The organism is Streptomyces lasiicapitis, from assembly GCF_014646335.1.
GTDB lineage: Bacteria > Actinomycetota > Actinomycetes > Streptomycetales > Streptomycetaceae > Streptomyces > Streptomyces lasiicapitis.
In genome coordinates this window covers 566,574-662,150 of record NZ_BMNG01000003.1, presented here as the reverse complement: position 1 = coordinate 662,150, position 95,577 = coordinate 566,574, and the positions used below count along the sequence as shown (strand labels likewise).

The following is a 95,577-nucleotide window of genomic DNA, read 5'->3' as shown; positions in this document are numbered from 1 at the left end:
CCGATAGCGGGGTCCAGGGGCGGCAGCCCCTGGTTACGGGAAGGGGTGGGCCTGGGGCGCTCCCCGCGAGGGCCCCAGGCCCACCCCCTCACCCCTCCCGCAACACCTTCGCCACCGCCCCCTCCCCAACCACCACGATCCGCCCGCCCCGCACACCCTCGGCAAAGCTCAGCTCACCTCGGCTCACCGCAACGGCCGTCCCCGCGTCCAACGTCACCCACGCATCAACCTCACCCGGCGCAGGCCCATCCCCATAGGAGACCTCCCCACCACCCCGCACCCACACATGGAACTCCCCCTCGTCCAGGCGGACTTCAAGCAGCCCCTCCTCCGAAGAAGAACCCAACGCCCCGAGCAACGGCAGCGCGAACCAGTGCGCACGCACCGCGTCGGTGGGCCGCCGCTCGGCGAGCTCGGGGGCGCCCCACGCGGCAAGCGCCCGCAGCACGGGCAGCAACTCCCGCCCACGGTCGGTGAGTTCGTAGACGTACGAAGAAGCGGGCGGCGCAAGCCGACGCCGGCTCGCGAGCCCCACCTGCTCCATGTCCTTGAGCCGGGAGGCGAGCACATCCGTGCTGACCCCGGGCAGATCGGCGTGCAGATCGGTGTACCGCCGGGGCCCGGCAAGCAGCTCGCGGACGATCAGCAGGGTCCAGCGATCGCCGACGGCGTCGAGCGCGCGGGCGGCGGCGCAGTACTGGTCGTAGCTTCGGCGCTGTCGAGGTGGCATGCGTCGCAGTCTAGACAACTTGTTGGACTTTCCAAGCGGCGACTTGGTAAAACCAAGTAACGCACGCCACGGGAGGCACACCGCATGGAGTTCCGGCAGTCGAGCAAGCTCAGCGAGGTCTGTTACGAGATCCGGGGCCCGGTCATCGAGCACGCCAACGCCCTGGAGGAGGCGGGCCACAGCGTCCTGCGCCTGAACACCGGCAACCCCGCGCTCTTCGGTTTCGAGGCGCCCGAGGAGATCGTCCAGGACATGATCCGGATGCTGCCGGGCGCGCACGGGTACACGGACTCGCGCGGTGTCCTCTCCGCGCGCCGCGCCGTGGTCCAGCGCTATCAGGCGCTCGGCCTCGACGACATCGACGTGGACGACGTCTTCCTCGGCAACGGCGTGTCCGAGCTGGTCACGATGGCCGTACAGGCGCTGCTCGAAGACGGCGACGAAGTCCTCATCCCCGCACCGGACTTCCCTCTCTGGACGGCCGTGACGACCCTCTCCGGCGGCAAGGCCGTGCACTACCTGTGCGACGAGCAGGCCGACTGGTACCCGGACCTCGACGACCTGGCGTCGAAGATCACCGACCGCACCAAGGCACTGGTGATCATCAACCCGAACAACCCGACGGGCGCGGTCTATCCGCGCGAGATCCTCGAAGGCATGCTCGATCTGGCGCGCCGCCACGGCCTGATGGTGTTCGCCGACGAGATCTACGACCGGATCCTGTACGACGACGCGGTGCACCACAGCGTCGCGGCCCTGGCCCCCGACCTGGTGGTCCTGACCTTCTGCGGCCTGTCGAAGACGTACCGCGTCGCGGGCTTCCGCTCCGGCTGGCTGGTGGTGACGGGACCCAAGCAGCACGCGCGGAGCTATCTGGAGGGCCTGACGATGCTGGCCTCCATGCGCCTGTGCCCCAACGCCCCCGCCCAGTACGCGATCCAGGCCGCGCTCGGCGGCCGCCAGTCCATCCACGAACTGACCGCGCCCGGCGGCCGCCTGTACGAACAGCGCGACCGCGCCTGGCAGAAGCTCAACGAGATCCCCGGCGTCTCGTGCGTGAAGCCGCGCGGCGCGCTGTACGCGTTCGCGCGCCTGGACCCCAAGGTGCACAAGATCCACGACGACGAGAAGTTCGTCCTCGACCTGCTCCTCCAGGAGAAGATCCAAGTCGTCCAGGGCACCGGCTTCAACTGGCCGCGCCCCGACCACTTCCGCATCCTTACCCTCCCGTACGCTGACGATCTGGACGCGGCGATCAGCCGCATCGGCCGCTTCCTGAGCGGCTACCGCCAGTAGCGAGGAGCGTGTCGGTGACCCTCTGCACCACCTGCGGGACCCCTTCCCTCACCCAGTTCGCCTCGCCGGACCTCGTCGCGAAGATCGTGTACGAGGGTCATGACCGCGCGGACGACCCGGCCTGGCGGGAGTCGGGCGCGGCGACGCTGGAGGACTACGCGCGCTGGTGCGCCCACCTGTGCGGGATCGCGTGTTTCCGGATGGCGCTCGGCCCGGACGCGCCGTCGCTTTTCGAGTTGCGTGACGGCGCGTTGAAGTACGGGGCGTACACGGAGGACACAGAGGGCGTGATCCACGGGCTGATCTACGCCCCCTTCGCCGAGTACGCACGCGACGTGCACGGCGTGGAGGCGACCGTGCACCGGCACCTCGCGCTCGACGAGATCCTCCAACTCCTCGACGAGGGGCGGACGGTGATGACTTCCGTGCACTTCGAGATCCGCCGCCCGGAGCGGCCCGCGCCGGGCCGGGGCGGGCATCTGGTGCTGCTCACGGGGCGCACGCCGGACGGCTTGCTGCACCTCCACAACCCGTCGGGCATCGACGCGCGCTCCCGCACGGCCGAGCTGTCCCCGGAAGCCTTCGAACCGTTCTTCGCGGGCCGCGGAGTGTCCATGGTCACCCGTATGGGCGTGTCGGCCACGCGCTGAATCGCGCTCATGACAGAACGTCATCTTGCCTGCCAGGATGGCGTGATGATGCATTCAGGCAGGGTCGCCGTCGTGGGCGGCAGCGTCGCGGGGTGCGCCATGGCGCTGGCGGCGCACCGTGGCGGCGCGGACGAGATCACGGTGTACGAGCGGGCCGCGGGCCGGCTCGCGGAGCGGGGCGTGGGCCTCGCGGTGCACAACTCCCGTTACGCGGAACTGGAGTCGGCCGGTTACATGGACGCCGACATGCCCTGGGTGCAGATCGTCAGACGCCGCTGGTACGTGCGGGACGAGCGGGCGTCGGGCCCCCTCGGGCAGCAGATCGGCACCATGCCGTTCCCGTTCCGCACCTACAACTGGGGCCCGCTCTGGGGCGAGCTGCGGCGCCGGGTGCCCGAGTCCGTGGAGTTCCGCACCGGCACGTCGGTGGAGGCCGTGCGTTCCTCGCCGGTGGGCGCGGAGGTGGACGCCGACGGCGGCACGGAGCGGTTCGACGTCGTCATCGGCGCGGACGGCTACCGCTCGGTGGTCCGCGACGCCGCCCACCCGGGCCTGCGCGCCGAGTACGCGGGCTATCTGGCCTGGCGCGGCGCCTACCCCGAGACGCGTCTCGCCGATCCGCACCTGTGGGCCGAGGAGGACTGCGTGTACGTCGTCTTCGACGGCGGGCACGTGATCGTCTACCGCATCCCGGACGGCGCGGGCGGCCACCGCGTCAACTGGGTCCTGTACACGGCGCCACCCCCGGGCCTGGACTCCCGGCTCGGCTTCACCAGCCCCACCAGCCTGCCGCCCGGCGGTCTCACCGACACCCTGGGCGCCCATCTCGCGTACGTCGCCGACGAGTTGCTGCCGCCCTACTGGGGCGCCCTGGTCCGCGCGACCGAGCCCGACGAGCTGTTCCTCCAGCCCATGTACGACTTCACGGCGCCCCGCTACGCCCGCGACCGGGTGCTCCTCGCGGGCGACGCGGCGACGGTCGCGCGCCCGCACACCGGCGCGGGCGCGGTGAAGGCCCTCCAGGACGCCACGGTCCTGGAGTCCGCCATCGCCACGGCGACGACGTGGCCGGAGGCCTTGGAGTCGTACGACACCGACCGCACCGTCGCGGGCCGCACGATGGTCGACCTGGGGCGGCGGCTCGGCCGGGCCCTGGTGGAGGAGACCCCGCGCTGGCGGGACCTGGACCAGCCTGGCCTGGAGGCGTGGTGGCGGCGGGCGGACGGGTCGGGGGCGTTCGGCGGACGTGAGCTGCGCTCGCGCTGAGCGTCGAAGCACGGCCGGAACCCGGAACATGGGACTGACCCGGAGCCCGCGTGGGCCGGAGCACCGGGGCCTGTCGGCGCTGCCCCGCTGCTCCGGTGCTCCGGCCTCCTGTCAGGCGCCGTCGCCGCGCCGGTAGTGCAGGATGCCCCACGTGATGTGCCCGTCCCCGCCGGCGTCGACCCAGCGGGCGAGGCCTTTCTTCATCTGCGTGAGGTAGTCGTGGCTGACCTGGCCAGCCAGTCCGTCCGCCTCCTGCCGTCGGGTCTCCTCCAGGACGCGCGCGTAGTGCGTGACCAACTGCTCGCGGTGCTCCTCGAATCCGCCGCGTCCGCCGGGTCCTGCGGGCCCTCCGCCCTGGGGCACGAACCCGAGCCGCGCCAGCTCACTCGCGTAGAAGCCGGGTGAGCCCATGTTGTCGAGGTGGATGCGGTCGAGGATCGGCTGCAGCACTCCGGGCGGGCAGTCGTCGACGGCCATGGGGTCGGTGAAGATGAGCTGCCCGCCGGGCCGCAGCACCCGGGAGACCTCCTCCAGGACGCGGGCGCGGTTGCCGCTGTGCAGGAAGGCGTCCTGCGACCACACGACGTCGACCACGTCGTCCGGGTAGGGGATGTCCTCGAAGGACCCGTCGACGACCTCGATGAGACCGGAGAGACCGCGGGCGTGGTTCAGCTCCTTGTGGCGCTGGTTCTCCACCTCGCTGAGGTTGAGCGCGAGGACCCGGCAGCCGTACGTCGATGCCAGATAGCGCGCCGAACCGCCGTAGCCGGAGCCCAGGTCGAGGACGACGGAGTCCCGGGTGAGGCCCAGCTTTCCGGCCATCCGCTCGACGGTGCGGCGGCTGGCGTCGGCGATGGGCTCGTCGATGCCTTCGTAGAGGCCGATGTGGATGTCCTCGCCGCCCCACACCTTGGCGTAGAAGGTGTCGGCGTCGGAGGAGTTGTAGTAGTTGCGGGCGACCCCTACCGCCCCGGTGTAGCGCTCGTCCTCCTCGTCGTCCGTCCGGTACTCCTTCTCCGCGACGTGCACGAAGAAGTCGGGCTGTTCGCCCCGGTAGGTGTGCTGGAAGTCGCCGTAGGTCTCGACGTTCTGGAAGCCCACCTCCGACATCAGTCTGCGGGTGTAGTCCTTGCGCAGCGGAAACATGTTGAGGTGGTAGACGGAGTCGTCCGGGAAGCTGTAACGCATCCGCACGAGCCCCTCGTCCACGTACTCGGGCTCCACGGAGACGTCTTCGCCGCAGTAGTAGTACTTGTGCTTGCTGGTGTAGCCGTCGTCGAGGATCGCGTCGTAGTTGCGCTGGTCCAGGACGAGGATGCCGTCGTGTTTCAGCATCGCGTAGAACTCGGCGAGCGCGCGGCGGCGGTCGCGCTCGGAGAACAGGTGGGTGAAGGAGTTGCCGAGGCAGACGATGGCGTCGTACTCGCCGTGCACGTCGCGGTTGAGCCAGCGCCAGTCCGCCTGCACGACCCGCATGACGTGGCCGTCCTTCATGCCGTTGGCGAAGGCCGCCGCCAGCATGTCGGCGCTGCCGTCCGCGCTGACGGTGTCGAACCCGGCGGCGAGCAGCCGCACCGAGTGGAACCCGGTGCCCGTCGCCACGTCGAGGACGCTCTTCACGCCCCGCTTGCGCAGCAGGTCCATGAAGAAGTCGCCTTCACTGCCCGCCCTTCGCTCCCAGTCTATGAGCGAGTCCCACTTCTCGACGAAGCTTGGTACGTATTCCTCCGTGTAGTGGCCGGTTTCTCGTACTTCGACAGGGTTGTCGCCGAATTTCTGAGCCGGATGCACGATGAATGCCCTTCGACTTCAATGGGGGATGGCCTGGGCACATCGCTATCCCGAGGTGGGTACCCCTAAGCGTCCGGGCTTCGTATACATACGCGGAGCTGACATTCCGCCGACCAGAACAGGACCGTTCACACCATGGGTGATCTTCTCCTCGTCCGGCACGGTGAGACCGAGTGGTCCCGGTCGGGACGGCATACGAGCTGGTCGGACGTGCCGCTCACCGACAACGGACGCGCCCAGGCGCGGGCGCTCGCCCCGCTCATCGGGAAGTACCGCGTGGACGCGGCATTCACGTCCCCGCGCGTGCGCGCGCGTGAGACGGCGGAGTTGGCCGGCTTTGGGCAGGCTCGTGTCGATCCGGACATGGCGGAGTGGGACTACGGCGCGTACGAAGGCATCACAACGGTAGAAATCCACCGAACCCACCCCGACTGGTTCCTCTTCACCGACGGCGCCGCCCCCGGTCCCCCGGAGCACCCCGGCGAATCCCCCGACGACGTCGGCGCCCGCGCGGACCGCATGCTCGCCAAGGTCGACGCCGCCCTCGCCAACACCGAGGGCAGCGTCGCCCTCTTCGCCCACGGCCACTACCTCCGCGTCCTCACTGCCCGCCGCCTGGGCCTGCCCCCGTCGGCGGGCGCCCTCTTCCAGCTCGCCACCGGGACGGTGAGCCGCCTGAGCTATGAACACGGGCGGCCGGTGCTGGCGACGTGGAATGTGCGGCCGTGAGGGTGGGTGGGGGGTGGGCCCTACCGGGGGCTCCCCACTGCGTCCAATAGCGCGCTCCGCGCGCGGGCGCCCCTTCCCGTAACCAGGGGCTGCCGCCCCTGGACCCCGCAATCGCCGCTTCGCGGCTCGTCCTCAAACGCCGGACGGGCTGTCTATAGCCCCTCCGGCGTTTGAGGAGCGGGGGTCTGGGGGCAGAGCCCCCAGTTTCGGGAAGGGGCGGGACTGGGGCGCCCCGCGAAGGCACCAACCCCCGCCCCACCCCCCGGCCTTGATCACCGGTCGGTCCCGGGACGATCGGGAGCCGTTTGTCAGTGGCACGAGGCACCATCGGATGCATGGCCAAACCGACGACGCCCGCGCAGCGGCGGATCATCGCGGCGGCGGACCCGGTCACGGGCCGCCTGACCGGGACGGAGGCGCAACTCACCGCCCTGGTGCGGTTGCAGCTCGCGTTCCGGCACCCGCGCCCGCCGCACGCGTATTTCCTGACGCCGGCGGGCCACCGCGTCCGGGACGAGCCGGTGGGGACGGCGCCGGAGACGGCACCGGTGGAGCCGGTCGCAGGGGTGTTCGCGGCTCGTACGGGGACGGAGGAGGCGCCGGACGAGGACGGTCCCTCCCGGGCCCGTGAGGTGCGCGGCGCGTGGCTGGGCCTGGTCGAGATGCGCCGGATGACGAATCCGGACGGGGACAAGGAGAGGCCGTGCGAGTGGGAGCGCGCGCATCTGCCGCAGGCGGCCGCGATAGCCCTGGAGGCAGCGGGCCGCGTACCCGCCCGACCGAGCCGCGCCCCCGCCCGCCCCGGCCGCGAGGGCTACCGCGTGACCGCGACGGAACAGCCGGACGCCGTCGCGGTGCGCGAGCCCACCGCCGAGGGCGTGCGCGCGTGCGCGACGGCCCTGGAGCGGGCGGGCTGGCAGGTCAGCGAGCACGGGGAGGCCCGTACGGGGCGGCGGTACGTACTGGCGTCACCGCGGCGGGCGTGAGGCGGGGGCCACCGGGAGGCCGGAATGCCGTGGATCGACCCGCCGTTGAGAGTTGCACCGAACCGAAGGGGAAGTCGTGTCCGAGCAGTTTGCCGTGAGCGTCACCGTCCGTGGGTACGAGACGGACTCGCAGGGCCACCTCAACCAGTCCGTGTACTTGCAGTACGCGGAGCACGCGCGCTGGTCGATCCTGCGGGCGGCGGGCATCGACCAGCAGGACCTCATCGACAAGGGCGTCGGCCCCGTCGCCCTGGAGAACACGGTGCGGTACCGCAGCGAGCTGCGCGCGGGCGACGAGGTCCGGGTGGACTGCGTGTTCGTGTGGAGCGAGGGCAAGACGTTCAAGGTCGAGCAGACCATCACGAAGGCGGACGGCACGGTGGCCGCGACGGTCTCCGGCCTCGGCGGCCTGCTCGACCTCAAGGAGCGCAGGATGGTGCCGGCCCCCGGGGAGTACTTCAGGGCGCTTGCGTCGGACCCGCGCGTCCTCGGCCTCTGAGAAGCCCCACGAAGTCAGGCGGAACCCAGCTCCGCGAGGTCGGCCGCGTCCAGGCGCAGCGCGGCCGCCGCGATGTTCTCCTCCAGGTGGGCGAGGGAGGACGTGCCGGGGATGGCGAGGACGGTCGGGGACACGGAGAGGGACCAGGCGAGGCCGACCTGCGCGGCCGTCGCGCCGTGCCGGTCGGCCACCCGCCGCAGGCCCTCGATGTGCGGGGCACCGGTCCCGCCCAGCGGGTAGAACGGCACGAAGGCGATGTCCTGCCCGGCGCACAGCTCGACCATGGCCTTCGCGTCGGCGCCCCGGTCGACGGGGCTGAACTTGTTCTGTACGGCGGCGACGGGCGCGACGGACTGGGCCTCGGCGAGCTGTTCCGGCGTGGCGTTGCTGACGCCGAGGTGCCGGATCAGGCCCTGCTCGCGCAGTTCGGCGAGGGCCTCGAAGCGGCCGTTGCCCGGCCCCTCCTCACCGTGGAAGCGCAGGTAGACGAGGTCGAGCTGCTCGCGGCCGAGCTGCCGCAGGTTCCGGTGCACGTCGGCCTTGAGCTTCGCCGGGTCCGCGGGCGTGAGCCAGTTGTGGTCCCGGTCGCGGTCGGGGCCGACCTTGGTGGCGATGACGAGATTGTCCGGGTACGGGTGGAGGGCCTCGCGGATGAAATCGTTGGCGGCCAGGTCCTTGTAGAAGTAGAAGGCGGCCGTGTCGATGTGGTCGACGCCGAGCTCGACGGCGCGGCGCAGCACGGCGCGGGCGTTGTCCGGGTCGTGCGGAGGCCCGTCCCAGGTGCGGCTCGGCAGCCGCATGGCGCCGAAGCCCATGCGCTGTACGGGCAGGTCACCGCCGATGAGCAGATGGCCGGCGGCGGATGCGTGGATGTCGTTCACGTTCGGCATGGCCATATCCTGCGGGCGGGGCGGGCTGAGCGGGCGCGGGTGGCACGTTGTTGCCAGTACGGCCGAGGCGTACGGAAACGGGGAGGCGGGACCGGGACATGGAGCACGGCGGAGCGGCGGCGGCGATCGTCACCTTGCGCGGCGAGGCCGAGCTGGTGCGGCGGGCCGGGGACCTCATCGCGTCGGCGCGCACGGAGTACCTGTGCGGCGCCACGGATCTCGTGACCTGGTCCGCCGGGACGAACGCCGTCTTCAACGAGGGGCGGCGGCCCCGCCTGCGGCCGGGCCCCGACGGCCTCGCGATGCGCAAGGTGTACACGCGCGCGGCCCTCGGCGACCCCGAGTCCGAGCGGCGCCTCGCCCGTATCGCCGCGTCCGGCGCGCACGTACGGATCTCTTCGGCGCCGCTCGCCCGCGAGGCGATCGTCATCGACGGCCGCGTGGCGATCCTCGCGGGCTCCGAGGCGCGCGGCGCCCGCACGTACACGGTGATCCGCGAGCCGGACGTCGTCGAGGGCGTCCGCTCCCTGCTGTACGCGACGTGGGAGGCGGCGGACGACCTCGCGGACTGCCTTGGCCCGGCCGCCTCGGCCTCCGCCCGCCCTCCCGTCCTCGACGAGGAGTCCCGCGCGGTGCTCGCCGCCCTGGCGGACGGGCTGACCGACGAGACCGCCGCGCGCCGCCTCGGCATGTCCCTGCGGACGTACCGGCGGCGGGTGGCCGCGCTGATGGCCGACCTCGGCGCGACGTCGCGCTTCCAGGCCGGGGTACTCAGCCGTCGGGCGGGCTGACCAGCGCCCACACCGTCTTGCCGACGGGCCTGGCGTCCACGCCCCACCGTGCGGCGAGGGCCTCGACCAGGACGAGTCCGCGGCCCGACTCGGCCTCCCCGTCCGGGAGTTGAGGGCTTCCCGGCGGCCCGCACTCACCGCGCGTATCCGTCATTTCGATGCGTACGGCGTCCGCCTGGAGGAACAGTCTCAGCTCGATGTCCCGGCCCGGGACCCTGCCGTGCGTCGCCGCGTTCGCCGCGAGTTCCGCGACCACTTGGGCCACGGCGCGTGACCATTCGCTTTCGTACGGGATGCCCCACTGGTCGAGCCGGTGCCGCGCGATCCGTCTCGCCAGACGGGCACCTCTGGGCGTCGCACTGAGTCGCTGTGTGAACGCGTGTACGGGGACGGGCGTCTGTGCTTGGGCTGGCATGCGCCCAAGGTGGCGGGCGGGACGTCCTCCCGGGGAGGTGCGGAACTCGTACGCTCCGTAAGTGTACGGGTGCGAAGTGTGGACAGTACGGGTAACTGTCCGTGAGCATGGGCGCGTTGGCGGGGAACGGTACGCAAGCGTCTGGGGAGACCCGTGATGTCGTCAAGCACGCCTGGCACGAATGAGCCCGAGCCGACCGATGGCCTGAAGGCCTTCGGCGCGGCCCTGAAGAGCTTTCGCAAGCGGGCCGGGTACACGCAGGAGTCGCTGGCTCCGGAGATCGGGTACTCGGCGCATTTCATTGCGTCCATTGAGCAGGGGAGGCGGTTTCCGCCGCCTCGGTTCGTGGACCAGACGGAGGTGACGCTCGACGCGTTCGGGACGCTGCGGTTGGTCGCCCATCAGCTTTCGCGGCAGCGGGGGTTGGCGTCGTGGTTCAAGCGGTGGGCCCAGCTGGAGCAGGAGGCACTCACCCTCTACACGTACGAGTGCCGGATGGTTCCGGGCCTGTTGCAGACTCCCGCGTACGCACATGCCCTGTTCGCGGACCAACTCCCGCCGCTGAACGACGAGCAGATCGAAGCGCAGCTCACAGCGCTCCTGGAGCGACAGACGTTGCTCACGGAGCGGCCGAACACCGCGTACAGCTTCATCCTCGAAGAGCACCTGTTCCACCGCCGAATGGGAGGCGCTGCGGTCACCCTCGAACTCATCGACCACATCCTCGGCTTGGCCGAGAGGCGCAACATCGAGATCCAGGTCATGCCACTGGTCAGCGAGAGCCACGCCGGACTGGCGGGCCCCATGCAGCTCTTGGAGACTCCGGACAACAAGTGGTTCGCGTACTGCGAAGGGCAGCGGTCCGGCCAGCTCATCTCCGACCCAAAAGAGATCAGCGTGCTCCAGACTCGATATGCCAGGATGCGCTCACAGGCCCTCTCCCTCAAGGCCTCGATGAGCCTGCTGCAGCGGATGCGAGGAGCGCAATGAGCACCACCGAACTGACCTGGTTCAAGAGCAGCTACAGCAGCAGCGGTGACGGCGACTGCGTCGAAGTCGCCACATGCCCCGGCGCCATACACGTACGCGACTCCAAGAACCCCCGCGGCCCCCAACTCTCCCTGGAACCCACCGCCTGGGCCGACTTCCTCACGTACGCCTCCGCGCAGGAAGCAGCAGGCTGCGCCGCTCCTCGTCCGTGAGGTCGCGGAAGACGCGTGAACGGGCCCGCTCCAGCAGGGGGTTCAGGTCCGTCGTCGGGTTCCAGATGCGGACCGTACGGTCACGGGAGACCGTGGCCAAGCGCGTGCCGTCCGGCGACCAGGCCAGCCCGTTGACCTGGTCGTCGTGTACGCCGATGACCGCGAGCTCGCGGCCTTCGTCGGGGTCCCACAGGCGGACCGTGCGGTCCCAGGACGCGGTGGCCAGGCGCGTGCCGTCCGGGGACCAGCCGATGCCCTGCACCCGGTCCGTGTGGCCGGTCATCTTGCGCAACTCCGTGCCCTCGAAGGGGTCCCAGAGGCGGACGGTACGGTCCCGCGAGCCGGTAGCGATGCGGCGGCCGTCGGGCGACCAGGCGATGCGCCACACGTAGTCGGTGTGGCCCTCGATGGTCGCCACGGGCTCGCCCCGCTCTACGTCCCAGACGCGGAACGCCTTGTCGGTGGCGGACGTGGCGAGGTAGCGGCCGTCGGGGGACCACGCGGCGCCGCCGAGCCAGTACCTTCCGGGGGCGTTCAGGGTCATGAGTTCGCGGCCGTCGCTCGCGTCCCAGATGCGGCTGGTGCCGTCACGGGACGTGGTGGCGATGCGGGTGCCGTCCGGGGACCAGGCGAGGGAGGTGACGGCCTCGCGGTGGCCGTCCAGGAAGGTGTCTGCCGTCACCTCGGGCGGTCGCCAGAGGAACGCGTGGCCGCTGTGGTCGGCGACCGCGATGCGGGTGCCGTCGGGCGAGAAGGCGGCGCCGCCCACCTCTTGGCCGCTGTGCGTCGTCGCCGACACGCGTCCTTGCGCCACGTCCCAGATGTTGACGGTCCCGTCGGCGCTACCAGTAACGAGATGGGTGCCCGACCTGGACCAGCCGACGCTCGTCACGCAGCCTTGGTGGCCCCGCAGGGTGGCGAGTTGACCGCCGGGCGCGTGGACATCCCACAGGGCCAGGGTCCGGTCCCGGGACACGGAGGCGATGCGGTCAGCGTGCCAGGCGACGGAGTTGACGCTATCGCCGTGGCCGAGGAGTGCCAGCTCCTCACGCGTGTCCAGGGTCCACATGCGTATGGTGCGGTCGTCGCCCACAGCGATGCGTTCGCCGTCCGAGGACCACGCGACGCAGCTCAGCGGCTCCAAGGTCTCGAACGTATACGCCGGGCCCATTCCCTCCGCCTGCCAATACCGGCCCATGTTCCAAACGCGGGCGGTCCGGTCCTCCGACACCGACGCGAGTCGGCACCCGTCGGGCGACCAGGCCAGAGCCGCCACGGCACCGTCGTGCCCGGCGAGCGCGCGTAGGGCTCGCCGAGCCGGGGCCCACACGGCAACAGTGCCGTCGGCGGACGAACCCGCAATCCAGCGGCCGTCGGGCGACCACGCCACGTTCCACCCCAGCCGTTCGCCGTTCGTCGACGCGGCTGTCTCCGCGTACGTCCCGGCGTTCCAGAAGTGAACAACGTGGTCGGTGCCCGCACTGACCAACCGGCCACCGTCCGGCGCCCAGGACACACTGCCGACCGGCGCGCCATGCCCGACGAACAGACCCAGCTCGGCGCGCGTCCTCACCTTCCACACGGTGATCGTCCGGTCCCGCGACCCGGCCGCGATCTTCCTGCCGTCCGGCGACCACGCAAGCACCTGCATCCGGTCCCCGCCGCCCGCCCGCGTGAGGACGACGGGCTCAACACGCCCCTCCGGGTCCCACACCCGCACGGTCCCGTCGTCCGAAGCCGTCGCAAGCCACGCCCCACCGGGCGACCAGGCCACGCAGTTGATGTCCTGCTCGTGCCCCCGGAAGACCGCGCACCGCCGCGCCACATTGAGCGCGGCGTGCAGCGCCTGCCGCGCCAAGGAAGTAGGCGCGCACTCCTCGACCGCCGCGATCGCTGCGAGCACCGCCAACTCCGGGTCCCGCGAGGCAACTTCGATGGCCCGCCGCGCCACGGCGTCGGCCATGCGCTCCAGCGCGGCCGAGTCGTGCAGTTCGGAAACGTCAAGGAAGTCGATGACCACCGACACCCCCGCGAACACCTCAGGCGCCTCCCCCACCCACTCCCGCGCGACAGCCAACCTCTCCCCGCTCAACAAATACGCGTCCCGCCACCCCGCACTCACCCAGTCCCGCGCGGCCCGCTCCAACTCCGTACGCCGCCGCAACACCTCCGCCCCGGCCGCGACGGCGTCCCGCAGCGGCGCCCACCGCCGGAACAGCGCCTCGTGCGCCACATCGAGGACATCCCCGTCCCCGGTGAGCAACCGCCCGGCAACAAACGCCTCCACGACGGCCCGCTCCCCCGCAGCGAGGTCACCCCGCGCCACCCGCCGCCGCGTGGGCTCCCCGTGCTCCAGGGACACGAACTTCAGCAGCGTGGGCAGCACCGCCGCCCCCGCGTCCGCCACGCACAGCTCCGCGTGGATCCGATCGGCCTGATCGGACAACGCCCCAGCCACGCCGCCGAGTTGGCGGTAGTCATCCTCCGTGACGACGTCGGCCGACCGGCCCCGCGCCCGCAGGAACAGCGCCTGCAACGTGTACGCCAACAGCGGTAGCGCGTCGCCACCACCCGTGTCGTCGACCATCCGCGCCACCAACGCGGGTGGAAACGCAAGCCCGGCCCGCTCCCCCGGCTTCTCGATCACGTCGAACAACTCGGCACGTCCAAGTGTCCCGATGAGTACGGGCTGTTGGACGAGCACCGCGTGCCCCGTCTCCAAGAACTCCGTCAGGAAGTCCGACCGCAGCGTGGCCACCACCCACAGGTGCGGATCGGCCTCCAAGGCCTGCGCCACCCGCCCCAAGAACGCCTCACGCTCCCGCTCCCCCGCCAGCGTGAGCAGCTCCTCAAGCTGGTCGACGACCAGCAGAGCCGGAGCGGTACGTCCGCCACGTACCGTACGAGAACCCCGCAGCCGCCCCACCTCCGCGAGGCCGGACGCCAGCCCCGCCACCGGATCCGCCCCCGGCGAGAACGGCGGCACGACCACCCACCGCCCCCGCCGCGCGGCCAGCGCGGGCAGCAGCCCGGCCCGCACAAGGGACGACTTCCCGCTGCCGGACGGCCCGATGACGGCGACGCAGCGGCGCGCGGCGGCGACCGCAGAGACGGGGTGCAGCCGGGCCACCAGCTCCGCGATCTCCCGGTCCCGCCCGAAGAACACCCCCGCGTCGTCCTCGGTGAACGCCTCAAGTCCCGGATAGGGAGGCTGACTTGCATCCCAGGCCGGTCGGCCGGGAGCAGGCCGTTCGAGCAGATGCAGCCACACCTGCCCGGCCACGAGCAGCAGCACCGCGAGGCCGAGCAGCGGCAACGACCAATCCCGCAACACCCGCAGAACCCACGGCACTTGGTCCGTCCGGCTGGTCGCGTAGTTCGCCGCGAGCCCCATGAGCGCGGCGACGAGCACCAGCAGTACATCCACACAGAGCTTCAGCCGGCGCCGGTCCACCCGGACAGCCTAGGCGGCACGATGCGACGGACAGCTGCGCCGCCGTCCTAGATCCGGCCCACCAAATCATAGAAGGCGAGGGCCCTGTCGCCGAAGTGCGGGCTGTGGCTGAACCCTTGGCCGGTCTTGGCGGTCTGGCCGCCGAGGTACCAGATGACGGGGAACCCGGGAATCGGTCGGACTCCCCAGTACCACGGGCCACCACTGGCCCCTGGTACGAAATCGCACATCATCGACCGTTCCCTGCCGGTCCCGGGCTGTGTGCTGTCGAGGATCGTCGTCCTGCCGGCGCAGTACCACTGCTGGATCGCGAACCCGAAGCGGCCGTCTACGGGGTATCCGACGGCGCTCATGAAGATGTTGCCCCGGTTGTGCGCGACGACGAATGCGCCGAGGACGTCCTCGATCCCGCGGCCGGCGGGGTCGCGGGTCACGATGGCGGCGCCGAGGTCCCATCCCGCGTGGTGCGGATTGTCCTGCCACTCATTCATCACGGTGAGGACGCGGGGAGTCCATACGCCAAGGGGAGCGGTGCCGTTGTAGGCGGCCGGGACGAAGACGAAGTTGCGGACCAGGTCGCCATGGCCGCCGTCCGGGTCCACGCAGTGCGCGGCGGTGGACACCAAGGACCGGTTCGGCGCGCTCACCACGGAGCCGCTGCACGCGCTGTCCCTGCCGTCGGGGAGGGTGAAGAAGACCTTCCCGATGAACCTGTTCGGTTTCCCCGTCGAGTAAGGGCCGAACACCGGGACGGCCCGAGACACGCTGGGAGGGTCCACGGCCACGCTCACGGCAGACGCGCGGGTGCCGGTGCCGGCCTTCTTCATTCGGGCGGATGTCCAGTAGGCGCGCAGCGCCTCCCCCGGCGTGCGCCCCAGACGGGCGGCCTCCGCGGTCAAGCGCGGCTTGGCGGCGGCGACTTCACCGCTGATCCGCGGCGTTGCCGGGTCGGCGCTTTCGTTTGCGTACCCCGGTGCCGCAGCGAGCGGAAGGATCATCCCCGCCACGAGCAGGAGACTTGCGGCAGCCCCTCGTGAGCGACGCATGGCCTTGCGAGTGCGGCGTTCGGATATGAGTCCGGGTCGGCCCGGCGCTGCTGACATGGCAGCTCCTCATCGGCGATGGAGAGGTTCTGGTGCGAACCGTCGGTGCATCGTCGTCCGGGTCCCGAAGCCCGGTAAGGGCGCGCGCCCCCGGCGCACGGAGGCCCCGCAGGGCCTCGTGCAACGTGGGTACGTCGTTTTGAATCGGTCGCTTCAGAACATGCTAACGTCCGCGTTATGAAGCAATCGATCCAAAACATCGATCCCGCACGCCCCGGCCCGGCGGACACCCGGCAGGGCAGCCGAATGCCCCTCGCCGTCTACGTCTTGGCGCTCGGCATCTTCACCCAAGGAACCTCCGAGTTCATGCTGTCGGGGCTGCTGCCCGGCATGGCCGACGACCTCGGGGTTTCGATTCCCGACGCCGGGCTGCTCATCTCCGCGTTCGCGATCGGCATGGTCGTGGGCGCCCCGCTGCTTGCCGTCGCCACCCTGAGCTGGCCACGCCGCACGGCGCTTGTCGGCCTGCAGGCCGTGTTCATCGCGGGGCATGTGGTCGGCGCGCTCGCGCCTGGGTACGCCGTGCTGTTCGTGACCCGGGTCGTCAGCGCGCTCGCCTACGCCGGGTTCTGGGGCGTGGCCGTGGCCACCGCCGTCGCGCTCGTGCCGAGTGCCGCCAAGAGCAAGGCCGTCGCGCTCGTCGCGGGCGGGCTGACCATGGCGACCATCGTCGGCGTACCGGCGGGCACCGTGCTCAGCCAGTCGTCGAGCTGGCGGGCCGCGTTCTGGGCCGTCGCCGCCGCGACCGCCGTCAGCCTGGCCGCCACCGCGTTCGCGATACCGGCCGGTGGCGGCGAGGGCGAGGAGCCGCGCTCCGTGCGCGCCGAGCTGCGCGGCATGGCGCGGCCGCAGCTCTGGCTCTCGTACGCCATCACCGCCTTCGCCTTCGGCGCCGTCATCGTCACCTTCAGCTATCTCGCGCCTTTCCTGACGGACGAGAGCGGGCTCGGCGAGGGCGGGGTGCCCGCCGTGCTCGCGCTGTTCGGCGCGGGCGGGATGCTGGGGCTGATCATCGGCGGGCGCACCGCCCAGTCGCACGCCGTCGGCACCCTCGCCGTGGGGCTCGGCGCGCTCGCCGTCGTCTCGGCGGCCCTCGCGCTCACCGCGCATACGACGCTTGTCGTCGTGATCGGGCTGACCTTCCTGCTCGGCCTCGCCGGATACGTCACCAACCCGGCGCTCCAGTCACGCGTCTTCACCCTCGCCCCGGACGCGCCCACCCTCGTCGGCGCCACCAACACCGCCGCGTTCAATGTCGGCAATACGTTGGCGCCGATGCTCGGCGGTCTCACCATCGGAGCTGGGTACGGCTACACGTCCGTCGCCTGGCTCGGTGCCGGGCTCGCGGCGCTGGGGTGCGTGGGCGCGCTGTGGGCGGCACGGCTTGAGCGGACGGCTCGGCGGCAGGCGGCACGCACGTCACAGACAGGTGCCGACGCGGGTTTTGAAAAGATGTTCCAAAACGTTTAGTGTGGGTCCATGGCCAGGCCACGACAGTTCGACGAGGACCGCGTCATCACCGCGGCCATGGACACCTTCTGGCGTCATGGGTACGAGGGGACGTCCACCCGCGACCTGTGCGACAGCACCGGACTGGGCCCCTCCAGCCTCTACAACACCTTCGGCGGCAAGCGCGAGCTGTATCTGCGCACGCTGGAGCGCTACTACGAGACGGTCACCGCCGAGCAGATCGCGCGCCTGAACGAGCCCGGCTCCGCGAAGGAGCGGCTGCGCGCCATGATGCTGCACTCCCTCGACAGCGACCTCGACGACACCGACGGGCGGCGCGGCTGCTTCGCCATGAACGCCGCCGCCGAGGCCGCCGCCTCCGACCCGGACGTCAAGCGCGCCGTGCGGCGCTGCTTCGACCGGGTCGAGGACGAGCTGTGCGCGGTCGTGGGCGCGGGCCAGGGTGCGGGCGAGATCGCGTCGGAACGCGACGCCCGCACCCTGGCCCGCCTCGTGCAGAGCACGTACTACGGGCTTCGCGTGCTGAGCCGGGTCCAGGACGACCGGAAGGCTCTCCTGGCCACCGTCGACAGCACTCTCGCGGACCTCTAGACCAACTCCCGCTCTAAAAAGAACGTTCTACCGCGCGAACAGTTGTGTCCTGGGAACGACCTGCTGCGGTTGGTTCGGGCTCGACCAGAGCAGCTTCATGTGCGCCTCGCCCGTGTTCTCCGCGTAGTCGACGCGGATGCTGTGCCGCTTCCCGGACGTCAGCGCCACCTGCGCCTTGTCGATCTTCGGCTCGTGCGGGTTCCACGAGTCGATGACGAGCTTGCCGTCGATCCAGACGCGCACGACGTCGTCCGAGACGGTCGTGAGGGTGTACGTCTCGGTGTGGCGCGGCTCGACGGAGCCCGACCAGCGGACGCCGAAGCGGTCCGAGGGGATCGAGGCGTCCGGTGAACCCTCGAACTTCCAGGCGTGGTTGACCGTCGGGTCGGTGCGGGTGATCTTCGGGGAGCCGGACAGGTCGGCGTTGTCGAAGATCTCCTGCTTGAGGCCCTTGCCGGAGCCGGGGCGGGCCGTGCGGCCGGGGTCCACGGTCAGTTCGATGACGGTGGCGGTGGGGTTGGTCGCGGCGCCGGAGGGGGTGATGTCGTAGCCGTCGCCGGACTTGGTGACCGTCACCTTCTGCGAACTGCCCAGGACCCGGGCCGACTTGACGGCGAACTGCGTGCGCGCCGTGAGGTGCAGGGCCTGACCGGCCGCCGGCCACTGGGTGACCGCCGCGTACAGCTTGTCGCCCTTGCGGCTCACCGCGCCCCACTTGGGCTCCGCGACGAGACCGCCGTAGCGCGCGCCGTACACCGCGTCGCCCTGACCCGCCGTACGCAGCCAAGTACCCATCTCCTTGAGGCGGTCGACGGACGGCTGCGGGATGCGGCCGCGCGCGTCGGGGCCCACGTTCAGGAGGTAGTTGCCGCTGCGGGACGTGGTGGCCAGCAGGTTGCGTACGAGCGTCTGGCTCGACTTCCAGTTCTGGTCGTAACGGGCGAAGCCCCAGTGGTCGTTGAGGGTCATGCAGGACTCCCAGAGCTGGCCGTCGACCGGCGCGTCGGGGATCTCCTGCTCGGGGGTGCCGTAGTCGCCGTCGACCACGCGGCGCTTGCCGACGCGGTTGTTGATGACCAGGTCGGGGTTCAGTCCGCGCAGGTACGACTCCAGGCGCTCGCCGTCCCGCGACGTCCACGGGTTGTGCGGGTCCTCGGTGTCCCACTCGCCGTCGAACCAGAGCAGCGCCGGGTCGTAGTTGTCGACCAGCTCCTTGAGCTGCGCGTACATGCGCTTCTCGTACTTCGGGAACGTCGCCGGGTCCGAGAAGTCCGGGTCGTGCCAGTCCCAGATCGAGTAGTAGAAGCCGAGCTTGATGCCCGCGTCGTCGGAGGCCTTCTTCAGCTCGGCGAGGATGTCGCGCTTCTTGTCGAACGACGAATGGTCGCGCAGGTTGTACGAGTTGACCTTCGTGGGCCACATCGCGTAGCCCTCGTGGTGCTTGGACGTGATGACGATGTACTTCATCCCCGCGTCCTTGGCCGCCTTCACCACGGCCTTGGCGTCGAAGTCGGCCGGGTTGAAGCCCTGCGCCTGCTTCTCGTACTCGGCCGCGGGGATCTTGCACTCGCGCTTGATCCACTCGGCGTTGCGGCAGACCGTGCCGTCGGGGCGCTTGTACTCGCCCTCCAGGTTCGAGTACGCGCCGAAGTGGATGAACATGCCGAAGCGGTCCTGGCGGAACCAGTTCGCGCGGTCGGCGGTGAAGGGGTCGTCGGTGGCGTGGTCGGTGCCGGGGCCCGCGGCCTGCCGGGGCGGGGTGGGGGTGGGCTGCGCGGGTGTCGCGGCCGCGAGGGGTACGGCTGCGGCCGTGAGGGCGGCGCAGAGGAGCAGAGTGAGTCCGATGACTCTTCGTGGCATGAGCGGCTCCTGTTCATTGACGGAACGCTCGGGAACGTAGGAGCGGATACATCGGATGTCAATGGGGGGAACGGTGGCTTCCCCAGGGTCACTTCGGGCGTACGACACCATCTGGTCCGATGAATCCTGATAGCCGACGGTGCACCCGAACTAATCTCCGGAACATGTTTGGTGACCCTGGATCTCGCGATCAGCGTTGTGGCAGGCTCCTCCAAGTCCCCCCACCAGAACCGGAATTCAGGACATCTCTGTGCGCCGTAGTCGAAGCCGAAGCCGAATTTCCACCGTTGCCACCTGCGCCGTCGCCGTGCTCTCCCTCGCGCTGACCGGATGCGGAGGTGACGACGACTCCGGCGACGAGGGCGCGGCGAAGTCCACGGGGTCCGTGAAGTCGCCCGTGAAGGACGACGGCGAGAAGGCCGACGCAAAGAAGGACGCCAAGAAGTCCGCGTCGCCGACCCCGAGTCGTACGAAGAAGCCGAAGGCGACCGTGTCGCCGACCCCGGCGCGCACCAGCACCCCGACCGCCGCCGCCACCCCCACCCGGCCCCGCGCCAGCGCCCCCGCCGTGCCCCCGAAGAAGACCACGCGCCCCGCCACCGGGCCGCAGTCGGTGCAGGGCACCTGGTACCACGTGACGCGCGGCTCGGGCGGGCGGCTCATCGTCCTGACCGTCAACGGCACCTCGATGGACATGCGCTCCGGCGGCAAGTCCTGCCCGGGGACCATCACTTCCGCCATGGTCATCCGCGCGACCTGCATGGGCGAGGTCGGCAGCGGAACGGCCACACTCAGCGGCGGACAGCTCACGTTCAAGTGGCCCGGCCAGGGCGGCAACGACTACTTCCGGCGGACGCAGCCGCCGGCCTGAGCGAACCGGGACGCTGCGGCGAACGGCGTCCGGCCGGAGCATGAAGGGGCAGCCAACCTCCGGCCCGAGGGTTACGGAACGGGGCCGCGGCGGGCAAGAGTCACCTCGGTACGACACGAGTCACCGGTACTCTCCCGCGCCCGCCCCGACCCCCGGAGCCCCGTATGCCGCACCCGCCCCGCCGCCGCACCATACTGACCGCGTTCGCCGGAACGGCCGGTGCCGCCGTGGCCTGTTCGCCCGCGTCGTCGCAGGGTTCACCGGGCCCGGCGCCGGGGACGGCCGTTCGCACGCGCACCGGGACCGGGCCCGCGGCGGCGGCCACCGCGGCGGCCCGGCGGCTGCTCCCCCGCCACTGGGAGCAGATCACCTTCAGGACCGTGGCGGGCGAGCCGGGTGCCGGGGACACATTCCGGGTGTCCGGAAAGCGCGGTCACGTCGTCGTGTCCGGGCCCACCGCCGCCGTCCAGCTCACCGGCCTGAACCACTATCTGAAGCACACCGCGCACGCGTCGATCACCTGGGCGGGCGACCAGACCGACCTCCCGGCCACGCTGCCCGCCCCGGGCGCCCCCGTCACCAGACGCGCGAACGTGCCGCACCGCTTCGTCCTCAACGACACCAACGACGGCTATACGAACGCCTACGCCGACTGGCAGTACTGGGAGCACGAACTCGACGTACTCGCTCTGCACGGCTACAACGAAGTGCTTGTGTACGCGGGCGCCGACGCCGTCTACCACCGGCTGTTCCAGGAATTCGGTTACGGGGACGAGGAGTTGCGGTCCTGGGTGCCGGGCCCGGCGCACCAGCCGTGGTGGCTGCTGCAGAACATGTCGTCCTTCCCGCACCCCGTGTCACGGCAGTTGCTCGCCAAGCGCGCCCGCCTGGGGCGGCGCATTGCCGACCGGGCACGTGAGCTGGGCATGACACCTGTGCTGCCCGGTTACTTCGGCACCGTCCCCGCCGGGTTCGCCGACCGCAATCCGGGGGCGCGGACCGTACCGCAGGGCGACTGGGTCGGTTTCACGAGACCGGACTGGCTGGATCCGCGCACCGACGCGTTCGCGCGGGTCGCCGCGGCCTTCTACCGGACGCAGGACGAGCTGTTCGGTCCTTCGACGCTGTACAAAATGGACCTCCTTCACGAGGGCGGCAAGCCCGGCGACGTGCCGGTCGGGGACGCCGCGAAGGGCGTGGAGAAGGCCCTTCAGGCGGCGCATCCGGGCGCGGTCTGGGTGATCCTGGGCTGGCAGCACAACCCGCCGAAGGCCATCACCGACGCCGTCGACAGGTCCCACATGCTCGTCGTCGACGGGCTCTCCGACCGCTTCCCCACCGTCACCGACCGCGAGTCCGACTGGGGCTCCACGCCCTACACCTTCGGCTCCATCTGGAACTTCGGCGGGCACACCGTCCTCGGCGCGAACACCCCGGACTGGGCGGAGCTGTACGAGAAGTGGCGCACCAAGGACGGCAGTACCCTGCGCGGCATCGCGCTGATGCCGGAGGCCGCCGACAACAACCCCGCCGCCTTCGCCCTCTTCTCCGAACTGCCTTGGCGTGACACCGAGTTGGACGGCGAGCTGGATCTGAAGCGGTGGTTCGACGCGTGGTCGGTGAGCCGCTACGGAGCGGCCGACCCGCACGCCAGGGCCGCCTGGGACGTGCTGCGCCGCACCGCGTACGGCACGACGCGCGCCGACAAGTGGGCCGAGGGCGCCGACGGCCTTTTCGGGGCGCGGCCGGGGCTCGCGGTGACGTCGGCGGCGTCCTGGTCACCGAAGGCACTGCGGTACGAGGCGGCGGACTTCGAGCCCGCCCTCGATGAACTGCTGCTTGTGCGGCGGGAGTTGCGGAGGTCGTCCGCGTACCGCCGCGATCTGCTCGATGTGGCGCGCCAGGCCCTTTCCAACCGCAGCCGGGTGCTGCTGCCGCGCATCAAGTCGGCGTACGACGAGGGCGACACCGCCCGCTTCGACGCGCTCACCCGCACCTGGCTCGGGCTGCTCGACCTCCTCGACCGCCTCGTGGCGACCGACGCGCGGCATCTGCTCGGCCGCTGGGTGGCCGACGCCCGCGACTGGGGTGCGGACGCCCGCGAACGGGACCAACTCGCCTACGACCAGCTGTCGTTGGTGACGGTGTGGGGCACCCGCGCCGGGGCCGACGAGGGCCTGAAGGACTACGCGAACCGGGAGTGGGCGGGCCTGGTCGGCGGGCTCTACCGGCTGCGCTGGAAGACGTACTTCACCGAGCTGCGCGCGGCACTCGACGAGGGCCGCGACCCGAAGAACCCCAAGGAAACCGACTGGTTCGCCCTGGAGGACCGCTGGGCCCGCGACCCGGGGCGCCTCGCGGTCCGGCCCACCGGGGACACGTACGCGATCGCGAAGCTCGTACGCGACGAACTCGCCAAGTCCGACTGACACCGACAAGGCGCCGCACTCGCGGCGAGGGGAGTGATGCCGCGCCCGCGGACGGCTCGCGCACAAGTGCGCCGCGGGCGCGACCCCCTCACCGGAATCGAGTCAGTGCCTCACCGACGGTCGGTCAGTTCGGGCACTCCTTCCACTTCACGCGGTAGATGGTGCTGATGTCCCCGTCGGTGGAGTCCATCGTCATGAAGCTGGTCTTGGTGCGGTCCGAGGTGCCGAGGTCGACGCGCAGCTCGGTGTTGATGTTGAAGTTGCGCAGCTTGCCGCAGGGCGCCCAGACCAGCTGGGTGACCTCGGTCTCGTCGGTGGCCTGCCAGTTGTCGGCGACCGGGCCGTTGAAGGCGTGCGTCTTGGTCCCCGTGTCCGGGGAGCCCTGGAAGTAGTACGACGCCTTCTCGGTGCCCTTGGCACCCCTCTCCAGTGAGGCGAAGCCGCGGTAGTCGGCGCTCGCAATCGCGTAGGTGAAGCCGTGCGGGACGTGCACGATCAGGCTGAGCTGGCAGTTCTTGCGGAACGCCGTGGGCGCGGAGGTGCCGCCCGCCTGGGCGAGGTAGTCGCTGTAGGTGACGGTGAAGGCGGTGTTGTCCTCCGAGACGGCCACGGCCGCGGTGCCTCTGGGGCATCCTGAGCCGTTCACGGTGGCAACGTCGATCACGATCTTGTCCGGTGGCGGGTCACTGAACCCCGACGGGTCGGCGGCGGGCAGGCCCGCGCCGAGCAGGGCGGCAAGCGCGCCGCCGGCGAGTAGTGCAGCGGACATGGTTCTCCCATTCATTGCTTCGGCTCACGTCGGCAGGCGCGCGGAGCGGGCCGCCGTGAGGAGGGGGGTTGGAGCTGTGCTGGGAGGAACTGACTCAGCCCTCGCGCGGGAGCCGAGCGGCCTGCGCGCGATGAGCGGAGGCTGAGGGTGTTGGGATAGTACGGACCAGCGTGAGGCAGCGCCTAGGGCGATGTCCGGCCATGTACGGGGTCCGCCACGCGGCTCGTGGGACCGCAGGGGAGAAACGCTTCGCCGAACCGATCGGCGCTTGACGGGTATACGTCATCCTCAAACTCTGGTAGGAAACCTTCCTAACAGACAGCGGAACGCTGAACTCCCCCCACCCGGAGGCCCCGTTGCACACCCACCGCACGCCCAACCGCCGCCTCTCGCGACGTGCTGCCATCGGCCTCATCGGCGCCGCCCTCGTCGCCGGGCCACTCGCCGTGACCCAGGTCGCCGGCGCCGCCCCCGCACCCGAGGGCCCCGCCCCGGCCGCCAAGTCCGCTCCCGCGCACTCCGCCGCCACGGGGCTCGACGACCCGGCGAAGAAGGAGATCGCGATGAAGCTGGTCTCCAGCGCGGAGAACTCCTCATTGGACTGGAAGGCGCAGTACAAGTACATCGAGGACATAGGCGACGGCCGCGGCTACACCGCCGGCATCATCGGCTTCTGTTCCGGCACCGGCGACATGCTCGACCTCGTCGAGCTGTACGCGAAGCGCAAGCCCGGCAACGTACTGGAGAAGTACCTGCCCGCGCTGCGCGAGGTCGACGGCTCCGACTCGCACGAGGGCCTTGACCCGAACTTCACCAAGGACTGGGAGAAGGCGGCGAAGGACCCGGCCTTCCAGCAGGCCCAGAACGACGAGCGCGACCGCGTCTACTTCAACCCGGCGGTCAAGCAGGGCAAGGCCGACGGCATCGGCACGCTCGGCCAGTTCGCCTACTACGACGCGATCGTCATGCACGGCGACGGCGGCGACAGGACGAGCTTCACCAACATCCGCAAGCGCGCCCTCACCAAGGCCAAGCCCCCGACGCAGGGCGGCGACGAGGTCAAGTACCTCCACGCGTTCCTGGACGCGCGGGTGTGGGCGATGAAGCAGGAGGAGGCCCACGAGGACACCAGCCGCGTGGACACCGCGCAGCGCGTGTTCCTCAACAAGAAGAACCTGAACCTGAACCCGCCGCTGGACTGGAAGGTGTACGGGGAGTCGTTCCGCATCGGCGGCTGACCGCCGGCTGACCGCCGGGTGGGCGCCGGGCGAGCGGCGAGAAGGCGCTGCCCGGCGCGGGGCGCTCGCAGGCATCGGGGGGTGCCTCCGGGCGCCGCCGCGACAGCCACCGCCGTCGCCGCCGCCGTCCCCACGAGCGCGGGAGCCGTGGACGGCTGGCGCTCGGTCGGCGCCGGCATCAAAATCGGCTTCCGCGGTCGATGTCCGCCACACGGTGGTGGGCGGCCGCCACGTGGTACGCGACGGCGAACACACCTTGCTCCCGGGCGTGCCGTCGACTTTGACAGAGGCGGTGTCGACGCTGCGCTGGCCCTTCCCCCACCCCGCCCCTTCCCGAAACTGGGGGCTCTGCCCCCAGACCCCCGCTCCTCAAACGCCGGAGGGGCTATAGACAGCCCGTCCGGCGTTTGAGGACGAGCCGCGAAGCGGCGATGGCGGGGGTCCAGGGGGCGGCAGCCCCCTGGTTACGGGAAGGGGCGCCCGCGCGCGGAACAGGGCGGCAGGTTGGCAGCCGTCTGGGCCGACCGGGGCGACGGTGCGGGGCGTCCGGCGACGGTGTTCGCGGCGCCCTTCTCCGTCAACGCGTACGGCGACATGAAGTTCGGCGCCGTACGCAAGGCCACGTACCGGGCCCCGTACCCGGACGGCGACATCCGCCACGTCTCCGACATCGCGGTCACCGGGACGGGCCGCCTCCTGGTGGGCTCGGCGGCGGACGCGGGCGACGACGGGCCCTTCGACTCGGCGGTGAACGACGCGGGGCGCCTCACCGTACGGACTGACGGCAGCGTGGCCCTGTCGATCCGTCAGAACCGTGACTCCCTTGAGCAGTTCAAGGGATACAAGGTCGAGGCCGTGGACTGTCTGCCCGGGGGCGGACCGGCGCTGCTCGGCACGGACGACGAGAACGCGGGCGGCTCGGTCAGCACCTCGGGGCTCTGCCGCTGAGGCGAGCGCGGGGTGCGGGGTGCGGGGTTGCGGGGCACCGGGCCTAAAACCTGTTGCTCCACGGCGGCCCCGCCGCCTACGTTCGCGAGCATGACTGCGTACGTACTGGTACATGGCAGCCACAGCGCGGGCGCCTTCTGGGCGCCCATCGCAAGGGAGTTGGGCCTTCGTGGGCACCGCGTCGTCGCGGTGGACCAGCCGTTGCACGGCGCGGAGGTCCACTTGCCCCTCTCCTATCAGACCCAGGATCCGGACGCGCTCGCGACCGAGCCGACGCCGCTCGCGGATGTCGGCCTGGACGACTTCGAGCGGCGCGTCACCCAGGCGGTGCGCCGGGCGGCGCACGCCGCGCCCGGCGGGCGGGTGGTCCTCGTCGGACACAGCATGGGCGGCTTGTCCGTCACCCGGGTGGCGAACGCCGTGCCCGAACTCCTGGAGCACCTGGTCTACATGTCGGCGGTCTGCTTCAGCCCCGACTTGCCCAGCATCAACGACATCATGACCGCACCCGAGGCCGCCACCGCGGTCGTGCCCGCCGAGCAGGTCATCGGCGACCCGGCGAAGCTCGGGGTGCTGCGGCTCAACTTCCGCAGCGGCGACGCCAAGGACCTCGCGGTGTTCAAGGAGATGTTCTGCGCGGACTACGCGGACGTCGACTTCCTGCGCGTGCTGGCCGGACTGCAGCCGGACGAGGCGTTCCGTGTGAACGGCGACCCCTCCGTCGGCGAGGTCGCGACCTGGGGCCGCGTTCCGCGTACGTATCTGCGCTTCGGCAAGGACCGGCTCATCCCCCTGGCGCTCCAGGACCGCATGATCCGGACGGCGGACGAGCGGACGCCGGACAACACGTTCCGGGTCCGGAGCTTCCCGGCGGCGCCCCACATGGGGCCGCTCGACACCGGGCCGATCGTGGACGCGCTGGCCGGGGCCGGGAGCTGACGCGGTCGCGGGGCGGGCCCGAGGGCGCCGCCCCGCGACGGGTCAGTGTGCCGCGGCCTGCTTCGGCACCCGTGTCTCCGAGATCTCTCCTCCCGGTTCCATCGGTGCCGTGACCTCGTCGGCCTCGCCGCCCTTGCCGGTGTGGTTGAAGAGGAGGTTCAGGACGACCGCGGCGACGCAGCCGGTGGAGATGCCGGAGTCGAGGATGATCTTCGCGGTCTCCGGGAACGCGTGGTAGAACTCCGGCGCGGAGATCGGGATGAGGCCGACGGCCAGCGAGACGGCGACGATCAGGACGTTGTTGTCCTTCTCCAGGCCCGCCTTGACGAGGGTCTGGATGCCGCTCGCGGCGACCGAGCCGAACAGGACGACGCCCGCGCCGCCGAGCACCGGGCGCGGCACCACCGCGATGAGCGAGGCGGCCATCGGGCACAGGCCCATCAGGACCAGGAAGCCGCCGCCGGTGGCGACGACGTACCGGCTGCGGATCTTCGTCATCGCGACCAGGCCGATGTTCTGCGCGAACGCGCTGCACATGAAGCCGTTGAAGAGCGGGCTGACGGCGGAGCCGAGGGTGTCGGCACGCAGTCCCGCGGCGATGGTCTTCTCGTCGGCGGGGCGGTCCACGATCTCGCCGAGGGCGAGCATGTCGGCCGTCGACTCGGTCATGGAGACGACCATGACGACACAGAGGGAGACGATCGCGGCGGCGGCGAACTGCGGGGCGCCGAAGTGGAACGGCGTCGGGAAGCCGACCACGTCCGCGTCGGCGACCGGGGCGAAGTCCGTGACGTCGAAGGGGATCGCCACCAGCGTGCCGATGACCAGGCCGAGGAGCACCGCGATCTGCTTCACGAAGCCGCGCGTGAAGCGGCGCAGGAGCAGCACGATGACGAGCGTGGCGCCGGCCAGGGACAGGTACTTGGTCGAGCCGTAGTCGCCGGCCGCCGGATTCGGGCCCTGCATCCAGCCGAAGGCCACCGGCATCAGGGAGATGCCGATGAGCGTGATGACCGTGCCCGTGACCACGGGCGGGAAGAAGCGGACCATCTTGGAGAAGAACGGCGCGGCTATGAAGCCGAGGAGTCCCGCGACGATCACCGCGCCGAAGATGATCGGCAGCGCGTCGTCCTTATCCTTCGTCGAGTCGACGACGGCGAGCATGGGCGCGACACCGGCGAAGGTGACGCCGTTGACGAACGGCAGTCGTGCGCCGATCTTCCAGATGCCGAGCGTCTGCAGGAAGGTCGCGAGACCGGCCGTGAACAGACACGCTCCGGTGAGGAAGGTGAGTTCCTTCGCCGACAGGCCTACGGCCGCGCCCACGATAAGCGGCGGCGCGACGACGCCCGCGTACATGGCGGCGACGTGCTGGAGGCCGGTGGTGGCCATCTTCAGCGCGGGGAGCTTCTCGTCGACGGGGTGTGGGGGCCCTTCGGCCAGGGGGGTTCCGTCGGGATGTGGGGTCCCTTCGGGCTGTGGGGTGTTGCCTTGCTTGGTGAACCTGGGCTTGGTCGCCACTGCGGCTCCTCCGTCTGTTTTCCTGTGCCGGCTGCGGACCGGCACGCGCTTCTGGGAGGTGGTGCGTGATGCAAGGACTTGCTCGTTATGCGGTTGTGAAGCGCCCAGGTAGTACTGACCGCCCCGGCAACGTGAAGCTTTGGGCCACGTTCCGGGGCGGCACTCGAGCAGCCCGCTCGGCTGCTCGAGTCCGGTCGGGGGCCGTCCCCCCCGACCGGAGATCCAGGGGTCAGCTCTCGGCGGTGATGCGCGCGAGTCGCTGGGCCTCGTCCCGCGTGACGCGGGCGATGGCGTCCTCGTCGACGTGCAGCAGGCGGCCGTTCTCGACCACCGGCTCGCCGTTGACGAGGGAGAGGGTCACCGGCGCGGCCGCGCCGAAGACGATGGCGGTGACCGGGTCGGCGATCGAGGAGTGCCCGATGCCGTCGATCTTCCAGAGGACCAGGTCGGCGAGCTTGCCGGCCTCCAGCGAGCCGATCTGGCTCGCGCGGCCGAGGACCTGGGCTCCGCCGTACGTCCCCAGGCGCAGGGCCTGACGGGCGTTCAGGGCGGCTTCCTTGTGGGCGCCCAGGCGGTTGATGAGGAGCGCGTTGCGCAGTTCGGTGTGCAGTTCGCCGGACTCGTTGGACGCGGTGCCGTCCACGCCGAGGCCGACGGGGACGCCCGCCGCGAGCATGTCCGGGACGCGGGCGATGCCGGCGGCGAGGCGGGCGTTGGAGGAGGGGCAGTGGGCGACACCGGTGCCGGTGCGCGCGAAGGCCTCGATGTCGGAGTCGTTCATGTGGACGCAGTGCGCCATCCACACGTCCTCACCGAGCCAGCCGGTGGACGCGAAGTAGTCGGTCGGGCCCAGGCCGAACAGCTCGTGGCAGAACTTCTCCTCCTCGACCGTCTCGGACCCGTGGGTGTGCAGGCGTACACCGAGGCGGCGCGCCAACTCGGCGCCCTGCTTCATGAGTTCGGTGGAGACGGAGAAGGGCGAGCAGGGGGCGACAGCCACCTGCGTCATGGCGCCGAAGGACGCGTCGTGGTGCTTCTTGACGGTCTCCTCGGTGGCGGCGAGCGCGCCTTCGAGGGTCTCGACGGCGAAGTCCGGCGGCAGGCCGCCGTCCTTCTCGCTGCGGTCCATGGAGCCGCGCGCCAGGGTGAAGCGCACGCCCATCTCGCGGGCCGCCCCGATGATGGCGCCGGACAGGTCGCCGGAACCCTTGGGGTAGACGTAGTGGTGATCCATGGCGGTGGTGACGCCACCGCGGGCCATCATGCCGAGGGAGCCCTGCGCGGCGGCGCGGACCATGTCCTCGTCGATGCGCGCCCACGTCGGGTACAGCGCCACCAGCCAGTTGAAGAGGTTGTGGTCGGTGGCCAGGCCGCGGGTGATCCACTGGTAGAAGTGGTGGTGGGTGTTCACCAGGCCGGGGGTGACCAGGTGGCCGGTGCCGTCGACACGGCGTACGACGTTCTCCAGGCCCTCGGGGGCCTTCCCGGCGCCGATCGACTCGATCGTGTTGCCCGCGACGACCACGTACCCCGAGGCGTACTCGGTGTCGTTGGCGTCCACGGTCGCGATGGCGCAGTTCTCGATGACGATGCGCGCCGCCGCGCCTTCGGGGGTTGCCGATGCTGCCATGGTGCTTCCTTTGGTGAGTGGCGATGTGGGCACGGCATGACCCTAGGAAGATTTGAGTGCCGCGGCCGCGTTCTGCGCGGTGCCACGGGTGCCGAGGTGGTGGAAGAACAGGTTGAGCGAGACCGCGGTGAGCGCGCCCGCGCTGATGCCGGAGCCGAGCACGGTCTGCGCCCAGGCGGGGAAGTCGGCGTAGAAGGCGGGCGCGGCGAGCGGGATGATGCCCGCCCCGAGCGACACGGCCACCAGGATGATGTTGGAGCTGTCGTCAAGGCCCGCCTCGGAGAGCGTACGGATGCCGCTGACCGCGATGGAGCCGAAGAGGACGATGCCCGCGCCGCCGAGCACCGGCATCGGTACGAGGCTGACGACCGCGCCGAGCGCCGGGAAGGCGCCGAGGACGAGGAGCGCCCCGCCCGCGACGGCGACGACGTAGCGGCTGCGTACACGTGTCAGGGAGACGACGCCGACGTTCTGCGCGAACGCGGAGGTCGGGAAGCCGCCGAAGACCGGGCCGACGAGGGTGGCGATGCCGTCGGTGCGCAGACCGCGGGTGATGGTCTTCCCATCGGTCTTGCGTTCGCAGATCTCGCCGAGGGCGAGCATGCCGGCGCTGGACTCGGTCATCAGGACGAGCATCACGATGCACAGGGACAGGATCGCGGCGGGCTGGAACTCGGGGGCGCCGAAGGCGAACGGCGTGGGGACGGCGGCGACGGGCGCGGACTTCAGCGCGGCGAAGTCGGCCATCCCGAACGGGATCGCGGCGAGTGTGCCCACCAACAGGCCCATGAGCAGGGCGACTTGCTTGAGGAAGCCGCGGCCGAAGCGCTGGAAGAGCAGGATCACGGCGAGCGTGAAGGCGGCGAGCGCGAGGGAGCGCATGTCGCCGAAGTCGGCGGCCTCCTTGTCGCCGCCCTGCGCCCAGGTGACGGGCACGGGCATCAGCGTCACGCCGATGAGGGTGATGACGACGCCGGTGACGAGCGGCGGGAAGAAGCGCAGGAGACGCCCGAAGAAGGGGCCGACGGCGAGGCAGAAGACGCCCGCGACCATCACCGCGCCGTAGATGGCGGGGAGTTGGTGTCCCGTCGCGCTGTTCTCGGCGATGGCGAGGATGGGCGCGATGCCCGCCGAGGAGGCGGCGTTCACGAACGGCAGGCGGTTGCCCACGACTCCTTTGACGCCGAGGGTCTGCAGGAGGGTGGCGAGACCGGCGATGAGCAGGCTCGCGGCGATCAGCCGGGTCTGGGCGGCGGTGTCGAGGCCGACGGCCTGGCCGATGATGAGCGGAGGGGTGACGACGCCCGCGTACATGGCGGCGATGTGCTGGAGCGCGGCGGGGACGAGCCGCGAGGGGTGGAGCTTCTCGTCCACCGGGTGGCACTCGTCCACCGGGCTGCCCTCGTCCACCGGGCTGCCCTCATCCACGGAGCGACAGACGGGAGTTGAGTCTCCGTCAGGTATTGCGGGCTGTGCCATGCCTTTCGTTCCCTCCGGTGTGGCGCGCCCCGGCCGTCAGGTGCCGGGGCGCGCGTCCCGCGTCAGAGGTTGGTCATGTCGACCGGGATCCTCGCCTCGCTGCCTTCGCGCAGGATGGTGGCCTCGATGAGGCCGTAGGGACGGTCGGCGGCGTAGTAGACGGCGCCGTCCTTGGCCTCGTTGTCGAGGCCGCAGAAGGAGAGATCCTGGCGGAAGTGGTGCTTGTTGGGCGCGGAGAAGCGGATCTCGTCGATCTCGCCGCGGTTGTTCAGGACCCGCGTGCCCATCTGGTACAGCGTCTGCTGGAGCGACAGGGAGTACGTCTCCACGAAGGCCTGCAGGATGTGCTTCTTGGCCTGCTCGTAGGACTTCTCCCAGTGCGGCATGCGCTGCTCGTCACTGGTCCAGTTGTGCCGCCACCACGTCGAAAGGGAGGTCGCCAGGATGCGGTCGTAGTCCTCCTTGAGCGTCGTGTACTTGTCCTTGATGTAGCCCCAGAACTCGGAGTTGGTGGAGTTCATCACGGTCAGGTCCTTCAGACCGCTGAGGACCTCGAAGTGCGCCTGCCCGTCACCTTCGGCGGAGTACGTGATCTGGGCGACGCGCGTCTCCTGGCCCTTGCGCACGAAGGAGTGCTTGACCTCGTCGGCGCCGATGAACTGCGAGTTGGAGTCGGAGGCCGAGATGCGCTCCCAGGCGTACTCCTCGATGCGGATGCGCGCCCGGTGGATGGAGGGCTGGCTGTCCACGAAGTGCCGCGCGAGGTGGATGCCGTACTGCTCGGCGGACTCGATGCCGTATTCCTTGGCGAACGCGAAGCAGGTGTTCTTCGTGGTGTCCGTCGGCAGGCAGTTGGCGTTCGAGCCGCTGTAGTGCACGTCGTCCAGGTCGCCGGAGAGGGCGACGGAGACGTTGAGGTCCTTGATGTGGTGCGTGTCGCCGTCACGCGTGATCTTGACGACGCGGTTCTCGGCCTTGCCGTACTGGTTCTGCCCCAGGATCACCGGGCGGGCCCGGCGGGAATCGTTGTTCATGTCTGCTAGCTCCCTCGGTAAACGGAGTAGCCGAACGGGTTGAGCAGCAGCGGTACGTGGTAGTGCTCGCCCGGCACGACGGCGAACGTGATCGCCACCTCGGGGAAGAACACACCGCTCGCACCGCTGTCCCGATTCGCGGGGGCGTCCTGCTGCGCCTCGGCCTTCTTGTCTTGCTTGCTCAGGAAGTACGACTCGACGGCGAAGTCGAGGCGTACGTGCGTGGTACCGACCGGCAGCGCCGGCAGGTCCTTGCAGCGCCCGTCCGCGTCCGTCGCCGAGCCGCCGAGCAGGGCCCAGTCCGCGCCGTCGCCGCCGCGGGCGGCGAGGGTGATGGCGACGCCCTCGGCGGGGCGGCCGACGCTGGTGTCCAGGATGTGCGTGGACACGGAGGCCGTGGTGTCGGTGCTCATGCGTTGTCTTCTTCCAGGATGCGGGCCAGGCGGATGCGGTTGATCTTGCCGAGTTCGGTGCGGACGATCTCCCGCTCCTGCTCGGGCGAGTTGCCGATCCGGTCCCGGACCGCGTCCCGCATCTGCTCGCCGGTACGGCCGGTGGCGCAGATGAGGAAGACGTGGCCGAACTTGTCCTGGTAGGCCAGGTTGAGGTCGAGCATCTCGGTCTTGAGGTCCTCGGACGCTCCGGCCATGCCCGCCTGTTCGCGGGACGAGGTCGGGTCTCCCGGCTTGGGGCGCCCGATCGGCGGGTGCCCCGCCATCGCCTCGGCCAGGTCGTCGGCGGTCAGCTCGGCCATGGCGGCGTCACTGGCTGCGTAGAGGGCCTCGGCGGTGGTGAAGGGGCGCTGGGCGAGCAGTGCGCTCCCCCAGGCCGACGAGGCGCAGGCCTCGTGGAGCGCGGCGGTCGCCGCCGGCTCCGGCAGGGCGTTGAACCGGGTCAGGCCCGGTGTCGTACGGGAAGTCACGGGGTGCCTCCGTGGCCATGTGCTGGACGGGCTGCGGAACAGCTAAGACCTTCAACAACATCCCGTCAACAGTTTGTTGAAATCATTTGAACAAAGAAGCCGCCACCCCGCGACGCGGGTGACGGCTTGGCTGCGCAGCGTGACGCCGCTCACACCCCCGGCGGGGCGCGCTTCGCGGGGCTACTTGTCCTTCGCGGCGTTTTCCCTGTTCAGGTAGTTGTAGACGGTGAAACGGCTGACCCCGAGGGCCCCCGCCACGGTCTCCACGCCATGGCGCACGGAGAACGCGCCACGGGCCTCGAGTATCCGTACGACCTCCTGCTTGGCCTTGCGGTCGAGCTCCGCGAGGGGCTTGCCGCGCTTGCGCTCCAGGGCGAGCAGGATGTGGTCGAGGGAGTCGGCGAGCTGCGGCAGGCGCACCGCGAGCACGTCCTCGCCCTGCCAGGACAGGACCACGTCGTCCGGGCCCGCGTCGCCGGGCGGCAGCATCTCGCCGCCCATGGCGTCCACCAGCGGCTTGACCGCGGTCGCGAAGGGGTCGTCCCCGAAGGCGGTCACCGGGCGACCTCCCCCGGCTCGGCCCGCTCGCCCGACTCCGCGATCACGTTGACCTGGAGCGAGACGCGGGTGGCGCCGGCGCCGAGGGACCGGCGCAGCATCGCGTCGACGGCCGTCAGGACCGCGTCGACGTCGCCCTCGGCGGTGTTGCCGAAGGGGCCGACGTCCACGGCGTCCAGCTGCGCGTCCTGGATGACGTCCCGGGCGGCCAGGGCGTGGGGCGGGGCCTCTTCGAGGTCGAAGGGCTCGGTCGTGAACTCCACTCTCAATCGCACGGCGCCAACTTAACGCGGCCTCTTGATTTTCCGGCAGCCCCTCTTGACAGCTTCCGCGGATCGGATGCAACCTTCCATCAAGCAGAAATGAACTTCCGCAATACGGAAGGAGCGCGGAAGCCCCATGGGATACTCCGACCAGCGCTTCAATGTGAACCTGTCGATCCTCTTCACCGAGCTCCCGCTCCTGGAGCGGCCCGCGGCCGCCGCGAAGGCCGGCTTCGGCGCGGTCGAGCTGTGGTGGCCCTGGGTCGACGCCCCCACCCCCGAGCAGTCCGAGCTCGACGCCCTCAAGAAGGCGATCGAGGACGCGGGCGTGCGGTTGGTGGGCCTCAACTTCTACGCCGGACAGCTGCCGGGCCCCGACCGCGGCGCCCTGTCCGTCCCCGGCGAGGAGAGCGCGAAGTTCCGCGCGAACCTCGCGGTGGCGGCGGACTTCGCCCAGTCGCTCGGCTGCAAGGCGCTGAACGCCCTGTACGGCAACCGCGTCGACGGCGTGGACCCGGCCGTCCAGGACCAACTCGCCCTGGATAACCTGGTGTTGGCCGCCCGCGAGGCCGACCGCGTGGGCGCGATCCTGCTGATCGAGGCGCTCAACGCCCCCGAGTCGCCCAAGTGCCCGATCGTGAGCGCGCCCAAGGCGATCGAGATCGTGGACAAGGTGAACGCCGCGAGCGGGCTCGGCAACGCCAAGTTCCTCATGGACCTGTACCACCTGTCCATGAACGGCGAGGACCTGCCCTCGGTCATCGAGCAGTACGTCGACAGGACCGGCCACGTGCAGATCGCGGACAACCCCGGCCGCGGCGCCCCCGGGACGGGATCGCTCCCCCTCGAAGGCCTCCTCGACCAGCTCAGGAAGGCCGGTTACGAGGGGTGGGTCGGCCTGGAGTACAAGGCCGCCGACGCCGCCGCATCCTTCGACTGGCTGCCCGCCGAGGCCCGCGCCGCGCGCTGAGCGCCAACTCATCGACGTACGAAAGCTTTTAGAGAGGCACCCTCATGAGCAACCTTGCTGATTCCTCCCACCCGGCCCGCCCGGCGGTCGCGTGGATCGGTCTCGGCATCATGGGCTCCCCCATGTCCGAGAACCTGATCAAGGCGGGTTACTCCGTCACCGGCTTCACCCTGGAGCAGGACAAGCTGGACCGCCTCGCCGCGGCCGGCGGCACCGCCGCCACGTCGATCGCCGAGGCCGTCAAGGACGCCGACGTGATCGTCACGATGGTGCCCGCGTCGCCGCACGTCGAGGCCATCGCGTACGGCCCGGACGGCATCCTGGAGAACGCGAAGTCCGGCGCGCTGCTCGTCGACATGTCGTCGATCACCCCGCAGACCTCCGTCGACCTGGCCAAGGCCGCCAAGGACAAGGGCATCCGCGTCCTGGACGCCCCGGTGTCCGGTGGCGAGGCCGGTGCCGTCGAGGCCGTGCTCTCCATCATGGTCGGCGGCGAGCAGGCCGACTTCGACGCGGCCAAGCCGCTCCTCGACGCGCTCGGCAAGACCATCGTGCTGTGCGGCCCGCACGGCTCGGGACAGACGGTGAAGGCCGCGAACCAGCTGATCGTCGCCGTCAACATCCAGGCGTGCGCCGAGGCCGTGGTCTTCCTGGAGAAGTCCGGCGTGGACCTGAAGGCGGCCCTGGACGTCCTCAACGGCGGGCTCGCCGGGTCGACCGTCCTGACCCGCAAGAAGGACAACTTCCTCAACCGCGACTTCAAGCCGGGCTTCCGCATCGACCTGCACCACAAGGACATGGGCATCGTCACGGACGCCGCCCGCAACGTCGGCGCGGCCCTGCCCGTCGGCGCCGTGGTCGCCCAGCTCGTCGCGAGCCTGCGCACGCAGGGTGACGGCGGCCTCGACCACTCGGCGCTGCTCCGTGCCGTCGAGCGGCTCTCCGGCGCCCAGCTCTGAGCGAAGAGCCCCCGCTCTGACGGCAGAGCACCCCAGTCTTCCGGGCCGTGGCGGCGCTGACACCTGTCCTGTCGCGCCCAGGCGTCGCCGCGGCCCGGAACCACATCATCAACTTCAACAAACTGTTGACGTAGCTGTTCGGGGCTCCTTACGCTCCGAACACCTCAGCAGTCACAGCACGGAAGGTCACGATGTCGAAGCGCGTGCTTACGACCGAGTCCGGCGCCCCGGTCGCCGACAACCAGAACTCCGCCACCGCCGGCGTCGGTGGCCCGATCCTGCTCCAGGATCAGCACCTCCTGGAGAAGCTCGCCCGCTTCAACCGTGAGCGCATCCCGGAGCGCGTCGTGCACGCCCGCGGCTCGGGCGCCTACGGCTACTTCGAAGTGACCGACGACGTCACCGCGTACACCTCGGCCGACTTCCTCGGCGAGGTCGGCAAGCGCACCGAGACCTTCCTCAGGTTCTCCACCGTGGCCGACAGCCTCGGCGGCGCGGACGCGGTCCGCGACCCGCGCGGCTTCGCCCTCAAGTTCTATACCGAAGAGGGCAATTACGACCTCGTCGGCAACAACACGCCGGTCTTCTTCATCAAGGACCCGCTGAAGTTCCCCGACTTCATCCACTCGCAGAAGCGCGACCCGTTCACGGGCAAGCAGGAGCCGGACAACGTCTGGGACTTCTGGGCGCACGCCCCCGAGGCCACGCACCAGGTGACCTGGCTGATGGGCGACCGCGGCATCCCCGCGTCGTACCGCCACATGAACGGCTACGGCTCGCACACCTACCAGTGGACGAACGCGCAGGGCGAGGCCTTCTTCGTCAAGTACCACTTCAAGACGAACCAGGGCGTACGCAGCCTCTCCGCCGAACAGGGCGCCGAGCTCGCGGGCAAGGACGCGAACTCGCACCAGACCGACCTGCTCCAGGCCATCGAGCGCGGCGTGAACCCGTCCTGGACGCTGCACGTGCAGATCATGCCGGCGGCGGAGGCGGCCAACTACCGCTTCAACCCGTTCGACCTCACCAAGGTGTGGCCGCACAGCGACTACCCGCTGCAGCGGGTGGGCCGCCTGGTCCTCGACCGCAACCCGGACAACGTCTTCTCCGAGGTCGAGCAGGCCGCGTTCTCGCCGAACAACTTCGTGCCCGGCATCGGCCCCTCGCCCGACAAGATGCTCCAGGGCCGCCTGTTCGCGTACGCCGACGCGCACCGCTACCGCCTCGGCGTCAACCACACCCAGCTCGCGGTGAACGCGCCCAAGGCTGTACCCGGGGGCACCGCGGACAACTACGGCCGCGACGGCCTCATGGCGTCCAACGCCTACGGCCGCGAGCGCAAGAACTACGAGCCGAACTCGTACGACGGCCCCGCCGAGACCGGCAAGCCGCTGTCGGCCCCGCTGGCCGTCAACGGCCACACGGGCACGCACGAGGCCCCGGCCCACACCAAGGACGACGACTTCTTCCAGGCGGGCGAGCTGTACCGGCTGATGTCCGCGGAGGAGAAGTCCCGTCTGGTGGCGAACATCGCGGGCGGCCTCTCGCAGGTCTCCCGCGACGACGTCATCGAGAAGAACCTCGCCCACTTCCACGCCGCCGACGCCGACTACGGCAAGCGCGTGGAGGCGGCGGTCCGCGCCCTGCGCGAGGACTGAGTCTTCGCTGAGGTTCAACGACTCCCGGACTGCGCGGGGAATTTGACGGGAGGTCAGTTCCCTTGCGCGGAGACCCGCACCGCCGTGCACCCGGATGAGGGGTGGTCGCACGGCGGGCGGGAGGACGAGGACCGCGGCGGCTCGTGCGAGCCAGTGCGGTGGTGAAGGTCTCCCGGCTCCGCCCTTTCGACCTGAGGAGGGGCACCGGGGACTGTCGCCGACCGCCGCGGTCCCAGCCACATCCCTGTAGCCGTATCCCTGTAAGTGCCATGCCCCCATGGATTCCGTCCGGCGGCGCGTACGCATGTTCCGCCAGTCGCGCGCCGTCGGACGGCAGCAACTCCCGAGCCCTCGGGGCGCCCACGCGCCCCGGGGGCTCAGCGCACCTTCTCCCCCGCCGCCAGCTTCGCGACCATCCGCTCCAGACGTGCCGCCCGCGTGCGCGCCGTCCGCGCCGTCTGCAGCCGCAGGATCACCAGGTAGCGGTCCGTCCTGCCGAGCCCGTCGTACGTCCGCCTGGCCCGCGGTTCGGCGTCGAGCGCCGCCGCCAGGTCGTCGGGGACCGTCGCCTCGGCCTGCGCGTCGTACGCGGCGTCCCAGCGTCCGTCCGCCTTCGCGGCCGCGATCTCGGCGAGGCCTCGCGCCCGCACGCGGCCCTCGGCGATCAGGGCCTCGGCCCGGTCGATGTTCCGCTTCGACCAGGTGCCGCGCGGGCGGCGCGGGGTGATCTTCTGGAGGAAGTACGTCTCGTCGAGCCGGCGGCGCTGGCCGTCGATCCACCCGAAGCACAGCTCCAGGTCGATCACCTCGTCGGTCGCCACGGACGCCACCCCCGACGCCTTCTTGGCGAGCTTCAGCCAGACGCCGGGGCTGTCCTCGTGGTGGGCGTCGAGCCACTCCTCCAGCGCCCGCCGGTCGGCGAACGCGAGGACCGGGAGTCCGTCGAGCGTGTCCATGCGAGGGCTCCTTCGATCCGTACGCTGCTTCGATCCGTACGCTGCCGTGATCCTTACGCTGCCTCGCGCCACGGTAGCCGCACATCCGCCTCCTGCCACGGTGTACGTCCCTCTCCCCCGCGCGGCGGAGCCGGTTCGGCGTCCGAGCTGACGATCTCCGGGTGGCCGGGCGGAAGAGTAAGTGCCATGACGACGACCGCAGTTCAGGCACTCCCCGTCCCCCGCTGGGCCGAGCGCGCCGCGCACGCCATTCCGCTGCTCCTGCTCCCCCAGTGCCTGTGGCGGCTGCCGTTCGCCTTCGGGTACGACATGGGCACGGGGACCGGGTCGATCGGGAGCCTGTGGATCTCCGTGCCGTACATCTTCGGGCTGAGCCTGGTCACCGAGGCATTGGCGTTGCTGAGCTTCGGGCTCGTGCGGGGGTGGGGCGAGGTGGTGCCGCGCTGGGTGCCGCTCCTGGGTGGGCGGCGGGTGCGGCCCGTCGCCGCGCTCGTTCCCGCGGTGCTCGGCGGACTGGGTGCGACGGTCCTGTTCGGGCCCTTCACGCTCGGCGCCCTCGGCGTCGGCTTCTCCTTCGACGACATGGACAACGGCGCCCTGGAGCTCCTTTTCCGGGTGTGCGTCCTGCCGGTCGGACTGTGGGGCCCGCTGGTCCTCGCCCTTGCCGCGCACTACTGCGTACGCCGCCGCCGGTCCTGAGGCGGCGACGTACACGAGAAGGCCCCCGCGCCGGAGATCAACTCCGGTGCGGGGGCCTTCCCTTGAACCGCAGAACCGCAGAACCGCAGAACCGCTGAACCGCCCGAGCGCTACGCCTTCAGCGTCTTGATCGAGCTGGGCGCGTGCCACGGCTCCGTGGCGATCTCCTCGAACTCGGTGACATCGCTGATGTCGGCCGTGCGGCTCATGGAGATGTTGGTGATGCGCTCCAGGATCGCCTCGACGACGACCGGCACGCGGTACTCCTGCGCCAGCTTCTTGGCCTGCTCGAAGGCGGCGCCGAGCTCGGCCGGGTCGGTGACGCGGATGGCCTTGCAGCCGAGGCCCTCGGCGACCTTGACGTGGTCGACGCCGTACACGCCGAGCTCCGGCGAGTTCAGGTTCTCGAACTCAAGGTTGACCTGGAAGTTGATGTCCAGGCCGATCTGGGCCTGACGGATCAGGCCGAGGTAGGAGTTGTTGACGAGGACGTGGACGTAGGGGATGCGGTGCTGGGCGCCCACGGCCAGTTCCTCGATCATGAACTGGAAGTCGTAGTCGCCGGAGAGCGCGACGACCTGGGCGTCCGGGTCGGCCGTGGCGACACCGAGGGCGGCCGGGATGGTCCAGCCGAGCGGGCCCGCCTGGCCGCAGTTGATCCAGTGCCGCGGCTTGTAGACGTGCAGCATCTGGGCGCCGGCGATCTGGGAGAGGCCGATGGTGGTGACGTACCGCGTCTCCGGGCCGAAGGCCTTGTTCATCTCCTCGTACACGCGCTGCGGCTTCATCGGGATGTCGTCGAAGTGGGTGCGGCGCAGCAGCGTGGACTTGTGCTCCTGGCCGCGCGCGATCCACGCGCCGCGGTCGGGCAGCTCGCCTGCGGCCTTCAGCTCCTTGGCGACCTCGACGAACAGCTCCAGGGCCGCCTTGGCGTCGGACGCGATGCCGTAGTCCGGCGCGAAGATCTTGCCGATCTGGGTCGGCTCGATGTCGACGTGCACGAACGTGCGGCCCTCGCGGTACACGTCCAGCTTGTAGCCGGTGTGGCGGTTGGCCCAGCGGTTGCCGATGCCGAGGACGAAGTCGGACTCCAGGAACGTCGCGTTGCCGTAGCGGTGCGAGGTCTGCAGGCCGACCATGCCGGCGTTCAGCTCGTGGTCGTCCGGGATGGTGCCCCAGCCCATCAGGGTGGGGATGACCGGAGTGCCCGTCAGTTCGGCGAATTCCACGAGGAGTTCACAGGCGTCGGCGTTGATGATGCCGCCGCCCGCGACGATCAGCGGCCGCTCGGAGTTGAGCAGCATGCCGATGGCCTTCTCGATCTGGGCGCGGCTCGCGGCCGGCTTGTAGACCGGCAGCGGCTGGTACGTCTCCGGGTCGAACTCGATCTCGGTGAGCTGGACGTCGATGGGCAGGTCGATGAGGACCGGGCCCGGACGGGCGGAGCGCATCAGGTGGAAGGCCTGCTGGAAGACGCCGGGGACCTGCGCGGCCTCCAGGACCGTGACGGCCATTTTCGTCACCGGCTTGGCGATCGACGCGATGTCGACGGCCTGGAAGTCCTCCTTGTGGATCACGCTCGTGGGCGCCTGGCCCGTGATGCACAGGATCGGGATCGAGTCACCGATCGCGGAGTACAGGCCGGTGATCATGTCGGTGCCCGCGGGGCCCGACGTGCCGATGCAGACACCGATGTTGCCCGGGTGGGTACGCGTGTACCCCTCCGCCATGTGCGAGGCGCCCTCGACGTGGCGGGCGAGCGTGTGATCGATGCCGCCGCCCTCCTGCAGCGCCTTGTAGAAGGGGTTGATCGCGGCCCCCGGCACGCCGAACGCGTTGGTGACGCCCTCGCGCTTGAGGATCTCAACTGCCGCGCGGGCAGCGGTCATACGAGCCATTGAGTTCTCCTGCTTCGGCTGACGAACGCACAGCTCCCGTCGCGCCCCGCGGTGAGCCGTGCCTTCAGGTCCTGCTTCCGCGCCGCGGCCCGCCTTCCGGCGACTTCCACATTGCGGAAATTATGTTCTGCTATATGGAAGCAATGTAAGGGGGCACGCGAGGACCGTCAAGGGATCCAGGGGCTCGGCGCAGCTCAAAATGGCGTATCGGGACGGCCGCCTTCGTACGACGATGGGGCTCCGGCGGACGGATGGCTGAAACACGGCACGCGCCGCACGGCACGCAGCACGCAGCACACGGCACACGGCACACGGCACACGGCAGCGGTACACGAACGGACGGCGGTGCGGACGATGGCGAGGGACGACATCCTGGTGCGGTGCCCGGTGTGCCGGCACGAGCAGACCTACGCGCCGCCGGCCTTCCCCTGCCCCTGCGGCGCCCCCGTCGTCCCGCCGGTCACGCACGGCGCCGCGACCCCGCTCACCCACCGGACCCGGGCGGACGCCTGGGTGACCGTGCGGTGCGCGGCGTGCGGGCAGGCCGCGGACTGGCCGCGGCCGGAGCTGGGGTGCGCGTGCGGGACGGTGCTGCGGGTGCCGGTGGCGCAGGAAGGCACGGTCGGCGCGGGCGGGCGGGACACATCCGGGGGCGCACCCGGGGACGGCGCGGGCGGACGCGAGGCGCCGCCCGAGCATGCCCGTCCCTCCCTCACCCCGCCCCACATCCCCCTGCCGCGCACGGCCCCGACGCCCCGGGCCGCCTTCCGCCCCCTGCCCGTCCGCGACGCCCGCGACGCGGTGACGACGGCGGCCCTGTTCCTGCGCTGGCTCGGCTACGAGGACGTGAGCGACGCGGGCCCCGAGGAGGAGCGCCCGCCGTCGGGCGCCCGGCTCACGGCGCTCGGGGTGGTCGCGCAGATCGAGCCGACCGTGCGGCACGCCTCACTGCGGGACGTCGAGTGCGCGTGGCTGACGGCCATGGCGCACTCCGCGACCTGCGTGTGCTTCGCGCTGTGCGACTTCACGCCGACGGCCCGCACCCGCGCCGACGAGCTGAACGTGGCCCTGTTCCGCATCGACCTGACGGGCGCGCCGGAACCCCTGAACGGCGCGGCGGACGAGCTGACAGCGACGGGGGCGTAGCAAAAAAGGGTGGGCGGGTGGGAGAAAATCCGCCGCGCAGCGGCGGCACTGAACACGCCGACCGGGGCCCGCGGCCGACCCTCAGCCCCCGAACCTCTCCCGCAGCTCCACCTTCCGCACCTTCCCCGACACGGTCATCGGAAAGCTCTCCAGGATCCGCAGCCCCGCCGGCACCTTGTAGTGGGCCAGCCGCCCCGCGCAGAAGCCCCGCAGTTCCTCCAGCGTCAGCGTGTCCGCCGGGTCCCGCAGGATGACGCAGGCCAGCGGCACCTCGCCGTACCGCTCGTCGGGCACCCCGACGACCTGCACGTCGGCGATCTTCGGGTGGCCGTACAGGAACTCCTCGATCTCGCGCGGATAGACGTTCTCGCCACCCCGGATGATCATGTCCTTGATGCGTCCGACGATCTGTACGTAGCCGTCGTCCCGCATGACCGCGAGGTCACCCGTGTGCATCCACCGCCCGGCGTCGATGACCTCGGCGGTGCGCTCCGGCTCCTCCCAGTAGCCGAGCATCACGCTGTACCCGCGCGTGCACAGCTCGCCGGACTCCCCGCGCGGCAGCGTCACCCCGCTCGCCGGGTCGACGACCTTGACCTCGATGTGCGGCAGGACCCGCCCGACCGTGCCGGTGCGGCGCTCCAGGTCGTCGTCCATCCGGGTCTGCAGGGACACGGGCGAGGTCTCGGTCATGCCGTAGCAGATGGAGACCTCCTCCATGTGCATCTCGGCGACGACCCGCTTCATGACCTCGACGGGGCACGGCGATCCAGCCATGATCCCGGTCCGCAGCGACGACAGGTCGTACGTGGCGAAGTCGGCGAGGTTGAGCTCGGCGATGAACATCGTGGGCACGCCGTACAGCGACGTGCACTGCTCGCGCTCCACGGCGTGCAGCGTGGCCACCGGGTCGAACGACGGCGCGGGGATCACGACGCACGCGCCGTGCGAGGTGGCGCCGAGGTTGCCCATCACCATGCCGAAGCAGTGGTAGAAGGGCACGGGCAGGCACACCCGGTCCTGCTCGCCGTAGCCGATGGTGCGCCCCACCCAGTACCCGTTGTTGAGGATGTTGTGGTGGGAGAGCGTGGCTCCCTTGGGGAAGCCCGTCGTACCGGAGGTGTACTGGATGTTGATCGGGTCGTCACAGCTCAACTCGGCTTCTCGGGCGGCGAGTTCACCGTCGTCCACGGACCGCGCCGCGTCGAGCAGAACGTCCCAGGACCCGTCCGCGATGTAGTGCACGGACCGCAGGGCGGGACACTCGCCGCGGACCTCGTCGACCATCGCCCGGTAGTCGCTGGTCTTGTGCCGCTCGGTGGCGACGAGCAGCGAGACGCCCGACTGCTTCAGGACGTACGCCAACTCGTGGGAGCGGTAGGCCGGGTTGATGTTCACCATGATGGCGCCGACGCGCGCGGTGGCGTACTGCACCAGGACCCACTCGGCGCAGTTCACGGCCCAGATGCCGACCCGGTCGCCCTTGCCGACCCCCAAGCCGATGAGCCCGCGCGCCAACTGCTCGACGGCGGCGCCGAATTCGGCGTACGTCCAGCGGGTGCCCGCCGTGACGTCGACGAGCGCGTCCCGGTCGGGCCAGGCGGCGACGGCCCGGTCGAGGTTCTGCCCGATGGTGTCACCGAGCAGCGGTGTCTTGCTGGTGCCGTGCGCGTACGACAGCGCGGCGGCGCCGGGCTCACCTTCAGAACCCACCGAACTCACCGTCGCACTCACCGGAAGTCCTCCTCGCGGTACTCGGCGCCGGACCCCTTGGCCGTCGCCTCACGCAGCTCGATGCGGCGGATCTTGCCGGAGACGGTCTTGGGAAGCGCGCCGAACTCCAGGCGGCGCAGGCGTTTGTACGGAGCGAGCACGGCCCGCGAGTGTTCGAACAGCAACTTCGCGGTGTCGGGCCCGGGTTGGTAGCCCGCCGCAAGGACCACGTACGCCTTGGGCACGGCGAGGCGCACCGGGTCAGGCGCGGGCACGACCGCCGCCTCGGCCACGGCCTCGTGCTCCAGGAGCGCGCTCTCCAGCTCGAACGGCGAGATCTTGTAGTCGGAGGCCTTGAAGACGTCGTCGGACCTGCCGACGTAGGTCAGGTATCCCTCGGCGTCGCGGGCGCCGATGTCGCCGGTGCGGTAGTAGCCGCCCGCCATGGCCTCTTCGGTGCGTTCCGGGTCGCCGTGGTAGCCGGTCATCAGGCCGACGGGGGCGGCGGACAGGTCGAGGGCGATCTCCCCCTCCGCGGCGCCCGGCTCACCCGTGACCGGGTCGAGGAGCACGACGCGGAAGCCGGGCGTCGGCCGCCCCATCGAGCCCGGCTTCAGCTCCTGGCCGGGGGTGTTGGCGACCTGCACGGCCGTCTCGGTCTGCCCGAAGCCGTCCCGGATGGTCACGCCCCAGTCGCGCCGCACCTGCTCGATGACCTCGGGGTTCAGTGGCTCACCTGCCGCGACCACCTCGCGCGGGGGCGTACGGAGCTGGGTGAGGTCGGCCTGGATGAGCATGCGCCACACGGTGGGCGGCGCGCAGAAGCTGGTGACGCCCGCGCGGTCCATCTCGGCCATGAGCCGCCCGGCGTCGAACCGGGTGTAGTTGTGGATGAAGACGGTCGCCTCCGCGTTCCACGGCGCGAACAGGTTCGACCAGGCGTGCTTGGCCCAGCCGGGCGAGGAGATGTTCAGATGCACGTCGCCGGGCTTGAGGCCGATCCAGTACATCGTCGCCAAGTGGCCCACGGGGTACGACACATGGGTGTGCTCGACGAGCTTGGGCCGGGCGGTCGTGCCGGACGTGAAGTACAGCATGAGGGGGTCGTCGGCGCGGGTGACGCCGTCGGGCGTGAAGTCTTCGGGGGCGGTGGCGACGTCCTCGTACGGAATCCACTCGGCGAACGACGCGTCGGCCGCATCGGCTTCATCGGCGGCAGGGGTCCCGACGGCGGGGGCACCGACCACGATCCGGGTGTACTCCCCCGGCACGTCCGCGAACTTCGCCGCGTCCTCGGCGCGCACCACGACGTGCCGGGCCCGGCCGCGCTCGATGCGGTCGCGCAGATCGGCGGCGCCGAGCAGCGGCGTCGCCGGGATCACCACGGCGCGCAGCTTCATCGCGGCGAGCGCGACCTCCCACAGCTCGACCTGGTTGCCGAGCATCACGACGATGCGGTCACCGGCGCCGACGCCGAGCGCGCGCAGCCAGTTGGCGGCCCGCGCCGAGCGCCGCGCGAGGTCCGCGAAGGACCGCCGGGTCTCGGTGCCGTCCTCCTCGACGATGTGCAGCGCCGTGCGGTCGTTGCCGTCGGCGATCGCGTCGAACCAGTCGAGGGCCCAGTTGAAGTACTCGGGCCGCGGCCAGGCGAAGCCCTCGTACGCGGCCGTGTAGTCCTCCCGGTGGCGCAGCAGGAAGTCCCGTGCCGCACGGAAGTCCTCCGTGCCGCCGCCCGTTCCGGTCGCCGTCATCCGTACCCCTCGCATTCCGCGTAACCCCGCTCGTCCGTACCATCGTGTAATTCGTGATGCAGGTCTCACTACCCCCGGACGGGGGTGGTGTCCCGCGAGGACACGGGACCGGGACCTTGATTGGGAGCTGAGGGGGCGCGCGCGTGACGGCTGCGGACGGCGGCGAGGCGGCGGAGGTACGGGCCGCGCTGCTGCGGCTGCGGCGCGGCACGGGCCTTCCCGTGGCCTTCGGCGGGCTCGTGACCAGCGCGGACGGCGCTTCGCGGGTGCGGATCGCCGAACTGAGCGGTACGGCCACGCACTCCCTGAACGGCCTCGCGATCTTCGCGGGCCACGGCCTCGGCGGCAAGGCCGTCGCCCTCGCCCGGCCCTGCGCCGTCACGGACTACAGCACCTCGCGGCAGATCAGCCACGAGTACGACGCCGCCGTCGAGCCGGAGGGCCTGCGCGCGGTGCTCGCCGTGCCGTTGGTGGTACGCCGCCGGGTGCGCGGACTGCTGTACGGCGCCCTGCGCACCCCCCTTCCACTCGGCGACCGGGCGCTCGCCTCGGCCGTCGCGGTGGCCCGTGACGTGGAGCAGGCCCTGGTCGTCAGGGACGAGGCGGCCGCGCTCGCGGCGGCGGCGCGGGAGGCGGTCGCGGAGCTGCCGGAGCGGCGGTACGGCGCCGGGGACGCGGCGTGGGAGCGCGTGCGGGAGGCGCACGGGGCGCTGCGCGCGCTGGCACCGCGCATCAGCGATCCCGCGGTGCGGGCGGAACTGCTCGCGGTGAGCGACGCGTTGACGGCCGCGGCGGCCTGCTCCCCGGGGCCCGGCTCCGGCGTCCGCCTCGCCCCTCGCGAGGTGGACGTCCTCGCCTGCCTGGCCGGCGGCGCCACCAACACGGCGGCCGCACAACGCCTCGGCCTGCGCCCGGAGACGGTGAAGGGGTACCTGCGGTCGGCCATGCGCAAGCTCGGCGCGCACACGCGCTGGGAGGCGGTGGTGGCGGCGAGGCGGGCGGGGTTGCTGCCGTAGCGGGCCGGGGGCCTTGGGATGCGGTACGTGCCCGCTGCGCATGGGGTTCCGGTTCTGGTGTGTTGCGGGCTCTGCTGTGTTGTGGGATCTGCTGCCCGGCTCGGCAGCGCACGCCTCCAACGGTTCCCACGGGCCCACACAGGGGCTCGACGACCGCACGAGGCTCATGGGTCCAGATACTCCACACATGGCCGTGAAGTTGGCGGGCGCGGAGTACCTGGTGTTTCAGAACGTGCAGGCGTTCCGGCACCGCAAGGCGATGAAGCCGAGGCGATGCGCGCGGCGGGCACCGGCACGAAGCCCGCGCGCGGCGACGCCCGCACCGTCCTGGACGGCGTCCTCGTCGGTCTGACCAACCCGAAGGGCCTCGTGTTCGCCGCGGCGGTGCTGCCGCAGTTCGTCGACCACTCGGCGGGCCACGTACCGGTCCAGATGCTGCTGCTCGGCCTCGTACCGATCAGCATCGGCCTGGTCACGGACACCCTGTGGGGCCTGACGGCGGCCTCTGATGTCCTGGCCCTCCTCGTGTCCTGAGCCTCGACCGCCCTAGGCCTCGACGACCGCTCCGAACCCGATGTCGTACGACGCCGCGTCGCCCGCGAGCAGTCGCGCCGTGCGCTCCGCCTCCGCGGCGACCTCGCCCCGCTCGGCCCTGGTCAGGCTCCCGAACGGCTCCACGGTGACCCGCGCCGCGCCGTCCTTGGACTCCTCCAGGCGCCAGACCCCGGCGAGGAAGCCGTCCACGAGGAAGACGCAGAAGGACTGGTTCGACTTCCAGTTGCGGGCCTTGTACGCGTCGGGGACCACACGTGTGCGGTCGGCGTGGGACAGCAGGAGGTTGTCGAACTCGGGCAGGAAGCGGACCGGGGCCGGGGTGTCCTCGTCGGGGCGGGGCGCGTCGGGCAGGTCGAAGAGTTCGACGCCGCGCTCGTCGCGGAACGTACGCAGCCGGGGCCGCAGCCGTTCGAAGGCGTCACGCAGCCGGGTCATGCCCGCCCAGGCCTGCATGTCCTTGACGGAGGCGGGTCCGAAGGCGGCTAGGTAGCGCAGGACGGTGGCGTCGAGGGCGGTCGGGTCCAGAGCGGGGGCTTCCGGGGCGGGGGCCTGGGCGAGGGGGCGGCCCAGCCAGTGCTCGGCGGTGGTGAGGGCGACCTGGCCGCTCTGCCGCCACAGGCCGCGCGGGGTGACCTGGACGAGCGGGAGCCGGGCGCGGGCGGCGATGCCGAGGGACTGCGGGTCGGCGTCCGGCCAGTGCCGCAGGAGCTCGGCGCGGAGCTGGGCGGGGGTACGGGGCTCCTCCTCGACGTACGCCCTGGCCAGCACGGTGAGCCGGTCCAGGTCCACGCCGGCGAGGCCGCCCCGGAACGCCCGGAGCTCGCGCTCGATGGCGGGCTGGGTCAGGGGCCGCAGCGTGAGCATGTCGTCGGCGGTGAGGGTGTGCACGGTGGACCGCATGGTGACGGCACGCACCGCCGCGCGCTCGCTCATCAGCCCTGACAGCTCCATCGGGTCGAAGTCCGCGAGGCGCGCGGCGAGCGCGTGGTACGGGGGCTTCACGTTCTGCGCCTGGAGGCCGACGAGGTGGGTGAGGGCGGCTTCGGCGGACATCTCGGCGCGGCCGAGGAGGAGCTGGCGGGCGAGGGTGGCGCGGTTGAGGGCGCGGCGACTGAGGGTCTCCGGGGCGGCAGGGTTCGTCTTCCCCTTCCCCGGCTTCGCCGGGGCCGACGTGGTCTTCGTATTCACCGTGTTCACCGTATTCACCGGGGTCTTGGCCATACACAGCACGCTAGCGCCGCTTGCGGACAGATACGGTCCGCAATACCCCACCCCAGGCAGGCGCGCCCGCGCCGTCCACCGCGTACATCCCGCGCCATCTGCCGCATATATCCTGCTCCGGGACCCCGAGCCGAGCCGAACCGAACACACCACCCGCGGACTCGGACGACCGACCGACAGACCACGGAAGGGCCGCCGGTGACTCCGGAGCGACGAGCACACCGACCGCAGCAGACGCGCAAGCACTCCTGGCGGCGGGCGTCCTCCCAGTCCGCGCAGGGCGGCAAGCCGCCGGCCGAGACCACGAAGCACCACGCCGAGCAGCCCCCGGCCCCCGAGCCCCCGAGCGCCCCGAGCGTCGTGCAGGCGTCCCTGTACCGCGACGGCGTGCGCGTCGCCTCCCCCGCCTCCCTCGCGGCCACCTTCCGTGAGCTGCGCGCGCAGCCCGACGGCATGGCGTGGATCGGCCTGGCCCGCCCGACGGAGGAGGAACTGCTCTCCCTGGCGGCCGAGTTCGACCTGCACGAGCTGGCGGTCGAGGACGCGATGGAGGCCCACCAGCGCCCCAAACTGGAGCGGTACGGCGAGACCCTGTTCGTGGTCCTGCGCGCGGCGCGCTACCTGGACGCCCCGGAGGAGGTCGACTTCGGCGAGCTGCACGTGTTCGTCGGCGCCGACTTCGTCATCACGGTCCGGCACGGCGCGGCCCCCGACCTGTCGGCGGTGCGCCGCCGCATGGAGGAGGACCCGGAACTGCTGCGGCTCGGCCCGGAGGCGGTCCTGTACGCCATCCTGGACGCGGTCGTCGACGGCTACGCCCCCGTCGTCTCCGGCGTACAGAACGACATCGACGAGATCGAGACCGAGGTCTTCGGCGGCGACCCGTCGGTCTCCCGCCGCATCTACGAACTCTCCCGCGAGGTCGTCGAGTTCCAGCGCGCCACCCGCCCCCTGGTCGGCATGCTGCACGCCCTGATGGCGGGCTTCGCGAAGTACCGCACGGACGAGGAACTCCAGCGCTACCTCCGCGACGTGGCCGACCACGTCACCCACACCAGCGAACGGGTGGACGGCTTCCGCCAGGCCCTCACCGACATCCTCACCGTCAACGCCACGCTGGTCACCCAGCAACAGAACGCGGAGATGCGGGCCCTGGCGGAGGCGGGCTTCGAACAGAACGAGGAGATCAAGAAGATCTCGTCTTGGGCGGCGATTCTGTTCGCGCCGACGCTGGTCGGCACGATCTACGGCATGAACTTCGAGACGATGCCCGAGCTGAAGTGGGCGGCGGGGTATCCGTTCGCGATTCTGCTGATGGCGGTGGTGTGCGTGAGTCTGTACTTCATCTTCAAGCGGCGGGACTGGCTCTAGCGGGGCGTCGTCCGCGGTGCCAGCCATTCCGTGTGGCTCGTCCGGCCAATTTGCGCCGACGTCCCTGCGTAAGCCATCACGGTGAGTGTTGACTGAGGGGCGGGACATACGGCCGTACGGCCACACCGAAACGCTTGCACCAGGAGGACCGCTTGCCCTCGTCGCTGCGTGCGTGGCTCGGCCTTGTCGCGGTTCTTGCCGCGTTGGTGGTTGTCGCGCTCGGGGTGTTGTACGCCGGGCACAGTGAGCCCGGCGGTGTGGACAGGTGGATCGTCGCGCCGACTGCGGACAGTGTGGGGCCGCCTTGGCGGGGCGTTGCTCTGGCCACGGACTTCTGGGGGGAGCCTGCCGGAGCGGCTTTGTTGGTCGTCGGTGCCGTGGCGGGCTGTCTGTGGTTGCGGCGGCCTCGCGCGGCTGTGCTCGTCGTTGTGGGCGTCGGGCTGACCGTGGTGACTACGACTCTGGTCAAGTCGCTTGTGGGGCGCACCATTCACGGGGCCGACAACTTGTCCTACCCCAGCGGGCACACCGGCTTTGCCACTGCGCTCGCCCTTGTCGTGGCGCTGCTCGTGGCCGGGTGGTTCGGTCTCGGCAGGGCTGCCGGTATGTCACTTGTGCTCGGCGCGGCGCTGGTCGCCGGTGCCGCCATGGGGTGGGCTCAGGTCGCCCTCAGCGCGCACTACCCCACCGATGTGCTTGGCGGCTGGTGCACCGCGCTGGCTGTGGTGCCGGCGACGGCGTGGGGCGTCGACCGGTTTGCCGAGCGGATTGCCGAGCGGAGGAAGGCCGAGCGGGACGCCGACCGGCCCGTCGAGAGGACGGCCGATGCCGGTCGGCGGCAGGGGCGCTGACGTAGCGTCACGTCAGCCACGTCACGCCTCAGCCCACGTCACGCGACGCCACGTCGCGTCACCTCACGCCAACCGCCGGAACACCGGCTTCACCGGCCGCCCGCCCAGCCAGGGCGTCGGGTCCCCCGCGTCCAGCGCCTTCCGGTACACCGCGCACGCCTGCGCCACCACATCCACCGTGCGGTCGATGTCCGCGTCGTCGAGCGCGCTGCTCACCACGAACGACGGGGCGAGCACCCCGCCCGCGAGGAGTCGGCGCAGGAACAGGGTGCGGTACTCCTGCGACGGCCGCCCGGTCCCGTCGAGGGTGGCGAAGACCAGGTTGCTGGCCCGGCCCCGTACGACGACGTGGTCGCCGACGCCCATGCCGGCCGCGGCCTCGCGGACACCGGCGGCCAGCCGCTCGCCGAGGGCGTGCAGCCGCGCGGTGATGCCCTCCTCGACGTAGGTGGACTGCACGGCCATCGCGGCGGCCAGCGAGTGCGTTTCCGCGCCGTGCGTGGTGGAGAGGAGGAACACCCGGTCGTCGGGGTGGCGGAGTCCGCCCCGCTCCATGAGATCGCGGCGTCCGGCGAGCGCGGAGACCGCGAAACCGTTGCCCAGCGCCTTGCCGAAGGTGGAGAGGTCGGGGACCACGCCGTACAGGCCCTGGGCGCCCGCCTCTGACCAGCGGAGGCCGGTGATCATCTCGTCGAAGACGAGTACGCAGCCGTGTCGGTCGGACAGTGCGCGCAGGCCCGCGAGGTAGCCGGGCGGGGGCTCGGTGTGCCCGGCCGGTTCGAGGATCAGGCACGCCACCTCGCCCTCGTACCGGGTCAGCAACTCCTCCGTGGCGGCCAGGTCCCCGTACGGGAAGGACACGGTGAGTTCCGTGGTCGCCGCCGGAATGCCCGCGGACATCGGCGTCGTACCGATGAACCAGTCGTCGGTGGAGAAGAAGGGGTGGTCGCCGCAGATGGCCACCCGTGGGCGGCCGGTGACCGCGCGGGCGAGGCGCACCGCGGCGGTGGTGACGTCGGAGCCGTTCTTCGCGAACTTCACCATCTCGGCGGTCGGCACCGTGGCCAGGAAGCGTTCCGCGGCCTCGACCTCCAGGACGGACGGCCGGACGAAGTTGCCGCCTCGGTCGATCTCGCGGCGCACGGCCTCGTTCACGCGCGGGTGGGCGTGGCCGAGGCTGACCGACCGCAGTCCGGAGCCGTACTCGATGTAGCGGTTGCCGTCGATGTCCCACACGTGGGCGCCGTGGCCGTGGCTGATGACCGGGGCCAGGCCCTCGGGGTACTGGTCGTCGCCCTTGGCGTAGGTGTGCGCGCCCCCGGGGATCAGGGCGTGCAGCCGCTCGTTGGCCGTCCGCGACCGGGGCAGGCTGAACTCTTCGGTGTCCACGGCGACTTCAGCTCTCTTTCTGCTTCAGGACATCGGCACTCTGCTTCAGGACCTCGGCGAGGCTCGGTGCCTTCCGGTCCCGCTCGGACATCAGAGTGACGGGCAGCGGCCAGGGGATGGCGAGTTCCGGGTCGTCGAAGGCGATCGTCACGTCCTCGGCCGGGTCGTGCGGGCGGTCGATGCGGTACGAGGTGTCGGTGGTCTCGGTCAGCGCCTGGAAGCCGTGTGCGCAGCCCGCCGGGATGTACAGGGTCACTTGCGTCTCGCCGGACAGTTCGAAGGTGGCCACGTTGCGGTACGTCGGCGAGTCGGGCCGCAGGTCCACGACGACGTCGAAGATCTTCCCGTACGAGCACCGCACGAGCTTGGCCTCCCCTGCGCCGGAGCGCAGGTGCAGGCCGCGCAGCACGCCCCGGACCGAGCGGGACACGCTGTCCTGGATGAAGGTGTCCGGGTCGAGGCCCACCGAGCGGACCACGTCGGCGTCGAAGGTGCGGCAGAAGAAGCCGCGCTCGTCGGCGTACGGCGTCGGCTCGAACAGGAACGCGCCGTCGATCGCCGGGACTTCGGTCGCTTTCATGGTGTCTCCCGCAGTGCGTGGGCGTGGTGGGGTGCCGGGAACAGGTCTGTGGTCAAGTCGGTGAACTGCTCCCGGAGTTGCCGGGCGGCGGCCAGGTTCCGCTCCCTGAGGGTCCGCCGCAGCTCCGCCGATCGCCGCTCAAGGGCCCGGAATTGCTCAAGGAGCCGGTCGGCGTCGACGTCGCGGGCCGGGTGGCAGTACGCGCCCAACCCCATCTGGGCCATGAGCACTTCGCTCTTCGCCGCATAGCTGAGCGCGAGCGTCGGCGTGCCGACCTTCAGGGCGCAGATCAGGTTGTGGTAGCGGGTCGCCACGACGGTGTCGGCTGCCGCCATCTCCTCCATGAGGTCGGCGAGCGAGGCCGCCTTGGCCGCGGTGACCAGCGGCGAGCCCACCGCGTCGAGGATCGCCGCGACCACCGCCTCGTCGCACTCGTCGCCGGTGACGAGGCGGACCGGCCTGCCGTCCTCAACCAGCGTACGTACGAAGCGAGTTGTCCCGTCGAGGTAGCGCCGGTGGATCTCCTCGGCCCTGGCGCGGTCGTCGTTGCCGCCGTGGAAGTCCATGACGCCGACACACACCGGGCCGCCGCCGAGCGAATCCGAAGGCGCGCTCTCCGACGGCGTCGGCAGGGCGAACGCGAGGTCCGGGTAGACCTCGTCGCGCGCGGTGTCCACGCCCATCTCCCGCATCGCGTCGCGGGACGGGACGTCCCGGTACGAGCGGTACGCGGCAAGGCGTGCCGACCACCGCACCAGGGCCCGCGTCGGCCGGTCGCGGATCGCGGCGGCGCCGACGCCGACAAGGGCGACCCGGGTGCGCGTCAGCCGGCCGGACGCGCAGAGCAGGAACAGCGAGTACGGGAAGCCCCAGGGCCGCAGCGGCAGCGTGGCCTCCAGGACGCCCATGCCCGGCACGATCACCACGTCGTGCCGGCGCACCCAGGCGGCGGTGCGGAAGACGTCGACGAGCTTGCCGAGGCCCTTCCCCGCGATCGCGCCCGCACGCGAGGCGGTCCGGTACTCCCCGCGATACCAGTGCAGCCGCGTCGCGGGGATCCCGTACCGGGCCGCGACGACCTCGGGTCCGCCGCACAGCGCGTCCACGACCGCGTCCGGGTGCTCGGCGCGGAGGTAGCCGAGCACGGCTTCGAGCGACCCGTCGTTGCCGAGGTTGCCGGAGCCGAGCAGTCCGAACACCCCCACACGTGCCGGGGTCACGCCCGCCTCCCCGGACGACCGTCACGACCCTCACGGCCTTCACGCCCCCCACGCCCCTCACGGCCCGCGACGATCGCGTCGACGGACACGGTGAGCCGGGCCGGGTCGACCGGAGCGCGGTCCTCGACCCGCTCGCCCGCGCCGGGACGGACCCGGCTGGTCGCCCACGCGGCCAGGTGGCGGTAGCAGGCGCGCCGGTCGGCCGAGGACAGCGGCGCCCGGCGGATCGCCGAGACGAAGCCCCCTACGTACTCGGCGAGCAGCCGGGGCGTCGGGTGCAGAAGACCTGCCCGGCGCGGGTCCAGGTTGACGCACCGGGAGCGCTTGGAGGGATTGGCCCGTTCGGCGCGGGTGGGGTGGTCGCGGCGGAAGTACAGCAGCTCCGGCACCTGATGGAAGGGCCCGTGCAGGCCGATCTCGGCGACGAACGTGCGGTCCGCGTGGTGGTAGCTGTCGTGCGGCTTCACGCGGCGCAGCACGTCGGCCCGGATCACGCCGTAGAAGTCGTCGCCGCCGGGCTCGAACAGCATGCTGCGGAAGCGCTCGGGCGCGCGCGGCGAGTCGGTGGCGAGCGTGTACTCGTACGGGACCTTCACCTGGCCGTCCTCGTCGATGACCGCCTGGTCGGCGTGCGCGAGGATCACGTCAGGGTGCTCGTCGAGCGCCGCCACGCAGCGCTGCAGCAGGTCACGGGCGTACAGGTCGTCGTGCGATGCCCACTTGAACAGTTCGCCGCGGCACTGGGTGAACACGTAGTTGTGGTTGGGCGCGGCGCCGACGTTGCGGGCCAGGCGGATGTAGCGGATGCGCGCGTCCTTCTCGGTGTACCGGCGGCAGATGTCCTGGGTCCCGTCGGTCGAGGCGTTGTCCGAGATGACCAGCTCGAAGTCCTCGTAGGTCTGGCCGAGCAGGGCATCGAGCGCCTCGGCCAGGTACTCCTCGCCGTTGTACACGGGCAGGCCGATGCTCAGCCGGGGTTGGGCGGTCATGACGTCCTCACTTCGGGGATGGGGTTCTTGTGGTGCTCGCGCGAGGCGGACTCTGGTGGTGCTCGCGCAGGGCGGAGCGCAGTTGCAGCCACCAGACGGCGGAACTGGAGAGGGTCGCCGCGGCGACGCCCCATGCCGAGCCGACCGCGCCGCCCGCGGCCGCTCCGCCGAGCCCGCCGCCGACGTAGCAGGCGGAGGCGAAGAGTTGGGCGCGCAGGCTGCGCCGGGCGGCGGCGAGCGCGCGAAGGCCGGCCGCGGCGCCGATGCCGAGGCCGGAGCCCGCGACCCCGAGCACGGCGGGCACGATGAGGTCGGACGCGGAGCCCCAGACGTCGCCGAGCACGAGCTCGCCCGCCCGGTCCGGTACCAGGAGCAGCGCCACGCCCCAGAGCAGCGCGGCGGCGGCGAGGCCGCCGGACAGCATGAGGCAGAACTTGGCCAGGCGGTGCGGGGCCTGCCGCAGCACCCGTGCCGCTTCGGGGACGGTGACGAGCGAAAGGCCCATCAGCAGGGCCAGGAACGGGCCGAGCAGAAGCTCGGCGCCCCGGACCACGCCCACCGCGCTCACCCCGACGATCGCGCCGAGCCCGTACGCCCGCAGCTGGGACGCGCCGCTGACGCCGACGTTCTCGACCAGGTAGCGGTAGCCGAGGTCGCGCTGCTCGCGCAGCCACGCGCGCGCCCTGTCGGGCCTCGGCCGGATGCCGGACTGGAAGCAGCCGTATCCGGCGGCCACCGCGGCCGCCGCGCCCCAGGCGAGGACGAAGGCCTCCACGCTGCCCACGCGAGCCGCCACCAGCAGGGCCGGGACGAGCGCGAGGGCTCCCAGGAGGTCGTTGACGCACGCTTTTCGTCCGGTGCCCGCGGCGAAGAACGAGTACCGCCACGCGTCTTGCAGGAGCAGCCCGGGCAGCACCACGCCGAGGGCGGCGAACGCGGGCCCCACGCGGCCGCCGAGACCGAGACCGACCACCAGGCACACCAGGCCGATGGCACCGCCGACGACGAGCGCGGTACCGGACGACCGGGCCGCCGCCCCGCGCCAGGACGCGTCCGGCACGCCGCTGAAGCGCACCACCAGCGGGTCGGTGGCAATCCCCCGGGAGACGCTGAGCACCACGCCGTAGGTCACCCAGGCCAGGCTGAACACACCGAACGCGGTAAGGCCGAGCGAGCGGGCCACGTAGATGCCCACCGCGAAGTTGGTCATGCTGCAGACCGCCTGGTCGGCAAGGCCCCAGGACAGCCGTCCCGCCATGGCCCGCTTGGCGGTGCGCCCGGCGGCGGGCCCGGCCGGGTCCGCGGTCGTCGTCTTCTCCCCCTCGGCGCTCATCACGTCATGCCTTGATCAGCCCGGCGGCGCCCAGGGCGTCGGCCGCGCCGGCGACCGTGTCGAACGGCAGCCCGGACCGCTCCGCGACGTCGAGCAGGCTGTGCTCGCCGTCAGAGAGGCTGAGCACCCAGAGCATGGCCATCTGGGCCTGCTTGGCGTCGCTGCGCCCGCCGAGCGATTCGTACAACCCCCGCCTGCCGAGCTGTGGTTCGCCGTACGGGCTGAGGTTGACGTACCGCCGGTTGCGGTCGAGGACGGCGAACGCCTCGCGGCACAACGAGAGGGTGTCCGTCATCGCCTCCGGCGAGACGAAGTCCGGGTTGTCGGCCGAGGTGTGGTACTCGGGGTAGCCGGCGTACGGGGTCCGGCTGAGCGAGCCCACGCCGAGATTGAACCCCGGTGAGCAGTACTGCCGCTCGTCGTAGCCGTACGGAGTGAACTCCTTGACACTGTGCGAGCGTTCGGAGGCGGCGAGGACGTGCCGAAGCACCCGGTCGATCTCCGCGTCGCCGCGCCTGCTCTGTTTGTACGTCAGTTGCCCCGAGTCGCCCGCGCAGGCGAGCACGAGCCCGTGCTTGACCTTCTCGATCCGCTCCGCGTTGCGGGCCAGCCAGGTGATCGCCCCGATGGTGCCGGGAGCGTAGATGAACCGGTAGGTGTAGTACGGGGTTTGCTCCGCCAACGCCCTGGCCAGGAACGTGGCCACCGCGATGCCCGCGAGGTTGTCGTTGGCCAGCGACGGGTGGCAGGTGTGGCAGGAGACGATCACCTCGTCGGGGACCTGGCCGGGGACCACGTGCTCGGCGTAGGTGAGGTGGCCGTCCGCGAGCGTGGAGTCGACACGCACCTCGTAGTCGCCGTCCGGCAGCGCGTCCAGGGTGTCCTGGGCCAGGCAGAATCCCCACTCCGGCTTGTAGTAGCTGGTGCGGTACGGCACCCAACTCGGGTGCTCCGGAAGGGTGTGCAGGTGTGCGCGCAGCTCGGACAGCGGCATGGTCCGCGACACGGGCACGCTGTAGCCGAGCACGTGCAGGCTGGACGCGGCGAAGTCGACGACGCGGTTTCCGGCGGTGTCGGCGATGTACGCGTCGCGGATGTTCCACTCCTGCGGCACGGTCCAGTCGAGCACCTGCGTCCCCGTCGGGACCTCGTGGACCTGGAGCGGGACGTACTCGCCGACGATGTCCAGGGTGGCGCGCACACCGTCGCCGGTGATGCTCCGGCAGAGCGGGTAGAGCCGCTCCACCAGTTCGTGCATCTGCTCGCCTTCTGTCGTCATCGGCGCCACCGCAGGGTGTCGTCGACGGCGCCGGTGTCGGACGCCGCGCGCAGCACGGCGAGGCGGGTGAAGCGTCGCTCGAAGTCCTCGCGTGTCAGGCCGAACTTCCGGTAGGCGTCGGCGAGTTCGAGGGCGCCGCGCTTCACCGTCCACTCGCAGTCGAAGCCGGGGATGGCGGCGCGGAACCGGGAGAAGTCCACGCGGTACGACCGCGGGTCGGCGCCGGTCTCGCCGGTGATCACCACCTTCGCCCCGGACACCGCCTCGGCGACCTGCTCGGCGATCTCGGCGACCGTGACGTTGTTGGTCTCGCTGCCGATGTTGAACGCCCGGTCGTGCACGGCTTCGCGGGGAGCGGTCAGCACGGCCGAGAAGGCCCGCGCGATGTCGACGGCGTGCACCAGCGGGCGCCACGGGGTGCCGTCGGACATCACGAGGACCTCGCCGGACAGCAGCGCGTGGCCCACCAGGTTGTTCAGCACGATGTCGGCGCGCAGGCGGGGCGAGTAGCCGAAGGCGGTGGCGTTGCGCATGTACACCGGGCTGAAGTCGCCGTCGGCGAGCGCGTGCAGGTCGTCCTCCACCCGCACCTTGGACTCCGCATACGGCGTCACCGGCCGCAGCGGGGCGTCCTCGGCCACGAGGTCGCCGCCGCCGGCGGCGCCGTACACCGAGCAGGTCGACGCGTACAGGAAGCGCCGCACTCCGGCCTCGCGGGCCAGGCGGGCCAGGTGTACGGAGGCGTGGTGGTTGATGTCGTACGTGAGTTCCGGCGCCAGCGAGCCCAGCGGGTCGTTGGAGAGCGCGGCCAAGTGGATCACGGCGTCCACCCCGGCCACGTGCTCGGCCGTGACGTCGCGCAGGTCCACCCGGTGGCCCCGCGGGTCCGCGGGCGGCGGGCCGAGGACGCAGTCGGCGAAAAGTCCCGCGTCGAGGCCGACGACTTCGTGCCCGGCGGCCTTCAGGACCGGGGCCATGACGGTGCCCAGGTATCCCTGGTGCCCGGTCAGCAGTACTCGCAAGGTGGTTCATCCCCCCAGATTGAGCGTGATTTTGGTGGCGGCGAACGCCTCGGCGTAGCGCGCGTGGCATTCGATCCCGCGGATCCGCGCGAGGCCGAGGAAGGCCTCCCGGTCGTACCAGGGCCGGTGCCGCTGCGAGGGGTAGTGCTCCTGCAACAGCCGGACCTTCTGCTCGGCGATCTCCGGCGTCAACGGCTGGTACGCCGACGGGCGGCCGAGGTCGCCGTCCCACTTGACGATCTCGTACGCGAGCACGAGGTGGTCGCGGAACGCGGTGGTCATCAGCTTCGCCAGGCCGCGGTGGTCCTGGTGGGCGTCTTCGGTGCGCGGGGCGAGGACCAGGTCGGGGTCGGTCCGCATCCGCAGTTCCTCGACCGCGGCCTTGGCCTCCTCCCAGTGCGCGGGCATCCGGCCGTCGGGCAACTTCAGTACGGTCAGGTGCAGTTCGGCGCCGGGGCAGAAGGCGGCGAGCGCGGCCTGCTCCTCCTGCTCCCGCTCGCCGCCACCGCCGGAGAGCACCAGCGCGTCGACGCGGATGCCCGGCCGCGCGAGGCACATGGTGAGCAGGGTGCCGCCCGCGCCGATGGCGATGTCGTCGCAGTGCGCGCCCACGGCGACGATCCGGTCCAGGCGGCGCCCGGCCCCGAGCCGGATCACGCGCTCACCCCCGCGCCGTCCCGCTCCCACACGGCCCACGGGCGGTCGCCCCGGGTGTAGGCGTCGTCGAGCGCGGCCCGCTCCTTCACGGTGTCGGTCGGCTTCCAGAAGCCGCGGTGCTGGTGCGCCACAAGCCGTCCCTGCTTGGCGAGTTGGGCGCAGCCGTCGGCGACCAGGTCCCCGTTCTCGGGTATGTGGTCGAAGACTTCCTGGCGGAGCACGAAGTAGCCGCCGTTCTCCCACAGCGGCATGTCGCTGACCGCGGTGATGCCGCCCACCAGGCCGCCCTCGCCCAACTCCACGCAGTGGAAAGAGGACTGCGGCGGCACGACCATCATCGACGCGCCGGCGTCGCGCCGGGAGAAGTTCTCGATCATCTCCGGCAGGGGGGCGTCGGTGAGCACGTCGGCGTAGTTGGCGAGGAACATCTCGTCGCCGTTCAGGTGGTGGCGCACCCGGCGGAGGCGTTCCCCGATCGGCGACTCGATGCCGGTCTGCGCGAACGTGATCGTCCAGTCGGCGATGTCGGTGGAGAGGAGCTCGGTCCGCCCGGCTCTCAGTACGAAGTCGTTGGACGTCGTCTCCTCGTAGTGGAGGAAGAAGTCCTTGATGTGGTGCGCCCCGTAGCCGAGGCACAGGATGAACTCCGTGTGCCCGAAGTGCGCGTAGTAGCGCATGACGTGCCAGATCAGCGGTCGCGGGCCGACCATCGCCATAGGCTTGGGCACGTCGTCCGCGGCACCGCTGCGCATCCGCATCCCGTAACCGCCGCAGAACAGAACGACCTTCATGAGTTGACCTCGACAATGCTGAGTTCCGGGATGGGAAAGACGAGGCGGCCGCCCCACTCGTGCACGAAGGACAGTTGCTCGGTCAGTTCGGCGCGCAGGTTCCACGGCAGGACGAGGACGTAGTCCGGCTTGTCGGCGGCGATCCGCTCGGGCGGCAGGATCGGGATGCGGGTGCCCGGGGTGAACCTGCCGTGCTTGTAGGGGTTGCGGTCGACCGTGTACGCGAGCAGGTCGGGCCGGATGCCGCAGTGGTTGAGCAGGGTGTTGCCCTTGCCGGGGGCGCCGTAGCCGACGACCGTCTCGCCGCGCTCGGCCGCCTCGATGAGGAACTTCAGGAGGTCCCGGCGCACCTTGGCCACCCGGGCGGCGAACTCGGCGTACCCGGACAGCTCCTGAAGCCCGGCGGCCTTCTCCCGGGCCAGTACGTCGGCGACCTGCTGCGACGGCTCACCGGCCGCCTCGGTCGGGCGGGCCCAGAGCCGGATGGAGCCGCCGTGCGTGGGCAGCAACTCCACGTCCACGAGGGCGAGTCCGCCGCTCGCGAGGGCCCGGATCGCGGAGGCGACCGTGTAGTACTGGAAGTGCTCGTGGTAGATCGTGTCGTACTGGTTCTCCTCGATCAGGGTCAGCAGGTGCTGCACCTCGATGGAGACCCAGCCGTCGTCGGCGACCAGGGCGCGCAGGCCCTGGGTGAAACCGACCACGTCGGGGATGTGCGCGTACACGTTGTTGGCCACGACCAGGTTCGCCGGGCCGTGCTCGGCGCGGACGGCCGCGCCGGTCTCCGGGCTCAGGAACTCCGTGAGCGTGGGCACGCCCGCGTCCCGTGCCGCGGCGCCGACGTTCACCGACGGCTCGATGCCGAGGCAGCGGATCCCGCGGTCCACGACGTGCTTCAGCAAGTACCCGTCGTTGCTGGCGACTTCGACCACGAAGGCGTCGGAACCCTCGGAACCCTCGGAGCCCTCGGAGTCGAGACCCACCTTCCGCACGGCGTCGGCGACGTACGTGCGCGCGTGCTCCACCCAGGAGGTCGAGTACGAGGAGAAGTACGCGTACTCCTTGAACGTCTCCTCAGGCGTGATCAGCGGAGGTATCTGCGCCAGCCAACAGGCCGTGCAGACCCGCAGATGCAGCGGGTACGCGGGCTCTGCCCGGTCCAGTTGGTCCGCGGCGAGAAAGCTCTCGCACGGCGGGGTCGCCCCCAGGTCGACGACGCTCCCCATCGCCGTCGAGCCGCAGAGTCGGCATCGAGTCATTTACTGCCCCCATTGATTCCGTTCATTTACAGCCCCCCATTGATTCCGTCCGCCCCGCGATCGCGGAGCGGTACCCCTCCTCCAGGCGCTCCAGGCCGACGGCCGGGCTGAACCCCTGCTCGTATCGGCGCCGGGCCGCCTGTCCCATCTCCCGGTTGCGGTCCTGGTCGGCCGCGATCCGGCGGATGCGGGACGCGAGCGAGGCCGCGTCGCCCGGCTGGTGAAGCAGCCCGGTCACCCCGTCCTCGACGAGTTCGACGAAGGCGCCGTGATCGGCGGCGACGGCCGGGACCCCCGCCGCCATCGCCTCCGCGACCACGAGCCCGAACGTCTCCATGACCGTCGAGGGCGCCACCACGGCCACCGCACGCGCGACGGCCTTCCGGCACTCCTCCGGGTCGTACAGACCGACGTACCGCACGTCGTCCCGGCCCGCCGCCCAGGCGGTCACCTCCCGCTCCAGCGGCCCCGCGCCCGCGATCACGAGCGGCACGCCCACACCGCCGTCCGCCGCGACCTGGTCCCACGCGGTCATGAGCAGCCGCATGCCCTTGCCCTCCGCGAGCCGGCCGAGGAAGAGCAGATGCTCGCCCTCGCCCTCCCGGCGGGCACCCGGGTCGGGGACGAAGTTGTGCTTCACCGCGAGCCGTTCGGCCGGCATGCCGGAGCGTACGAGGACGTCGCGCTGCGCCGCGGAGATGCAGAAGAACCGCTCCACGCCGGACCACCACCGCCGCCGGTTGACGGTCATGCTGACCGCGAGCGGCACCGTCGCGAGGCGGGAGTCGCGGTAGCAGCCGTGCCGGACGGCGGGCAGCGCCATCGCGGAGCCGACACACTCGGTGCACCGGCGGCCGTCCCGGTGCAGCGTGCCGGGCGGGCAGACCTGGGTGTAGTTGTGCAGCGTCGCGACGACGGGCACACCGGCGTCGGCGCAGGCGGCGAGCACCGCGGGCGACAGGAGCGGGAAGACGTTGTGGACATGCACCACGTCAGGGCGCTCCGCGCGCAGACGGGCGGCCAACTCCGAGCGGACCCCCGGGTTCCACGGCACGAGGAGCGGCACCGCGACCTTGCCGAGCAGGGACTTCGCGGCGATGTCGTCGCTGCGCCGCTCGAACAGGTCGACCCGGTGGCCGGCCGCGCGCAGCAGCCCCACCTCCTCTTCGACCACCCTGTTCTCCCCGCTCGGCTGCGCCGAGGAGTAGCGGTTGTGCACCACGAGTACGTGCATGGTCAGGTCACCTCCGGGCCCATCGCGGGACACGTCGTCGGGGAACTGCGGGCGTCGGCAGGTGCGTTGCGGCGGTCGGCAGGTGCGTTGCCGCGGCGGGTGCCGCGAGCAGCGAGGCGGCCAGGGCCAGGTGCAGCAGGTACGGCGAGGCGTCGGCGAGGCCTGCCTCGGTGTACGACGAGATGGCGCAGTAGCTGATCAGGAAGATCGCGCAGGCCCGCGGCAGCGACGGCGGCCGCAGCAGCGCGACACCGGCGAGGACGATCATGAAAGCGGCCACGATGGTGACGCCGATCAGACCCTGCTCGTGGTACGCGGCGAGCCAGCTGTTGTCGATCGGCAGGCCGCCGAACGACTTGTCGCTCAGGCCCATGCCGAACACCTTCTCGCCGGTCGTCCGGGGCGCCGCGAGCAGGGCGTCCCAGACCTTGGCCCGGCCGGTGAGGTCGGACAGGTTCTCCTGGCTCTGTCCGCGCAGGTACCAGGACTGCATCGCGGAGCTGAACGCCACCGCGGCCACCGCGGCGATCACCACCGTCCAGGCGAAGAACCGGCGGGCGGCGGCGCTGGTCAGGACGAGCGAGCCGATCGCGAGGACAAGCCCGATGAGCAGGCCCAGCGTGGCCGTGCGGGTATGGGTCAGCGCGAGCAGGACGAGCGACGGCACGATGACCAACGCCGCGCTGGCCCCCGTGGTTTGACGGCCCAGGACGAGCAGCACGGTGAGCCCGATGATCACTGCGGCGTACTGCCCGATCTGCGGCGGGGTGAGCGGCCACAACGCGCCGACGAGGCGTCCGCCGTAGTACTCCGGCATGGCCGTGCCCGGTGCGACGACAAGGCCCGCGGCCACCGACACCAGCACCACGAAGTACATCCGGATGTGGTGGCGGACGAATGTCACGCTGCCGTCCCACCAGCGGCTGAGCAGCCACAGCGTGCCGACGAACAGAGCGAGCCGTCCGCAGCGGAACAGCGCCCCGTACCCGACCTCCAGGTTCGCGCTGGAGATCACGCTCGGCACGAGCAGCAGGGTGAGCAGGAACACGAAGGCGCTGGGCCGGATGCGCAGCCGCAGATTGAGCGCGAGCGCCAGCGCGAACGCGGAGACCAGCGCGCCCATGGTGGCCATCTGGATGAGGGAGCGGGGCAGCGTGACGACGGTCTTCGCCCCGGCGGAGCCGAGCGTGTTGAGGGCGAGCAGCGCCCAGACGATCCCGACGGCCTTCGGTGTCCCGGCGGGCTGTGCCTCGGTGCCGGGCCGCGTGCCCGCCGTGTCGGGTCCGCCCGGCAGAGCGCCGCGCCTTCCCGTGTCCGCTCCGCCCGGCAGTCCGCCGCGCATCAGGTCCCCTGCCATCTCAACCACCAGCCCGTGGGGTGAAGGTGCTGCCCGCGTCCTGCTGGTACGGCGCGCCCTGCCACTGCCCGGAGTCGAGCTTCTGGTCCGTGTTCTCCGCGACGAAGCTCCACGGTCCGCGGTAGACGTTGTCGCGCCAGCGGTTGTGCTGCTCGTGGGTGATCGCCTCCGCCACCCGCTTGCCCTTGTACGGCGACCACTTGGGATAGGTGCCGTAGTTGGACAGGACCGCCATGCGGCCGCACTGCGCCGCGCACTTGACGACGGACTTGTCCAGCGTGAAGCGGTTGTCGTGGATGTCGACGCGCTGGGTCTTCCACCGGCAGTCGGCCAGGAGCGGCGCCTTGGCGATCGCCGGCCGCTTGCAGCGGTCGGTGTCCTTGACCAGCAGCGTGCAGTAGCCGGTGGAGGTGTTGGCCGGGCTGTTGCAGAACCGGTCGGAGTTCTCCCAGAGGGTGATCCCGTTCCAGTTGTCCTCAAGGACGTTCCGGGAGATCTCCAGCTTGTCGGTGCGGGCCTTGATCCGTGGTTCGCCGCCGGCCTCGGAGATGTAGAGGGTCGCGTACGGGAAGTCGTCGCCGTTCTTGGCGCCCTTGCGGCCGTCGACCCAGTTGTTCCGCCGGATCGTGTTGTTCCGGACGACCGCGTTGTAGCTGGTCTCGTACATCAGGGCGGCGCCGTCGTTGGCTTCGAGGACGTTGTTCTCGATGCGGAAGTCGTTGTTGTTGTTGTCGGCCCACAGCCCGACCCCGCGGTTGTCGTGCACCCAATTGCCGCGGATGTCGGCGCCGTCGACGGCCCAGAACTTGATGCCGCCGGTGCAGCCGCAGCCCGGGTTCTTCCGCTCCCAGTCGTCGGTGTTGTTGCCCACGACCTCGTTGCCCTCGACGACCAGGCCCTCGATGGAGTCACCGGTCTTGTACGCGTTCATTCCGTACTGCCCGTTGTCGCGCAGGCAGCTCGCGCGGACCCGCTGGCGGGCACCGGCCATCAGTCCGGCGCCGGAGTTGTACTGGATCTTCGCGTGCTCGATCACCCAGCCGTCGGCCATGTCGTGGTTGACGACGCCCTCGTTGTTCGGCGCGACGAAACGCTCCACGGTGAGGTGGCTGATGGTGACGCCGGTGGCGGTGCCGCTGAACGCGTACTGGTTGGTCTTGCGGCCGTCGAGCACCGCGCCCGGGGCGCCGATGTAGCGGTTCCCCTTCTTCGTCATGACCTGGGCGTAGCGGTCCGGTTCGAGCCTGTGCTTGCCGGGGCGGAGCCAGAACGTGGTGTTCGGGGGGCTGCTCTTGGTCTTCGCGGCCAGGTCGCCGACCACCTTGGGGTCGACCGTCACCGCGCCCGCCGGAGCCTTCGCGGGACCGGCCGTGGGCTTGGCGCACACCCGCGCCACGGACGCGGCGGGCGCCCCGGACTTGGAGGCACCGGCCTTCGACGGCGCGCCGCTGGGGTCCGCCGGGGAATCCGACGTACTCGTACAGCCGGTCACCGCCAGCAGGGCAAGGGCCAGCGGTGCCGCCGGCCGTGCCCAGTGCCGCCACTTGATTCCCACGTGTCCTCCCCCCTAGCCGCGGAACCTGAGTACGGTCGTGAACCCCTCCACGCCGTCGGCGAAGCCGGTGCCGACCAGCGTGGTGGCGGGTTCCTTGCGCCCGAAGCCCGCGGAGTACCAGCCCAGCGGCGGTTCGGTCTCGCCGCGGTGCGCCCGCCAGGACAGTTGTCCGGGCAGGTCGAGCACCGCGGAGCGGTCCTCGCCGTCGCGGGTCCAGGTGAGCACGGCCCAGTTCCCCACCAGGTCCGCGGAGATCGCCGGGCCGAGGTGGAACGCCAGGCGCACGGCCCGGCGCGGACCGTCTTTGCTGCTGACCTCGTCGACGACCCGTAACTCCTGGCTCCCGGCGGTCAGTTCGACCCGGCGGCGGTGTACGGCGCGCTGGTAGCCGTCGTGTTCGGCGCTCCAGCAGGCCACACCCTCGCTGGAGGTGTCCGCGACCAGGACGCGGCTACGGGCGTGCCGGGTCCACAGGAACGGGCCGCCGGAGGCGGACTGGTCGGCGCCGTCCAGCTCCAGGGTGTTGTGGCCGAGGGTCGACCGGAAGTACCGCCGCCACTCGGGCTGCCCGTGGTAGCAGTACGTCCCGGGGTCGGCGAGGACATCGACCCCGTCGTGCCGGACCTCCAGGGACAGGGCGTCCGCGTGGGCGTGCGCGGCGATGGAAAGGAACCCGTGCGGACCGCCGTCGCAGCGGCACCAGATCCCGTCCGGGCCGCGCAGGATGGTCATGCCCGCGTCGGCGAAGTGCGCCGGCCGGCTTGCAGGGCGGGTCACCCTTCCGTTCTTCGCGTACGGCCGGATGAGCGCGGCGAGCAGCGGGGTGCGCACATCGGTGCCGGTCACCGCCGGCCACCAGTCGAGCCGCCCGAACACGGCGTCCCCGGTGGCGAGGAGCGAGCCCCAGCGGTCCGTGCCCGCGCCGTCGACGATCAGACCGTGCCCGTCGTCCGCGTCGCCTTGGCGTGGCGGCCGTAACCGGTCGTCGACGACGGCCGCGAGCGCGTCGGTCATCCGCAGCAGTACGAGGCGGATCGACGCGGGGACCGGCACGGCGGCGGCATCCGCCTCGGCCACCGCGGCCAGGCCCAGCTCAAGGACGAGTCCGTGGTACTCGGAGGCCAGCTCGCGGTTGAGACCCGAGTCGAAGGTGTTGCCGCGCAGATGCCGCTCCAGGGACCGCAGCGCGTCGGCCCGCCAGCGCGCCGAGGTGGGGAACCACCCGAAGGCGCAGGCCGCGGCGAACTGCCCGGCGGCCTCGGCGATGACGTGGTTGTTCGCCGAGGATCCCCGGCTGGGGAAGGCGGCGAGCCAGCGCTGGTGGTGCCAGATCTGGTTCAGCGCCACCGGGTTGTCCTCGAACAGACCGGCCGCACCGTGCCAGCCGTCGAGCAGCCGGCGGACCCACACCCAGGAAAGGAGCCGGATGCCCAGCTCGATGCCGCTGATCCAGTGCACGCCGCGCAGCGGCGGGTTGGCCTTCCACCACGACCGAAGGTGCCCGTCCACGCGCTCGGCGTACCGCTCGTTCCCGGTGAGCGCGTAGGCGGCGGCGAGCACGGTCAGGTACTGATGCCGGGACAGCTCCCAGATCTGCTTGATGTCGCCGACCGCGTCCTCGTTCCGGTACGGCACGTCGAAGGCGTAGCCCCACGGGGCGCGGCGACCGGTCTTCGGGTCGCTCCACCAGTCCGGGTCGTCCAGGTCGTCGCGGACCACGCCGAAGTACTCGGCGTGCCCGTACATCAGCCGGTCCGCCTCGGCGATCAGGCGTTTCGCCGCGTCCGGGGGTATCGCGGCGACGGTCCCCGCGGGCAGTACCGCGGTGAACCGGGCGCCGGTCACGCTCGGGCACTTGGGCCGCGCCGACCGCCACCGCCTTCTGCGCACCGCGTCGCCCGCCCGGCCGCCGACCTCCTGCGGCCCCATCCGGGAGAGGCGCCGCAGGTACCAGCCCGCGCTCATGCTCATCGCGACCTCGCCAACGTCACCGGCGCGCCGCCGACCAGGCCCGCCTGCACGGCGAGGGTGGCCGACGTGGTGGCGACAAGGGACTCCAGCGGCACGGGCATCGGCCCGCCGGTCCGCACGGCCTTGACGAACGCGGCCAGTTCGGCGTTCTGGCCCTTGTCCCGGGCTTTGGGAAGGCGCGAACTGACCCACTTCTTGGGGCCGTACACCGCTGCTCGTACGAAGTCGTCGAGCCGCAGCACCTTGCCGTCCGCGATCAGGTCGAGGGTCTCCTTGGGGAAGCCGGACGGTCCTGTGGTGACGTAGCTGAGGGTGGCGGTGGACCCGTCGGGGTAGCGCAGCACGACCTGGAGGTCGTCGTTGCCGGGCGTGGCGGTCGCGTACACCGAGACCGGGTCGGCGCCGAGCAGCCAGCTCGCCGTGTCGATGAAGTGCCCGCCCTCGCCCGCGAACCGCGAGCCCTCGGTGCCCTGCTGGAGGTACCAACTGCCGTGCTGCAACCGGCCCGCGTTGACGAGGTAGCGCAGGCTCGCCGGACCGGTCCGGGCGCCGAACTGCTTCCTGGCCTCCTGCAGCAGGGGCGCGAACCGGCGGTTGAAGCCGACCTGGAGCCGGTCGTTGCCGGACTCCTCCACCGCCGCGAGCACGCCTGCCAGGTCTTCTTCGGTGAGCGCCAGGGGCTTCTCGACGAACACGGCCTTGCCTGCGAGGAGTGCCTTGCGGGTCAGTTCGGCGTGCGAGCTGTGCCGGGTCACGACGAACACCGCGTCGACGGCACTGTCGCCGAGCACGGCGTCGAGGTCGGTGGTCGCCTCGGTGAAGCCGAACTTCCGCTTCGCGTTGACCCCGGACAGCGCCGTCGTGGTGACGACCGTGGACAGCTCGACGCCCTCGCGCTCGGCCAGGTGCGGCAGCAGCATCGACGTCGCGTAGTTCCCCGCGCCGACGAACGCGACGCGCACGGGCGACTTGGCGGACCGGGCCGGGGTGGTCCGGGCCGTGGCGGACGTGGACGCTGTGCCGCCGCGCCGTCGCACCGCGGGCACGGCCACCACCGGAGCCTCCGCCTCCTCCTTCTGTTCGGGGTAGCGGAACAGCACGGCCACGGCCTTCAGGTCGCCGTCCTTCAGGCGCTGGTACGTCTCCACGGCGTCGTCGAAGTCGGCGATGTGGGAGACCAGGGGCTCCACGTCGACGCGGTCGCGGGCGACGAGATCGAGGAAGCACGCCAGGTTGCGGCGCTCGGTCCAGCGCACGTAGCCGATCGGGTAGTCGCGCCCCTCCAGCTCGTACTCCGGGTCGTAGCGCCCGGGGCCGTACGAACGCGAGAACCGTACGTCGAGCTCCTTCTCGTAGTACGCGTTCCACGGCAGGTCCAGGCGGCACTTGCCGATGTCGACGACCCGGCCGCGGTCCCGGCAGAGCCGGGCGGCCAGCTCGACGGGCTGGTTGCTGCCGCCGCCGGCGGCCAGGTACACCTGGTCCACGCCGTGCCCGCCGGTGAGCTCGGCGACGGCCGATTCCACGGCCGCGGACGCGGGATCACCGCAGGCCGCGGCGCCCAGGCGCTCCGCCAGCTCGCAGCGCGCCGGGTCGGGGTCGGCCCCCACGACGCGTACTCCCGAAGCGGTGAGGAGCTGCGCCACCAACTGGCCGATCAGGCCGAGGCCGATGACCAGGGCCACGTCGCCGAGTTGGGGCTCGCCGCGGCGGACACCCTGCATCGCGATCGACCCGACGGTGCCGAAGGCCGCGTGCCGCGGCGCGAGGCCGTCCGGCACCGGGGTGTAGAGGTTCTTCGGCACCCAGTTCAGCTCGGCGTGCAGCGCGTGCTCGTTGCCGGCGCAGGCCACGTGGTCGCCGACCGCCACGTCGTCGATCCCGGCGCCGACCTGCTCGACCACCCCGCACAGCGAGTAGCCGAGCGGCGTGTAGGAGTCCAGCTTGCCCATCACCTTGCGGTAGGTGGCGGGCAGCCCGTTGGTGGCCACGCTCTGCGCGACCTTGGCCACCTGGTCGGGGCGGGAGCGGGCCTTGCCGAGCATCGACATGCCGGCCTCGGAGACCTTCATGAGCTCGGTCCCCGTGGAGATCAGCGAGTAGGCGGTGCGGACCAGCACACCGCCCGGCTTGCATCCCGGCACCGGCACGTCGAGTACCGCAAGATCGCCGCTCTTGTAGTTCTGTACAACCTGCTTCACCCGAAGTCCCCTTGTTCCTACGCCGTCAAGCGGGTGCTCTGACCGGAGCCAGAGGTCGCGCCGCGATACCAGTACTCGAGAGTCAGCACATGCCAGAGGTGCTTGGAGAAGTCCCGCTGCCCCGCGGCGTCCTCGGCGACCATGCGCGCGAGCGCGTCACGGCGAAGGAGACCGGAGTTGACGAGCACGCCGTCGTTGACCACCTCGCGCACCAGCGGCGCGAGGTCCCGGCTCATCCAGGCCCGCAGCGGGGCGCTGAACAGGCCCTTGGGCCGGTACACGATCTCCTTGGGCAGGATCGAGGTGGCCGCCTCCTTGAGCACGGCCTTGCCCTGCCGTCCGACGATCTTGCGGTCGCCGGGCACCGCGAACGCCGCCCTGACCACCTCGACGTCCACGTACGGCACCCGCACCTCGGTCGACGCGGCCATGCTGGAGCGGTCCGTGTACGCGAGGTTCAGGCCCGGCAGGAACATCCGGGCGTCGCCCAGGCACATGCGGTTGACGAAGTCGTCGAGGTCGTTGTCCTCGTAGATGTCCGCGTGCTCGGTCAGCACGTCGTCGACCGTCCCGGCCAGGTCGGGATCGACGAGGGCGAGCAGTTCCTCCTGGTCGTACATGGTGTAGCTGCGCCGGAACGCGGTCTCCTCCGGCAGCTCGGCGAAGGAGAGGAACCGCTTCGCGAACCGCACCGACCGGTACCCGCGGCGGGCCGTGGCGACCGGCAGCCGGTCCACCGTCGCGGAGAGGCCGCGCCGCAGCGGCCGCGGGACGCGCTGGTAGCGCAGCGCGAGCGTGTTGGCCAGGTGCTTGCGGTAGCCGGCGAACAGCTCGTCGGCGCCCATCCCCGAGAGCATCACCTTGACCCCGGCCTCCCGGGCGGCCTGGCAGATCAGGAAGGTGTTGATCGCGGCGGGGTCGCCGATCGGCTCGTCCAGGTGGTACGTCATCTCCGGCAGCAGGTCGAGTACGTTCGGCGCGATCTCGATCTCGTGCAGGTCGACGCCGAACCGCTCGGCCACCTGCCGGGCGTAGCGCAGGTCGTCGGGCATCGCCTCGAACTTGGCGTCCTCGGCGCGGAACCCGATCGTGTAGGCGGAGATCCCGGGCCGGTCGCGGGCCGCGAGGGCGGTCAGGTAGCTGGAGTCGAGGCCGCCGGAGAGGAAGGTCGCCACGGGGACATCGGAGAGCAGGTGGCGCCGGGTCGACTCCTCGACGATCGCGGCGAGGTCCGGCCGCTCACCGCTGCGGGCCCGCTCCCGGCCCTCGGTGGCGACGTCCCTCAGGTTCCAGTACTGCCCGCGCTCCACCCGGCCGTCGGGCCGGCACCGCAGCCAGCTCCCCGGCGGCAGCTTCTCCGCCTCGCGGAAGGCGCACCGCGTGTCCGGCACCCAGTAGTACAGCAGCGAGGCCACCAGCGCCCCGTGGTCCACCTCGAGGGACCCGCCGGTGGCGGCGGCGAGCGCCTTCAGCTCGGAGGCGAACACCAGACCCGCGCCGCGCCGGAGCAGGAACAGCGGCTTGATGCCCAACTGGTCGCGGGCGAGCACCAGTTCACCGGTGCGTTCGTCGAAGATCCCGAACGCGAACATGCCGCGCAGCCGGGGCAGACAGTCCGTGCCCCAGCGCCGCCAGGCCTCAAGCACCACCTCGGTGTCGGAGGTGCCGCGGAAGCGCACCCCGGCCGCCGCCAACTCGGCACGCAGTTCGGGCGCGTTGTACAGCTCGCCGTTGTACGTCAGGACGAGGCCGTCGGAGACCATCGGCTGGGCGCCGGTCTCGGACAGGTCGATGATGGCCAACCGGCGGTGCCCGAGGTGCACTTCGCCGTCACCGGCGGAGTGGCTGTACCGTCCCGCCCCGTCCGGACCGCGGTGGGCGAGGGTCTCGGTGAGCCGGTCGGTCACGACCTTCCCGTCCGGCCATCGGTAGGTGCCTGCTATGCCACACACGTCTTACCGCGCCTCCTGGTCGGTGTCCGGGACTCGTACGGCCCGTGACGGCCGCTCCGCCGGCAGTTGGCCCATTCCGTTCTGCCGGGCCAGCCGCTCGCTGTGCCCCCGCAGCGCGATGTGCTGCCCGTCCCACAGCGTGCCGTCGGTGCGGTCACGCCGATCGGGGTCGATCAGCACCACGCCGATCACCGGAACGCACTGGTCCGCGAGCTGCCGCGCCACGGTGTGCAGCCACGCGGCGCTGCCGTGCCCGGCACGCACGACCAGGACGGTCTGGCCGCCGAGGTACTGGAGGTCGGTCCAGGCAGTGCCGGGCGCGACCGAGCCGACGCCGAGCCGACGCACGTGACGCGGCACGGACTCGGCACGCTCGCCGCTGACGACGTCCGGGTCCCCCGGCTGCCGACGGCTGTTGGCGAGCTGCGGCCCCGGCAGACCGTCGACGACGACCACCGGACCCTCCGCAGCCAGTGCCCTTGCGACGTTCAGGGCGATCTCGCTCGTGCCGCGCGCGCAGCCCAGTTCGAGCAGCGACACCGGTTCCGTGGAGCCGCGCACGACGCGGGCCAGGGTCGTGGTGAGCCGTTCGCGTGCCGCGCCGTCCCGTCGGCGCCGCCACAGCCTGAGCGACAGGCGGCGCGCGCGGCGCAGCTCCGCGATGACCGAGGCGCCCAGGTGCACCGCGATGTCCCGGCGCAGCACGGGGCGGTCCGCCACCACCGCGCCGACCGCGGCCACCGCGAGGCCGAGGACGAGCCCGAGGGCGAACCCGATCCCGGCGTCGGTGACGGCCGCCTTGGGCAGGGAGTGCTTCACCGCGCGCGGGGCGTCCACGATCTGCGTCCCCGCGATGAGCTTGGGCGTGCCGACGCGCGCCTCCTCGGCGCGCTGGTCGAAGTCGGCGATCCGCGAGTTGAGTTCGGCCCGGCGGGCGAAGAGCGACTCGATGCTCGCCGCCTCCTTCGGGTCGCTCTCCGGCGAGCGGCCTCCGATCGCCTCGTTGACCTTGGCGAGCTCGTCCCGCATGCGGTCGCGCTGGTCGCGCAGGGCCTTGGACTCGGCCTTCGCGGCTTCCCGCATCCGCTTCACGTGGTCGGCGACGAAGGCGTCGGCCAGCGCCTTGGCCCGGGCCACCGCGTCCGCGTCGGTCTCACCTGTCACATCGATCTGCAGCAGGTTGTTGGTCAGGCCGGTGCCCCGGTAGTCCGCCATGAAGTCCTCGGGTTTTTCCGGGGACTTGAGGGTCCGCAGGGCGCGTTCGGCGATCCGCGTGGTCTTCAGCAGCTCCACGTCGGTGCGGATCAGCGTTCCGGTGTCGTTCGGCTGGTCCTCCTGGTGCGCGACGAGGACCTTGGTCGCCGCGGTGGGCGGCGGCGGCATCAGGACCGCGAACGCCGCGCCGAGCAGCAGCCCGACGAGTGCCAGGGCGCCCCAGAGGCGGCGGCGTCTGCGCACCGACACCACCAGCGCGTGCAGGTCGAAGAGCGGAGTGGCGGCCGAGGACTCGGACGTCTTGTGCGTTGTCTTGTGCGTTGGCTTGTCCGTAGTCACACTGCACCTCCCCTGGCGTCGGCGCCGACCGCGACCGTCGGCGTGGCGCCCTCCGCGGGCCGGTCGGCGGTCCGCGCCGGGCGGGCCCGGACCTGGCCGGCGAGGACGATGCCGACGACCTCGTGTCTCGCGTCCGCGCACGCCTCGGCGATCCCGGCGAGCTCTGCCGCGGTCCAACTGCCCGCGCTGAGCACGACCAGGGCACCGGTTTCGGTGCCGCGGTCCGGCACCAGCGGCCGGGACACCGGGACCTCCACCACCCGCAGCGCGGGGTATCCCCTGCCCGAAGAGCCCGGGTCGCTCTTCGCCTCGGTGACGAGCTGCCCGGCGGCCCTGCGGCCGATCTCGTCGCCGTCCGGTACGACGACGAGCAGCCGTCGCGGGCCCGGCACCTTCTCCCGGAGGCGGGCGCACACCCGTTGGTAGCGGACCCGTCTGTCGGCCTCGTCGCCGGACATCCGGGGGGTCGGTACGTCCCACCGGGTGTCGACGCCGAGGATCCTGCGGATCCGGGCCCGCGAGCCACCGCCTTCCGGCCGGTGCGCGGACCGTTCTCCGGGCACGTCGACGCTGCCGAGGAGCGCCGAGCCAAGGGCCGCGGCGATCTCCGGCTCGGTGCGAAGGCGGCGGCTCGCCCGTGCGGCGGCGAGATGGCCGATGACCGCGAACAGGAAGAACAACAGCGCCCCCGCGGCGATGAGTTGCGTCCTCGTCGGCGGTGCCTCGCCGGTCGGCCGGACCGCGGGACCCATCACGACCATGTTGGCCTTGTTGGACGCCGGGTCGGCCTCGTCCAGCTTCTTCATGGCCTCCTGCAGCGAGGTGCGCAGCTTCTCCAGCTCGGTGCGGGCCTGCACGCTCTCCACGGTCTGCCCCGGATCGGCCGCGTTGGCCAGGTCGGTGATGCGGCGGTTGGTCTGCGCGACCTTCTCCCGCAGCGTCTCCGACCCCCCTGACCCCGACGCCGCGTCGGGGTCGGTGTCCTCGCCCGCGAGCCGCGCGGCGAAGGTGACGAATTGCTTGGCCACCTGGTCGGAGAGCTTCTGTGCGCGCTCCGGTGATTCGGCCGTGCCCGAGATCTTGATGATGTTCCCGTCGGCGGCCTTGGCGCTCACCTGGTCCCGCAGCTCGCTGCCGCTGACACCGCTCCAGTCGAGCGCGCCGGCCGCGCGGTCGACGACCGCCGAGCTGGACGCGATCTCTGCCTGCGTCAGCAGCTCGCGCTCCTCCCACTGCCCCGCGAGCAGTACGGAAGTCGACGTCGTGTAGCTCGGCGGGAACAGCAGAGAGGCGCCGTACCCAAAAATCGCGCCCGTCACCGCGACGATGGCGAGAAGCCGCCAACGCCGGCGGAAGATCCGCCCGATCGTGACCAGGCGTATTGCTTCTTCACTCAACTGCGCTGCCTCTTCTTCCCTGTACGGTCCTGGGCGCCCGCCGGCGCCGGGGTGCGGCCGCGGCAGGCGGCGGCGTAGGCGGCGAGCAGGGACTCCTGCGAGTTCCGCCACGAGAGCTGCCCGCTGATCCGCTCCTGGCCGACCTTGCCCATCCGGGCCCGCTCCTCCGGGTCGTCGAGCAGCAGCGCGACGAGCCGGGCGAACTCGGCCTCGTCGTTGGCGGGCGCGTACACGGCGGCGTCACCGGCGGAGACGCGCGCCTCCCGGAGGTCGAACGAGACGATCGGCCGGCCCATCGCCATGTACTCGAGGACCTTGTTCATGGTCGACACGTCGTTGAGCGGATTGCGCGGGTCGGGCGAGAGGCACACGTCCGCGGTGGACAGGTAGCGCACCAGGTCGGCGTCCGGAACGCGCCCGGTGAACTGCACCTGTTCCGAGAGCCCGAGCTCCCGGGACAGCTCCACCATCGCGTCGAAGGCGTCGCCGGAGCCGACGAACACCGCGTGCCAGTCTGTCCGCCCGAGCTCGTCGCGCAGCTTCGCGAGGGCCCGCAGGGCGTAGTCGACGCCGTCCTGCGGCCCCATCACGCCCAGATAGCACAGCAGATGGGGCTTGCCGCGCTTCAACTCCGGCTCGGGCGGCACCGGTTGGAACCGCTCGACCGCGGGCGCGCTGCGCACCACGAAGACGTCCTCGGGTCTCTTGCCGCCACGGCTCACCGCGACGTCCCGGTAGCTCTCGTTCGTGGCGATCACGATGTCCGCAGCCTGGTAGGTCAGCCGTTCGACGGCGCACACGGCGCGGTAGAGCAGGTCCTTGCCGCGGTCGAAGCGGGAGAGGTACAGCTCGGGCACCAGGTCGTGCTGGTCGAAGACGAACCGCGCGCCGCGCCGCGTCAGCCACCGCGCGGGCAGGAACAGCAGGTCCGGCGGGTTGCAGGCGTGCACGACGTGGACCGGGCCGACCTTGCGGGCGAGCCGGTACGTGTGCCACAGGGCCGTGCCGTACTCCTTCAGGTAGCCGGCCGGGCCGCCGGTGGCCGCGCGCAGCGGGTAGCGGTGGATCCGCACCCCGTCGATCTCCGCCTCCGGCTCCGTGTCCCGCTTCTCCCCGCGGGGGCAGATGACGTGCACCTTCCAGCCCGCGTCACGCAGTGTCGTGCACTCCTGCCACACCCGCCGGTCGAAGGGCACCGACAGGTTCTCCACCAGGATCAGCGCGCGCCGTTCCGGCCGGTCGCTGCCTTTCGCATTACCAAGCAAGGCCCATGTACCCCGGTTCGGCCCGGCGCGCCTCGGCGTCGGGAAGGCGGATGAGATCGATCAGGACGGGTCCTTCGCCATGCGGAAGCGCCGCGAGGACGGCCGGATCCTTGGTGCCGACCAGGCACACCTCGGCGTGCTCGATCACCTCGTCGACGGAGTCCGCGAGGAGCTGCGCGAGGTGCGGAAGGCGGGTCTCGATGTACTCGCGGTTCGCGCCCATCAGCCGGGAGAGGCTCACGTTGGCGTCGTGGATCTTCAGTTCGTAGCCCTTGCCGAAGAGCCGCTCCGCCAGCTCGACGAGCGGGCTCTCGCGGAGGTCGTCGGTGCCGGGCTTGAAGGACAGGCCGAACAGGCCGACGCGGCGCTTGCCGGTGCGCTCGACCAGGTCCACCGCGCGCTGCAGATGGTCGGAGTTGGAGGGCAGCACATGGGCGAGAATGGGCACCGAGACGTCGGCCCGCTGCGCCGCGTGCACCAGGCTGCGCAGGTCCTTGGGCAGGCAGGAGCCGCCGAAGGCGAAGCCGGGCCGCAGGTAGGCGGAGCTGATGTTCAGCTTGCGGTCGGCGAGGAACACGTCCATCACCTGGTGCGAGTCGACGCCTAGAGCCTGGCACACCGCGCCCAGTTCGTTCGCGAAGCCGATCTTGAGGCCGTGGAACGCGTTGTCCGCGTACTTGATCGCCTCGGCCGCCGGGACCGGCACCCGGAACACCTCGCCGGGCAGGCCCTCGTACAGCGCCGCCACCACGTCGCCGCTCTCCGCGTCGAGTTGGCCGATGACGGTCTTGGGCGGGTCGAAGAAGTCCCGCACGCTCGTGCCCTCGCGCAGGAACTCCGGGTTGACCGCGACCCCGAAGTCCACCCCGGCCGTGCCGCCCGCGTGCTTCTCCAGGATCGGCACGAGCAGGTTCAGGCAGGTGCCCGGGAGCATGGTGCTGCGGAACACGACGGTCTGCCGCCCGCCCCGCTCGGCCACCGCGGCACCGATCTCCTCGGTGACCCGCTCCAAGTACGTGGTGCACAGGCTGCCGTTGGGCGCCGACGGCGTGCCCACACAGATCAGCGAGACCTCGCTGCCCATGATCGCCTCGCGGACGTCGGTGGTGGCGCGCAGCGCCCCGGACCGCACGACCTCGGCGGTGAGCTCACCGATCCGCTCCTCGACCACGGGGGCCTTGCCGTCGTTGACCAGGTCGACCTTCACCTGGTTGACGTCCACGCCGATGACCTCGTGGCCCATGCTGGCCAGGCACGCGGCCGACACGCAGCCCACGTAGCCGAGCCCTAAGACGCTTACTCTCATATCCCGTTCCTCCCCCCGGGCACGCCCTTGCGGCCTGCCTTCCGTGCGCCGGCCGGCAGCCGACGCCCCCCTCGCATCAGTAGGCCCCCTGGCCCTGGAGCACCGCGCGCAGCGTCTTCCACAAGATCACCGTGTCCAGGGCGAGCGACCAGTCCTCCACGTACCGCAGGTCGAGACGGACCGCCTCCTCCCACGGCAGGTCGCTGCGTCCGCTGATCTGCCACAGGCCGGTGAGCCCCGGCTTGACCAGCAACCGCCGCCGGATGTCAGGGCCGTAGGCGGCGGACTCCTCCGGCAGCGGAGGCCGCGGGCCGACGAGCGACATCGATCCGGTGAGTACGTTGAAAAGCTGCGGGAGCTCGTCGAGCGAGTACCGGCGAAGCACCGTTCCCACCCGGGTCACCCGCGGATCCCTGCGGAGCTTGAACAGCAGGCCCGCGCCCTCGTTGCGGTCGGCCAGCTCGGCGCGTACCCCGTCGGCACCGGCGACCATGGTGCGGAACTTGACGATGGTGAACTCGCGGCCGTCCTTGCCGACCCGGCGCTGGCGGTAGAACGCCCCGCCCCTGCTGTCCAGCAGGACGAGCAGCGCGACGAGCACCATCAGCGGTGCGAACAGCAGCAGCAGGAACGCCGCGCCCATCCGGTCGACGACGCCTTTGACCGCCCGGCGGCCCCCGGTGAAGATCGGCATGCTGACCCGCAGGAGCGGTATCCCGAGCACCGCGTCGACGTGCAGCCGCGGCCCCGCCACTTCCATGAGCACCGGTGCCACGACCATCTCGGCGTCGCTGCCCTCCAGGTTCCAGGCGAGGCGCTGCAGCCGGTCCGGTGACCAGTGCGGGTCCGGTGTGACCGCGACGACGCGGTAGCCGTCGCGGCAGACGTGGCTGGCGACGTCCGAAAGGGGGCCGACGACCGGCACTCCGTCGAGGTGGTCACCGTCGAGCCCGAGACCGTCCGGTGTGCACACCGCCTCCACATGCCAGCCCAGGTGCGGGTACCTGCGGACCCGGGTGATCAGGTCGCGCAAGGTGGCGGTGCTCCCGGCGGCGAGCACCGGTCTCAGGCACCGGCCTTCCTTGCGCTGTTTGTGCAGCCACAGGCGCAGCAGATAGCGCGCGGTCATGGTGACGAGCGCGATCGCCGGGATCGCGACGAAGATCCAGAGTTTGATGTTGCGCGAGGTCAGGGCGATCCCGCCGAGCGCGAGCACGACGGCCGCCATGAACAGTGAGCGTCCGAGCCGACGGAATTCCTCGGCTCCCTGGCCGAGTACGGCCGGAGCCCATGACCGGCTCACCGCGAGCGCGCCGAGCACCAGGAGTTCGGTGCCGAAGGCGAGAAACGCCCAGTTCTCATGCCAGTTGGCCGCGTCCCTGACCCCGAAGAAGCCGCCGATCGCCGCCACCACGAAGGCGGTGGCCACGGTGTCGCTGGTGATGACGGAGCGGCGGTAGCGCTGCTCCCAGTCGATTGCCGGCTGGTTGATCGTCCCGTTCGTCAGACGCCCGGGCGCCGACGGAAACGGGTTGACTAATTCCCCCTGCTGCACAGGACCCCCCAGGTCTGCAGTGGTTCGACGTGCTCGCCCAACACCCGGGAGGCACCCCCGCCCCCCGCGCCGCGCTGTTCCCCCTCGGGAGGCACCCGCCCCCCACGCATGACATCCCGGCGCTTTTCAGCGCTGCTTGAACAACCCACCCTCACGGCAACGGACTTGACGCCCTGCCAGACATCCGAGGTGTGCGAGAACCCGTCTGCCTCGGGTGCTCCCCACACCCAAGGCCCCCTCTCGGGCCCAAAGATCATTAATGGTCGTCTCGTGACCGACCAGCTGAAGCACGGTCAATCTAGACCATCGAGGCCAGCGTGTAGAGGGGATGTGTGCAACTTGTGGTCAAGCTTTGAGAACCTCGCAACCGACCGGTAACCGCCTACGGCCGCCTCGACGCCGAGGGCGTGCCGTGTGACCTGTGCGGATGGGAGTGCGAAGGTCCGCCGACCGGGCCCGGACAGATTCCGCTTACCGCCGGACTTCCCTCCTTGAACAGGCACACGGCCCTCGAATTCGACGGTCGCACGGCTTTCAACGACCGTGCGCACGACGGGACTTCCCCGTCTCCGTCACCGGCCGGTCGTGCCGCAGGTCGTCGAAGAGCCGGGCCGACCGCTTCGCATCCCACTTCAGTACGTTGCCCTTCGGCGTGGGAACACCGAAACCGGACACGGGCACATTGATCTGCTTGCCCTTGCCTCCCGCTACGCCCTGCACGGCGCGGAACATCCTGCCGAGGTCGCGCAGGCTCATGTCCTTGTCGACGATGAGCGTGTCGAGGCCGGCCTCCATGGCCGGACCGATCTCCGTCGGGTCGAAGAGCGTGCCGGGCCGGGCGGCCTGGTGGGCGAGGGTCGACAGGAACTTCTGCTGGTTCCGCGAGCGGCCCAGGTCGCCCTCCCGCTCCTGGTGCCGCTGACGGACGAAGGCGAGCGCCTGCTTGCCGTTCAGGGACTGGCAGCCCTTGCGCAGGTCGGCGCCCGACTTCTCGTCCTTGATGTCCCGGTCCAGACACATGCGTACGCCGCCGATGGCGTCGACGATGTTCACGAACCCGGCGAAGCCGATCTCCGCGTAGTGGTCGATGCGCAGCCCGGTGTTCTTCTCGACCGTGTGGACGAGGAGTTCGGGGCCGCCGTAGGAGAAGGCGGCGTTCAGCTTGTCGCCCTCGGGCCGCTTGGTCTTGCCCGTCGTCGTGTCGAGGCGGCCGGGCACGGTGACCCAGGAGTCGCGCGGCAGGCTGACCATGCTGGTGCCGTTGGCCCCGGTGTGCAGCAGCATCATCGAGTCGGTGCGCCGCCCGCCTCCGCCGCCCGCGCGCAGGTCCTTCACATCGTCCTCGGAGAGCCCGTCGCGGCTGTCCGAGCCCACGATGAGGTAGTTGGTGCCCTCGCCGGGCGGCGGGCGGTCGCCGTACGCGCCGAGATCGACGTCACGGTTGAGCCGGGTCTCGGCCCAGCCGTACACGCCGCCCGCCGCGACGACCACGACGGCCAGCAGGACGAGCACCGCCCGCCACAGCCGCTTTCGCTTCTTCTTCGCCTGCCGGGCGTGGGCGCGCCGGGGTCCGTAGCGGGAGCTGGGGCGCTCGGTGAACCGCTCGAACCGCTCGCGCGCGGCGGAATCGTCCGGGGCCGGGGCAGGGGCCGGGTCTGGAGCCGCGATGGCCAACTCCGGTCCTCTCATGGCCGATTCCGGTTCCGTCATGGTCAACTCCCTTGCAGGCTCTGCCGCGCCTCTTCGGGCGGCGCTTCCAGCAGATACGGATCGGCGGTCCCGGTGCGCTTCATGCTGTGCCACTTCAGCCGGGTGCCGAGCAGCGCCGTCGTCACGGAGTGGATGACCACCAGGTACATCAACTGCCGGTAGACGAACTGCTGGAGCGGAAGCACCCACAGCACGCGCAGCCGTTCACGGTCGAGCCGCAGCGCGTACGCGGCGGTGACCAACTGGACGGACAGGAACCCGAACCAGACGAGGGCCGCCTCCACCGGATCCCGGAACAGCGCCCCGAACAGGGCGAACATGTCGACGACCGGTGCGCACAGCGGCAGCACGATCTGGAACAGCGTGACGTAGAGCAGCACACGACGGCCGAAGCGTCCGGCGGGGCCGACCTCCACCACCGCCCGCCGGTGCTTCCACATCGCCTGGAGGGTGCCGTAGCACCAGCGGTAGCGCTGCCGCCACAACTGCCGCACGGTGCTGGGCACTTCGGTCCAGGCGACCGCCGACTCCTCGTAGACGACGCGCCAGCCGGCCCGCCAGAGCGCCATCGTGAGGTCGGTGTCCTCGGCGAGGGTCTCGTCGCTGACGCCGCCGACGCCCATCAGCGCGTCCCTGCGGAAGGCGCCGATCGCCCCCGGCACCGTCGGCATGCACTCCAGGACCTCGAACATCCGCCGGTCGAGGTTGAAGCCGAGCACGTACTCCAGGTGCTGCCATTTGCCCATCAGGCTGCGCCGGTTGCCGACCTTGGTGTTGCCGCTGACCGCGCCGACGGCCGGGTGGGCAAGCGGCTGGACGAGGCGGGCGAGCGCCTCGGGTTCGAAGATGGTGTCCGCGTCGACCATCACGACGATGTCGTAACGGGCGTGCGCCAGACCGGTGTTGAGGGCGCTCGGCTTGCCGCCGTTGGGCTGCCGGATCACCGTCACCCGCGGGTCGGCGTCGGCGACGGACTCGGCGATGTCGGCGGTGGCGTCGGTCGAGCCGTCGTCGATGACGATGACCTGGAAGTGCGGGTGGGTGGAGGCGAGCAGTGAGTAGACGGTGGCGGCGATGCCCGCCTCTTCGTTGTACGCGGGCACCAGGACCGTGACCGGGTCCCGCACCTCGCGAAGGCGTGGCGCGCCGGGCCGGTAGCGGCGCAACCTGCGCACGTGGAGCCGGGCGAACAGCGCGAACAGGAGCATCCGCAGGACGCCGAGGACGCCCGCGAGGGTCAGCGTCCACACCATCACGGTGAGGAAGGTGCGCCCGAGCCGCTGCGTCCAGATCAGGCCCTCGCCCTTGATCTCCTGGGCGAGGGGGACCTGTGCGACGAAGGAGGGGCGGCCGAGCCCGCCGCTGACGGTGGTGAACCGCTTCACCCTGCGGTCCCGCAGCAGATCCTCCGCTTCGTGGTAGCCCAGGTCGGTCTGGCTGTGCTGCGTGACCACTCCGCGCCACGGCTTGCGGGCCTTGCGGTCGGAGGCGACGACCAGGTACCCCTGCTCCGCCGCGCGCTTCGCGGCCGGCCACTGGGGGCCGCAGAGCGTGTCGGCGGCCGTGGTGTGCGGCAGCCGGAGCAGCGTCGTGTTGACGCCCGCCGCACCCGCGAGGGCGCTCTGGGTGAGCGACAGTTCCAGCTTCGCGCGCAGCGGCGACGCGACGCCGAAGTCGCCTCCGCTGTACGTGTACGAGCCGATCTCGTGGCCCTCGTGCAGGATCCGCCGCGTCAGCTCCGGGTGCCGGGCCGCGTCCTTCCCGTAGACGAAGAAGGTCGCCCGCGCGTGGTGCCTGCGCAGCAGGTCGAGCAGGCGCGGCGTCCACACCGGGTCGGGCCCGCCGTCGAAGGTGAGCGCGGCGGTCCCCGGCGGCATGCCCGCGGTGGCGACGCCCTTCGGGCCGAACGTCAGCAGCGGCTTGCCGTCGTCCGCCTCGCGCGGGATCGGCCGGGTGCACGGCGGCTTGGTGCGCGCGGCGTCGACCTGGTGGGTCGTCCAGCCCTCGAAGAGGAGGGCGACGGCGACCACGAGGAGAACGAGCAGGAGGACGAGCCAGTGTCCGCGCGGCGGGCGGCGGACAGCGGCGCGCGGGCTCACTGCCTCGGGCCTCCGGCCGACGGGGCGGATCTGTCGGTGTCCGGGCGGTCGGCAGGCGCGGGACCGTTCGTACTCGGCGGACGCGTGCCGACGGGCTCCCGGAGTCCGCTGACCACCGCGCCGACGAACAGCAGATACCCGACGCAGGCACAGCCCACGAGCAGCGCCACGCCTTGCAGCGTCCGCCTGCGCAGGCCCGACTCGTCGATGAAGACGGGCAGTCGGGGCTCGGCGGCCCGAGGTCGCCGCGCCGGGTGCTGCTCCCCGCGGGCAGGGGGTACGGGCGACCATCGCCCGTCGTGCGGTGTGCTGGCTATGTGGGGGGTGCCCTGCACTGGTGCTCCTGATCTGCGGCCGCGCACGCGCGGCTCTTTGTATGTGGGGGGTGCGGGCCCGGGGGTCCGCCGTGCTGCCCGTGAGACGTCAGGAACCGCATCCCGGTGCCCGGCGCGTACGGAGTTCCCGTACGCGCGCATGTGCCGCGCCCTTCCCGGGTGGGGCCGGGAAGGCCACGTACGCATCCGCCCTCATCAGGGCCACAGGACCGGTGTGCGGCCGTCGGCCGTCACGCAGCCACCGACCCTACTCGGGCACCCGGGTGGCACGGCAAGGCCGGTCCCTCGCCGGTCCGGTCCTGGCGGAGGACCCGGCCCAGGGTCGCGGCGTGGGGGTGGGGGGCGGCGCGGGGGTGGGCGTAGGTGAGGACGGCGGGCGGGGCGCCGGTGAGCGGGACGTACAGGATGTCCGGGTCCGGGTGCTGCTCGGCCACCGACACCGGGAGCACGCCGACACCGCGGCGGGCGGCGACGGCGTGGAGGTACTCCTCGATGTTGGAGGTCTCCGCGCCGATCTCGGGGGCGGCCCCGGCCGGCCAGTCCCGCGGGGAGAGCGTGCCGCTGACGGTGTTGACGACGAGACAGCGGTGCCCGAGGTCGCGCCAGGTGACGCGGTCGCGCACGGCGAGGGTGGATCTCCGGGAGATCGCCGCGATGCGCGGCTCGCGCAGGATCTCGGTGGTGATCAGGCGCGGATCGCTGACGGTCCCCCAGAGCAGGGCCGCGTCGACGGCGCCGTCGCGCAGTCCGGCGGTGCGGTCGTCCCTGCGCACGGTCCGTACGGGGACGAGGTGCCGCTCCTCCAGCGTGGCAAGGGCCTGGCGGCCGCGCCGGAGGGGGAAGCCCCAGGCGTAGCCGAGGCGCAGCGTGGACTGCGGCTCGGCGGGCCGGAGCGCGGATTCCAGTCGGGGCAGCAGGACTTGGAGCTCGGCTCGCAGGCGGTGCCCCTCCGCGGTGAGGCGGGGGTGGCGGGTGCTGCGGTCCACCAGTGCCTGGCCGAGCACGCCCTCCAGACGCTGGATGTGCCGGCTGAGGGTGGGCTGGGAGATGCCGAGACGGTCGGCGGCCCAGGTGAAGTGCTGTTCCTCGGCCAGGGTGAGAAAGCACCGCAGATGCTGCAAACCGATGTCCATGGGGGCCAATTCTAGTCAGCGGTGGCTGTCTTCCCAGGTCAGGGGGTTGTGGCGGTGGGCTCCGTGGTGACGGCGCCCTCCGATGTGGTGGCGTCCGCCCCTCGCCTGACGGCTCCGCGCACCACGGTCAGGTGCAGCACGAGGGCGACCACCGTGAGCGCGCCCGTGTAGTACGGCAGCGCGGCCGGGGTGGCGCCCAGGCCCAGGACGACGCCGCCGAGCGCGGACCCGATACCGCTGCCGAGGTAGACGGCGGAGCTGTTGAGCGAGACGGCGATGGTGGGCTGCTCCGGCTGGGCCGCGATGAGCTGGTGCTGCTGCGGCACCTGTACGGCCCATCCGGCCGCGCCCCAGATCACGAGCGGGACGACCGCCCAGGCCGCGGCGGCGTGCGCGGCGGCGGGCAGGACCAACTGGCTGGCCACGATGAGCACCAGGACGCAGGTGACCGCGGTGAAGGGACGCCGGGTCCGGTCCACGACGGGCCCGATGAGGAGGCTGCCGACGATGCCTCCCGCGCCCCAGGCCCACATGGCCCAGACCGTCTGATCGGTGTGCGCGGCGTCGACGAGGAACTCGGCGAGGTAGGTGTACAGACCGAGGCTGGCGATGCCGCCCAGCAGCGAGACGGTGACGATGCCCGCGATCCGGCCACCGGCGAGGGCGCGCACCCGCCGCCCCAGCGGAGGCGGCGGACTCACCTCGATCTTCGGCAGCCGCACGATGCCGACCAGGGCGACCACGCCGAGGGCGGTGATCAGCCACAGCGTGCCGCGCCACCCGATGTGCGAGGCGAGGAGCATGCCGACGGGGACGCCGATGACGGTGCCGATGCTCAGTCCGCCCATGACGGTGGCGAGCGCGCGGCCGCGCCGCTCCGGAGTGGTGAGGCCCGCTGCCGTGGCGGCGGCGATGGGTGAGTACACACCGGCGCCGACGCCTGCCACCGCGCGGGAGACCAACAGGACCCACAGCGTGGGCGCGAGGGCGGTGAGCGCGTTGCCGACCGTGAAGACCAGCAGCGCCACACCGAGCACCACCTTCGCCGACCGCTTGGCCAGCAGCGTGGCGAAAATTGGCCCGCCCAGTGCGTAGCAGAGCGTGAAGACGGTGACCATCTGTCCGGCCGACGACGCCGAGACGTGCAGGTCCTCCGAGACGTGGGGCAGCAGTCCGGCCATCACATAGGCGTCCACGCCGAGCGCGAACGTGCCGAGCGCGAGGAGCGGAATGAATTTCCCTCGACCGTCATGTGCCTTCGAGTGATTCTCGCGCATTCCCCCACCTTGCGTGCAGCATGTGCCCTTGATCGCACATGACTTGTAGACGCAGGAATTACATACAGGGGGAATTTCTCCCGCAAGCCGGTCTTCTGCATCTCTTATGCAGCCTCTGTATGCCTACTGGTCATGGCAATTGACGGCGATCCATGAGATGCCGGTCACACGGCCGAGACCGGACAGAGCGCCGGCTCTGTCCGGTCTCCGGAACCCGCATCAGGCGGCGTCGACGGCCTGAGTGATCTTGCGGGCCATCTCCGCGAGGGCGGGGCTGGGCTGGGCGTTGCGGGTCTGGGCGGCGGCCTCGACGGCGACGGCGACGGTGCTGCGGAAGTTGTCGGCCTCGGCGAGGTCCTGCTTCTTCAGCAACTCCATGGCGGCCGTGAGCGCGGGCAGCACCTCGTCGGCGATCTCCGCCGTGGACTTGCCGTTGAGCTTCATGCCCTTGGGCTTCTCGGCAAGCACGTGACCGACCTGGCCGGTAGCCGAATACAGGGCGAAGCTGCCGTTGGTGGCGGCCCGGTGGGGCGAGTGGGCGACGGCGGCGTAAGCCATCAGGTACACGGCGCCGTGGGCGGCGGTCTGAAGGGTGAGCTTGTCCTGGTTGTTAAGGGTGATAGCCATGATGATGTCTGCTCCTCAAGAAGCTGCATTGGTACGGGATGGAAAGGCGGTCCCGCCGAGCCGTTCTTGGCCCGGCCGAACTTGGTACGCCTCTAAGGTCGCGCCCGTCCCTGACACCGACCTGTCACGCCCCCGCCGCGCCCCTGCCACGCCCCGACCCCGGCCCCGCCACGGCCCCGGCACGGTACGTAACCTTGTGCGTCAGGCCCACGGGCGGCTCGACGTGGTGATGAGGGAGGCGAGCGATGCGGCGCAAGGACGTCGTCGCCGTGCTGCTGTTCAGCGGCGGGCCGATCTTCGAGAGCTCGATTCCGCTCTCCGTGTTCGGAGTCGACCGCCAGGACGCCGGGGTCCCCCGGTACCGCCTGCTGGTCTGCGCCGGAGAGAAGGGCCCGCTGCGGTCGACGGGAGCGATCGAACTCACCGCGCCCCACGGCCTGGAGGCCCTCGCGCGGGCGGGCACCGTGATCGTGCCGGCCTGGCGGTCGATCACCTCGCCCCCACCGGAGGACGCCCTCGACGCGCTGCGCCACGCACACGAGGAGGGCGCCCGCGTCGTCGGCCTGTGCACCGGCGCCTTCGCCCTGGCCGCCGCCGGACTGCTCGACGGCAGGCCCGCCACGACACACTGGATGTACGCGCCCACGCTGGCCAACCGCCATCCCTCGGTACACGTCGCGCCACGCGAACTCTTCGTGGACGACGGGGACGTACTGACATCCGCGGGCACCGCCGCGGACATCGACCTGTGCCTGCACATCGTGCGCACCGACCACGGCAGTGAGGCCGCGGGCGCCATCGCCCGCAGGCTCGTCGTGCCGCCGCAAAGGCCGGGCGGGCAGGAGCGGTACCTGGGCCAGTCGCTGCCCGAGGAGATCGGCGCCGATCCACTGGCCGAGGTGGTCGCCTGGGCGCTGGCGCATCTGCACCAGCAGTTCGACGTGGAGACGCTGGCCGCGCGGGCCTACATGAGCAGGCGCACCTTCGACCGCAGGTTCCGCTCGCTCACCGGCAGCCCACCGCTGCAGTGGCTGATCACCCAGCGGGTGCTGCAGGCCCAGCGCCTCCTGGAGACGTCGGAGTACTCGGTGGACGAGATCGCGGGCCGCTGCGGCTTCACCTCACCGGTCGCGCTGCGCGGACACTTCCGCAGCCAGCTCGGCTCCTCCCCCGCCGCGTACCGGACCGCCTACCGCGCCCGCAGACCACGGAGCGAGCCCATGGCCGAGCGGGACGATCCGACCGACGTCTTCGTGAGGTAGCCGCCCTACTTGTTGGGGTCCCTGAAGCGCCCGAACGCCTTCGTGAACGCCTTCAGCGGGGAGCCCTCCCCCTTGTCCGAGCCCGACCCCGGCGCCGCCGAGCGGGGCGCCCCGTCCCCGCCGGTCACCTCGGCGAGCGCGGCCCGCGCCGCCTCGGCCGCCTCGCGGTACAGGTCACGGGACTTCGTCATGGCGTCGAGCGCCTCGGCGTACTTGGTGACCATGCCCTGGGCGTGGGACAGCTCCTCGTCGGGGGTGAGCAGGTGCCAGCCCTGGCGCAGCCGCGTCAGGGCCCGCTCCGCCTCCTCCGGCAGCGGGCGCGGCAGCGCGGCGAACTCCTTGATGCGGTCGAGGAGTTCGGCCGGTTCCGTGCCGTCCAGGAAGACGCTGCGTACGGTGAAGCGCTCCGCGTCGTACTCCGCGCCCCGCGGCTCCGTGGGCAGGATGACGGCGCCGCCGCGCGGCATCCGCACGCTCAGCTCCCGCTTCATCGCGAAGTCGGCGATCTGCGCCTGCTCCGGCGTGCCCCGGTGCTCGACGACCCGGTGCCGCAGGCTCGGCGGCAGGAACTCCGCGACCGGCCGCTGCCCCGCCGCGTCCGGTGTCATCGCCTCGTGCACCACGACGTGGACGAACCAGCTCTGCCGGGTGCAGTCCCGCAGCAGGCGGCGCAGTTCGTCGTCGTCCTTCGGCAGGTGGTTCGTCGACCGCAGGCGCACGCCCGGCACGGTGTCGTGGTCCCAGGGGACCATGTCGCTGTCGGGCCAGAACATGGTGGCGGGCGAGGGCCACTGCGCGTCCCAGGCCCGCTCGGCCTCGGCGGCGAGGACCCAGGTGACGCCCTCGCCGTCCTTGCGGCGGCCCTCGGGGTCGTACGTCGTCAGCTGCGCGCGCACCGTGATGTCGTCGGCCGCGTGCCAGCGGGCCTCGAAGACGCGGCGGGCCGAGGGGCCGGGGTCGGCGGACTCGTCGCGCGGGTGCAGGACGGTGCCGCGGGCGGCCTCGACGGGGTCGAGGTCCAGGAAGTCGTCGAGCACCCCGGCCGCCTTGAGGGCGATCAGGTTGCGCCGGACGTCCTGCTCGGGCTCGGGCCCGGGGTGGCGCCCGCGCGCCAGCCACGCGGTGTCGGGGGCGGTGGTCGGGGAGCTGCTGTTTTTGGCCATGGAGTCTTCTGGTGGGTGGTCGGGGCCCGACCAGTATGGTCCGTAATCCTGCCGAGGACAGCGCTACCCCACCCACGAACCCCTATGCGTCGGGCGGGAGCACGAAGCCGACCTCCGCGCCGCCGCCCGCGGCACCCGTGGCGAACACGGTTCCGTCGTCGGCCGTGACGATGTCGTGCACGATCGCGAGACCGAGCCCGGAGCCCGGCGTGGCCTGGGTGCGGGAGCCCCGGTGGAAGCGGGCGAAGACGGCGTCGCGCTCGCCCGGTTCGATGCCGGGACCGCGGTCGCGCACGGAGAGCCGGGAGCCGTCGATGTGGACGGTGACGGGGGTGCCGTCGGGGCTGAACTTCACGGCGTTGCTGAGCAGGTTGTCGACGCAGCGCTGCACCGCCCGCGGCCTGGCCCGGACCGGAACGGGCCCGTCCGTGGTGACGGAGATCGTGCGGCCCGTCCGGGTCCGGTGGCGGTGCGCGGTGTCCTCGGCGAGCGCCACCAGGTCGACGGCGGCCGGTTCCTCGTCCGTGTAGCGGTCGGTGGCCAGCTCGACGAGTTCTCGTACGAGGTCGTCGAGAGCGGCCGTCTCGTTGACGAGGGTGGTGAGGATCTGCCCCTCGTCCTTGGGGTCGAGCCTGCCGCGGGCCCGCTGCAGGAGTTCGGCGCTGCCCCGCACCGAGGTCAGCGGTGTGCGCAGCTCGTGGCTCGCGTCCTGGACGAGTTGCTGCTGCTGTGCGCGCGAGCGGCGCAGCGCCGTGAGCATCGCCTCGAAGCTGCGGGTGAGCTGGCCGATCTCGTCGGATCCGGCGGGCGGAAGGGCGGTGGAGAGGTTCCGGGTGGTGGTGATGTGCCGGGTGGTACGGACGAGTTGGCGGACCGGCCGCAGGATCCGGCCGAGCACGATCCAGCTCAGCAGCGCGGAGAGGCCGACGGCGGCCGCGGTGGTCCAGGAGACGCGCCACAGGAACGCGTTGTCGACGCGCACGGCGCCCTCGTAGCTCTGCCCGACCATGACCGCTCCCCCGCCGGGCAGCGGCCGGGTCAGGACGCCGTACTCGGTCCCGGAGACGACGACGTCCGTGCGGCTCTCCCCCCGCCCCGTCCTGGCCACGCGCAGGTCCGCTGCGGAGACGGGCAGCTCCGTGCCGCCGGGGGTGAGCCGCCGTACGGTCCCCCCTGCGGACAGGACCTGTTCGGTCATGTCCTTGCGGGGCGGCGGGGTCAGGTCGGCGTCGAGCAGGGTGATGACCGTGTTCGTACGGTCGTCGAGCCCCCGGTCGAGTTCGTCGGCGACCAGTTCGCTGACGCCCCGGTACGACATGACGGCCGTCAGGGCCATGGCGAGCGCGGCGGCCGCGACGACGACCGCGGTGACCTTGGTACGCAGCCGTACGCGGCCGGGGCGCGTGAGGGTGGCGCGGAGCATCACGCGGCCCGGACGGTGTAGCCGACGCTGCGCACGGTGTGGATGATCCGGGGCTCGCCGCCTTCTTCGGTCTTCTGCCGGAGATAGCCGATGTAGACGTCCAGGGAGCGCGATGTGGTGTCGAAGTCGAAGCCCCAGATGCGCTCGTACATCTGGGAGCGGGTGAGCACCACACCGGGGTTGCGGAGCAGCAGTTCCAGTACGTCGAACTCGGTCTTCGTGAGGTCGAGCGGGCGTCCGCCGCGGCAGGCCTGCCGCGCCTCGGGGTCCAGCGTGAGGTCGCCCACCGCGAGGACGCCACTGTCCCCTTCGCCGTCGGCCGGTTCGGTGCGCCGGAGCAGGGCGCGTATGCGGGCGAAGAGCTCCTCGGTCGCGAACGGCTTGGCCAGGTAGTCGTCGGCGCCCGCGTCGAGGCCGGCGACCCGGTCGCCGACCTCGTGCCGTGCCGTCAGTACCAGGAGGGGCAGCCGGTCGCCGCGCCTGCGCAGCATCCGGCACAGGCCCAGGCCGTCGAGGCCCGGCATGACCACGTCCACCACCGCCACGTCGGGCCGCTCCCGTTCGAGGAGCCCGAGGGCCTCCAGGCCGTCCGCGGCGAGCAGCACCCGGTAGCCCTCGAAGCGCAGGAGCTGGTCCAGGGTGCTGCGTACACCCGGATCATCCTCGGCGACCAGCACCGTTCTGCGGTGCCCCGTTTCGTCTGTCATGTGATCATCTTCGTCGGTGGTGGACGCGGTCACGGCACTGGCCTGTCAGTCACGTACGGGCTTCAGCGGACGGGCTTCACGGCGATCGGCCGGATCGTGCGCAGGCAGGACGTGTCGCCCGGGTTCCCGGTGCGGAGGAAACGCGTGGAGACGCGGACGACGCAGCCGCTCTGCTCCAGCTCGGGCACGTGCCCGGTGTTGCGTACGGAGTGGAACTCGCTGTCGCGGAACTGCCGGGCCGCCTTCCTCCCGTTCGCGTCGGGTGTGTTGGCGTCGAGGTCACCGGAGAGCACGAGGACGGGGACGTCGGGCAGCTTCAGCTTCGCGGGCTTCGGGTCGGGGGTGCTGGTACGCGGCCAGCCGATGCACACGTCACCGCCGTCCGTGGGTCCCTCGTTGAACCCCTTGGCGCTGAACGCCCCGTGCTCGCCGGGCGCGGCGGACTTCAGCGCCGCGCGGTACTGGCGCCACCGCTCGGACCGCGGCGCGTCCTTCGACCAGGCCGTGCGGTAGTCGTTGCAGACGACGGCGATGTAAGGCGCCTGATCCTCCTTGCTGCCCGAGGCCCCCTCTTCCTGGATGAGGGCCCGCAGCGGAGCGGGGTCGCCCTTCACGAAACGGTTCAGGGCGTGGGGCAGGTTCCCGAGCAGCGAGGGCTTGTCCGGCGCCATGCCCACTTCGCGGCTGGCCGCCTCGTACGTCAGGTTGGCGAGCTTGCCCTCGGTGAACTTCTCCTGGTAGACGGCGTGTTCGGTGGTGATGGGTACGTTCATGGGCCGCTCCCGCAGCCGTGCGGCCGTGGTGGCCAGGTCCTTGACGGCCTGCTTGCCGTCGCACGCGGCGGGGACACTGCGCTCGCAGATGCGGCGCAGGGACTTGGAGACGGCCTGGGCACTGGGCCGTACCAGCGGGTCGAACTCGTGGGGGTACGCCCCTGACAGCACGATGTCGCGCACGTGCTCCGGGTGGCGGGAGGCGTACACCGGCATGAGGTAGGTGCCGTACGAAAGGCCGTAGAGGCTGAGTTGGCGCACTCCGAGGCGGGCGCGGATGGCGTCGATGTCGTCGGCGGTGGCCGCGGTCGTGTAACCCGCCGCCTTGGGGCCGAGGTTCCGCACGCACCGCTCGGCGGCGGCGCGCTGCTGGGGCCGGGTGCCGAAGCGGTACTCGGCGTCGGTGACGCCGCACGGGATCCGCTGCGAGCGGCCGGTGCCGCGCGGGTCGACGAGCAGCAGGTCGTGGTCCTTCAGCAGGCCGCCCAGGGCGTAGCCGAAGGCTTCCGCCTGGTCGATGGCGACCTCGCCGGGGCCGCCCGGGTTGACGGCGACGGTGCCCTTGGCGGGGCCGGGCGCGCTGTGCCGTACGACGGCGTAACTCACCTTGACCTTGCCGAGCTTCGGCTTGCCCGCGACCAGCGGGCGGTCCATCGTGCCGCAGTCGACCCGGTGCCCGGGGACCGTCACGGTCGAGCACCACGCCGGGGCGGCGGGGCCGCTGCCGGATGCGGCGCCGACTGTCGCGGGCCCCCGTCCGGGCGCGGCTGCCGCCGCCGTGGGCAGCGCGGCCGCGAGGACCGCCACCATGCTCACGGCCAGTCCCGCGCGCCTCACCGAGCTCTTGTACGTCATGCCCCACTCCTTCGTCTCTCAGGTGCGAGGACGACATTGCCGGGCGTGTTTCACAGGCTCGGCAGAGGAGCGGCAAAGGAACGTAAGAAAGAGGAAGGCTTTGCGGAGGTCACCGAAGTGTGGTGCCGAGCCCCATGGTGGGTCTGACCGCGGCCGCCAGTTCCACGGCCCGGATGAGGCGGGCGAACGCCGGGTGGCGCCGTACGTCCAAGGGGGCGCCGGGGCCGCGGCGGATCTCCCGGTACAGGCTGCGCTCGGCGAGGGCGCGGCGTGCGCGGCCCCAGGCGCCCGCCCGCGGGTGCCCCGGGCCCGCGAGGCGCAGCGCGGTCTCCAGGAAGCGCAGGCGCAGCGGCTGGTCGTCGTGGGTCTCGCAGACGTCGAGTCCGTGGATGCTGACGGCGAGGGCGTAGCGCGGCTCGCCGACGGCCTCCAACAGCCGGGCGAGTTGACGGAGTTGGCGTAGGAGGGTGGGCGCGTCCTTGGGGCGGTTCGGCCGGACCTGGGTGAGGAAGACGGCCAGCTCGACCGAGCGCTGCCGGGCCTGGGCGGTGTCTCCGCGCAGCACCAGCGCGGTGGCCTCGTGCAGGCGGAAGGCGGCTTCGTCGTACGCGGAGGTGGGGTCCCCGTCGGCGGCCCGCGCCACGGCCTCGTCCGCGTGGCCCTGGTGCAGGAGCCGCAGGATGTGGCCCTCGGTGAGGAAGGCGTGCCAGGTGTCCGGCACGGTGTCCCGCAGCCGCGCGAGGGCCAATTCCATGCCGACGAAGTCGTTCAGTTTGAGATAGCACTTGATCGTCTCAAGAGTCTGCGCGTTCCACAGGACGTCACGCAGTTCCGGGGCGGCCTCGAAAATCGCGGGCCAGGAATTCTCGGGCACCAGACAGGGCCCGAGGGACACTCGCATCTCCCCGGCGGACATCTCACCGAGCGTGAAGTGGGGCAGCGCCCGCTTCAGATCACCCATAAGACCGTGCAGCCGCCCCACATTGATCCATGGCTGAAAAGCGTGCCCGAGCATGCTCGCATCCAGACACGCGTGATGGCGCCGTGCCACCCAGCGGAGCTGGCATTCACAGATGTACCGCGCACACTCCATGTCTCCGGCGGCGGCCATCACGAAGCTGGTCTTGTTCATGATGGAAGAGACGGATTCCATGACGGAGGGTTCGCCGGCCGAAGCCGCGTCGAGTCCGGCCAGTTCCTCGTACAGCTCATGGGCCCAGGAATCCAGTGGCGGCCGCAGCAGCCTTTCGTGGTGGCGCAGGAATTCACGGGAGGGCAGCGCGGAGATCGTCGTGTCCGTCATGGCTACGCGGGTCACCGGTTCCTCCGCGGTGCGGGCGAGATCTGCAGGAGCACGGGCTCCCGGAGCGTGAACCCGTCGGCGGGGCACGCCAGGGTGTCCTCGTCACCGCTCTGCCAGCCCCGCAGCCAGGGCGCGAGGCGTCCGTCGTGGAAGCGCAGGGTGCCGTCGGGGCGCAGTTCGCCCAGGTCGTTGGCGGGGTCGTTCAGGGACACCGTGCATTTGCCGAGCCTGCCGTTGGCGCGGATCATCAGGGAGTTCGGACGGGCCGCGTAGCAGACCGGCGCGTCCGGGGTCGTCGCCGTGCGCCCGTCCGTGCGCAGGAAGGTCTTGAGTTCGGCGAGGGTGTGCGGCCGGGTGGACTTGTCGACCACGTCCATCGTGCCGTCGTCCGGACCGCCCAGGCGCTCGACGGCCTTGAGGTGCACGGAGAAGCGGGGGTCGCTCAGGAACGTGTCCCTGAGCAGCGTCAGGAATTCCGGCATCTCCGGCAGGTTGGCCGGCGTGAGGTGCACCCGGAGCGTCACCGTGACGGGCGCCCGCCCGTGCCGGATCGCGAGCAGATTCCGCCACAGCCTGCGGAACGAACCACGGCCGTCCGCGCGCACCCGAGTTTGGTCGTGCAGGTGCTCCGGGCCGTCCAGGGAGACCTGGTACGAGGTCACTCCCACCGCGGCGAGACGCTCCACCATCGCCGTGTCGAGCAGGTACCCGTTGGTCGTCACGTCGCCGGTGTACCGCAACTGTGCGCCGTGGCCGGCGTTCACGACGAAGCGGGAGACGTCCTCGACGATGTCTGCGGCAAGCAGCGGCTCACCGCCGAACCAGGAGACGTTGAGAACCCTCAGCTCACCGAGGCGGTGCGCGATCAACTCCTTCACGCCCTGGACGATCTCCGGCCGCATCTTGCCCACCGAGAAGTCCTCATAGCAGTACGTACAGCGGAAATTGCACTGCTCGGTAGGGAGCAGGATGAGATGGAGTACGTCATTCCGCAGGGAGTAGACACGCTCCCGATAGAGGACCGATCCTCCGCCGGCACCCGACCCTTCTCCCATTCCCGCCCCCATGGAAATCACCTCCGAATCACCGTCGAATCACTGCCGATGCCGTCGCCCGGTCAGCCGCCGCAGCCATGGTTGCAGGACTGGTTGGGCACGAGCATGGTCGCGCCTTCCGATAATTCCCGAAGCTCTCGCGCCACTTCCGGATTCGTGATCACGATGCGCCCGAAGGGATCGACCACGACATCGGACGGCGTCAACCCGGAGAGAAGTTCGGAGAGTTTGTCACTCATGCCGCTCCCCTTTCTTTTGATCAGCCCTGAGCCGATACGCCCCAGATGGCCTCCGGCCCGTTCATGGCTACCGTCGCGCCCGGGTCCGGGCAATACGCGGGACACCACGGAACGGCAAACCACCTCATTGGGTGATTTCCAAAGTGGGGGGAGTTTCCTGACGGGGTTCGGGGGGCTGAGGTGCGCCGCCGCGCGGAGCCTTCCCCGACCCCGCCCCCGAGCCCAGCTATACACTCGGTGTATAGTTCCCGCATGCCCAAGCCCGCTACACCCAAGATGCGGAACCCCCTGGTCAGGTTGCGCCCCCGCACGGCCTTTCTCGGGATCACCGCACTCGCCGCCGCCGCGACCCTCACCGGCTGTGCCCAGCTGGACACCACCTCCCCCAGCACCGTCCGCAAGGACGCGGTGAACGCGAAAGCCGCACAGCAGGGCAAATTCGGCACCGTCGACTGCCGCAAGGCCAAGTGCATCGCGCTCACCTTCGACGCGGGGCCGAGCGAGAACACACCGCGGCTGCTGAAGATCCTCAAGGACAAGAAGGTGCCCGCGACCTTCTTCACGCTCGGCAAGAACCACATCGTGAAGTACCCCGAGCTGGTCAAGCAGATGGACGCCGAGGGCCACGAGGTCGCGAGCCACACCTGGTCGCACAAGATCCT

General features: G+C 71.2%; 81 protein-coding genes and 1 pseudogene (1 of these 82 cut by a window edge). 27 read left to right on the top strand and 55 right to left on the bottom strand.

Translation table 11 applies throughout. The annotated features are described in order from the left end of the window. Positions 1–88: 88 nt before the first annotated feature. On the bottom strand, positions 89–730 hold the full coding sequence (locus IEY91_RS08395) for a winged helix-turn-helix transcriptional regulator (protein ID WP_189173432.1): 642 nt from the start codon (positions 728–730) through the stop codon (positions 89–91). Between the two features lie 84 nt (positions 731–814). Here IEY91_RS08395 and IEY91_RS08390 point away from each other — a divergent pair, with 84 nt between their 5' ends. Genes IEY91_RS08390 through IEY91_RS08380 form a run of 3 tightly spaced genes read left to right on the top strand, consistent with a single transcriptional unit; the run spans position 815 to position 3,942 of the window. Continuing rightward, positions 815–2,026 carry a pyridoxal phosphate-dependent aminotransferase gene (locus IEY91_RS08390; RefSeq protein ID WP_189173431.1) on the top strand — a complete coding sequence of 404 codons (1,212 nt, stop codon included), beginning with the start codon at positions 815–817 and terminating at the stop codon, positions 2,024–2,026. Between the two features lie 8 nt (positions 2,027–2,034). Then, positions 2,035–2,676 (top strand): cysteine peptidase family C39 domain-containing protein, encoded by a 642-nt coding sequence (locus IEY91_RS08385; RefSeq protein WP_189173430.1) that lies wholly within the window; start codon positions 2,035–2,037, stop codon positions 2,674–2,676. Positions 2,677–2,724: 48 nt separating this feature from the next. Then, positions 2,725–3,942 (top strand): FAD-dependent monooxygenase, encoded by a 1,218-nt coding sequence (locus tag IEY91_RS08380; RefSeq protein ID WP_189173497.1) that lies wholly within the window; start codon positions 2,725–2,727, stop codon positions 3,940–3,942. A 111-nt stretch (positions 3,943–4,053) separates the two neighbouring features. On the opposite strand, the gene IEY91_RS08375 is transcribed toward IEY91_RS08380, so the two are convergent. After that, positions 4,054–5,733, bottom strand: a complete 1,680-nt coding sequence (locus IEY91_RS08375; protein WP_164318933.1) for a glycine/sarcosine N-methyltransferase — start codon at positions 5,731–5,733, stop codon at positions 4,054–4,056. 135 nt (positions 5,734–5,868) lie between these two features. Between IEY91_RS08375 and IEY91_RS08370 the strand changes: the two genes are divergently transcribed. The 3 genes from IEY91_RS08370 to IEY91_RS08360 all read left to right on the top strand — a co-directional run bounded on the left by IEY91_RS08370 (position 5,869) and on the right by IEY91_RS08360 (position 7,947). Beyond that, a complete protein-coding gene (locus IEY91_RS08370) occupies positions 5,869–6,462 on the top strand; it encodes a histidine phosphatase family protein (RefSeq protein WP_164318936.1) in 594 nt (197 codons plus the stop codon). Between the two features lie 335 nt (positions 6,463–6,797). After that, on the top strand, positions 6,798–7,448 hold the full coding sequence (locus IEY91_RS08365; protein ID WP_189173429.1) for a hypothetical protein: 651 nt from the start codon (positions 6,798–6,800) through the stop codon (positions 7,446–7,448). A gap of 76 nt (positions 7,449–7,524) precedes the next feature. Further along, complete coding sequence (locus IEY91_RS08360; RefSeq protein WP_189173428.1) at positions 7,525–7,947, top strand: acyl-CoA thioesterase; 423 nt, start codon at positions 7,525–7,527, stop codon at positions 7,945–7,947. A 14-nt stretch (positions 7,948–7,961) separates the two neighbouring features. On the opposite strand, the gene IEY91_RS08355 is transcribed toward IEY91_RS08360, so the two are convergent. Further along, complete coding sequence (locus IEY91_RS08355) at positions 7,962–8,837, bottom strand: oxidoreductase (RefSeq protein ID WP_164318941.1); 876 nt, start codon at positions 8,835–8,837, stop codon at positions 7,962–7,964. 98 nt (positions 8,838–8,935) lie between these two features. On the opposite strand from IEY91_RS08355, the gene IEY91_RS08350 reads away from it, so the two are divergent. Beyond that, entirely contained in the window at positions 8,936–9,628 is a 693-nt protein-coding gene (locus tag IEY91_RS08350; protein ID WP_164318944.1) for a helix-turn-helix domain-containing protein, read from the top strand. On the opposite strand, the gene IEY91_RS08345 is transcribed toward IEY91_RS08350, so the two are convergent. Continuing rightward, the gene (locus IEY91_RS08345) at positions 9,609–10,043 is read right to left on the bottom strand and encodes an ATP-binding protein (protein ID WP_164318946.1); all 435 of its coding nucleotides are present in this window, start codon (positions 10,041–10,043) and stop codon (positions 9,609–9,611) included. The genes IEY91_RS08350 and IEY91_RS08345 overlap by 20 nt on opposite strands. A gap of 156 nt (positions 10,044–10,199) precedes the next feature. Between IEY91_RS08345 and IEY91_RS08340 the strand changes: the two genes are divergently transcribed. Continuing rightward, positions 10,200–11,033 carry a helix-turn-helix domain-containing protein gene (locus IEY91_RS08340; protein WP_189173427.1) on the top strand — a complete coding sequence of 278 codons (834 nt, stop codon included), beginning with the start codon at positions 10,200–10,202 and terminating at the stop codon, positions 11,031–11,033. After that, the gene (locus IEY91_RS08335; protein WP_189173426.1) at positions 11,030–11,245 is read left to right on the top strand and encodes a DUF397 domain-containing protein; all 216 of its coding nucleotides are present in this window, start codon (positions 11,030–11,032) and stop codon (positions 11,243–11,245) included. The genes IEY91_RS08340 and IEY91_RS08335 overlap by 4 nt, the downstream gene beginning before the upstream one ends. Here IEY91_RS08335 and IEY91_RS42315 read toward each other — a convergent pair. Together IEY91_RS42315 and IEY91_RS08325 are read right to left on the bottom strand one after the other, a co-directional pair. Then, positions 11,193–14,699, bottom strand: a complete 3,507-nt coding sequence (locus IEY91_RS42315) for an nSTAND1 domain-containing NTPase (protein WP_189173425.1) — start codon at positions 14,697–14,699, stop codon at positions 11,193–11,195. The two genes, IEY91_RS08335 and IEY91_RS42315, sit on opposite strands and share 53 nt — an antisense overlap. A 47-nt stretch (positions 14,700–14,746) precedes the next feature. After that, positions 14,747–15,463: a trypsin-like serine peptidase gene (locus IEY91_RS08325; RefSeq protein WP_194492285.1), complete on the bottom strand. Its 717-nt coding sequence runs from the start codon at positions 15,461–15,463 to the stop codon at positions 14,747–14,749. Between the two features lie 585 nt (positions 15,464–16,048). On the opposite strand from IEY91_RS08325, the gene IEY91_RS08320 reads away from it, so the two are divergent. Together IEY91_RS08320 and IEY91_RS08315 are read left to right on the top strand one after the other, a co-directional pair. Next, positions 16,049–17,272 carry a Cmx/CmrA family chloramphenicol efflux MFS transporter gene (locus IEY91_RS08320; protein WP_189173496.1) on the top strand — a complete coding sequence of 408 codons (1,224 nt, stop codon included), beginning with the start codon at positions 16,049–16,051 and terminating at the stop codon, positions 17,270–17,272. A gap of 9 nt (positions 17,273–17,281) precedes the next feature. Then, positions 17,282–17,863 (top strand): TetR/AcrR family transcriptional regulator, encoded by a 582-nt coding sequence (locus IEY91_RS08315; protein ID WP_229696786.1) that lies wholly within the window; start codon positions 17,282–17,284, stop codon positions 17,861–17,863. A 27-nt stretch (positions 17,864–17,890) separates the two neighbouring features. Here the strand turns inward: IEY91_RS08315 and IEY91_RS08310 are convergent, their stop codons facing one another. Further along, a complete protein-coding gene (locus IEY91_RS08310; protein ID WP_189173423.1) occupies positions 17,891–19,723 on the bottom strand; it encodes an alpha-L-fucosidase in 1,833 nt (610 codons plus the stop codon). Between the two features lie 307 nt (positions 19,724–20,030). On the opposite strand from IEY91_RS08310, the gene IEY91_RS08305 reads away from it, so the two are divergent. Next, positions 20,031–20,594: a hypothetical protein gene (locus IEY91_RS08305; protein WP_189173422.1), complete on the top strand. Its 564-nt coding sequence runs from the start codon at positions 20,031–20,033 to the stop codon at positions 20,592–20,594. Between the two features lie 164 nt (positions 20,595–20,758). After that, the gene (locus tag IEY91_RS08300) at positions 20,759–23,023 is read left to right on the top strand and encodes an alpha-N-acetylglucosaminidase (RefSeq protein ID WP_189173421.1); all 2,265 of its coding nucleotides are present in this window, start codon (positions 20,759–20,761) and stop codon (positions 23,021–23,023) included. A 124-nt stretch (positions 23,024–23,147) separates the two neighbouring features. Here IEY91_RS08300 and IEY91_RS08295 read toward each other — a convergent pair whose 3' ends face one another. After that, positions 23,148–23,792 (bottom strand): DUF4360 domain-containing protein, encoded by a 645-nt coding sequence (locus tag IEY91_RS08295; protein WP_164318965.1) that lies wholly within the window; start codon positions 23,790–23,792, stop codon positions 23,148–23,150. Between the two features lie 356 nt (positions 23,793–24,148). On the opposite strand from IEY91_RS08295, the gene IEY91_RS08290 reads away from it, so the two are divergent. The 3 genes from IEY91_RS08290 (at position 24,149) to IEY91_RS08280 (ending at position 26,917) form a co-directional block, all read left to right on the top strand. Continuing rightward, positions 24,149–25,030, top strand: a complete 882-nt coding sequence (locus IEY91_RS08290; RefSeq protein WP_164318968.1) for a chitosanase — start codon at positions 24,149–24,151, stop codon at positions 25,028–25,030. Positions 25,031–25,534: 504 nt separating this feature from the next. Further along, positions 25,535–25,978, top strand: a complete 444-nt coding sequence (locus IEY91_RS08285) for a hypothetical protein (RefSeq protein WP_189173420.1) — start codon at positions 25,535–25,537, stop codon at positions 25,976–25,978. A 90-nt stretch (positions 25,979–26,068) separates the two neighbouring features. After that, a complete protein-coding gene (locus IEY91_RS08280; protein ID WP_189173419.1) occupies positions 26,069–26,917 on the top strand; it encodes an alpha/beta hydrolase in 849 nt (282 codons plus the stop codon). 42 nt (positions 26,918–26,959) lie between these two features. Here IEY91_RS08280 and IEY91_RS08275 read toward each other — a convergent pair whose 3' ends face one another. The 8 genes from IEY91_RS08275 to IEY91_RS08240 all read right to left on the bottom strand — a co-directional run bounded on the left by IEY91_RS08275 (position 26,960) and on the right by IEY91_RS08240 (position 34,336). Then, complete coding sequence (locus IEY91_RS08275; RefSeq protein WP_164328073.1) at positions 26,960–28,309, bottom strand: nucleobase:cation symporter-2 family protein; 1,350 nt, start codon at positions 28,307–28,309, stop codon at positions 26,960–26,962. Between the two features lie 358 nt (positions 28,310–28,667). Further along, on the bottom strand, positions 28,668–30,068 hold the full coding sequence (locus IEY91_RS08270; RefSeq protein WP_189173418.1) for an 8-oxoguanine deaminase: 1,401 nt from the start codon (positions 30,066–30,068) through the stop codon (positions 28,668–28,670). Positions 30,069–30,110: 42 nt separating this feature from the next. Further along, positions 30,111–31,547: a nucleobase:cation symporter-2 family protein gene (locus IEY91_RS08265; RefSeq protein WP_373287904.1), complete on the bottom strand. Its 1,437-nt coding sequence runs from the start codon at positions 31,545–31,547 to the stop codon at positions 30,111–30,113. 62 nt (positions 31,548–31,609) lie between these two features. Then, entirely contained in the window at positions 31,610–32,581 is a 972-nt protein-coding gene (gene pucL / locus IEY91_RS08260; RefSeq protein ID WP_189173417.1) for a factor-independent urate hydroxylase, read from the bottom strand. A gap of 5 nt (positions 32,582–32,586) precedes the next feature. Beyond that, positions 32,587–32,994 carry a hydroxyisourate hydrolase gene (gene uraH / locus IEY91_RS08255; RefSeq protein WP_164318984.1) on the bottom strand — a complete coding sequence of 136 codons (408 nt, stop codon included), beginning with the start codon at positions 32,992–32,994 and terminating at the stop codon, positions 32,587–32,589. Further along, entirely contained in the window at positions 32,991–33,503 is a 513-nt protein-coding gene (gene uraD / locus IEY91_RS08250; RefSeq protein WP_189173416.1) for a 2-oxo-4-hydroxy-4-carboxy-5-ureidoimidazoline decarboxylase, read from the bottom strand. The genes uraH and uraD overlap by 4 nt, the downstream gene beginning before the upstream one ends. A gap of 180 nt (positions 33,504–33,683) precedes the next feature. After that, entirely contained in the window at positions 33,684–34,061 is a 378-nt protein-coding gene (locus IEY91_RS08245) for a helix-turn-helix domain-containing protein (protein ID WP_164318989.1), read from the bottom strand. Then, positions 34,058–34,336: a thiamine-binding protein gene (locus IEY91_RS08240; protein ID WP_189173415.1), complete on the bottom strand. Its 279-nt coding sequence runs from the start codon at positions 34,334–34,336 to the stop codon at positions 34,058–34,060. Before IEY91_RS08240 ends, IEY91_RS08245 begins: the two co-directional genes overlap by 4 nt. 124 nt (positions 34,337–34,460) lie before the next feature. On the opposite strand from IEY91_RS08240, the gene IEY91_RS08235 reads away from it, so the two are divergent. The 3 genes from IEY91_RS08235 to IEY91_RS08225 all read left to right on the top strand — a co-directional run bounded on the left by IEY91_RS08235 (position 34,461) and on the right by IEY91_RS08225 (position 37,911). Next, on the top strand, positions 34,461–35,294 hold the full coding sequence (locus tag IEY91_RS08235; protein ID WP_189173414.1) for a TIM barrel protein: 834 nt from the start codon (positions 34,461–34,463) through the stop codon (positions 35,292–35,294). Positions 35,295–35,338: 44 nt separating this feature from the next. After that, positions 35,339–36,253, top strand: coding sequence for a 2-hydroxy-3-oxopropionate reductase (locus IEY91_RS08230; RefSeq protein WP_164318997.1), 915 nt, complete (start codon positions 35,339–35,341; stop codon positions 36,251–36,253). 191 nt (positions 36,254–36,444) lie between these two features. After that, the gene (locus IEY91_RS08225) at positions 36,445–37,911 is read left to right on the top strand and encodes a catalase (protein ID WP_189173413.1); all 1,467 of its coding nucleotides are present in this window, start codon (positions 36,445–36,447) and stop codon (positions 37,909–37,911) included. A 377-nt stretch (positions 37,912–38,288) separates the two neighbouring features. Here IEY91_RS08225 and IEY91_RS08220 read toward each other — a convergent pair whose 3' ends face one another. Next, on the bottom strand, positions 38,289–38,867 hold the full coding sequence (locus IEY91_RS08220) for a YdeI/OmpD-associated family protein (protein WP_189173412.1): 579 nt from the start codon (positions 38,865–38,867) through the stop codon (positions 38,289–38,291). 186 nt (positions 38,868–39,053) lie between these two features. Here IEY91_RS08220 and IEY91_RS08215 point away from each other — a divergent pair, with 186 nt between their 5' ends. Next, entirely contained in the window at positions 39,054–39,566 is a 513-nt protein-coding gene (locus IEY91_RS08215) for a hypothetical protein (protein ID WP_189173411.1), read from the top strand. A 110-nt stretch (positions 39,567–39,676) separates the two neighbouring features. Here IEY91_RS08215 and gcl read toward each other — a convergent pair whose 3' ends face one another. Then, the gene (gcl, locus tag IEY91_RS08210) at positions 39,677–41,455 is read right to left on the bottom strand and encodes a glyoxylate carboligase (protein ID WP_189173493.1); all 1,779 of its coding nucleotides are present in this window, start codon (positions 41,453–41,455) and stop codon (positions 39,677–39,679) included. Between the two features lie 363 nt (positions 41,456–41,818). On the opposite strand from gcl, the gene IEY91_RS08205 reads away from it, so the two are divergent. Further along, complete coding sequence (locus tag IEY91_RS08205) at positions 41,819–42,610, top strand: hypothetical protein (protein ID WP_189173410.1); 792 nt, start codon at positions 41,819–41,821, stop codon at positions 42,608–42,610. Between the two features lie 81 nt (positions 42,611–42,691). On the opposite strand, the gene IEY91_RS08200 is transcribed toward IEY91_RS08205, so the two are convergent. Beyond that, positions 42,692–44,344 carry an AMP-binding protein gene (locus IEY91_RS08200; RefSeq protein WP_306309869.1) on the bottom strand — a complete coding sequence of 551 codons (1,653 nt, stop codon included), beginning with the start codon at positions 44,342–44,344 and terminating at the stop codon, positions 42,692–42,694. After that, positions 44,341–46,074: an AMP-binding protein gene (locus IEY91_RS08195; protein WP_189173409.1), complete on the bottom strand. Its 1,734-nt coding sequence runs from the start codon at positions 46,072–46,074 to the stop codon at positions 44,341–44,343. The genes IEY91_RS08200 and IEY91_RS08195 overlap by 4 nt, the downstream gene beginning before the upstream one ends. 143 nt (positions 46,075–46,217) lie before the next feature. On the opposite strand from IEY91_RS08195, the gene IEY91_RS08190 reads away from it, so the two are divergent. After that, positions 46,218–47,090: a helix-turn-helix transcriptional regulator gene (locus tag IEY91_RS08190; RefSeq protein ID WP_189173408.1), complete on the top strand. Its 873-nt coding sequence runs from the start codon at positions 46,218–46,220 to the stop codon at positions 47,088–47,090. Positions 47,091–47,268: 178 nt separating this feature from the next. Further along, positions 47,269–47,597 (top strand): annotated as a pseudogene (locus tag IEY91_RS08185) (LysE family translocator); the annotation flags it as partial. 39 nt (positions 47,598–47,636) lie between these two features. Here the strand turns inward: IEY91_RS08185 and IEY91_RS08180 are convergent. Continuing rightward, positions 47,637–48,866: a winged helix DNA-binding domain-containing protein gene (locus tag IEY91_RS08180; RefSeq protein WP_189173407.1), complete on the bottom strand. Its 1,230-nt coding sequence runs from the start codon at positions 48,864–48,866 to the stop codon at positions 47,637–47,639. A gap of 198 nt (positions 48,867–49,064) precedes the next feature. Between IEY91_RS08180 and IEY91_RS08175 the strand changes: the two genes are divergently transcribed. Next, positions 49,065–50,237, top strand: coding sequence for a magnesium and cobalt transport protein CorA (locus tag IEY91_RS08175; RefSeq protein WP_189173406.1), 1,173 nt, complete (start codon positions 49,065–49,067; stop codon positions 50,235–50,237). A gap of 152 nt (positions 50,238–50,389) precedes the next feature. Beyond that, complete coding sequence (locus IEY91_RS08170) at positions 50,390–51,088, top strand: phosphatase PAP2 family protein (RefSeq protein ID WP_229696785.1); 699 nt, start codon at positions 50,390–50,392, stop codon at positions 51,086–51,088. Positions 51,089–51,151: 63 nt separating this feature from the next. On the opposite strand, the gene IEY91_RS08165 is transcribed toward IEY91_RS08170, so the two are convergent. The 27 genes from IEY91_RS08165 to IEY91_RS08035 form a co-directional block, all read right to left on the bottom strand. Beyond that, positions 51,152–52,477, bottom strand: coding sequence for a glutamate-1-semialdehyde 2,1-aminomutase (locus tag IEY91_RS08165; protein WP_189173404.1), 1,326 nt, complete (start codon positions 52,475–52,477; stop codon positions 51,152–51,154). Positions 52,478–52,484: 7 nt separating this feature from the next. Then, on the bottom strand, positions 52,485–53,057 hold the full coding sequence (gene rfbC, locus IEY91_RS08160) for a dTDP-4-dehydrorhamnose 3,5-epimerase (protein WP_189173403.1): 573 nt from the start codon (positions 53,055–53,057) through the stop codon (positions 52,485–52,487). After that, positions 53,054–54,277 (bottom strand): polysaccharide pyruvyl transferase family protein, encoded by a 1,224-nt coding sequence (locus IEY91_RS08155; RefSeq protein WP_189173402.1) that lies wholly within the window; start codon positions 54,275–54,277, stop codon positions 53,054–53,056. Before IEY91_RS08155 ends, rfbC begins: the two co-directional genes overlap by 4 nt. Next, positions 54,274–55,266 carry a glycosyltransferase family 2 protein gene (locus IEY91_RS08150; protein ID WP_189173401.1) on the bottom strand — a complete coding sequence of 331 codons (993 nt, stop codon included), beginning with the start codon at positions 55,264–55,266 and terminating at the stop codon, positions 54,274–54,276. Before IEY91_RS08150 ends, IEY91_RS08155 begins: the two co-directional genes overlap by 4 nt. 7 nt (positions 55,267–55,273) lie before the next feature. Beyond that, positions 55,274–56,599 carry an MATE family efflux transporter gene (locus IEY91_RS08145; protein ID WP_189173400.1) on the bottom strand — a complete coding sequence of 442 codons (1,326 nt, stop codon included), beginning with the start codon at positions 56,597–56,599 and terminating at the stop codon, positions 55,274–55,276. A gap of 4 nt (positions 56,600–56,603) precedes the next feature. Continuing rightward, positions 56,604–57,887 (bottom strand): DUF4910 domain-containing protein, encoded by a 1,284-nt coding sequence (locus tag IEY91_RS08140; RefSeq protein WP_189173399.1) that lies wholly within the window; start codon positions 57,885–57,887, stop codon positions 56,604–56,606. Further along, a complete protein-coding gene (locus IEY91_RS08135) occupies positions 57,875–58,900 on the bottom strand; it encodes an NAD-dependent epimerase/dehydratase family protein (RefSeq protein WP_164319093.1) in 1,026 nt (341 codons plus the stop codon). The genes IEY91_RS08140 and IEY91_RS08135 overlap by 13 nt, the downstream gene beginning before the upstream one ends. A gap of 6 nt (positions 58,901–58,906) precedes the next feature. Next, the gene (locus IEY91_RS08130; protein WP_164319095.1) at positions 58,907–59,557 is read right to left on the bottom strand and encodes a PIG-L deacetylase family protein; all 651 of its coding nucleotides are present in this window, start codon (positions 59,555–59,557) and stop codon (positions 58,907–58,909) included. Beyond that, on the bottom strand, positions 59,554–60,348 hold the full coding sequence (locus IEY91_RS08125; protein ID WP_189173398.1) for a glycosyltransferase family protein: 795 nt from the start codon (positions 60,346–60,348) through the stop codon (positions 59,554–59,556). The genes IEY91_RS08130 and IEY91_RS08125 overlap by 4 nt, the downstream gene beginning before the upstream one ends. Continuing rightward, complete coding sequence (locus tag IEY91_RS08120; protein ID WP_189173397.1) at positions 60,345–61,607, bottom strand: class I SAM-dependent methyltransferase; 1,263 nt, start codon at positions 61,605–61,607, stop codon at positions 60,345–60,347. The genes IEY91_RS08125 and IEY91_RS08120 overlap by 4 nt, the downstream gene beginning before the upstream one ends. Positions 61,608–61,629: 22 nt before the next feature. After that, the gene (locus IEY91_RS08115) at positions 61,630–62,841 is read right to left on the bottom strand and encodes a glycosyltransferase family 4 protein (RefSeq protein WP_189173396.1); all 1,212 of its coding nucleotides are present in this window, start codon (positions 62,839–62,841) and stop codon (positions 61,630–61,632) included. Between the two features lie 7 nt (positions 62,842–62,848). After that, a complete protein-coding gene (locus IEY91_RS08110) occupies positions 62,849–64,198 on the bottom strand; it encodes an O-antigen ligase family protein (RefSeq protein ID WP_189173395.1) in 1,350 nt (449 codons plus the stop codon). Position 64,199: 1 nt separating this feature from the next. Continuing rightward, positions 64,200–65,753: a right-handed parallel beta-helix repeat-containing protein gene (locus IEY91_RS08105; protein WP_189173394.1), complete on the bottom strand. Its 1,554-nt coding sequence runs from the start codon at positions 65,751–65,753 to the stop codon at positions 64,200–64,202. Positions 65,754–65,765: 12 nt separating this feature from the next. After that, the gene (locus IEY91_RS08100; protein WP_189173393.1) at positions 65,766–67,724 is read right to left on the bottom strand and encodes an alginate lyase family protein; all 1,959 of its coding nucleotides are present in this window, start codon (positions 67,722–67,724) and stop codon (positions 65,766–65,768) included. Beyond that, on the bottom strand, positions 67,721–69,925 hold the full coding sequence (locus tag IEY91_RS08095) for a bi-domain-containing oxidoreductase (RefSeq protein WP_189173392.1): 2,205 nt from the start codon (positions 69,923–69,925) through the stop codon (positions 67,721–67,723). The genes IEY91_RS08100 and IEY91_RS08095 overlap by 4 nt, the downstream gene beginning before the upstream one ends. 17 nt (positions 69,926–69,942) lie before the next feature. Beyond that, positions 69,943–71,877 (bottom strand): asparagine synthase (glutamine-hydrolyzing), encoded by a 1,935-nt coding sequence (gene asnB / locus IEY91_RS08090; RefSeq protein WP_189173391.1) that lies wholly within the window; start codon positions 71,875–71,877, stop codon positions 69,943–69,945. A gap of 3 nt (positions 71,878–71,880) precedes the next feature. Next, a complete protein-coding gene (locus IEY91_RS08085; protein ID WP_189173390.1) occupies positions 71,881–73,431 on the bottom strand; it encodes a Wzz/FepE/Etk N-terminal domain-containing protein in 1,551 nt (516 codons plus the stop codon). Beyond that, a complete protein-coding gene (locus IEY91_RS08080; RefSeq protein WP_189173389.1) occupies positions 73,428–74,828 on the bottom strand; it encodes a Wzz/FepE/Etk N-terminal domain-containing protein in 1,401 nt (466 codons plus the stop codon). Before IEY91_RS08080 ends, IEY91_RS08085 begins: the two co-directional genes overlap by 4 nt. After that, entirely contained in the window at positions 74,825–76,093 is a 1,269-nt protein-coding gene (locus tag IEY91_RS08075) for a glycosyltransferase family 4 protein (protein ID WP_189173388.1), read from the bottom strand. The genes IEY91_RS08080 and IEY91_RS08075 overlap by 4 nt, the downstream gene beginning before the upstream one ends. Then, complete coding sequence (locus IEY91_RS08070) at positions 76,083–77,399, bottom strand: nucleotide sugar dehydrogenase (protein WP_189173387.1); 1,317 nt, start codon at positions 77,397–77,399, stop codon at positions 76,083–76,085. Before IEY91_RS08070 ends, IEY91_RS08075 begins: the two co-directional genes overlap by 11 nt. 76 nt (positions 77,400–77,475) lie before the next feature. Beyond that, on the bottom strand, positions 77,476–78,954 hold the full coding sequence (locus tag IEY91_RS08065; protein ID WP_164319125.1) for a sugar transferase: 1,479 nt from the start codon (positions 78,952–78,954) through the stop codon (positions 77,476–77,478). A gap of 534 nt (positions 78,955–79,488) precedes the next feature. After that, positions 79,489–80,664: an LCP family protein gene (locus IEY91_RS08060; RefSeq protein ID WP_229696784.1), complete on the bottom strand. Its 1,176-nt coding sequence runs from the start codon at positions 80,662–80,664 to the stop codon at positions 79,489–79,491. A 2-nt stretch (positions 80,665–80,666) separates the two neighbouring features. After that, a complete protein-coding gene (locus IEY91_RS08055; protein WP_189173386.1) occupies positions 80,667–82,763 on the bottom strand; it encodes a bifunctional polysaccharide deacetylase/glycosyltransferase family 2 protein in 2,097 nt (698 codons plus the stop codon). Then, positions 82,760–83,098: a hypothetical protein gene (locus IEY91_RS08050; RefSeq protein WP_164319132.1), complete on the bottom strand. Its 339-nt coding sequence runs from the start codon at positions 83,096–83,098 to the stop codon at positions 82,760–82,762. Before IEY91_RS08050 ends, IEY91_RS08055 begins: the two co-directional genes overlap by 4 nt. 230 nt (positions 83,099–83,328) lie before the next feature. Beyond that, positions 83,329–84,231: a LysR family transcriptional regulator gene (locus IEY91_RS08045; RefSeq protein ID WP_189173385.1), complete on the bottom strand. Its 903-nt coding sequence runs from the start codon at positions 84,229–84,231 to the stop codon at positions 83,329–83,331. A 38-nt stretch (positions 84,232–84,269) separates the two neighbouring features. Continuing rightward, positions 84,270–85,508 carry an MFS transporter gene (locus IEY91_RS08040; protein WP_189173384.1) on the bottom strand — a complete coding sequence of 413 codons (1,239 nt, stop codon included), beginning with the start codon at positions 85,506–85,508 and terminating at the stop codon, positions 84,270–84,272. A 219-nt stretch (positions 85,509–85,727) separates the two neighbouring features. Continuing rightward, positions 85,728–86,135 (bottom strand): hypothetical protein, encoded by a 408-nt coding sequence (locus IEY91_RS08035; RefSeq protein WP_189173383.1) that lies wholly within the window; start codon positions 86,133–86,135, stop codon positions 85,728–85,730. Between the two features lie 245 nt (positions 86,136–86,380). Between IEY91_RS08035 and IEY91_RS08030 the strand changes: the two genes are divergently transcribed. Further along, on the top strand, positions 86,381–87,397 hold the full coding sequence (locus tag IEY91_RS08030) for a helix-turn-helix domain-containing protein (RefSeq protein ID WP_189173382.1): 1,017 nt from the start codon (positions 86,381–86,383) through the stop codon (positions 87,395–87,397). A 5-nt stretch (positions 87,398–87,402) separates the two neighbouring features. Here the strand turns inward: IEY91_RS08030 and IEY91_RS08025 are convergent, their stop codons facing one another. From IEY91_RS08025 to IEY91_RS07995, 7 genes are all read right to left on the bottom strand, one after another. Further along, on the bottom strand, positions 87,403–88,560 hold the full coding sequence (locus tag IEY91_RS08025; protein ID WP_189173381.1) for a hypothetical protein: 1,158 nt from the start codon (positions 88,558–88,560) through the stop codon (positions 87,403–87,405). A gap of 82 nt (positions 88,561–88,642) precedes the next feature. After that, entirely contained in the window at positions 88,643–89,983 is a 1,341-nt protein-coding gene (locus tag IEY91_RS08020) for a HAMP domain-containing sensor histidine kinase (protein WP_229696804.1), read from the bottom strand. After that, the gene (locus IEY91_RS08015; protein ID WP_189173379.1) at positions 89,983–90,690 is read right to left on the bottom strand and encodes a response regulator transcription factor; all 708 of its coding nucleotides are present in this window, start codon (positions 90,688–90,690) and stop codon (positions 89,983–89,985) included. The genes IEY91_RS08020 and IEY91_RS08015 overlap by 1 nt, the downstream gene beginning before the upstream one ends. 62 nt (positions 90,691–90,752) lie before the next feature. Continuing rightward, positions 90,753–92,318, bottom strand: coding sequence for an alpha/beta fold hydrolase (locus IEY91_RS08010; RefSeq protein ID WP_229696783.1), 1,566 nt, complete (start codon positions 92,316–92,318; stop codon positions 90,753–90,755). 109 nt (positions 92,319–92,427) lie between these two features. Beyond that, positions 92,428–93,621, bottom strand: coding sequence for a hypothetical protein (locus IEY91_RS08005; protein ID WP_164319151.1), 1,194 nt, complete (start codon positions 93,619–93,621; stop codon positions 92,428–92,430). 11 nt (positions 93,622–93,632) lie between these two features. Further along, complete coding sequence (locus IEY91_RS08000) at positions 93,633–94,676, bottom strand: radical SAM protein (RefSeq protein ID WP_189173378.1); 1,044 nt, start codon at positions 94,674–94,676, stop codon at positions 93,633–93,635. A gap of 62 nt (positions 94,677–94,738) precedes the next feature. Next, positions 94,739–94,915, bottom strand: coding sequence for a hypothetical protein (locus tag IEY91_RS07995; protein WP_164319157.1), 177 nt, complete (start codon positions 94,913–94,915; stop codon positions 94,739–94,741). Positions 94,916–95,167: 252 nt separating this feature from the next. Here IEY91_RS07995 and IEY91_RS07990 point away from each other — a divergent pair, with 252 nt between their 5' ends. Further along, a protein-coding gene (locus IEY91_RS07990) for a polysaccharide deacetylase family protein (protein ID WP_373287903.1) crosses the window boundary here: on the top strand, positions 95,168–95,577 show its 5' portion. The gene runs 394 nt beyond the window's last position; 410 of the gene's 804 nt are visible here — the first part of the coding sequence; its start codon is at positions 95,168–95,170; the stop codon falls past the right edge of the window.

What these genes read in the sequence shown, in the direction of transcription:
- IEY91_RS08395 (WP_189173432.1), bottom strand. Translation starts at nt 730, where the DNA reads ATGCCACCTCGACAGCGCCGAAGCTACGACCAGTACTGCGCCGCCGCC.
- IEY91_RS08390 (WP_189173431.1), top strand. Translation starts at nt 815, where the DNA reads ATGGAGTTCCGGCAGTCGAGCAAGCTCAGCGAGGTCTGTTACGAGATC.
- IEY91_RS08380 (WP_189173497.1), top strand. Translation starts at nt 2,725, where the DNA reads ATGCATTCAGGCAGGGTCGCCGTCGTGGGCGGCAGCGTCGCGGGGTGC.
- IEY91_RS08370 (WP_164318936.1), top strand. Translation starts at nt 5,869, where the DNA reads ATGGGTGATCTTCTCCTCGTCCGGCACGGTGAGACCGAGTGGTCCCGG.
- IEY91_RS08365 (WP_189173429.1), top strand. Translation starts at nt 6,798, where the DNA reads ATGGCCAAACCGACGACGCCCGCGCAGCGGCGGATCATCGCGGCGGCG.
- IEY91_RS08355 (WP_164318941.1), bottom strand. Translation starts at nt 8,837, where the DNA reads ATGCCGAACGTGAACGACATCCACGCATCCGCCGCCGGCCATCTGCTC.
- IEY91_RS08350 (WP_164318944.1), top strand. Translation starts at nt 8,936, where the DNA reads ATGGAGCACGGCGGAGCGGCGGCGGCGATCGTCACCTTGCGCGGCGAG.
- IEY91_RS08345 (WP_164318946.1), bottom strand. Translation starts at nt 10,043, where the DNA reads ATGCCAGCCCAAGCACAGACGCCCGTCCCCGTACACGCGTTCACACAG.
- IEY91_RS08340 (WP_189173427.1), top strand. Translation starts at nt 10,200, where the DNA reads ATGTCGTCAAGCACGCCTGGCACGAATGAGCCCGAGCCGACCGATGGC.
- IEY91_RS08335 (WP_189173426.1), top strand. Translation starts at nt 11,030, where the DNA reads ATGAGCACCACCGAACTGACCTGGTTCAAGAGCAGCTACAGCAGCAGC.
- IEY91_RS08320 (WP_189173496.1), top strand. Translation starts at nt 16,049, where the DNA reads ATGCCCCTCGCCGTCTACGTCTTGGCGCTCGGCATCTTCACCCAAGGA.
- IEY91_RS08315 (WP_229696786.1), top strand. Translation starts at nt 17,282, where the DNA reads ATGGCCAGGCCACGACAGTTCGACGAGGACCGCGTCATCACCGCGGCC.
- IEY91_RS08310 (WP_189173423.1), bottom strand. Translation starts at nt 19,723, where the DNA reads ATGCCACGAAGAGTCATCGGACTCACTCTGCTCCTCTGCGCCGCCCTC.
- IEY91_RS08300 (WP_189173421.1), top strand. Translation starts at nt 20,759, where the DNA reads ATGCCGCACCCGCCCCGCCGCCGCACCATACTGACCGCGTTCGCCGGA.
- IEY91_RS08295 (WP_164318965.1), bottom strand. Translation starts at nt 23,792, where the DNA reads ATGTCCGCTGCACTACTCGCCGGCGGCGCGCTTGCCGCCCTGCTCGGC.
- IEY91_RS08280 (WP_189173419.1), top strand. Translation starts at nt 26,069, where the DNA reads ATGACTGCGTACGTACTGGTACATGGCAGCCACAGCGCGGGCGCCTTC.
- IEY91_RS08275 (WP_164328073.1), bottom strand. Translation starts at nt 28,309, where the DNA reads ATGGCCACCACCGGCCTCCAGCACGTCGCCGCCATGTACGCGGGCGTC.
- IEY91_RS08270 (WP_189173418.1), bottom strand. Translation starts at nt 30,068, where the DNA reads ATGGCAGCATCGGCAACCCCCGAAGGCGCGGCGGCGCGCATCGTCATC.
- IEY91_RS08265 (WP_373287904.1), bottom strand. Translation starts at nt 31,547, where the DNA reads ATGGCACAGCCCGCAATACCTGACGGAGACTCAACTCCCGTCTGTCGC.
- pucL (WP_189173417.1), bottom strand. Translation starts at nt 32,581, where the DNA reads ATGAACAACGATTCCCGCCGGGCCCGCCCGGTGATCCTGGGGCAGAAC.
- uraH (WP_164318984.1), bottom strand. Translation starts at nt 32,994, where the DNA reads ATGAGCACCGACACCACGGCCTCCGTGTCCACGCACATCCTGGACACC.
- IEY91_RS08235 (WP_189173414.1), top strand. Translation starts at nt 34,461, where the DNA reads ATGGGATACTCCGACCAGCGCTTCAATGTGAACCTGTCGATCCTCTTC.
- IEY91_RS08230 (WP_164318997.1), top strand. Translation starts at nt 35,339, where the DNA reads ATGAGCAACCTTGCTGATTCCTCCCACCCGGCCCGCCCGGCGGTCGCG.
- IEY91_RS08225 (WP_189173413.1), top strand. Translation starts at nt 36,445, where the DNA reads ATGTCGAAGCGCGTGCTTACGACCGAGTCCGGCGCCCCGGTCGCCGAC.
- IEY91_RS08220 (WP_189173412.1), bottom strand. Translation starts at nt 38,867, where the DNA reads ATGGACACGCTCGACGGACTCCCGGTCCTCGCGTTCGCCGACCGGCGG.
- IEY91_RS08215 (WP_189173411.1), top strand. Translation starts at nt 39,054, where the DNA reads ATGACGACGACCGCAGTTCAGGCACTCCCCGTCCCCCGCTGGGCCGAG.
- gcl (WP_189173493.1), bottom strand. Translation starts at nt 41,455, where the DNA reads ATGACCGCTGCCCGCGCGGCAGTTGAGATCCTCAAGCGCGAGGGCGTC.
- IEY91_RS08205 (WP_189173410.1), top strand. Translation starts at nt 41,819, where the DNA reads ATGGCGAGGGACGACATCCTGGTGCGGTGCCCGGTGTGCCGGCACGAG.
- IEY91_RS08195 (WP_189173409.1), bottom strand. Translation starts at nt 46,074, where the DNA reads ATGACGGCGACCGGAACGGGCGGCGGCACGGAGGACTTCCGTGCGGCA.
- IEY91_RS08180 (WP_189173407.1), bottom strand. Translation starts at nt 48,866, where the DNA reads ATGGCCAAGACCCCGGTGAATACGGTGAACACGGTGAATACGAAGACC.
- rfbC (WP_189173403.1), bottom strand. Translation starts at nt 53,057, where the DNA reads ATGAAAGCGACCGAAGTCCCGGCGATCGACGGCGCGTTCCTGTTCGAG.
- IEY91_RS08150 (WP_189173401.1), bottom strand. Translation starts at nt 55,266, where the DNA reads ATGACCGCCCAACCCCGGCTGAGCATCGGCCTGCCCGTGTACAACGGC.
- IEY91_RS08145 (WP_189173400.1), bottom strand. Translation starts at nt 56,599, where the DNA reads ATGAGCGCCGAGGGGGAGAAGACGACGACCGCGGACCCGGCCGGGCCC.
- IEY91_RS08125 (WP_189173398.1), bottom strand. Translation starts at nt 60,348, where the DNA reads ATGAAGGTCGTTCTGTTCTGCGGCGGTTACGGGATGCGGATGCGCAGC.
- IEY91_RS08120 (WP_189173397.1), bottom strand. Translation starts at nt 61,607, where the DNA reads ATGACTCGATGCCGACTCTGCGGCTCGACGGCGATGGGGAGCGTCGTC.
- IEY91_RS08115 (WP_189173396.1), bottom strand. Translation starts at nt 62,841, where the DNA reads ATGCACGTACTCGTGGTGCACAACCGCTACTCCTCGGCGCAGCCGAGC.
- IEY91_RS08110 (WP_189173395.1), bottom strand. Translation starts at nt 64,198, where the DNA reads ATGGCAGGGGACCTGATGCGCGGCGGACTGCCGGGCGGAGCGGACACG.
- IEY91_RS08100 (WP_189173393.1), bottom strand. Translation starts at nt 67,724, where the DNA reads ATGAGCATGAGCGCGGGCTGGTACCTGCGGCGCCTCTCCCGGATGGGG.
- IEY91_RS08070 (WP_189173387.1), bottom strand. Translation starts at nt 77,399, where the DNA reads ATGAGAGTAAGCGTCTTAGGGCTCGGCTACGTGGGCTGCGTGTCGGCC.
- IEY91_RS08060 (WP_229696784.1), bottom strand. Translation starts at nt 80,664, where the DNA reads ATGACGGAACCGGAATCGGCCATGAGAGGACCGGAGTTGGCCATCGCG.
- IEY91_RS08045 (WP_189173385.1), bottom strand. Translation starts at nt 84,231, where the DNA reads ATGGACATCGGTTTGCAGCATCTGCGGTGCTTTCTCACCCTGGCCGAG.
- IEY91_RS08040 (WP_189173384.1), bottom strand. Translation starts at nt 85,508, where the DNA reads ATGCGCGAGAATCACTCGAAGGCACATGACGGTCGAGGGAAATTCATT.
- IEY91_RS08035 (WP_189173383.1), bottom strand. Translation starts at nt 86,135, where the DNA reads ATGGCTATCACCCTTAACAACCAGGACAAGCTCACCCTTCAGACCGCC.
- IEY91_RS08030 (WP_189173382.1), top strand. Translation starts at nt 86,381, where the DNA reads ATGCGGCGCAAGGACGTCGTCGCCGTGCTGCTGTTCAGCGGCGGGCCG.
- IEY91_RS08025 (WP_189173381.1), bottom strand. Translation starts at nt 88,560, where the DNA reads ATGGCCAAAAACAGCAGCTCCCCGACCACCGCCCCCGACACCGCGTGG.
- IEY91_RS08020 (WP_229696804.1), bottom strand. Translation starts at nt 89,983, where the DNA reads ATGCTCCGCGCCACCCTCACGCGCCCCGGCCGCGTACGGCTGCGTACC.
- IEY91_RS08015 (WP_189173379.1), bottom strand. Translation starts at nt 90,690, where the DNA reads ATGACAGACGAAACGGGGCACCGCAGAACGGTGCTGGTCGCCGAGGAT.
- IEY91_RS08010 (WP_229696783.1), bottom strand. Translation starts at nt 92,318, where the DNA reads ATGACGTACAAGAGCTCGGTGAGGCGCGCGGGACTGGCCGTGAGCATG.
- IEY91_RS08005 (WP_164319151.1), bottom strand. Translation starts at nt 93,621, where the DNA reads ATGACGGACACGACGATCTCCGCGCTGCCCTCCCGTGAATTCCTGCGC.
- IEY91_RS08000 (WP_189173378.1), bottom strand. Translation starts at nt 94,676, where the DNA reads ATGGGAGAAGGGTCGGGTGCCGGCGGAGGATCGGTCCTCTATCGGGAG.
- IEY91_RS07995 (WP_164319157.1), bottom strand. Translation starts at nt 94,915, where the DNA reads ATGAGTGACAAACTCTCCGAACTTCTCTCCGGGTTGACGCCGTCCGAT.